Genomic DNA, 115343 nt, shown 5'->3' with positions numbered 1-115343 from the left:
TTGTTTAGCTATTTGTGCCAAGCACCAATCATCGTAGCAAGCACCAAGAGTCACAGCAACAGGCTGTCTTTTCTCCCACGAATGAGCACCTTTTATATATTCTTTTTCTCCGACTTTCAAAGCAGGGAAATATCCGTTCTTTTCATAAAACGCTTCCCATTCAGTATTAGGAATACGTGTCCAAGGCAACCACGACTTTTCTGTCATCGCACCTTTACAAGCTTTATAAGCCGCTTCTAAATCATATCCTCTAAGCCCTTTACAATATGCATCCCACACTACTGCAACAGCATGATTGCCGTTCATACGGTGGCTGTCGCCTGTTACTTCGGGGAAGGTTGGCATCCAGCCCTCTTTGGTTTGTTGCGCCATACGGATATATGAACTGACCATATCATTTTCGGCATCTGCTTCGATAAGTACACGTAGAGGATGGGTAGCACGGTAAGTGTCCCAAATCCAATCGTCAGTATAGAAAGGAGTGCCCTCATCACTTTTCACAGTATTAGTAAATGCACTGTAATAGTTTCCATCTTCCGAAATATTTATCATACGCTCGTATGTTCTGTACAATGATGTATAGAATATTGTCTTATGGTCAAGATCATCTCCCTCAACCATAATTTTACCCAATACTTCATTCCATTTAGTACGTGCCACTTGAGCTATCTCATCTACACTATATGTATTGATCTCTCTCTTCAGGTTTTTCTTAGCCTGCTCGCTGCTGATAAAAGAGATACCATAGCGCACATTTATTTGCTTGTCTTTAAACACCAAAGCTATCGCCTGATTTTTTCCATCTACCGATTTCGTTTTATAATCGATTGTATTATTAGCTATGCTACCTGCTTTCTCTACTTTCTGTTGGGTTTCGAGATACAGATACACTTTTGTACCGTTCCTATTTATTATCTGATAGCCTGATAATACCGAGCCGTCAAAATCGAGCTTTCCGTTGCGGGTATTCACAACCAACATATTGTCACCTGCTTTTTCGAAGTCGATACTATATACAGCTGCCTGATGCGATGGTGCAAAATCGGCTGTTACATGTTCGTCATCCAGATAAACGGAATATCTGTAAGGTGTAATCTTTTCGTTATCATAAGAATATGATTTCACAGCAGGAATATCTTTCGTCCCACCATTAATAGGGCTGATATTAAATGCCGAACTTCCACGATGGCTGGTTACTATAACCGGCAATCCTGCTACCTGATCGCTGGTAAAATCGGCACGCTCCGGATATACCCTCAACATGCTGAATGGTAGGTGTACCGTAGGATAAGTAGGGACTAAAAGATGGCTGATATTACCCATATATGGGTTGACATAATCAACCGGAGTTTTTGCGACTTGGGCATTACATGTAAAAACAGCCAGCAAAAACAGGACAATAAAATTTGAGACTTTTTTCTTCATCTGGTATTAGTTATTATATAAGATTTTGAATTTCAGTATTCGATAATCAAAAATACAAGCAATATTTTGATAAAAAAAGAAGATCGGCACTTTATCGACTTGGTTATTCACTTTTTGTGTCAGGTGTCAACACACAGTTGTGGAAATATGGTTAAAAGTTAGGAATAATAAAATCAAAATGTAAGATCAGACCCATGTTTTATAACACATAATAATAACTAAATATACCTTAAACCAAAATCGAAACAACAGGTCTTATTAACAAAGCGTAAGATTAACCCATTTAAAATTTATTATTATGAAAACATAACCCAAACCCGTCTTTCGATTAGCAGCATACAAGATATGCGATCTAAGATAAATCTAAAATAACACCTAATACTTTACCGCTATGAAACAGATACTATTTTTATCGACAATCGGTCTACTTGCTTTTCAACTAAGTTGTAAAGAAGCTACAAGTAATAAGGAAAACGAAAACAAAGAGAGTGAACAGGCAGATACCATCCCCACAAATAGAACTACTGCCGATGATACTATTTCTTATTACCAAAAACCCACTCTATATGATAATGCAACAAAAGTGTACTCCGCAGATGATGATTTGCAGGCGAATGCGAGTAGGAATAGCAATAACCTTTCTATTAATTCGGTTCCTCTTTATTTGAAATCCATCGCTCCTGTTGATATTCAAAGCAATTCGGTTGCGGAATATTATATATCGGACAGTGATTATCCAGCTGTAAACGAGTCGGACAATTATTACTATTATCAACCCAATAATTACAATGATGTATATTACGAAGATTACTATTATCCGTCATATACAGATAATTATTACGATTATAACCAATATTATTATGACGACTATTACTATCAACCTAGTTATCCGATAACACCTCCATTAAACAGACCAAATAAACCACGACCTCCTCATAAGCCAAAACCGGAACGCCCGACTAAACCCATTGTTCCCGAAAGGCCGAATGGGAACAGACCGTCTGTGAGACCGAAACCGGAAGTACCAACAAGACCTGTATCTCCCCAACCGGAGGAAACTGAAGATATCAGAATATCTTCCAGACCAAAGCCCGAATCGACTAAGCCTGAAAATATAACCGGATCGCGTCCGAATCAAAGGCCGAATACAGAGACTTCGAGCAGACCGACATCAACCAGCGAGATAAGATCGTCTCAAAGAGTATCATCGGAACAAACTGATAAAAGTGCCGAAGAAGCGAGAAACAAAAGATTGAAAGAGCAACAGGCAGAACAAGAAAAACTAGCCCGTGACAGACAAGATGCAAACAATCAAAGACAACGAGAAGACCAAGCCAAACAAGAAAGAGAAAAGCAAGAAGCTGAAAGCCGCAGACAACGTGAAGTTCAAGAGAGACAAGATAATGAAAGACGGGAGACAGAAAGTCGTAGACAACGGGAAGACCAAGCCAAACAGGAAAGAGAAAAGCAAGAAGCTGAAAGCCGTAGACAACGTGAAGTTCAAGAGAGACAAGATAATGAAAGACGGGAGGCAGAAAGTCGCAGACAAAGGGAAGACCAAGCCAAACAGGAAAGAGAAAAGCAAGAAGCTGAAAGCCGCAGGCAACGTGAAGTTCAAGAGAGACAAGATAATGAAAGACGGGAGGCAGAAAGTCGCAGACAACGGGAAGACCAAGTCAAACAGGAAAGAGAAAGACAAGAGACTGAAAGCCGCAGGCAACGTGAAACTCAAGAAAGACAAGATAGGGAAAGGCGCGAAACTGAAAGTCGCAGACAACAAGAAACACAACAAGCAGCGACAAGCCGATCAACAAGTGGAGGCAGACGCTAACCCAACAGCTAAATATATATTATTGAAAAACTAAATATTACACAGTTATGAAAAAGCTATTAATACTATTATTCACAGCACTAACATTTGCAGCGTGTGAGGGACCCGAAGGCCCGATGGGTATGACTGGTCTGACAGGACAACAAGGTGAGCAGGGACTACAAGGCCAACAAGGTGAGCCCGGAGAGCCCGGCTACGGAACAAGCTGGTATGTGACATCATTTACAATACAAAGCAATGAATGGCAACTGATGGGGGCTCCGGGAGAACTTAACTCATACTATTATCTGGATATGTCATTACCCGAACTCAATAACTTTGTCTTCAATCAAGGAACTGTAGTCGCTTACATAGAGACAGAGAAAGACATTAAAAATGGTTTGCCGTATGTCTTGCACAAGGGTGGCTCTGATAACCAAGGTGAATTCCTATGGACTCAAACCTACGATTTTGATTTTTATCCCAAAGGTGTACGGTTCTATCTGACTTATTCTGACTTTAATACCCAAATCCCTCCGGATACCGAAACATTCCATATTGTGCTTATGTGGTAATATTTTTACATTTTCAAAGAAAACAGGATATAGCTTTAGGTTATATCCTGTTTTTTATTATATTTACAAACAAGTGCTTTTATAAGGCATTTACTCATAATAAATTAACTGACCCTTACCTCGAATGAAAAAGACATGCTCAGGACTTAAAGTTCTTCCTTTACTCTTGCCTCTTCTATTAGGCATCTCTTTTTCTGCCAGCAAGAGCATAGAAAAAGACGAATGGACTTCCCTTCTCGATAAAGATTTGTCACAGTGGCGCACCTATCTCAGTTACGAAATCAAAAATGGATATAACGGCAGTGTCCCTGTCGATGCTAAAGGCGATACAATCCAACCGATCGGCTATGACAATAATGCTAAAAATGTATTTACAGTCAATGAAGAATCAGGAACCCCCATATTGAGAATTAGCGGAGAAATATATGGCTGCTTGTTTACAAAGAACAGTTATAAAAACTATCGGTTCAAACTGAAAATGAAATGGGGTAACAAAAAATGGGAGCCCAGACTAGATGAACCTCTCGATTCGGGTATCCTATACCATTCGCAGGGAGAAGCAGGTGTCGATTACTGGAGAAGTTGGATGCTTAGCCACGAGTTTCAATTAATCGAAGAAAGTAGCGGTGATTATTGGAGTATCGGTAATTCACAAGTAAAGATACCGGCACAAAAAGAAGGTGATTTATTACGTTTCGATCCCCAAGGCAAACTACTTTCAGTAGGTACAGGAAGCGAAAATGGCGGATTTTGCGGCGTTCGTAAAAGTGCAGACAAACCTGTCGGTGAATGGAATGATATAGAACTAGTCTGTTATGAAGGTAAAAGCCTTTATATTGTAAATGGAGAAGTAGTAATGGCTCTCTCTAACCTCACATATACTGACGGCGATGTAAAGAAACCGCTCATAGAAGGAGCAATACAACTGCAAAGTGAAGCTGGAGAGGTATTCTTTAAAGACATAAAAATCAAAGAGATTGATACTGCTCCCGAGGAATTTTCAATTTATTTTAAAGTATAATAAAAAGATTGAACAAAAATTAAAACATTCTTGAAGTATCGAACGTTATATAAAAATAAAAAGCAGAACAGATGAAACAGTTTTTTTGTATTCTTTTACTTACTCTTACAACAATAACAGCAATGGGACAGAATAAATCTCTTTACGATTTTAAAGTAAAAGACATAGACGGAAAAGATTTTAATCTATCAGAACTTAAAGGAAAAAAGGTTTTAGTAGTAAATGTGGCTTCCAAGTGTGGACTGACACCTCAATATGAGAAATTACAAAATTTGTATACTCAATATAAAGATAAAAACTTCGTCATAATTGGTTTTCCATCCAACGATTTCAAAGGGCAGGAACCCGGCAGCAACGAACAAATTAAAGAATTCTGTTCGCTAACCTACGGAGTCACCTTTCCGATGATGAGTAAAGTAGATGTGGTAGGCGACAACAAAGCACCTATTTACAAATGGCTTACAGAAAAAGCGGAGAATGGTAAAATGGATGCCGAAGTAGAATGGAACTTTCAAAAATTCATGGTTGACGAAAAAGGTCAGCTTGTAGATTTTGTACCTCCTCGTGAAGATCCTTTTTCTGAAAAGATCATTAAATGGATTGAACAATAAAATAAGACACAATACAATAGAGTTCATTATTTTTTTCACTAACGTTCCGCGTTATTACGGACTTCCCAACCACAGATGCAAACACATTTTATTTTTTTATATTAAAAAAGCTCGCAGATTAAATCTACGAGCTTTTTGTTTTTCCTAATATATCTTATCAGATTCCTATACCAAAGTAGTCGAAACCTGTTTCAATCATTTCTTGTTTATTATAGATATTACGTCCGTCAAACACAACAGGTTTTTTCATCGTTTTCTTTATTACCTCCCATGTCGGCAAACGGAACTCGTTCCACTCGGTAACCATAAGAATAGCATCAGCATCAAGTGTCGCATCGTATATATCTTTAGCATATACAACTGTATCGCCCAATTTATGCCTAGCCTCTTCCATTGCTACCGGATCGTACGTTCTAACCTTTCCTCCGGCCTTTATAATCTTGTCGATCAGCACCAATGCAGGAGCTTCGCGCATATCGTCGGTCTTCGGTTTAAATGCCAATCCCCATACTGCGATAGTCTTTCCTTTTATATCGCCACCATAGTATTTCATCAGTTTCTCGAAAAGAACATTTTTTTGCGATTCGTTTACACGCTCTACAGCGTCCAATATTCGCATATCGTAGCCTTGCTTTTTTGCTGTATTGATTAATGCTTTCACATCTTTCGGGAAACAGCTTCCACCATAACCACAACCAGAATAAAGGAATTTAGAACCAATACGGGCATCGGAACCAATACCTTTACGTACCATATTCACATCTGCACCTACTATCTCGCAAAGATTAGCAATTTCATTCATAAAGCTGATGCGAGTTGCAAGCATTGCATTAGCTGCATACTTAATCATTTCAGCAGAAGGAATATCAGTATATATAATGCGGTAATTATTCAGTGTAAACGGTTTATACAGGCGCTCTATTAATTTCTTAGCATCGTCAGATTCCAAGCCAACCACTACACGGTCGGGTTGCATAAAGTCTGAAATAGCTGCTCCTTCTTTCAAAAACTCAGGATTTGATGCCACATCGAACTTAACGTCCGACTTACCTCTTTTATCCAATTCTTCCTGAACTGCTTGTTTTACCAACTTAGCAGTACCTACCGGCACAGTGCTTTTAGTTACAACAACTATATATTTATTCAGGTTTCGTCCTACTGTGCGTGCCACATCCAAAACATATTTCAAATCGGCACTACCATCCTCATCGGGAGGTGTTCCCACGGCAGAAAAAACTATATCTACATCATTAAGTATCGAACTAAGATCGGTAGTAAAATGTAAGCGACCGGCTTTGTGGTTACGTTCAACCATTTCATCCAATCCCGGTTCGAAAATAGGTATAATACCATTTTTCAGATTATCGATCTTCTTTTGATCGATATCCACACAGTAAACATCTGTACCCATTTCGGCGAAACAAGTCCCTGTAACTAAACCTACATATCCTGTACCAACAATTGCTATTTTCATTCTGAATATTTTGACATTATTTGCAACAATTTGTGTATTAAATACGGTGCAAAGATAAGTAAAATACTAAGTAAAATATGAGTAAAACACTCAAAAATAAGTAAAATACACACTTTGCATGGCGTTCCATTCTCAAATAAATATGATCTACAGCCTAACTGACTTTTTGTAAAGAAAAATTCTATATTTTATATCCTCATACAAAACTCTATTTAGATTTTAATTTCTACATTTTCGCAATTTAGCATACCTAGATTATGCTTTCTTTTCACTAACTTTGTCTACCTATTTATAATAGCTTATATTAATTGGATAAAAGTATGATTTCTTTCTTTCAGACCTCTTCAAAGAACATTATTGCTGTTCAGACAAAAGTTAGTATCAATGCCGATTTCGTCGAGCGCCTCACTTGGGCATTTAGTGGTGCAACCCTGCTTGAAGCTGATAAAGTTTCAGGCTTTTTTGTTGGTCCCCGCCGCGAAATGATCACACCTTGGAGTACCAATGCTGTAGAAATAACGCAAAACATGGGAGTTGAAGGTATTCTTCGTATCGAAGAATTCTTTACTGTATCGTCTAAAGACGCAGCGCACGACCCAATGCTTCAGCGGGTATACGACGGATTGAATCAGGAGATGTTTACCATCGACAAACAACCCGATCCGATTATCGAAATTGATGATATAGCTGTATATAATAAGCAAGAAGGCTTAGCATTGAGCGAAGACGAAATAGAATATCTGAATGATGTTAGCAAAAGATTAGGCAGAAAGCTGACCGACAGTGAAGTATTTGGATTCTCGCAAGTAAATTCAGAACATTGCCGACACAAAATATTCAATGGTAAATTTATCATTGACGGAGAAGAAAAAGAAAGTTCTCTATTTAAACTAATCAAAAAAACAGCAGCAACCAATCCGAACAAATTGGTTTCGGCATACAAAGATAACGTAGCATTCAACGATGGTCCCGAAATAGAACAATTTGCACCGACAGATGGCGATAAACCAAGCTATTTCGAAACAAGGCCAATCAAATCGGTGATTTCGGTAAAGGCTGAAACTCATAACTTCCCTACTACCGTAGAGCCGTTCAATGGTGCTGCAACAGGTTCGGGTGGTGAGATTCGTGACCGTTTAGGCGGAGGTAAAGCCTCTTTGCCTATTGCAGGAACAGCAGTATATATGACTTCTTATCCTCGCACAAAAGCAGGAAAAGCTTGGGAACAAATAATGCCCGAAAGACCTTGGTTGTACCAAACACCAGAGGAAATTCTGATAAAAGCTTCGAACGGAGCTTCCGATTTTGGAAACAAATTTGGTCAACCACTTATCTGCGGTTCGTTACTTACATTCGAACACGAAGAGAATCAAAAGAAATTTGCTTTCGACAAAGTAATCATGCTTGCCGGAGGTGTAGGGTATGCTAATAAACGTGATGCGCTAAAAGGCGAACCTAAACCCGGTGAGAAAGTAGTTATACTTGGTGGCGACAATTACCGTATCGGTATGGGTGGTGGAGCAGTATCCTCAGTAGACACAGGCGAATTTTCGAGTGGTATAGAATTAAACGCTGTACAACGTGCCAATCCCGAAATGCAAAAACGTACTGCTAACGTAATACGTGCTCTAGCAGAATCGAACGACAATCCGATTGTATCTATTCACGACCACGGCGCAGGCGGACACTTAAACTGTTTATCGGAACTGGTTGAAACTACCGGCGGAAAAATAGACGTATCTAAACTTCCCGTGGGTGACCCTACCCTATCGTCGAAAGAGATTGTGGGTAACGAAAGTCAGGAACGTATGGGATTATTGATCCCAGAAGAAGCTACCAAAAGAATAGAGCGTATTGCTTCGCGTGAGCGTTCACCGATGTATGTAGTAGGTGAAACAACAAACGATATGAAGTTCGTATTCGAACAAGCAGATGGAAAACGTCCTATCGATCTTAAATTAGAAGATTTCTTCGGTAAAGCTCCGCAAACTATAATGCGTGATACGACCATAGAAGAAGAGTTCTCTAATCCCGATTACGATCTTTCTAAATTAGAAGAATATATAAAGAATGTGTTGCAACTCGAAGCTGTTGCTTCTAAAGACTGGTTAACAAACAAAGTTGACCGCTCTGTAACAGGTAAAGTTGCCCGCCAGCAAACACAAGGTGAAATACAACTACCACTAAGCGACCTTGGTGCTGTGGCTTTAGACTATCACGGAAAAGCAGGTATAGCAACATCTATCGGTCATGCACCGCAAGCTGCAATGGTAGATCCTGCCGCAGGTTCGGTATTGGCTATAGCAGAATCGTTGACCAATATAGTATTTGCTCCGATGGCCGAAGGTCTGAAAAGCATTTCGCTAAGTGCCAACTGGATGTGGCCATGTAAAAATCCGGGTGAAGATGCCCGTTTGTACAAAGCAGTAGAAGCTTGTTCAGAATTTGCATGCGATTTGGGAATCAATATCCCGACAGGAAAAGACTCTTTGTCGATGACTCAAAAATATGGCGATGAAAAAGTTTATTCTCCGGGAACTGTTATAATTTCGGCAGCAGGCGAAGTAAGCAACATCCGTAAGATTGTATCACCAGTGTTGGCTTATATCAAAGGAACATACTTATACTATATAGATTTCTCGTTCGACACATTCAAACTCGGTGGTTCGGCATTTGCCCAAACTCTTGGTAAATTGGGTGAAGAAGTACCAACAGTTACAGATAGCGAATATTTCAAAAATGCATTTATAGCTGTTCAGGAACTGATCAATAGAGGACTAATCCTTGCAGGACACGACGTGTCGGCAGGAGGTATGGTTACAACAATGCTCGAAATGTGTTTCGCCAATCCGCAAGGTGGTTTGGATACACGTTTAGATAAAATTCGCAATACTGACCTTATTAAGATCTTATTTGCTGAAAATCCGGGTATTCTTGTTCAGGTGAAACATCATCATTTGGTAGAAAAAATCCTGGATGATTACGGTGTTGGCTTTGCTATTGTAGCACGCCCTATCGAAGAACGTAAGTTGATTATACAGAAAGATGAATTCCGTCAGGAATTTGATATTGATGAATTGCGCGATGTATGGTATGAGCCATCATACTTACTAGACAGAAAACAAAGCGGAGAAACTTTAGCAAAAGCCCGTTTCGAAAATTACAAGAAGCAGCTGTTGCAATTCAAGTTCAATCCTAATTTCACAGGGCGATTCGCTCAATACGATATTAACCCGAACCGTACTGCTCCAACAGGCATCAAGGCGGCTATTATCCGCGAAAAAGGAACGAATGGCGAGCGCGAAATGGCTTACTCGCTATATCTTGCCGGTTTCGATGTGAAAGACGTACATATGACCGACTTGGCAACAGGGCGCGAAACCCTCGAAGATATCAATCTGATTGTATTCTGCGGTGGATTCTCCAACTCCGACGTACTTGGTTCGGCTAAAGGCTGGGCGGGTAGCTTTATGTATAACGAAAAGGCAAAGGAAACTTTACGCAAGTACTACGAACGTAAAGATACATTGAGTCTGGGTGTATGTAACGGATGTCAGTTGATGATGGAACTGGGACTTGTATATCCCGAACATGATGTGAAAGCGAAAATGGAACACAACAGTTCGCACAAATTCGAATCGACATACGTAAGTGTTGAGATTCCTAAAAACGAATCTGTTATGCTAGGTTCACTTTCGGGCAACAAGATCGGTATCTGGGTAGCACATGGCGAAGGTCGTTTCTCTATGCCTAAAGCTGAATCAGAATACAAGATTATTGCAAAATATATTTATGACGAATATCCGGGTAACCCGAATGGTTCGGACTATAATACAGCTGGTCTTTGTTCGGCAGATGGTCGTCATTTAGTTATGATGCCTCACTTAGAACGCTCTCTGTTCCCATGGCAAAATGCCTACTATCCGTTCGAGCATCGCAAGGATGATGTAACTCCTTGGATGGAAGCATTTGTGAATGCCAGAGAGTGGATAAAAAATAATTAATCTAAGAATAATTTATCCCGTCTGTTGTTCTTAGTTTTTTAAGAATAAAAGACGGGATTTATAATGCACAATACATAATAATGAGAAACTTTATTCTAGGAATAGTATTCTTTTTATCACTGCAATTATCTGCGCAAGAACTTAGTTTATGGAACTTAAAATATGGAATAACGCAAAAACAAGCCATTACCCAGATAGCAAAAGAACGTGGATTGACTGATCCGGTAATAATTAATGACACGGCAGATAGTGATAATATTTTAATTTACTATTCTGATTGCCCCTTTGCGGGTGAGGATGCAGAGCTTGTAACATTGAGTTTCTATAAAGATCAATTTTACAGAGCTATAATCATGCTAAAACCAAAAGAATCGAGATTATTGACTAAATACGACTCTCTTGTAGACGATATATCTACTAAATATGGGAAACCAGACAAAAAGATGTATAGTTTTGATTATCCCTTTGAAGAGGGTGACGGATATGAGCTATCGGCAATAAAAAGTGGTAAATCGAACATTGCATCCAGATGGAGTATTCCTAATAGAATGCCCACATCTACAGTCGCGATAGTTATAACAGATCAAGCCAAGATAGCAGTCTTATACGATTATTTGAAGATTAGCGACATCGTTGATGTTAAAGAAAAAAATAAGAATCTGAAAGATTTGTAAATGATATAAGTCCCTTGCATACTAATTATATTTCCACTTTATTTCACTATATTTGTTACAATACCGAAATAATTTGGAGTATGTCATTAGAAAAATAGTAGAACACATTATCTATGAAAAGAATAATATTACTACTTTCTATCATTATCCCCATCTGTCTTTATTCAAACGAAACAGATAAAAAGGATATTGTGCAAAAAGGCAAGGACGAAGCCATATATTCAAAACCCTTTGCTAAGATTACAAAAGCAAAAGGTTGGTGGTATGATGGAGAGCAAGGTCAATGGATAGGCGATAGTAATACAATAGGTAATATTGATAATTTTAAAAGCTATGAGTTTGGATTTGTAACCTTTGGCGATAAACGTTATCTCTATTTCACCAAAGAGTATTTGACCGAAAATACTTTCTGGTTTAAGAAAGAATCCCAAACTTACATTTTAGACATTGATGAATATAAAGAGACAACACACGAGATATCTCCCATAAGAAATACATTTGCTTTCAGGGCATTGGCTAATGAATTCTCGAAGAAGCCTCAGTCAATAAATTTAGACGAGAATACAAATTATTCGGTATATCTTGTCTTTAAATTTGGAGTAGATGTGGAGAAAAACATTGTCCAGTTTCTGATATATGACGAATCTCAATTCAATGCAAGAGACGAAATATATAGGGTAAGCAAGTCTTCACTTAATAGCAAATATAATGATGTCGAAACATACGGAGAATTAGGTCTATATATCACTGCTGCCGATTATCCCGACGAATATTATCAAACAGACCTTATGTATGAGAATTTTTATTACGAAATGGATTTTGATAAGTTCTTAGATTTTATTACCTCTCCTTTCAGAGCCACAAGTGAAGAGGTTGAACCAGAAAATGAAATAAAATGAATAATAAACAATCAATATATCAACACAGCATGAAAGTGCGCGACTACGAATGCGACGCACAGGGAATTGTAAACAACGCCAACTATCAGCACTACTATGAGGTAGCTCGCCACGAATTTCTGGAAGAGCATCAATTAAACTTTTACGAACTGCACGAGCAAGGTATCGATGCCGTAGTAGTGAGTGTGTATATTCGTTACAAACACTCGCTAAGAGGAGGTAACGATTTTATATGCACCATAGATTCTCTTGAGAAAGAAGGTATTCGATACATTTTTCACCAAAAAATAGTACGGTTAAAAGACAATAAAGTTTGTTCGACAGCAAAGATAGAGGTCGCTTGTATGACAAATGGGAAAGTAGGCAAACCTGATATTTTCGACAAGGCTTTTGATAAGTACATGCAATAAAAAAATGGCTCTAACATACGAACATAAAATGAAAGTGCGTGACTACGAATGTGATGCACAGGGTGTAGTCAACAATGCAAATTACCTGCATTATTTTGAAGCTACACGCCATGAATTGATGGAGGAGTGCGGACTCAGGCTTCGCGATCTGACAGAAGCAAATATCCTGCCGGTAGTACGAAACGCAAACGTCAGCTATAAAAACTCATTACGAGGTTCTGACGAATTTATGAGTACAATTAAAATAGTAAGAGATGGTCTGCGCTATTATTTTCATCAGGATATTACGCGTACAGCCGACAGCGTTTTGTGCTCGAGTGCTATTATAGAAGTAGTGTGCCTTATAGATGGCAAAGTAGCTAAACCCGAAATGTTTGATAAAGCATTTACTAATTATATAACTTGGAAATAACATGAGTAAAATTACAATATACGTTGCCCGTCATGGCAAAACAATGATGAATAGCCTTGATAAAGTACAAGGATGGTGCGACTCTCCCCTTACAAAAGAAGGTATTGACGCAGCCCGGTATCTGGGTTATGGTATGGATGATATAACTTTTCGAACTGCTTATTGCAGCGACCTGAGAAGAACCCACCAAACAGTTCAGATTGTACTGGGAGCTAAAGGACAGGATGATATACCCGTTATAGAACTAGCCGGACTGCGTGAGGCATGTTTTGGTAGCTTCGAGGCAGACTATAATGGTGTGATGTGGGGCAATGCTGCGCTCTTCTTACAATACACTTCGTACGAAGATATGTACAAAGACATAATGGATCGGAAGATCAATTACAGCCATGTCCTAAATGTTATCAAAAAACTCGATAAAATGGGTATGGCCGAAAGCTTCGATCAGTTGGAAGCCCGCACACAGGAAAGCCTGAAAGAAATAGCTGAAAATGAGACACAGTACGGAGATGGCAATGTATTGGTTATAGCACATGGCATGAGCATCCTTGGTATGCTTTATAATCTGGGAGGTGATAAACTCTTAAAAGGTGCGCTAGATAATGCTGCTGTATGCAAAGTCATCTACGAAGATGGCAAGTTCACAGTAGAATCGATGGGCGACATGAGCTATGTCGAAAAAGGCAAGAAAAAGGAATAAAAAAGAGTAAGATTTTTCTTACTCTTTTAATAATTTCTCAAGAAAGTCATCGAATTCACGATCAAATTTTTCGAGTAAGTCATTATCCAGCTGAACGGTAGAATCGTCGGTAATTAGTAAAAGTTCTTCTATTACTACAAAGTTTTCGTCAGCATAATTTATAGAAAAAGGCTTGTATAGCTCTAGTGATGCAAAAGCATCCTGACCATCCAAATCCTCCGTTACAGCGCGAAGAACGGATGCAATATATTCATCCGGCAGTTCGTCTACCTTATCAATCCAATCGAAAATAACAACCTCTGCCGCACGATTTTCTTCGTCGTCATAGATTGCCACCTCACCACTCTCTTTATCTACTGTGATAAAAATATCAGTAAGAGAACTTCCCTGATAGTTTTTGGACAAAATGTCTACTGCTTCAAGAAAAGTCTTCTTAATTAATTGAGGTATCTCTTTATTTTTCTCATCCATAAGGTTCGAGCTAATTATTTTTTACGAAGGTAATAAAATAAACGAATAATTGATGTCTACATACTATTAAATAGAGAAATCGGCAGCCTCACCGCCATGCAAAGCGCTACGAATTCTAATTTCAGCATTTTGCATCACCTGCGAATAAGGAACTACGCTTTTTGTCAACCAGGCATTACCCCCGATTAGCGAATCGTGACCAACTACAGTTTTTCCACCCAAAATAGTAGCCCCTGCATATATCACTACATTATCTTCGATCGTCGGATGGCGCTTCTCGTTAAACAGTCCTTTAGTTACAAATAAGGCACCAAGAGTTACGCCTTGATATATCTTCACATTATTACCTATTATCGTTGTCTCGCCTATTACAATCCCTGTTCCGTGGTCGATATAAAACGAATCGCCGATCACTGCACCGGGATTAATATCTATTCCTACTTTCGAATGTGCATATTCGGAGAATAATCTTGGTATTATAGGTGTTCCTTGTTTATAGAATTCATGCGAAATACGGTAAACTGTCATTGCAAAAAAACCGGGATAAGTTATCATCACCTCTTCGACCGACCTTGCAGCAGGATCATTCAAATAATATACTTCTGCCTCTTTATATAAACGATCTTGTAATTTTGGCAACTTCTCCAGAAATGTGTCGATTATCGCTTCTGCCCGCTCCCGATCGAGAAGCGCAGTTAGATTCTCGACCAAAACCGAATAAAATAAGTACAGACTTTTCTCTACTGTTCTTTCGTGATCACATATCGGAAAGAGAACACGATGAATCAGCGTATCCAAAGCATCCTCCAACTCTATCTTATTAATAGGCAAATGCTTCGATGTAGCATTTAGGCGACTAGCAATATTATGAACGTTTACCATAATCTAAGTTTTAAGGTCGCAGACCTTTTATTATTTACACAAACAAATGTAATAATTAAAAAAGAAAAAAAGGTTCACGAAATTGTCTTATTAATAATATGTTTTATATCACATTTTTCAGGCTAAAAAACATAAAAATAAAATATCTAAATAAAATCCATTATTCTTACATTTGTATAGTTACATACACATATTTAACAACATTAATATGAATATAAATAACATTCTGTCAGCGCTGGAAGCAAAACATCCGGGCGAACATGAATATCTCCAAGCAGTAAAAGAGGTATTGGTTTCCATAGAAGATGTGTACAATCAACATCCCGAATTTGAGAAGGCACGTATAATAGAGCGTCTGGTAGAACCGGATAGAATCTTTACGTTCCGTGTAACATGGCTTGATGATAAAGGCCAAATACAAACGAATTTAGGATACCGTGTGCAATTCAACAATGCAATAGGCCCATACAAAGGAGGGCTCCGTTTTCATGCCTCGGTGAACCTCTCAAGCCTTAAATTTCTAGGCTTCGAGCAAATATTCAAGAATGCGCTTACAACCCTTCCGATGGGAGGCGGTAAAGGCGGATCGGATTTCAGCCCGAGAGGTAAATCGAATACAGAAATTATGCGCTTCTGCCAGGCCTTTATGCTCGAATTGTGGCGTAATATAGGGCCTGATACAGATGTTCCGGCAGGAGATATAGGTGTAGGTACTCGCGAGATAGGCTACCTATATGGAATGTATAAAAAACTAGCGAGAGAAAATACAGGCACATTTACGGGTAAAGGCCTAGAGTATGGTGGTTCTTTAGTTCGCCCCGAAGCGACAGGCTTTGGTGCCCTTTATTTCGTCAATGAAATGTTGAAATCAAAGAATATCGATATAAAAGGGAAAACCGTTGCTGTATCAGGATTCGGAAACGTAGCTTGGGGCGCAACTCTTAAAGCAACTGAGTTTGGTGCGAAAGTAGTTACAATATCGGGTCCCGATGGTTATGTGTATGACAAGGATGGTATATCGGGAGAGAAGATAGAATATATGCTGGAATTGAGAGACTCGGGAGAAGATATAGTTGCTCCTTATGCCCAACGCTATCCAAGTGCGGTATTCTATGCCGGCAAGAAGCCATGGGAACAGCAGGTTGATATAGCATTGCCCTGTGCTATCCAAAATGAGTTGAATGAAGTTGATGTTAAAAATCTAATTACTAACAATGTAATATGTATAGCAGAAGTGTCTAATATGGGATGTACTGCCGAAGCCATCGATTTACTTATCGAAAAAAGAATCCTTTTCGCTCCGGGAAAAGCTGTTAATGCCGGTGGTGTTGCCACTTCGGGACTAGAAATGAGTCAGAATGCGATGCATATTCAATGGTCGGCAGAAGAAGTAGATCAACGGTTGCATCAGATAATGAATAGCATCCATAGTCAATGTCTGCAATATGGCAAAGAAAAGGATGGAAGTATCAATTATGTAAAGGGTGCTAATATTGCAGGCTTTATGAAAGTAGCAAAGGCCATGATGGCACAAGGTATAATATAATAAAACAGTATAATCCGATTGATAATAAAAAAAGAGGCATATCGGATATGCCTCTTTTTTTTATAGTTATTTTATCTCATTAAATATCATTCTTCCGTCTAGACGTCGTCATCCTTTTAAATCCGATGTAGAGTAAAAGAATAGACAATACAACGGGTAGAGTTGCATCACCAATAGGACCTCCGACATTGCCGGCATTGCCTTCTTCCCATTCATCTCCTCCGGGGAATACAAGACCTTCGTCCCAAGACTTTCCATATCCTATCCAAGAAGATACTCCTTGTGCAGATGCAGATAAAGGCGATACATTATCTCCAGCCATAGAACGCTTTTCTTTGCGCAAATATGATTCCGACGGAACTTCAGTTGTATTTATAGGTACATCCGGAGTGTCAGCTTGAACTACAGTTGGTAATGCAAAGGTGAAACATCCAATAAGTAGCAACAATATTATTAATTTAGTCTTCATTCTCTATTAGTTTTTCTTTGTGCTTCGTGCTCTGTCGTTAGTGTTATAATATCTTAGTTTTGTAATGTAATAAATTTAGTTGTAAAGTTTCTCTTTCCGGTAATCTTGACGATGTAAGTTCCTTGGCTTAATATTTTCATATATTGCATCGACGGCGTATTTGTTACAGTAGTCTTACCCATAAGGCGACCTTGAAGGTCGTATATCTGAACAAGGCTATTCATATCACCATCATTTAATCCATCAATGTAAATAATAGAACTATTGTAATAAACGCTAATTGGCAGAACCTCATCTACTATAATTTCGTTTGGTTTTTTATCGAAATATAATATAAAACGATTTTCTTTAGCTTGCTCGCCGGTCAGAGGTTTTGAAGTAAATACATACTCTGTCTCTGGTGTCAGTTCTATTTCTTTATTGTTTTCAAATCTATCCACCAACCATGCACGTTGCACTGATTGCAGTGACTCCATGCGGAATGGTTTGATACGTACACGTTGCGTAGTTTGCGTAGGAGTATAATATACAGCAATTTGCTTAGTTGTAGTAGGAATCGTATTTGTCAGCATAGGAACACCTTCGCTCGATCGGGTATAAATAATACCACTATAATTTAGAGCTGGATCTTCTCCGTTATCTGTCAATTGACCACCTTGTCCATGTTCAGCAGAACCACGTGCATTAACAATACCCTTACGTGAATCCGTATTATCATTAGAGCCCAAAGTTGCATTCTCGCGAAGAACGATTGTCATACGATCTTCCATCAAATTCTCATTGTTGTCTCCCAATACGATAGATTGCAGCAAAATTTCGTCTACCTTTTCAGCAACAGCTTTTCTAAGAGTCGGGTTACCGAATTTTGTTTTCTTATTTGGCAATGTTATTGTAACATTCTTACTTGCTTGCAATGCAAACATCTGCATTGGAGCTACTAAGCCATTCTCGGCAGTAACACTACTAGTACCACCTTCACCACCCGACGGTGAATCCCAGTAAGATACCTTGTATTGGAAATAATGCTTTCCACCCTCAAATTTATATCTTATTCTGCCATCACCAACAATCCAGTATTTGTTACGGATATCGGCAGCAGTATTATTATCAGACACAGTTACACCCCAATCAGGTAAAGATGTAGGAGTATCAGTACCTTCAGATGCAGCCACATTTATTATATCGGACAAATCTAATGGAGCTCCGTACGGATTACCCAAAAAGTTAAGACCTTTTGTCAAATCGACAGTGTAAGATGCTACCATCGGAGAAACAGCCGATTCTATATTCAAAAAGCTTTCTCTGTAGTCCGTCCAGTTGTTCACATCTGTCGGAGAAATGGCACCTGAAGCAGAGTTTACAGTAGCAGGGAATTGATTAAATCCATATCTTACCTGTGTCAATAAAGCCCTATTAAACTGGTAACCACCAACAGCTCTATAGCCATAGGTACCACCAGGAAGTGAATGATTATCTTCAATAAGATCGAAATCAAAAGATGTAACATCTTGCGCCATAAAATAACCTTTACCTGGTTTCATGTCAAATTTAGGATCTACAACAGGTCCCGTAGAACCAGTTAAACTCCAAGGTTTCGGATCTAACAATGTATTGAAAAACATATGGTCAGCACGAACACCCGACGCCGGATACCCAATCATATTACGACCTTGTATCGGGGTAAAACCAGTCAGCATATACCCATCATCACCAGACAATTGATTCGAACCCGGAGCACCTGCTCCCGGTAATGTTACAGGATTATACAATTTCAGATCGAGAAAAGAACGTCCCTGATACCAAGTTCTATAATCGTTATCAGCATAACCACTTACAACACCATTGCTAACAGCTTTAGTTATACCTGCTGCACCTCTGGATTTGATATAAGCAATATCCAACACCCTAGAATTAGCAGAATTATATTTTGCCTCCTGCGTAAACCACGATCCGGCATTTAGGACGATACCATTAACCAATACAGCAGCCGACGGATCAACGGCAACATAAGACGTGCTATCCACAACAATGCTAGGGAAAGCAATGTGATGCACATCTCTCGTTGTAGAATTCATCTTTATAACTTGCTTATCCTTAAGATATGACGAAATAGGGCTACCAGTAGAAGGTGTAGGCAACACCGATATAGCAAACTCTTTAGCAGGACTACTAGCAACAGGCACATTCACAGAAGAGGTGAGAAAGTCAAAATTTGTATTCATAAACCAAACTTTACCAGTTTGGAAACCAGACTTATCAGCATCAACAAAAACACTATCTGATGCCAAAACGGGGTTACTAATAAAGTCTCCTGTAATACCAAACGCAGATTCATTCTGCATCTTAACGGCACTACCTGAAGCAAATTCGGCAGAACCATCAATCAACATTATCACCTTATCTCTTCCAATAGGACTAGTGCTTGTACGAGTCGTTGGTGCAGTATACATCGCCCCCTTGTTATAAAAGGTCACTTTATGACTAGGCTCTTGACCCTTTGCGACAAAAGGAATAAATAAAAGTATGATTAGTAATAATCGTAATCTCATATGCAGTTCTATAAATAAAGTAGTTTAAATAAAGTCGGTAACATAAATATAGTTTTAAAACTATATGCGACACAGGGTATTACAGCCCTCGATACACAATCAGTCGGTCGCATCCTCAGAATATTATGCAAATATAGTTCTTTTTTTCAACATTACAATAAAACACCTTTTTTTCTTCTATAAAATAACATAGGTTAAATGCCTAATATTAAATGATTAATAATTTATTATTCTTTTAGTTATTCTTAATATTTCATCACATCTGCAGAGGGCAAATAATAACAGCAAAATGAATAAAATGATTTAAAATCACACATTCAGATGATGCTTCCGAAGCAAATCGTTTATTGTTTTTACCGGATTAAACGTTTCAATCGGCACCTCTACAAATATAGTGTTCCAGTCAGACATTGCCCCATTCCACAAGCCGGGCAATTCGAGTGCTTTGAGCTTCTTGCCATTCTTCGACTTTATAGAGATAAAACCAGTATTCTCATCTACAAAATCTTTAAGATTGAATGTCCGCCCACGATAATCTTTTATACCGCACACCAAGTCAACCGGATTGAAATGCGTACCCTCACTGAACATTCTTTTCTTAGTCGGATCATCCATATCTATTTGCGAACTTTCCAGTATTTGAGGAGAAATAGTACCATCCGAATTTTCTGCCAAAAACGGACCGCCACCGGGCTCTCCCACATTTTTCACCATACCGCATACACGGCTAGGGCGATCGAGCTTACGCTTAAGATATAAAACCAGCTCAGCATCTTCGAGTAGTTTGGTTTCAGGGTTTTTAATATTGAGAACATTTTGCAGGAAATGCAGAATTTCGAGCAACTCATCGTGAGTATATCGACCACTATCGAGCAATTTCAGATACTCAAATATTTTCTTTTGTGTAGATACCAACACTCCTGCAAGTATCTTTTTATATTTCGTCTCTGTTTCTTTAAACTTATCAGGAACCGTATTATCTATATTCTTAATAAATACTATATCCGCATTCAAATCGTTCAGATTCTCGATCAAAGCTCCATGCCCACCCGGGCGGAAAAGCAATTCGCCATTTTCCCTGAACGGTTCATTATTAGAATCTGCAGCTACTGTATCTGTACTTGATTTTTGTTCACTAAAAGTAACATCGTAAGCAACCTTCAACTCAGCCTCCACCAATGGCACCTTCTCGTTGATCAGTTTTTGAAACTCTTTACGGTGCTCGGGTGATACTGTAAAATGTATATTAACTTCGCCTTTACTATTGCATGCATATAAATAACCTTCTTTCAGATGTTCTTCGACCGGCGTGCGGGAGAAACCATCGTAACGATGAAATTTCAACAATCCCTTAGGCAAATCACCATATTTAAGACCATAAGGCTCTAGCAAGTTCCCTACTATACTTTTATATTTACCTTCTTTTAGCAAATGTGCTATATTTTTATGCGAATGCTTTAAGCAAGCCTCGTCCAGATCTTCATAAAAAGCAAACTGACTTAACTCATCGAAAAACTTATCTTCGAATGGTGTAGTCGGTATATCATAAGGAGCGTCAAGAAATTCAAACAAATCTTTAAACATGCGGCTGGCAGCACCAGATGCCGGAACAAATTTCACAATCTTTTTATTAGACGATAAGTAATTATTCCACGCATCCAAATATACTTGTTCTTTGCCATCAACAACCAAAATACCTTTTTGTGTCGACGCTGCAGAAGCCAGTTCCAGATATGGAAATCCTTTACGAAAACAATCCAATTGTTTTTGAAGTTCGTCTTCTGTTATTCCTTTTTTAGCCAAGAGGGCTTTATCTTGCTCTGTAATCATGCTATTGCCGTTTTAATTAGTTAACCTATAGTTACAAATCTAATAAAAAATCTGAATTTATCATCGTAATTGTTTCGAAAATTCCCAAATAACAACACCTCCTGCTACTGAGACATTTAGCGAATGTTTTGTTCCAAATTGTGGAATTTCGATACACGAATGACATAAATCAACGACCTCTTGCTGTACACCTTTCACTTCATTACCTAAAACGATTGCATATTTTTTACTCTTATCTAATTGCAAATCATCAAGCATAATACTGTTTCGGGCTTGTTCTATCGCACAAATTGTAAAACCCATCTCATTCAACCGCTCGATAGCCTGCTCCGTCTTCTCGAAATAAAGCCAATCCACCGAATCTTCCGCGCCTAATGCAGTCTTGTGTATTTCCACACTTGGCGGCGTGGCTGTTATGCCACACAAATAGATCGATTGAACAAGAAACGCATCCGACGAGCGGAATATAGAACCAATGTTATTCAGGCTTCTAACATTATCTAAAACAACTACAAGTGGTATCTTGTTTGCCAATTTAAACTCATTTATAGAGATTCTATCTAATTCTGTTATTTTCTTTACCTTCATCGAGTCAATCTATTAAAAGGACACTTGCATAATCTACCTGACCTCCTAACGGTGGGTTACGTTTCGACAGTTTTAACTCGATAGTATTTATTTGAGCATATTTATCTTTAAGACGCTTAATTATGCGATACGCTGCATGCTCAAGCAACTTAGATGGCGTTTTCATCTCATTTTTTACTATTTCAAACACATCCGCATAGCTAACAGTATCAGTTAATATATCAGATTCACAAGATCTTAACAAATCAACTTCTATTTTTAAATTTATTACAAAAATATTTCCAACCTTAGTTTCCTGTTCAAAAACGCCATGATTGGCATAGATGATAACATTTTCGAGTAAGATATAACTTTTCACTTGATTCATATTTTAATTACACGACAAAGGTAGAAAAAACAACAAGTATCTCTTTGTTTTTCTTAAGGCAAGTTGCTCATTTCTTATAAACTCTTAAATCAACAGAGAGATTTAAACTACTTCGAGTTTTTTAGTTAAATTTGCTCGTCAAATATTTTAAGGTCAAAGACCTGAACTATACGGCACAACATTTAATATTACACTTTACCTACTTATTAAAATACGAATATATGGCTAGAAATGAAATCATTACAACATCAGGCACTCATAATGTACTTGCGATAGGCACTGTTATAAAAGGAGATATATGTGCCGAAGAAGATTTCCGTATCGATGGTACAATAGAAGGCGATATCACCTGTAAAGGGAAAATAATAATAGGAGCACAAAGTTCTATAACAGGAAATATAGAATGTACGAATATAGAAATGATGGGCAAAGTGACAGGTAATATTTGTTGTACGAACAATATTATACTTAGAGCGTCGGCCAATCTCAACGGAGAAATAAAATCTCAAACAATCGAGATAGAACCCGGTGCTATATTTTCGGGAACTTGCTCTATGCTAACAGAATAAAAGAACAATATATAAAACCATATATTGTTATAAAATATACAGAATTATGAGTAATATAATAGAACATAGACTGGGCGCACTGCGCAAGTTTATGGAAGAAAAAGGCTTACACGCCTTTGTGATACCAACTACCGATGCACACCTGAGCGAATATCCTGCTCCTCATTGGGCATCGAGAGAATGGATCAGTGGCTTTTCCGGTTCGGCCGGTTCGGTAGTCGTAACACGTGAGAAAGCTGCATTGTGGACAGACTCCCGTTATTTTCTACAAGCTGCAGACCAATTGAGAGGAACCTCATATCTTCTGCAAAAAGAAGGTTTGCCCTCTACACCGAGCATAGACGAATGGCTAACCGACGAATTGGGTGAAGGCGAATATGTAGGTATAGATGGCGGTGTATATGCAGCGAAAGATGCATTCTCGCTAATACATAAACTAAACATGAAGGGGTTGCACCTCATCAACGATTACGATCCGTTTGCCGAAATATGGCACGACAGAGCGGCTATACCACAAAATCCGATATTTGTTCTACCCGAAAAATATGCAGGCGAACCTGCTCACAAAAAGATCGCGCGTATATGCGACAACCTGGAAAAAACCGGTGCAAAATCGTTACTTGTAGCATCACTCGATACTATTGCATGGATATTCAACATCAGAGGTAACGATGTAAAATGCAATCCGGTAGCAGTGAGCTATGCATTTGTATCGAAAGAAGAAACAGTATTATTTATAGACCCGAAGAAACTATCACCCGAAATAGCCAAATACCTACAAAGCGAAGGTGTTATAATTGCCGAATATACGAAGATATACGACTTTGTAGCTAAACTGGATACATCCGTATGCCTAGATAGCAACAAGATCACTTTCAACCTATATAATACCATACCTAAGCAATGCCGCATTGTAGATATCCCCTCTCCTGCCGACCTGATGAAAAGCATCAAGAACGAAACAGAAACAGAGGGTTTTCGGAATGCGATGCAACGTGATGGTGTTGCTCTTGTAAAATTCCTTATGTGGCTCGAAAAGGCTGTACCAAAAGGCGAAGTAACGGAAATGCTTATCACCGAAAAGCTGGTTGAATACAGAAGTCAGCAAACCGATTATGTAGGTGAAAGCTTCGACACCATTGCCGGATACGGACCCAATGGGGCTATTGTACACTATCATGTAACACCCGAAAGTTCGGCAGAAGTGAAACCCGATGGTTTTATGCTTATCGATTCGGGGGCACAATATTTTGACGGAACAACCGATATTACACGTACTGTCGCAGTTGGTCCGCTTACCGAACAGATGAAGAAAGACTACACGATGGTACTGAAAGGGCATATCGGTATTGCGACAGTTATTTATCCGCAAGGAACACGTGGCAACCAGATAGATATACTTGCCCGCAAAACCCTTTGGGATAACGGACTAAATTATCTTCATGGTACAGGACACGGCATCGGACATTTTCTGAATGTACACGAAGGCCCTCAAAACATCCGCATGAATGAGAACCCGACTACCTTGCAGCCGGGAATGGTTACATCTAACGAACCGGGACTTTATCGGGCAGGAAAGTATGGAATCCGTATCGAGAATCTCATATTGACTCGACATGAAATGACAACTGAGTTTGGCGATTTCTATTCGTTCGAGACATTGACTCTTTGCCCTATAGATACAACGCCGATAATAAAAGAAATGCTAACACAAACAGAAATCACTTGGTTCAACGAATATCAGAAATACGTTTACGATCGTCTTTCTCCACTGTTGAACGAAGATGAAAAGCAATGGTTAAAAGAAAAGACGAATGAAATCTAAATTTCTCACTTTATTACTCCTGCTTCTTTGTATAAATATTGGAGCACAAAGCACAAGTACGAAAAAAGACGGATATCGCATCGAAATCGATGCTCCTCAGAAGAAAGACAAGGTAGTTTACCTTGTTAAATATTGGAACGGAGATAGCTATGCACAAGATTCAGTCCAATTGTCGAACGAAGGGAAAGGAGTTTTGTCTTCGGATCAGAAACTGAGCGAAGGACAATACCTAATATATATCAAGCCTGACATACAACTCGATTTGCTGATAGGTGATACGCAAGACAATATTAAGTTGCACATCGAAGAAGGTAACTTCAAAGCATGCACTGTAACAGGAAGCAGAGACACGGAACTCTTATGGCAATATCTTGCAAAGTTGGATGAGAACCGAAAAGAGAAAGAAGCTTTAGAGGAGAAACTGGAAAACGAAACCATATCGGCACAACAACGTACAAGCTTGGAGAAAAAGATACAAACAATAGATTCAAATATTCAGGCTTATATTAAATCGATGACCGATAAAAATAAGGGTAGCTGGTTTGCTTCTTTCCTTAAAGGAATGGAGCCGATTACACCCCTCTATACCACACCTCAGAATGAAGATGAATATAGAGCTAACAGACAGTTTATAAAAGATCACTTCTTCGATAATATTGATCTCGAAGATCCACGAATCTGGAATACGAATTACTTTACTACCTACCTCGATAATTATATGGAACAATGGGTAGAACCCATCCCCGACTCTATTGCTATAGCTTCGAGTCGATTGGTAGGCAAAACACAAGGTAATGAATACACATTCAAAGAAATGTTATCCCGATTGGCAAATCAATCAATTACCAGTCCGATAATGGGCAGGGAAAATGTATGGGCTAAGCTGGCTGAAGATTACATATTCGACAAAAATATTACTTGGATAGACAGTACTCAATTGATCGAAATGAGAAGCGGGTATGAAAAAATCCGGCACAACCGTATCGGAATGCAGGGAAAAGGATTGAAATTGATCGATATAAACGGCAAAATGATCGACACCGATACTATCGACGCAGAATATCTTATACTCTATTTTTACGATCCTACATGTAGCCATTGCAAACAGGAAACACCTATAATCCACGATCAGATATTCGCTAAGTACAAAGATAAAAAGATGAAAGTAGTAGCAATATCCATTAATAACGACAAAGAAGAATGGGCAAACTTCATAGAAAAAAATAATCTGTCGGATTGGATAAATGTGAGCGACCCTGATTTCAAATCGCAATACTGGATGTATTATGATACCAGCGGTGTACCGTCCATATTTGTACTGGACAAAAACAAAACAATAATAGCTAAGAAAATAGACGAGAAGAATTTAGCAAAGTTTTTTGAATATTATATAGACAATAAAAATGGCACTAATTAAAGAAGTTAGAGATTTCACACCTCAAATAGGTAAGAATACATATTTAGCCGAAAATGCAACAATCATCGGCGATGTTATCATTGGCGATGATTGCAGCATCTGGTTCAACACCGTACTGCGTGGCGATGTAAATTCGATACGTATCGGCAACAGAGTTAATGTACAAGACGGCAGCGTGCTGCATACCTTATACCAAAAGTCGACTGTAGAGATCGGCGACGATGTATCTATCGGTCATAATGTAGTTATACACGGTGCTAAGATAGAAAACGGTGCATTGATTGGTATGGGTTCGGTGGTACTCGATTATGCTGTGATCGGCGAAGGCGCTATTGTGGCTGCTGGCTCAGTTGTGCTGAGTGGCACACAAGTAGAACCGGGTAGCATATATGCCGGTGTTCCTGCTAAATTTGTAAAGAAAGTCGATCCTGATCAGGCGAAAGAGATGAACCAAAAGATTGCTAAAAACTACCTGATGTATTCGGGCTGGTTTAAGGAAGAGTAATACATAAAAGAAGAACTTTTTAAGTAAGCATGTGTTTATATAACGCGTGCTTATTAAATTAAGTACCCTAGTAATAAAAAAGAAAAGGAAACAAAATGAGTTTAATAGAAGATCTTAAATGGCGACATGCCTGTAAGAGAATGAACGGTACAAAAGTACCTCAAGAGAAAATTGACAGAATTTTAGAAGCTATAAACCTCGCTCCTACATCATTAGGCTTGCAGGCATTCAAAGTGTTAGTTATAGAAAATCAGCAGTTGAAGGAACAGATTCTGGCAGAGGCTTGTCCTCAACAACCGGTAAAACAATGTTCTCATCTGCTTGTGTTTACCACATATACTCAAGTTACGGAAAAGACGCTGGACGAATATTTTGCTTTGATAGAAAAAGTTCGTAATCCGGGTAAGGAATGGTGCGATCACTATAGAGAAAAAATCGAAGGCTTTATGGAGAAAAACTACAGCAATACAGAAAGCTGGCTTGCCAGTCAGGTGTATATTGCACTTGGTGTAGCTTGTACTGCCGCTGCAAACGAAAGAGTAGACTCTGTACCTATCGAAGGCTTTAGTAAAGAAGCATTGAACAAGGTTCTCAATCTTCAAGAAAAAGGCTTGGCATCAGTCGTATTATTACCTCTGGGTTATAAAGACGAAGCTAACGATTGGTTGAATAATGTGCCTAAAGTAAGAAAAGACAATAAGGATTTGTTTGAGGTGATAAAGTAAGAAATCTTTACCAAAAATTATAATGGAGGCTGTATTTTTTTGAAAATACAGCCTTTTAATTTCACATCGTATTACTTACGAATACCAAATACCCCCGCTGCCGGAGTAGCAGAGGCAAAGATACCTTTCTTCTTAGTTCTTATATCTTCTACCAGATAAAACGCCTCGGGATCGAATGCCGCTATTATACCAGTTACGGCTTTTTGCGACTTACGGCTGATAACAGTCTCTACTATGTGCACTTCCGATCGGGCTCCTTCGCCACGAACAAAAGTAGAACCAAAACCACTTTGATTCAAGAGTTTAATCAGTTCATTGCCATTCTTATTGGTATACACTCGAAATAGTTGATAACCGAAAGCAATACGATTTTCGACCAGAATTCCCACATAATTGCCCGTTGCATACCCTCCTGCATAAGCCAGATAAGTTATTAGATCATTTGCATTTGCAAAAACCTGCGATATAACAACCACCCAGATAAACACTTCGAAAAAGCCGACAATGGGTGCTTTATAACGTTCTCCTTTCGATACAAAAATAATACGCAATGTACCCAAAGTCACATCGCAGATACGACCGAAAAATATAATAAAGGGTAATAACCAGGGTGAAGTTTCGAGAAAATCAAACATGGTAATTCTAATTTTAAGTAAATAAATGATTTAAGTTAAAGGTAAGAATTTATCCTTCCTTAAAAGAATAGATTAGCAATCTTTAAGATCATGGACTTTAGAGACTGACTTCTTAATACCAGCAATTCTTTCACTAACAATTGAATATAGAATATCAATTTATTCAGCTTACAAGAGGTAGCTTCACAGCCACTTCTTTCGCTTAAAGTAGATAAGAATAGTTGCAACCGAAACGATCATTAATCCGACTGAAAGTTCATAACCGTAGTCCCACTGAAGTTCGGGCATATCGTCGAAATTCATACCATATACACTCGCAATAAGCGTAGGAGGCATAAATATCACTGAGATAACGGTAAACATCTTAATAATCTTATTTTGTTCGATATTAACAAAACCGAGGAATGTATCTTGTAAGTAGTCCAGCCTATCGAAGCTGAATCGGATATGCTCGACTAGCGAATTTATATCTTTCACAATTATAGTCAACTTACTGTGCAAATCGCTTGGCATCATCTCACTTTTCAGCATGCTCGATACGGTACGTTGCTTATCGATGATATTCTCACGAAGCATCATCGTTTTTTCCTGTAAGTCTTTAATCTCCATCAGGATTTCTTCGTCCGCATCCTGAATACTATTACTCAATGCAGTAATACGTTGCGTCATTTGCTCGATCATATCGGCATCTATCTCCACCCGTGTTTCGAGCAATGCGACAAATACATGGAAACCTGTCGGGTAGTTTCGCGGACTGGCCGACATCTTCTTCACCGTTTCGTGAAAAGACACTAAATCTTCACTACGAACGGTAATCAGTATATTATTTTTGAGGATAAATGAAACGGGCTCCCGTTCAAAATTATTTTGTAAGAAGTTCAGGTTGACAACAAGTGAATCTGTTGTTTCCATATACCGAGACGACATCTCAATCTCGATCATCTCTTCTTCTTCCTGTATATATATTTTCAAATAATCCTCTAGTTCCGACTCTATTTCTTCATCGACATTATTTAAGTCGATCCAGAGGAAATTCTTGATAGGTGTAGTTTTCAAAAACTCAATGCTACGGCTCATCCGTATAACATTGTCTTTATGGTAGAATAGCTTTACTTCTGACATGTACTTATTTTTTAAGGGTACATTACTCTATTTTCTTCTCTCCTCCTGTGCCTCCTTCCGACAAGAATGCCGCCGTGATATTTGTCAATTCGACAAATTCGGTTACCGACAATTGTTCGGGGCGTTTACTGAAAATGGGTAGACTGTAAGCTTCGCAATCTTTACCTAACAGAGGTTTCATCGAATTACGTAAAGTTTTGCGTCGTTGATTAAAGCTTGTTTTTATAACCGTTTTAAACAACTTTCCGTTACAGCCCAGACTCTGTCGATCGTTGCGAACAAGCCTTACCACCGCCGACTTGACTTTGGGGGGAGGGTCGAAGACTTTTTCGCTGACTGTGAAGAGATATTCTACATCATACCATGCCTGCAAAAGAATGCTTAATATACCGCCGGTTTTTCCACCGGGCTTGGCTGCAATACGTTCCGCTACTTCTTTTTGTAGCATACCCGAACAGCAAACCACCTGATCTTTATATTCAAGTACCTTAAAAAATATCTGAGAAGATATATTATAGGGATAATTACCTATCACACAGAATTTATCTTTATAAAGTTCTCCCAAATCCAGTTGAAGGAAATCGCCTTCTATAATATGTCCACGTAGTGCCGGATAATGTTCATTAAGATAAGGAACCGAATCACGATCGAGTTCTACAACCGTCAAATCCCTGTCTTTTTCTAGCAGAAACTGAGTTAATACTCCCATACCGGGACCCACCTCCACGATGGGTACTCCTGGAAAACCATCCATTGTATCAGCTATTTGCTTCGCAATATCGAGGTCTTTCAGAAAGTGCTGTCCTAAGAATTTCTTTGGCTTAACTTCTCTCATACTAATAAATATCATTATCTTTGCCGCGCAAAGGTAGTGTTTTATTGCTAAAACCTGACTATCAGAGCAACATAAATACAAAAAAACGAACGACTCACAAGCATATATGGATACCAAAGAGGAAGAAAAAACGTCTAAAAAAAGTTCACTGATAAACAAGTTTGTAAAGGTCGTACTCCCTCTTGCTTTGGGTATTGCGATTATTTATTATCTTTTCAAAGATATCAACATTACAGAATTGTGGACTGTGCTTGAAGATGCCAACTGGGGCATACTTGCCTTTTCGCTAATATTCGGTTTGTTGGGTAACACCATAAGAGGCTATCGTTGGCAACTGCTTATCAGACCGTTAGGATACAACCCCAAAGTATCGAATCTTAATTTTTCGATATATGGGGGCTATGCCGTCAACTTCGTATTACCTCGTGCCGGAGAAATCTGGCGATGTGGAGTTATCGCTAAGGAAGAAAATATTCCTTTTTCGAAGCTGTTCGGGACAATGATTGTAGACCGCATATTCGATACAATTACGGTTTTGTGCATCTCATTATTTGCTTTTCTGTTCAACATGCAATTCTTCATCTCGCAGCTTGAAGAAAACGAAGAAGCTCTTAATTCAGTTCTGGGCGTTCTACAATCACCTATACTTTACATATCAATTGCTGTTCTTGTGATCGGAACATACGTTATATTCAAATTTTTCAAAAACAACTTCATCGTAAAAAAGATTACCGACCTTGTAGTAGGTATGGGCAAAGACATGAAAGCTATCTGGAAGATGAAGACAAAAAACAGATTGTTCCTTTATACCATCGGTATATGGGGTTCTTACTTCCTTTACTTCTACACTACATTCTACGCTTTCGAATTCACCGAACATCTTGGCGTAACCGCAGGACTTATTGCCTTTGCACTAAGCAGTATCAGCATGGGTGTACCATCTAACGGAGGATTAGGACCGTGGCACGTTGCCGTCGTAGCATCATTAGGATTGTACGGTGTAGACAAGTTATCGGCTACTGCCTTTGCCACAGGTGTATTCACCACCCAATCGCTTTGGGTTATTCTTTGCGGATTGGTTGGTATAGCTGCTCTGTCGATAAGAAAGAGCAAGAGATAAACCTAATTTAAGGTATTAATATACAATACCGCCATACAACGACTTAATAACCTTCTTAAATATTGGTATTATGATAAAACAAAATTTATACGCAAAGATTGCAGGATTCTTGCTTCTTGCTGCCATTTCCACACAAAATATTCCGGCACAAAACATTGTGACAATTTTCGGACAGGAAAAGGTCGAAAAAACTGAAGAGGGAGAAGTATCTCATAACTTCCGCAACGGGTTTTTACTACCCGGCGGTACTAACCCGGGAACATTGTTCAATGGACAAGACATGATAGCATGGATGTATGCTACCGGAAACTTTATAACACCCAAAGACGGAGCTGCAATCGGATATTCTTATCCTAACATGGATGGTCAGGTAGAAGATTCTTATCTGAGATGGCTCGCTCAAAGCAAGGGCGAAAACGCGATGAAATTACTTCCTCAATGGACATGGACTGCCATGGATGCCGATTCTACGGGATTATTCAAGCGTCCGGAACTGCGCTCTGCTTTCCTATACACATCGTACGATTCACCAAAGGAGCAAATTGTACTGTTGGAAACAACGGGAGGAACACGCACGTATGTGAATGGAATGCCTCACGAGGGCGATCATTACGATTTTGGTTATACATTGACTCCAATTAAGCTAAAAAAAGGCCTGAATGAATTTGTTTACACACCCGGACGTTTTGGAAAGGTAGCATCTAAACTCGTGAAACCTGAAAAACCAGTCATGTTTACAAAACGTGATATGACTATACCCGATATTATCATTGGAGAAAACGACTCTAAATGGGCTGCTATCCGGGTAATAAATACAACAGAAAAGCCATTGCAAGGACTAACAATACGCGCGACATTTGCCGATGGCCGCAAAGAAGAGTATAAAACCCAAGACATAATGCCTTTGACTGTAAGAAAGGTCAAATATAAAATTCCTGCCCCTGCGAATAACAATGGCTCTGAGGGAGGAAACATTATCGCAAAGATTGAATTACTGGATAAATCGGGAAAAATAATAGATCAGACAGATGTCGAATTCCGTCAGGTTTTGCCATCGGTTCATCACGAACGCACGTTTATAAGCCAGATAGATGGAAGTGTGCAATATTATAGTGTTGCTCCTGCGATACGCAAAAATACAGGTGAAACAAAAGCGATGGTACTGTCTGTTCACGGAGCAGGAGTAGAAGCCCGCAACCAAGCCAGAGCATATAGTTCGAAAGATTGGACGGATATCATTGCAGCAACCAATCGTCGTCCTTATGGGTTCAACTGGGAAGAATGGGGTCGTATCGACGGCTTAGAAGTTCTTGAAGAAGCAAAGCGTGTATTTCAACCCGATAAATCAAAAATATACCTGACCGGTCATTCTATGGGTGGACACGGTTCATGGTTCTTAGGGACAACTTATCCCGACAAATTTGCAGCGGTTGCGCCTTGTGCCGGCTATCCAGACATTGCCAGTTATGGAAGAGGAAAAGGTGATGCTATGCACGATGACAACTCAACTTACGATGCTTTCAAACGTGGTGGCAACGGTGGACGTGTTGTCTCGTTAGCCAAAAATCTGAAACAATCCGGAGTATATATTTTCCACGGAAGTGCAGACAGTGTTGTTTCACCATCAAATGCACGTCGTATGCGTGAAGTATTGGGTAAATTCCATCCAGACTTCTGCTATTATGAATATCCCGGAGGAGAGCATTGGTTTGGAAACCATAGTGTAGATTGGAATCCAATATTTGAATTTTTCTCTCGCCATTCGATTCCGGAAGCTAAAGATGTAAAAGAAATAGATTTCCATACAGCATCTCCTGCAATCTCGCCAACAGACTATTGGATAAAGGTAGAGCAACAAATCAAGCCTTTCGACTTTAGTAATGTACAAGCTTGTTTGGATAAAGATACAATTCAAGTTATCAAAATAGATAATGTAGCCTTATTGGTTCTTGACATCCCTTCTCTAATGCTGGAAAGTAAACAAATCGCAGTTAATATTGCAGGGCAAACATTATCTGTACCAACCGACAAAGAAGCAATTTTCGCTCTTGAAAACGATAAATGGCAGGTGAAAGGCGAGGTGAATTTGAAACATAAATACTCCGGTCGTTATGGCGGATTTAAGAATGCTTATGGCAATAATGTAGTATTTGTATATTCGACAAAAGGAACTGCACAAGAAAACGAATGGTATCAGAACAAAGCTCGTTTCGATGCTGAAACTTTCTATTATCGCGGAAACGGATCGATTGATGTAATTCCTGATACTGAATATACAGTGGCTAAATATGCCGATCGCAATGTAGTAATTTATGGAAATAAGGATAACAACCGCGCATGGCCTTTGTTGTTGAAAAACAGCCCGATTCAAGTGGGTAAAGGAATGATTACAGCAGATGGAAAAACATTCACTGGTGATGATCTCGGAACTTACTTCGTTTATCCTCACCCTAACAGCAATACTGCCTCTGTAGGCGTGGTCGCAGGAACAGGTGACGCTGGTATGCGTGCCACATCTCCTAACAATTATATATCGGGTATCACTGGTTTCCCTGATCTTATGATATATCGTGCAGATGCACTGAAAAACGGATTAACAGGTATGGAAGCAGCAGGATATTTTGATAATGACTGGACTCTAACTAATAAAGACTTTTAAACTGAGTACAATTTCTTTCATATCAATATAGTATATGAGTGGAAAAGATCGGTATAGAATCTTATTAACATAGTGTGAGTTCGATATAAACATCATATAATTGAGTTATGAACCGAGATATATCTTTCGTTTACTCTGTCATCCCAAGACGCAGTGAGTAATATGCTCTTCTATAACAAGGAGTAATCAAGATCCCTCACTGCGTTTCGGAATGACAAATTCGAATGAAGATTTATCATTCCTTTCCTTATATCGAACTGACGTTAACATAATATAAAAGACTCGGACTAAAACCCAAGTCTTTTTCTCTTCTATCCTCTCATATTTTCTTACCTTTGTTATATTAGTAACAAATTAAACCAACATAATTATGTCGAAAGAAATAACCAGCCTCAAACCTCAACGCCTTTGGGAGCATTTCTATGAATTGACCCAGATACCTCGTCCGACAGCACAGATGAGCCAAGTAACAAAATTTGTATGCGACTTTGGTAAATCGTTGGGCTTGGATACAAAGCAAGACAAAGTAGGCAATGTACTTATCACAAAACCGGCTTCGGCAGGAATGGAGAGTGCACCGACCGTAATATTGCAGTCACATCTGGATATGGTTCCGCAAAAGAACTCGGATGTAAAGCACGATTTCACGAAAGACCCTATCGATGCATATATAGATGGCGATAAAGTAAAGGCACGTTCTACAACACTTGGTGCCGACAATGGTATCGGTGTAGCTGCCATGATGGCTTTACTGGAAGACAAAAGCCTCAAACACGGCAAAATTGAAGCTCTTTTCACTATCGACGAAGAGGTAGGTATGACAGGAGCATTCGGATTAGAACCCGGATTCCTTACAGGAAGCATCATGCTCAATCTCGACACCGAAGAGGAAGGCGAATTATGTGTAGGTTGTGCAGGAGGAGCAGATGTAAACGCTTCGTTCCAATATAAAAATGTAGAAGTACCCGAAGGTGACGTTGCCTATAAGATCAGTCTAATCGGCTTGAAAGGCGGTCACTCGGGCGGTGAAATACATTTAGGCAGAGCCAATGCCAACAAGCTGATGTTCCAATTCTTAAAAGATGCGGTTCGCGATTACGAAGTACGTTTATCGTCTATCGATGGCGGTTCGCTACGCAATGCTATCCCTCGCGAGGCATTCGCAATAGTTACTATCCCCCAAGAAGACACCCAAGACCTCATCGATCTGGTGAATGAGTACGAAGATATATACAAAGAAGAATACAAGGCAACTGAGCCAAACCTGATATTCAAAGCAGAGAAAACAGAGCTTCCGAAAACGCTTATCCCCGAAGAGATACAAGACAGCCTTATCAATGCAGTGGTAGCTTGCCAGAATGGTGTTATCAGTATGCTTACCAGTTTCGACGGTATCGTAGAAACTTCTACAAATCTGGCATCGGTAAAATCGTCACCGGGATTAGTAGAGGCTAAGATGCTTGCCCGCAGTTCGTCCGAAACACGTAAAGACGAGATATGCTCGGCTCTCGAAAGTGCATTCGCTCTTGCCGGTGCAAAAGTAGAAATAGACGCTTCATATCCGGGATGGCAGCCTAATGCCAAATCGAAAACGATGGATATAATGGCTCATCTGTTTCAGGAAATGTTTGGCAGACCAGCCGAAGTGAAAGTCGTACATGCAGGTCTGGAGTGCGGTATCATCTTAGGAAGTACACCGGGATTGGATATTGTTTCTTTTGGCCCTACAATCATGTGCCCACACTCTCCCGACGAATATGTTGTGATAGATACCGTAGAGCGTTTCTATAATTACCTGTTGAAAACATTGGAAAATCTGAAATAATCAGAATTATATACTATGAGTTCGTCTTACTTTTCAAAAGGCTTTCTTTTTGTTTGTTTTTCACACTCTCTATCATGCTGAACGATAGTGAAGCATCTCACAACAGAGATCCTTCGTTCTTCAGGATGACAAAATAATACGAAAAAGAAAAAATCGAAACGACTTCTTAAATTATATGGAAACGAGAGCCTAATCATAGGTTCTCGTTTTTTTTGTTTGCAAATACTATTTTCAATACGCTATACTTTAAACAATCTCAGATATAAGATGTTATTAATAGAATAAACAACTAAATAAGATGAAAAAAACAATCTGTTTTCTATTTACAGCTATCATTATCTGCTTATCGGCAGAAGATATCAAAGCGTGTACCCGAGTAGTATATCAGGGTCCGAACAACACTATCTTAACAGCCCGTAGTATGGACTGGAAAGAGGATATAATGAGTAATCTCTGGGTATTTCCAAGAGGAATGGAGCGTAATGGCGAAGTGGGTCTTAACTCACTGAAATGGACATCTAAATACGGAAGTGTTATAGCTTCTGCATACGATATCGCAAGTACGGATGGCATGAATGAAAAGGGATTAGTGGCAAATCTACTTTGGTTAGCCGAATCGGAATACGCTGTATGGGATCAGAAGAAACCCGGTCTTACTATCGCTGCATGGGTACAATATGTACTCGACAATTTTGCGACTGTTGACGAAGCTGTTTCTTTCCTAGAAAAAGAAACATTTGAAATCGTTTCGGATAATATGCCGGGAGAAGACAGAATGGCAACACTCCATCTTTCTATATCTGATGCAACAGGCGATAATGCTATATTCGAATACATTAAAGGAAAACTTGTAATTCATCACGACAGGTCGTATCAGGTGATGACTAATTCTCCGGTATTCGACGAACAGCTTGCTCTCAATAAATATTGGGAGAATATAGGAGGAGCAACTATGCTACCCGGAACGAATCGTGCCGCCGATAGGTTTGTGAGAGCATCTTATTATATAAATGCTATTCCACAGGTAGAAGATGTCCGCATAAATGTAGCCAGCGTATTCAGTGTAATACGTAATGCTTCTGTACCTTATGGCATCAGTACACCAAACGAGCCTAATATTTCATCGACAAGATGGAGAACTGTATCGGATCAGAAGAACAGAGTCTATTTTTTCGAATCGACCCTCTACCCTAATATATTTTGGGTAAACTTTAATGATATAGATTTCTCAGAAAAAGGCAAAGTGCTGAAGTTGGATTTGGTGAGTGGCGAAACTCATGCCGGAAATGCGTTGAAAGACTTTACGCCATCAAAGCCTTTTGTTTTTCAAGGTATATAAACAGATAGTTACTGAAAATTGAATTAGATAAAAGCGAGAGGTGAAAATTCCACCTCTCGCTTTTATTTATACTTTTTCCATCTATGTATTTTTAATATTTACCTTACATAAATGAATCCATTATCAAAACCGTACCCTCTCGTGACTGATGTTTATCAATCATAGGAACAAGCCTTCTGAAATGCTCCGTCTGACAGTGAGCTTCCAATGCTTCGTGATCGGGCCATTCTTCGATAAATATAAAATGCCCCTTGTCGTCCTGATCCACATAAAGATTATATTCGATACAGTCTTTCTCTTGTTTAGTCTTGGCAACAAGTTCTTCATACAATGGTCTTACTACGTCCAAGAATTCGGGCTTAATAAAATCTTCTGCAATAACTTTTATCATATCTATTCTTCTTCTCTCAATGTGTATTTATATTTTATTTTGACTTTAACACTTATTTCTATCATCCTAATATTCTTCCTTGTCATTCCGAAACGCAGTGAGGAATCTGTCATCATTACCTTTGTTGAAAGTAGATTCCTCACTGCGTTTCGGAATGACATAGAGGGAAGCTGAACTTATATTCTCTAAATAAAAAAGGATAATCAGCCGAACGCCGATTATCCTTTTTTTATAATTAAAGATTTAAATCTCTTTTCCGATTTTACTCAGGCTTTGTAATAGGTATTTGACGCTTCACTCCTTGACTCAAAGATATCATAGTCTCAGTAGCTACCACTCCCGGTATATCTTGTATCTTATTGTTCAACAAGTCCATCAAATGCTCATTATCTTTAGCATAAAGCTTGATAAGGATAGTATAAGGACCGGTTGTAAAATGTGATTCTACAATTTCCGGAATTTTGTCCAGTTCGGGAATAACTGTTTTGTACATCGATCCTCTTTCGAGTTTCACTCCTATATAAGTACATGTATTATAACCTAATACTTTAGGATTGATGAAATACCCCGAGCCTACAATTACATCCATCTCGATCATACGTTGTACACGTTGATGGATAGCAGCACGAGAGACTCCACACTCTAGAGCGACATCTTTAAACGGAATTCTTGCATTTTGAGATATTATCTCTAATATCTTTTTGTCAAGCTTGTCTATTTTTTGCATGAGATTAGTTTTTACAGGTTATATACTTCAAATGTAACATATATTTTACAAAAAACATAATTCTGCTTTAATTATTAAATATGTCATATCAAAATACTATTGCCCGTAAGTTTCTTTATGTTATTTATTTCGCTGATTCGATACCTAATAATTCTACTTCGAATATCAAAGCTGAATATGGTTTGATAGGACCTCTGTCTGCTGCACCATAAGCTAAATCGGCAGGTACATATACCATCCATTTAGATCCAACAGGCATCAATTGAAGAGCTTCTGTCCATCCCGGTATCACTTGGTTAACGCCAAATGTAGCAGGCTCGTTACGTTGTACAGAGCTATCGAATACTGTTCCATCGATAAGTGTTCCATGATAATGAACTTTCACTACATCAGTTGCAGCCGGTTTAGGACCGTTACCTTCTTTAATTACTTTGTATTGTAATCCGTCAGGTAGTGTTACTACACCTTCTTTAGTTTTATTTTCTGCTAAGAATTTATCGCCTTCTTCTCTTTGTCCGGCTGAAGCTCTTTCTTGAGCAGCTTTCATTTTACCTTCGATCAGTTCAGATGGATTGTCAATAGCAAATTTACTTTTTTGCATAGCAGTAGCAATTCCCGATAGGAACATATCTGTGCTGATTTTTTGCTTAACTTCAGCATCTGCACCATAAAGTTGCTCTACAAAATAAGGGAACATTTGTTTTGAAATCTGACCTCCAATATTCAAACCTGCAAGGTAAGCTTCTTTAGAACCTGTAGAATTTAGACCTTCTTGTATTCCTTTGATGAATTCGGCTGAATTCTTGTTATTCAAAGAAACGATTGAATCTAATTTTGTTTTAAACTCTTTCTCAAGAGATGCTTTTTTTGCATCGTCTGCTGCCGCAGCTATCTGGCTTTGATAGTAAGCTCTCATACCTGTAGTATCGCTTACCAAACCTAATTGTTGCAAATGAGCAGACAGACCTTGGTCGTATAGGCTGGCTCCATAAGCGTAAGAAACAGAGTCAGTCTCATTTTTCAACGAAACGTTTGTAGAAACTCCGCTACTGCAAGATGTAAGGAATGCTCCGAATGCAGTAAAAGCACAAAGAGCAACAACTTGAATTTTTTTCATTTTCTTTTTCTAATAATTATATTAAACGATATCTAAAACTTCTACTTCGAATACCAATGTCGAATTCGGCTCGATCGATTGACCTGCACCGGCTTCACCATAAGCAAGTTCTGAAGGGATAAACAATTTCCATTTAGACCCAACAGGCATTAATTGAAGAGCTTCTACCCATCCCGGTATTACTTGATTCACACCAAATGTAGCAGGTGTACCACGTTGTACAGAGCTATCGAATACAGTGCCATCGATAAGCGTACCATGGTAATGGCATTTCACCTGATCGGTAGCAACAGGTGTTTTACCTTCTCCTTTTTTCAATATTTCGTATTGCAAACCACTAGGTAAAGTAACAACTCCGGGTCTGTTTTTGTTTATAGTCAAAAACTCTTTTCCTGCTTTTAGGTTAAGATCCATTCTTCCAGCTTGTAATTCAACAAAAAATTCATTTATAACTTCTTTTGCCTCGTCGTACGACATATCGGGCTGACTCTCGTTCAACACATCCTGCATTCCTTTCGTGAATGCTTCTATGTCTACTTTTTTAATACCCGAGCTTAAGAAATTATTACCAATACTCAATCCTAAAGCGTAACTAATTTTATCCATAATTTATTTTTCTAAACTTGTTTTATCCGATTCCATACATACTTCTTCCAAGAAAACGTTAAAACCTGATTTATATTTTTTGATTTTGGACAAAAGTAATGCTTTTCACGTTATTACAATCAAAATTACGGGTGAAAAAAGCTATATTGTGAATAAGAATAAGTTTAGGATAAAAAAAATGCAAATAAGTGGTTATTTGCATTTCATTTTAGAGAATATGATATTTGAAATATCGTCTTTTAAAAAGTATATCCAAACTTAAACTGGAATAATTTCATTTTATCTTCATTTCTATAGTTGTTGTATGTAACACGAAAAAATACAGAATGCTCATTGCCTATTAAATAATCTGCTCCTACACCACAATAATATCCGATAAAGAAAGATGGTAATTTGTAAGAATTGTATAATTCGAAATCTTCGTCATCTTCATCGATATACTCTTTACTAATAAATTGGGCCGATGAACTAAAAAGTCCTTTATATCCTAAACCCGCTTCTAAAGTTGGGCGGAATTTACCCGACGGATATGTATATTTCAGCCCTAATTCTCCCCTAATCATTAAAGCTCGTAATTTATATTCCTTACGAAAATCTTCACTAGCTCCTTTGGATTCACCTTTCAGTCCTGACAAAGAAAAATCCACCTGAAAACTAAATGATTTTGACCACCTCGGATTCAGAACGTTCATTTGCACACCTATTACCGGATAAGTTGAACTCATCAAACTAAAACCTTTTGGAATATGTAATTCATAATCGAGCAACTGAAATCCTCCATATACAGAGAATTTAACTTCCATGAATTGTTTTGCATAATCGTTTTCAAACTCGATACATTCTTGCCCGGGAGCGCAAGTAATAGTATGATAATCTTTAGCCAATCCAATCATTGATTCTCTATCAAAGCGTGTTTTATCCAAATGACTAGTAATAGCCGGATAATCTTTAAAAACAGAACTGAGCATACCAATATATCGACCATCTTCCTTTTTCTTGTAATTAACCATTTCATCCGGTTTCTTCGTAACCGGCATCATTACTCCATCAGGATTTTCGAAGAAATAATATTCCATCTCCGAGTCAGACTCTAAAGTCCAATCCCAATCTTTGTAATAATAAAGGTTCATCATTCCCTGAACTAAATATTCGAGAAACACTTTACGGGGAGCATCTTTAATTATTATTTCGCGCGAAACATAATATTTCCCTTCGTCTACAAATCGGTATTTAGCAATATCGCTTGGATAGAATGTTTGTACCTTCGACGTTTCCGATTCTTTGAAACGGCAAACATTGGAATTGCTTTTATCTGTTCTGAAATCAATCAGCCCAATAAGACTATCATTATCGTTGGTGATAATATATCCTTGTTTAAAATTACTTTGAGCATTAATAAATCCGATACTCAAAGAAGAAATAAAAATGGCTATTAAAAAACTTTTTACTCTCATGTATAATTATTGATTGTTTAAAATATATATCCTATTTTTAGCTGAATTGCCTTCATTCTATCATTTTCCCGTTCGTACTTATCATACGAAACACGACAAAATATAAATCGATCCTCTTTAATTTGATAATCTAAGCCTACCGCACCATAATACCCAACCAGATAAGTGTGTGGCAAGACATAATCATCGGTACTTTCAGCTCTTAAAGAGCCATTATATCTTGCCTCTGTATAAAAAGTGCTAGACATACTGAACAGGTTACTATAGGCAAATCCCCCTTCGATTGTGGGACAAAATTTACCGGATGGATAAGTGTATTTCACACCAAATTTACCGATAAACATCAATGCATCGAAACTATATTTTTCATAATAATTATTACCACTAACGTACTCATTCGCCCCTTTAATACCCGAAAAAGAAAAATCTAACTGAAGACTCATCGGCTTACTCCATCTCGGACTAGACATAGTTACCTGCCCCCCTATTACAGGGTATATTGACTTCATAGATTCGGTTGAACGTATCTTTTCATTTCCCAATGAATAGTGAAGCAATTGTATTCCACTATATGCCGAAAATTTAATCTTTACAAATTGTTTTTTATAATCATTTTCAAAATCGATGCATTGTTCTCCCGAAGTACAAGCAATTTCATGATATTCTTTTGCCAACTGAATCATTGATTCACGGGCAAATGCCATCTTATTCAGATCTTTAGTCATAGTAGGGTAATCCTGAAATACATAATTGAGGACGCCCTTATATCGTTCATCTGTTTTTATCCGGTTGTCAATGGTCTCATCTTGTTTTTTTGAAATTGGAACCATACTTCCATCTACATTTTCAAAATAATAGTACTCCAAATTCGTTTCTGAATCTACATAATAATAAAGATTCATCATTCCCTGAACTAAATATTCCAAAAATACGGTGCGTGGGATATCATTTACTATTATTTCGCGCGACAAATAATATTTACCCTCCTTTACAAAACGATACTTTGCTATTTCGCCTGGATGAAACAACTGAGTTTCCGCATTCTGGGTTTTCCTGAAACGACAAATACTTGCATTCATTTTATAGGTTCTGAAATCGATCAAGCCCAATATGCTGTCATTTTCGTTTGTAATAATATAACCTTCTTTAAAATTGCTTTGAGCTTTAAGCACAGCTGTGCTTACCGACAAAATATAAAAGATAATAAAAATATATATCGTTCTCATAGTTGTTTTAGTTTTGCATTGTATTTTGTAAATACTTCAGACTTGAAATGGTATAACTTATTATTAGCTCTAATCAGAACGATACTACCATCAGGAGAAGTGTATACGCCATCAGTATTGCCATTATGACTAAATAATACCTCTTGTTTTTTTGACATATCAATCATGGACAAAGAATTTGTCAGAACAACAGGTAAGCCTTCTTTTCCATTTAATACACACCCTTGCCAAGCACTTTGTTTGAGAGCTAATGATGTTTTCTTATTTGCCGAGAAATCGATGTAAGATATAGACTCTCCTGAAAAAGACAAAACGCCATTACTCAAATTAGCAGTATAAATATAGCCACCACCGAGACTCGTGTAGGAGGTCAGTCTTTTTGTTTCGGTATCTATTGCAAACAAAGAATTGCCAGAACCATTCTCACCATGCATTACAATCGTTTTACCTCCATTAGTTAAACCTTTCGGACGGACTTCTAATGTAGTAGGTTGATGCTCGAAATATAAAGCCGGATCACTAGAAAAAGAGCCGCATGCATGATTTTTAGAAGAGTCCACATAGTATATTTTACCTGTGACAGACGGATATGTGCCGGAATAATCATAAACGGGCATTAATCCAAGACCGTTATTTCCAAAAACAAGTTCGAATGATGTTTCGGTATTAGTCCCTAAATTGTTCGACAAATCAAGTTTTTTAACAAAAGCTCCTGTCGAAGCATTATAGACGTCTATTATCTTACTATCTGATGAATCAAAGTATGCTTGATTAGTGAGATACAAGCAATTATTATAACTATTATAAGCTAAATTCCCGTATACACTATTTTTGGGTATGGTTTTCATAAGAGTCATATCGACAGCCGAATACTGCTTTAAAGCTGAGGTTTCATACCCTTCAGAAGACAACATCCAAAAATATTTATTGTCCTTCGTAAAAAGAATATTCCCTATACTTATATTCGAAACATCGATAGAGTTATCGTAGGCTTTCACCTCAAAATTCCCTATTACCCGTGCTTTATCGGTCGATTCTACAACATACGATAGAGTTACCGATTCAAATAAAGATACTCTCAGATTAGGGAAATGAATCGTTTTGTTATCTGCTGAATATTGAGGAGTTAGATCCATTCCATTATTATTAGAAGAAGATGCTGACAATAACTTCACTTCTCTATTGAAAGACAAGAATGGATTAGTAGTCAAAAAATCCGTTTTACCATCTTTACCTATATAGTCTAAAATAGCTAAAACCGGACCTGCCATTTGAGTAACCTTCATTGTCTGAACCAATCCATATTCACCTTTCAGCTCTATTGTAGCAGTACGCTCCTCCAATGTTTTATTCTCATCATATTTAATAGTAAAAGTACTCGTCCATTTTTCGAGAGTCACCCAGTCTGCATCACAAGTAATTTCAAAGTGAATATTTGTTGCAGCAGAGATTAACATTTCACCTTTTTTATTGGTTACAAGAGTATCTTTGACACCTATATTTAGATAAGCATCCTCTGCTAGTGTAGCCATTTTTAAATCAAGGATCCTCTGCTCTCCACCTTTAAGTGACAAATTTCTCGAAAGAGAGGTGTAACCCTCTTTTGTAAAAACAAGATATGATGTACCTCCTTGAGAAAGAGTTATCGAATATGTTCCGTCTGAAGATGTTTCTACATTTCGATTATCTGAAGTAGATTCTATTTTGACCATCACACCCGAAAGCTTGACACCCAAGGAATCTGTAATAGTTCCTGAAATAAGAACAGGCTCGTACACATCATCTAAAGTACACGATCCCAATATCAAAAACAGAAGAACACTAGTAACAATAATTAAACAATAGGCATTACGCATAGCTTTAAATCTAGGTTATTTAGTATTTTTACGCAAATATTATACTATTTTAGCAATAAAAAAATTAATTTTAATATTTCCCTTAAGTCTGTCGAAAAGCAACTCATTACAACAAAAAAAGTCTGACATAAAGCCTGACACAAAATAATTCAATACATTTGTTTTATACTTACGTACTTCATTTACCATTATGAAAAATATAGTTATCCTCACAGGAGCAGGCATGAGTGCAGAGAGCGGAATTTCTACATTCAGAGATTCAGGCGGATTATGGGAACAACACCGCATAGAAGATGTAGCAACCCCCGAAGGTTTTGCCAGAAATCCTCAACTGGTACTCGATTTCTACAATGCACGACGCAAAGCAGCATTCGACGCAAAGCCCAATGGCGGACATATCGGGCTGCCGAAATGGAAAAAGAATATAAAATTACCATTGTCACCCAAAATGTGGATGATCTGCACGAACGGGCAGGCAGCAGCAATGTGATACATCTGCATGGCGAACTAAAAAAAGTGAGATCGACACAGAATCCCAACCTTATTTATGAACTGACAACCGATAAGCCCGAAATAAATATGGGTGACAAATGCGAAAAGGGGTCGCAACTTCGTCCACATATCGTATGGTTCGGAGAGGCTGTACCAATGATAGAAAAAGCAGCGGAGGAAGTCGAAAAAGCCGACGTACTTGTTATAATAGGCACATCGCTCAATGTTTATCCCGCAGCAGGATTAGTCAATTATGTAAAACCGGGCATACCGATCTATCTTATCGATCCCAACAATGTAAATACAGCAAGAAGAGACATTCATTTTATACATAAAGGAGCTTCGGAAGGAGTTGCTCAATTGAGAGAGTTATTGAAAAAAGATTCATAGTTTTTTGGTTTATGCATACGCATGCTTTTTATGAACTTGTTTCGATAATAAGGGGAAATAAAATATTATGCGAATTTGTCATCCCGAACTGAAAGGAGGGATCTATTATCCTACTGACAAGGGCTAATCAAGATCCCTCCTTTCAGTTCGGGATGACAAAACAGGCGAAAAATAGCTACTAACTTATAACTCATAATTACATGATGTTTATATCTAACTCATATTAATTTATATACTAATAACAATTCCCTTATTTATAATACGTCGTGGCACTCTGTGCTATTCTGTGCTTAAAAGTCAAGATGAACTCTATACCTAAAAATCGAACTATATATTCTTCATCATAAAACAGAACAATATATCATAGAGTAGCCAAAATCACTTAGTAAATTATTTTAATTTCTTACTTTTTGTAATACGACTCTCGGTGTTTTTCTATAACTTGCGTTCTAATTCCAATTTATTAACCTTTTAGAGATACCGGATGATGCAGACGTTCATAAAAAAACATCTTATGAAGCAAAAATTAGCTATCCTTGCGATAGTTCTTTGCCAAACCACAACGATTGTTTTAGCTCAATCACCTTTTGCTGGTCGCGAAAACCTATTTACCACACCTTTAAATTATGTAGCAGGCTTCACCTCTACCCCACCCGTAATTGATGGAAATATCAACGATGATGTTTGGAAAAAAGCAGCGTGGACAGTCTATTTCGAAGATATAGAAGGCGATCTGAAACCAAAGCCATATTACGAAACCCGTATGAAAATGCTTTGGGACGACAAATATATCTATTTTGCTGCCGAGCTGAAAGATCCGCATGTATGGGCTAATTTGAGGAAACATGATGAAATTGTTTTTTATGATAACGATTTTGAGATATTTATCGATCCGAGCAACACCACACATAAGTATTTCGAAATAGAAATAAATGCATTGAACACTATATTCGATTTATTCCTGGCAAAACCCTACCGAAATGGTGGACCGGCTCATCACGAATGGAACACACCAGGCATGCTTCATGCAGTAAACATACAAGGTACGCTCAACAATGCCAGCGATGAAGATAAAGGCTGGACAGTAGAAATAGCAGTTCCATTTACAGCCTTAAGCATGATGGGATATACAGCATCTGCACCAAAAGACAATGATATATGGCGCCTAAATTTCTCCCGTGTACAATGGCAAACTGACATAGTAAACGGAAAATACGTTAAGAAAAAAGATACTAAAGGTAAAGATCTGCCCGAACACAATTGGGTATGGTCACCACAAGGTGTTATAAATATGCACCTTCCCGAACGATGGGGATATGTGCAATTTTCTAAAGTAGAAGTAGGAAATACACTTCCACAATTCAAGATGCCTTATGCCGAGAAGCAAAGACAATATCTGTGGCTTGCCTACTACAAACAAAAAGATTTCCATGCTAAAAACAAGCGATATGCACAGACCTTAAAAGAACTAGGTTTGCAAGGAACAGCGATAGATGTGGATGGAATGAAAAATACATTGTCATTATCGCCAACCGCAAAAGGATTCAAAATAACAATAACCGACAATAAATCTCAGGCCATAAGTATCAACAACGAAGGACTAATTATAAAGTAAAGAACCATGAAAAAACTATTTAAACTTTTTGCAATTGTAGCTATCACTTTACTGGCTACAGGATGTAATACATCGACAAAGCAGACCGAGACAAAAAGCCTCGTAGCAGCCGATGAAAATGTGTATAAACACTGGGTATGGACTAATCCGAACGAAAACGATACGGATGAAGAACTTGCCGCCAGATATAAGAAATATCACGACGCAGGCGTTGTCGGTATATTCTTCGAAGCCGACAGCGAACGCCATTATCGTGCAGCTAAAGCAGAAGGATTGCAAGCTCATCGCTGGATGTGGATCATGAATAGAGGCGATGCATTGAAAGATCATCCCGAATGGGCAGCTATCAATAGAAAAGGCGAATCGTGTGCCGACAAACCGCCTTATGTAGGATACTACAAATGGATGTGTCCTTCGCAACCCGAAGTGGCAGAATTTCTAGTGAACGATGTAAAAAACACATTGGCAAAAGATTATGTAGACGGCATACATATGGACTATGTACGCTTCTGCGATGTAGTGTTGGCTGTAAACTTATGGCAGGTATATGATATAGTACAAACACAGGAACTACCCGAATACGATTACTGTTATTGCGACTTATGTAAATCGAAATTCAAAGAAAAATATAAACAAGATCTCGACAGCATGGAATATCCACAAGAAAGCCTGTCATGGCGTACATTCCGCTACGATGCTGTCAGCAATATAGTAAACAAGATTTCGGAAGTTGCCAAAGCAAATAATAAACCCCTTACAGCGGCCGTTTTCCCTACACCTGATGTTGCTAAACGCATTGTTCGCCAAGACTGGACTAACTGGCCTCTAGATGCTGTTTTCCCAATGATCTATCATGGTTTCTATAAAGAAGAAGTACCTTGGATAGGCGATGCCGTAGCACAAGGTATGAGAGGGCTGGATGGACGCTTCCCTATCTATGCAGGATTGTATATGCCCGACTTTAAGAGTAACGAAGAAATAGAGCAAGGTGTAGAATACGCACTAAAAAATGGCGCATCGGGCATCTCCATTTTTGGAAATCTGAATGATGATGTATTAGATATTTTATCAAGACACAAAACAAGAACGAAATAAAAACGTTTCAACTAAAAAAGGAAGAGGGTGCGTTATAAGTAATTTCTCGAATAATATTGTCATCCTGAACGGAGAGAAGGATCTCCTAGCAAAGTCAAGATTCTTCACTTCGTTCAGAATGATAAAAGAGAGTAAGACTTAGACAGTGTACATTTACTTATGACACACCCTCTTACTTTTTTATAATTTCAGCAATATCAGTCATTCAAAAACTCCAACAGATACCTATTAATCTTTTCTAATTGGGCAGGCGAACCTTTGTCGTCCATATCACCATGTTTTACATCATCGAGTTTTACGATTGTTATCGAATATTTCTTTTGCTCATCAGCAGTAGGCAGTACATCCTTGTCCGCCTCAAAGTCAGAACCTCTCAACGAATATAATTTGGGGCTATTAGCTCGTGGCATTGGCATTCGTCTATGATCTAACGAGATTGCTCTTTTTGTAAGTGAAGGATATTTTGCAGCAAATAGCATCGTCATATCCCCACCATTAGAGTGTCCTATCAGATTTACATTAGTCCAATCCAAGTCGGGACGTATTTCTTTAAATTCACTTATCGTAAAGAGGATATTCTTCACTCCTCTCTCCCAATTAGGCATCCTTGTCTCATATAGATTACCGTCCATTGCCAATAAATCGTCGTCCGCCAATTCGTGCTGAATACTCAAAACGAAATAACCCTTCGATGCCAACTCTTTGGTAATAGCAGAATATGATTTGTATGATTCGCCCACATTTTTACCATATCCGTGGCTCATAATAACCACTTTTGCATTTTTAGTGTCGTGTTGTGGTGAATATATGACTACCGGAATCGACCGTTCTCTCGCATCATCGTACAAGTCGAAAGTATATTCCCTTATTTTTTCTTTATCAGATAATTGAGCAAAGATATTATTGGGTAAAAGAATCAATATAACTAAGAGAGAATAAAAAGCAATAGCTTGTTTTTTCATAAGAATCGAATATTTTTAATTGTTTGTTATTTATGAGATAAATTTCTGATATCTGCTTTCTGCAATCTGCACCAGTTTATCACTGACGCTAAATCCCTCATCGAAGAAAGAAGTCTCGATTGTAGTCCCGTTTTTCTTTGTTATTTTATTCCAGTTGCCAACGACCTGACCATCATGAAGAATAACAGGAGAGAATATACCATAATTATTAAATGCTTTGGGATAATGTTCCAAATCTAAGACATTCGTTCTGTCCTTATAACTGATAAGATATTCATCGTATGCAGGCAAGAAATGAAAAACTTCGCTGCTTTTTATATCCTTATTCCATGCTTGGTGAACAAAAAAGTTTTCGGATGCAACTTTATCTTTTATCAAATCCGATTCTATCGAACCGATAGCTTGTCTGGCTTCTGTTAGTGATAATCCCGACCACCAAACGAAATCCTGTAAGCTTGCCGGCGAATGGCTTCTGAAATAATTAGTTGCCAACTTGGCAAGTGTTTCTTCCTTATGAAGTTCTTTTGCAGCGGGTACACGTTCTTCGAGAAGCGCGTATGTTTGTTTCTTGCCCTTGTCTGCACCACTGCAAACAATTCCTTCGGTTTCGGCGCGCATCATAAAATGTGTCATCCGCGATGTGTTAACCTCAATGCCTGCCTCGTTCAATTTTAGCCCTATCTCCTCTCTTGTCAGGCTATTGTTACCTTCGAGCATCTTTTCGATCAGTTTATTCAATTTAGTATATAGCTTTTCATCTATACCCAACTCCCTGTCTCTCGATGCACCGCACGACCTGAGCCGTTTCGCCGATAGTTTCAACATCCAACGTATATCTTCCGCTGCAACGAGATGCCATGTGGGGCGCATCACATGCGTGCGGAGTATCTCACCTTTTTGCAACGATTCGTCAACAGCCTTGAGTGTTGCCGATTTCAATCGGATACCTACCGCCCATTTACACATATTGTAGTGCTGTGCTTGCATAGCCCCCATCCACGAAACAAGTTCTTTAGGCGTATCGAAAGTTGGATTTACCAATTGTTGGCTTAATAGGCGTATATCTTTTATCATATAATTGGTTTTTGACAAAAATAGATTAAATCAAGTAAATTAAATTAAGTTTTAATTTATTTTATTCTCTGGCATCATCAAATATGTCGGGAGAAGTATTTAATCGCCAATCCTCTCCTGAAGTTTATTTATAAGCTTACTTTGCTCTTTTATCGTTTTATCCTGCTCAATAACATATAGCGTCAGTTCTTCTATCTTTTGGAGTAGCTTCGCCTGCATTTCTCCAATGTTTATACCTTCTTCTTTTACTTGCGCCTCGGATGGTACATCCGGTAAATGTTTGTGTTCTTTGATATGAGCTTCTACTTCTTCTAATGAAGGCAGCTCGTAATCCTTAGCAAATACAAAATCAGACCATGGTACTGCTTGTATTTTGACTTCTGCGCAACGGATAGTGCCGTTGACTTCAAGTTTGTTCTGAGGATCAGCTACACCGATCCCAATATTACCTTGATGTTTTATTGTCAGAAGTCCTTTGTTAACTCCGTAATTAAAATCGAGGAAAGCCGCTGATGGTATATCTCTGGATGATACCACCCAAGTTCCAGATCCGTGACGATATGGAGTTATTATTAATCTATTTACTTCCCCAAACACTGTTGTGCTCATCTGCTCGCCCAACACCATGCCATAATCTTTAAAGAAAGCTTGATTTGCTATTTGAGTACCTCCCGTAAAATCGTTACCAGCATTAATCAGAAGCGTATTATTTCCATAAGGAACTAAGGCTCTTCCTCCCGATTTCCTATCAAGATTATGCAAACTAATATCTCCATGTAAATTAATAGATAAATAAGAGTTCTCAACTTGGAGTCTACTTTGGCTATGTGCTGTTATGGCTAAGATTGTTAGTAATATCAATACAATAATTTTTCTCATAGTTATAGTTTTAAATTTATATAATAAATACAATTCAAAGATAAAAGAAGAGTCTATTCTTTCATCTTAAATCTTCACCGATTTATCAATTTTTTTTATTGGTGCATTATAACGTTACCAGAAAGTTTCCCCTTAAACCATTTACTATTTTCGCAATTTTAATATCTTTTCATATAAAATAGTTGGGTTGATATGAAAGTTTATTTAACTTTAGAAACACAAACCAGAATCATTTACCATTAAAACATATAGTGTATGGGACGAATAATTAAATTTTCAGAACTTCGCAGAATAAAAGACACTCTGCCTGATGGAAGCATTCATCAAATTGCTGAAGAGCTGCAATTACCTGTTGAAACTGTGTGGAACTACTTCGGTGGTTATAGTTACCAGAATGGACAGAGTTGCGGCGTCCATATTGAACCCGGACCCGACGGAGGCTACGTCTCGTTGGACGATACTACTATTTTAGACATGGCTTTGGAAATGTTAGAGCTAAAAGAAGCCTGAGAACCAAAATAGAGAGATGAATGTTACAACAGCATTCATCTCTTTTAAAATGAACCGATAGATAATATTTAAAACAAGATAGCTATGGAAGATAAATTAGTAACACTTGCGATTCATACCAATGAAAAAGCCCAAATACTAAAAAAGGTTTTGGAGAGCGAAAATATAGAAGTACATATCAATGATATAGACCTCGATAATCCGGGTGTAGCTCCGGGTGTGCGTATTCGCATCAAAGAATCGGATCTTCCCAGAGCACTGAGCGTTGTCGAAAACCGTCACTTATTCAGGTATGATGATGAAGAAACGTATCGCACCGACGATGGTCGCAGACGTATTCTTGTGCCGGTCGATTTTTCCGACTACTCACTCAAGGCCTGCCAAATAGCATTCAACATGGCTCGCGATATAAACGCCAAAGTAAAAATACTTCACGTTTATTTCAACCCTTACTATCCAACTGCTCTGCCGATGGCTGAAGCTTTTGCATATCAGGGAAAAGAAGAAAAAGAATTTCAAAGTATAATAGATAAAGTAAAAGAAAATATACAAAAACTGTGCAATACAATAGACAATAAGATAGCGGCAGGAGAATTTCCGTCTATCAACTATTCGTATGTATTGCGCGAAGGATTGCCCGAAGAGGAAATAGTTACCTTCTCGAAAGAATACAAACCTTCGTTGATAGTGATGGGTACAAGAGGTAAAGACCAGAAAGATGCCGACCTTATAGGTAGTGTGACTGCCGAAGTAATAGAAATGTCGCGTATCCCGATGATGGCTATTCCTCAGAATACGAAGTTCGTAGACATGAAAGATGTGAAGCGAATGGCTTTCCTCACCAATTTCAGTCAGCGTGATCTTATTTCGTTCGATACTATGGCGAAATTACTTTCTCCATATAATATCGAGATACAATTAACTCACATTGCTCTTAAGAAAAGCGATAAATGGGACGAGATAAAGTTAGCAGGCATCAGGGCATATTTCTCTAAACAATACCCCAACCTGAAACTCGACTACACCCTTATCGACACCAGCGATATGTTAAAAACTCTGGATGAACACATTAAGAGCGATCAGATTGAGATTCTGGCATTGACGACCAGCAAACGTAATATCTTTGCACGTATGTTTAGTCCTAGTATTTCACGCAAGATGTTGTTCCACTCCGACACCCCGCTGTTGGTATTGAGAGGATAATCGTTAATTGTGTGATTATATAAATATAAGAAAGGTTGTATCTGAGGATATGACCTTTTTCTGTTAATGTCAATCGTCCAAACTATTGAAAAGTTCTCTTGTAGCCTCCTAACCCCATTGGGAGTATACCCTACCCCTGTCATCCCGATACGCAGTGAGGGATCTGTTGTCTCCTGAAATTATTGGCTAATAGCTATCAGCTCACTTCATAGTAGATCCCTCACTGCGTATCGGGATGACAGAGTGCGATTAACTCATAATTACGAGGCTGATGAAAATTAGAATCGACTGCATAATTGTCTTGTTCGATTATTTTCTTTATTGATTATTGACTGCTAACTATTTATCGATTTTACTTACCTTTGCAAGCATAAATAACAAGTAAGAATAACAATGAAAAAAATAGCATTAATAACTATGGCTGGATTATCGATGACATTCACGGCCTGTGGCGGTGGACAGAAGGAAAGTGAGAAAACAGTTGCTAATAAGGATTTTGTTTATGAAGTAGACGCTTTTGCCGACTTGGAAATATTACGTTACCAAGTACCGGGTTTCGAAGAGTTACCATTGCAGCAAAAAGAACTGATCTATTATCTGTCTATGGCAGCGATAGAAGGGCGTGACATACTTTTCGATCAGAATAACAGATACAATCTTGCTATTCGTCGTACATTAGAAGCTATCTACGAAAACTATAAAGGCGATAAAGCAACCGACGACTATAAAGAATTTGAGGTTTATCTGAAACGTGTGTGGTTTTCGAATGGTATCCATCACCATTATGGTGAAGAAAAGTTCCTGCCTAAATTCTCTCAGGCATTCTTCGCTGAACAAGTAAAGGCATTACCTGCTAATCTTGTGCCTGTAAAAGACAATCAGTCGGTCGATCAATTCATTGCGATGATTACCCCTGTGATGTTCGATGCCAAAGTAATGGCCAAGAAGGTAAACCAGTCAGGTGGCGATCTTATTGTAACATCAGCCAATAACTATTACGGGGACGGTGTTACTCAAAAAGAAGTACAGGCATTCTACGGTGCTATGAAAGATACTACCGATCTTACTCCCATATCGTACGGTTTGAACAGCCGTTTGGTAAAAGAGAACGGTAAGCTGGTAGAGAAAGTCTGGAAAGTAGGCGGATTGTATTCTCCTGCCATCGAGAAAATAGTTTTCTGGTTAGAGAAAGCACAAGGCGTAACCGAAAACGATCAGCAGAAAGCAGTTATAACCAAACTGATTTCTTTCTATAAATCGGGCGATTTGAAAACATTCGACGACTATGCTGTTGCTTGGGTGCAAGACTTGGGATCAAGTGTCGATTTTGTAAATGGGTTCACAGAAGTATATGGCGATCCGCTGGGAATTAAAGCCAGCTGGGAATCGACCGTTAACTTCAAGAACGTAGAGGCTACAAAGCGTACCGAAATAATAAGCAGCAATGCGCAATGGTTCGAAGACCATTCGCCTGTGGATAAACAATTCAAAAAGGAGAAAGTAAAAGGTGTATCTGCTAAGGTTATAACCGTTGCTCAATTGGGTGGTGATTGTTATCCTGCAACACCTATCGGTATCAATCTGCCGAATGCCGATTGGATTCGTAAAGATCACGGTTCTAAATCGGTGACTATCGAAAACATAATGGAGGCTTACGATGCAGCGGGAGCACATACAGGATTCGGAAAAGAATTTATGTGGTCTGATACCGAGATCTATATGATAAAAGAATACGGTTTTATTACCGATGTACTTCATACCGACTTGCACGAATGTCTTGGTCATGGTTCGGGCAAACTATTACCGGAGGTTGATCCCAATGCTTTGGGTGAATTCAGTTCGACTATCGAAGAAGCTCGTGCCGATTTGTTCGGTCTTTACTTCTTGGGCGATGCAAAACTGGTAGAATTGGGTATTATACCTAATGCCGATACTTACAAAGCAGAGTATTATAAGTTTATGATGAACGGGCTTATGACCCAACTTGTGCGTATAGAAGCAGGTAAAGATATAGAAGAAGCTCACATGCGAAACCGTCAGTTAATTGCAAAATGGGTTTACGAAAAAGGTAAAGCTGACAATGTAGTTGAATATAAGGTGAAAGATGGCAAAACATACGTTGTGGTAAACGATTATGTGAAGCTGCGTTCACTATTCGGTGAGCTATTGGCTGTAATACAACGCGTGAAATCGGAAGGAGACTTTAATGGAGCTAAAGCACTTGTGGATAATTATGCTGTGAAAGTAGATCAGAAACTGCACAATGAAGTATTGGCTCGTTACAAGACATTGAATATGAAACCTTACAAAGGTTTTGTAAATCCTGTTTTCGAACTTGTACAAGATAAAGACGGTAAGATCACCGATGTGCAAATAACATACACCGAAGGTTATGCAGAGCAAATGATGCGCTATTCTAAGCAATTTTCTACATTGCCTACTTATAATGATTGAGTAAAATGGAGTTGGAAACAACACGCTTAAGAATAATACCACTCAATATGGAGCAGTCGAAACTCTTAGCGGATGGAGTGGCTAAAATCGAGAGACAATTGGGTTTAACTCCAATAGAAGAACCTTTGGATGAAAAAACGCTTTGGGTTATGCAGTATGTTGCTAACAAAGCTATTGAATATCCATCCGATACGTTGTGGTTCACTGCTCTTTGGCTGATTGTATTGAAATCGGAAAACAGAATGATAGCCAGTCTGAGTTTTAAAGGAGAACCTAATGATAAGAAAGAGGTTGAAATAGGCTATGGAACAAACGAAGGTTACAGAAACAAGGCCTATATGTCTGAAGCCGTACAGGCCGTTTCCGAATGGGCTGTTCGTCAAGAGAATATAGACGCCATCATTGCCGAAACATATAAAGACAATGAGGCTTCGCATAAAGTCCTTCTAAAGTGTAGGATGGAGAAGTATCTAGAAACAGATACCAGTTTTTGGTGGAGATACCCTCCTCTATAATTGATATAAAGTAAGAGGAATACTGATTTAGTATTCCTCTTATTTTTTATATAGAATTTTCATGCAAATTAATTCTCACTCCTTCACACCCTTAGTCGAAATACCTAATCTGGTTATTTCCGGAATAAACAATGCTGCCACTCCAATTATTAGAGTTGCTATCCCTGCTATCACAAAAGCATTCAACAGTCCTACACCTTCGGCAATATAACCCGTAGCCAATAATCCCGGTATGGTAGGCAGGAGGCTCACACTATCGTAGATAGAGAAGACACGCCCCAGCGCCGCAGGATCTATCTTGGTTTGCAGAATTACGGTAAACGAACTCCAGTATATCGAGCCTGCTATACCACTAATGGAAGTCAGAACTACAAACAGCACAAATCCCGACGTCGGTAATACCCCCATTGCCCAATAAGTCAAGCCTAAACCAATGGCCACAATATTCATAGTGAGCACCTTGTTGACGGTCTTCATAAACTTAATACTTAAAAACGCACCCCCGACAAGCATACCTATACCCCATGCAACTTCTACAAGTCCCAGTTGATAAGCATTTCCACCGAAATATTTAAGTGTCATCAACGGATAAAGGGCGGCGATGGGAACGATGAAGAAGGTGACACCGATAACAGATATCATAAGATAAGTTACTCCCCTGTTCATAAATAAATGCCGGATTCCCTCTTTCACTTCGAGCCAAACGTTAGGAACAGTATCTACTTTCTTTTCGGGATTGGGTATCTTCACAAATAAGAGAGAAGTACAAGCTATTGCAGCACCCAACACATCGAACATCATTACATAAGACATGTCGAGTACCGAAATCAGCACAGCACCCAGAGCAGGCCCTGCGATATTGCTGATCGATTGTATCATCTGATTGATACCCGCTACACGCATCAATTCACTTTCGGGAGCCAGTAAGGGAACCGAAGCCTGCATAGCCGGCATATGAAATGCGCTACCTGCCGACCTTAGAGCCAGTAGTATGTATATAAGCCAAATAGGCGTCATATCTAAATAGAACAGGATACCCAGAGCAGCCGAACATACAGCGACAAAGCTATCGGCTAATATCATCGTGCGTTTGCGATCCCAACGGTCTACATACACACCTGTGAATAACCCCAATACGATAAAGGGCAAAAGTACGGCTATCATGGCATAGGCTAATACCTCAGGCGAACCTGTTTTCATACTCAGCCAGAATACAACGGCAAAACCGACAATAGAACTACTTAATGTTGAGAAGAGCTGACCGCTCCATATTATAGCGAATGTTTTTTTCCAATTATTCATAATTGATTTCTGTAAAGGTGATAAATTTAGCTAAATGATAGCAGAATTTATCAGTCAAGTAATATTAATAAGTAAACGGATTACCTCACATAAAGTTGAGGTGCATGATTGAAAAGACCAAGATATCTATCTCAGTTGAGAGGAGCATCGAGCCTCCAGTAGAATAGTGTAGGAAAATAGCTTATCGGTAGCATATTTATATTTTTTTATCGGACGGCAAAGATAATATATTGTTTAGAATAAAGAAAATATAGATTGAAAAATCAATATACCTGTTTGAGGTAGTTTATCCATTCAGCGGCATAAAATCAAGAACCTTTACTTCGAGTTCGTCTTGACTTTTAACCACAGAGTTGCACAGAGTATCACGGAGTTTTTACAGTTATCAACCAACAGTTATCAGCTATCATGTAGAGCTGAGGGCTATTAGCTAAAAGCTATCAGTTTAATTGTTGCTCTGCGAAACTCCTTTTACTCTGTGGTTATAAGAAAAGTCGAGACGATTTCAATGTCATTAACATACGATGAAAAGCTTTTTACTAAAAAAATACTGCCACTAATAAACAATGAATTGCTTATTAGTGGCAGTTTATTCTAATTTAATTTGTAGCAAATTTTTTCCTTAAGGGATATATTCTATTTCTACCGCGTTGCTGAATTTTTCGTTTATTTCTAATATCACATCATATTTTCCTATCGGATTATAAGTAATATTGAGAGGATAAATAGTAAACTCGTTGGTGGTAGGATAAACGTAATCATAATATCCACCATCACTTGGGTCATGATAATATCGGTACATAGTTACTGTTTTTCCTGCCAAGTTCGTTCCTTTCAATGTTGCATTGTCTACTCCTATTTTTAGTACCGATGGAGTGATGCTTGTTATTTCGGGGAATCCTAATGTAGGGCCATCTACCAGAAATTGTTTTGTATTACCTGTCACATAACCATTCGATTCAGTATCTGCTGTGATGTAAAATTCAAATTGTCCTGCTACATGTATTTTCGCTTTTTTTATTACTATTTTGCTTCCATCTTCTTCAAATGTAAGGTCACTTGCGAGATAGAAAGCATCTTGATAAATATTTACAGTCGGCTTATAGTCGATCATATTTTGATGAATCGTAAAGTCTTTATTTTTAAATCGTTTCAGATTTTCGCCAGTGATGGTAACTTCCAATAAATCCAATGTGTTATTCTTCACCAAGACGCTTTTGATTATAGGATAGCCCACATTCTCGATGTTGGCTAGCTTGGGGTGCACAAGAAAAACGCCGTCATTTTGAACTTTAATATCATATAGCCCCGATGATAATACTGGAGCAATTACCTCTAATTCCGTAGCAGAATTGCGGACCACAGTCACTTTTTCGCCTCCAACGAAAACGATATTGTCTTTAGGAGGAAATATTCCTTTGATGATAAATCGCTCTTCTACTTTGATTGGATTTTTGTTTACGCTATGAATTTCCATATTTGTGAAATTACCAAAAATCACGGCTACATTGTATTTCACCTCAGTGCCATCTTCGGCTACCACAGTATATTCGATTGCTCTTGTAAAATCCTGAACCTCACCATTGCTGGGAGATATCTCTTTTCCGGTGAAGGTAATAATTGGTTTCAATGCTTTCACATCAGTCCCGTAAGGAACTTGCACTTCGATAGTGCTAATTGGCTCATGCAGTATAAATCGTTCTACCGTGATGCCTTCAAACTCAATCTTTGATATTTTTGCCTCATTCGATTTTTCCTTTATCACTGTCACCTTGTAGGTCTCACGGCTCTTATTTTCGGCTGTTACTACATAGTTAACCGGGTTAGTGAAGTCTACAACTTCTCCCGATTTTGGGCTAACCGTAGCGCCAAGCGATACTTGCACCACTGGCGTAAGTTTTGTTAAGTCTATATCCTCCGTGTGAAGGAATGTCAATTCAATGGTTTTATCCTCTTCATTTATTACACCAAGCATATCCTTGATTTTGAATGAGGTAATCTGTTTTTCACTGCTTCCCGTTGCCTCATCGTCTTTGCCACAGCTAGTAGCACTAAGGATGAAGAAGACAGAAAATAGAATCGGAAATAAAAAAATTGTCTTTTGCATTTTTGTGTTTTTAAATTGATTTGGTGGATCTAAAAGTAAGCAATAAATCTCACATACCATTTGTTCTTCCAATAGTGATTTAAGTTTAATATTTAGAGCCTCTGGAAATTTATCGAAAGATCAATTGAATTTGCCGGACTTCTATTTCATTAAATATTAGTCCACAACGGGTAATAATAAAAAAAATAAACAAAGATGTCGTCTCGACTTCACTGTATTAAATACCATCAATTCAAAAAAAACAATCTATCTTTATCGTCAAACAAATAAAGAATATGAAACTGAAAGAAGAACCGGGTAATAAGTCGATAATGACTACCAGCCATGTGTTGTGCAGCGGATCGCCCGTAACATTTGTATTGTACGATGAAGATGGCGATTGGCAACTATTTGGTGACGATGAAGTAGACGTAAACGAAGATGCCTATCTGGTATCGGTCGACGAAATGCTTGAGATGGAACCTGCACTGCGTAAACTCCCCGATATGCAACCCGGAGAAGCGGCAGCGCGCGAGAAAGATAGTACACGCTGGTCGAAGGTAGAAGACGAAGAGTAAATTTTGCTGACGACTATTTGAAATACATTAACCTTAAACAAGTTATGCTATGTTAGAAATACCCGAATCTAAAACAATAGGCGAACAGGCATCCGAAATATTAGTAGGGAAGACAATCGCCAGAGTCTTAACAGCAAGCAGCCCTCATAGCTTCACGTGGTATAATGGCGATCCGGCACTTTACGACAAAATGCTTTCGGGCAAAAAGATAGTGTCGGTAAAAGGGCACGGAGCGTATGTAGATATTCATTGCAATGGTGATATGTCTCTCTCTGTCGGTGACGGCACGAACCTCAAATATTTCCCCGCCAGTCAGGAGCATCCGAAGAAACATCAGTTACTGATAGAATTTACCGATAAAAGCTTCCTAGCTTTCACCGTTTCCATGTACGGTGCTATTTTTGCCTACAAAGGCGAAATGGATAACCCATATCACAGTGGCAGCCTGAATAGCCTTTCGCCACTTGATGATGCTTTCGACGAATCGTTTTTTAATGATATTTTCAAGAATGCAAAGAAAGATTATTCGATAAAAGCCTTATTGGCAACCGAGCAGCGCATACCGGGCTTAGGTAACGGGGTATTGCAAGACATTCTCTTCAAAGCAGGGCTTCATCCGAAAAGGAAAATATCGACTATATCCGATTTTGAGCGGGGCGAACTATTCCATTGCCTGAAAGTAACCTTGCAAAGCATGTACGAAAAAGGTGGGCGTGATACCGAAAAAGATTTTTACGGCAACTTCGGCAAATACAAAACACTCCTCTCGAAAAAGACATACAAAGAACGATGCCCTCTCTGTGGCGACGAAATACATAAAGAAGCATATCTGGGAGGAACAGTCTATTACTGTGCCAGTTGTCAGAAACTATAATATCAATATAGAGAAGTATGGATGCATTAAACAAAGTATGGTCTCGTTTTTTCAAATTCGATTGGAAATTCGGCCTATTTGTTATTCTTCTGTTTGGAATACCCCGCTTCATTCTGGTTCTTCAAGCTAATGTATCAGGAGGATATGGCTTAGTTTCTATTATATTTGTGATAATGTGGTTCTCTCCTTTTATCTTCCTTACCCGAAAAGGCAGGAAAGAGATCGGACTCAAAAAACCAAGGATTCTTCAACTTCTGTACTCTTTCGTTTTAGGGGCATTGTTTTGCGGTTTGGCATTCTATATAACACACTTCATTTACGGAGACTCTTTAGGGAATAGCTTTGCCTACATCTCCAAGTCTTACTTACTGCCCGAAGGACAGTTGGACGCAAACAGATTTATGTTTTTTATAACATTCGCCATTTCGGGTATGATTTTTAGTCCTATTGGCGAAGAGTTATTCTTTCGGGGCATTGTACACGGTAGTTTTGTAGAACAATTTGGAGAGAGAAAAGCATCTTTCTTCGATAGCGCAGCTTTTGCACTCACACACTTGGCGCACTTTGGTATTATCTACAATTTAGGCACGTGGAGTTTTTTACCTGTACCTGCTTTGTTATGGGTATTATTTATGTTTGCATTGAGTCAGCTACTTTTCAGATGTAAGCAACTATCCGATTCTATCTTTGGGGCAATTGTATGTCATGCAGGGTTTAATTTCGCTATGATATATTTTATATTTTATCATATACTTTAAGAAGTGGTCTAGACTTTTTGTTTTTGTTTTTGTTGATTTTTCACTCTCTCTGTCATGCTGAACGATAGAGAAGCATCTCACAACCGAGATCCTTCGTTCCTCAGGATGACAAAATAATACGAAAAATTTTGAAAAGTCAAGACAACTTATAATATTGGTTACTACTTTCTAAAGTGAGAATATGCAAAACAAGATTCAAATAATCCGAACAACCTCCGACAACGAAGATTTCAGACTGTTGATAAAAGATCTGGACGATGATCTCAATCGACGAAATGGAGAGATGCAATCCCTATATGATGGTCTTAACAAAATTGAATCACTAAATACTATCGTAATTGCATACGACAACAACACTCCCATTGGCTGTGCATGCTTCAAAACATTCAGCACGCATTCGGTCGAACTAAAAAGAATGTATGTAAATCCTGATTATCGGGGTCTTGGTGTCGCGCCTCTCATTCTAAAAGAAATTGAAAAATGGGCTGGTGAAATTGGATTCAAAGAGATTGTTCTCGAAACAGGTCTTAATCAGCCCGAAGCAATCAGGTTTTACACAAAAAACGGTTATTCTAAAATTGACAATTATGGTCGATACATTGGCAATCCGAATAGTGTTTGCATGAATAAGAAATTGATGATTTGCTAATAAATATTGGTTGCTTTATTTTACCTTTCAATACAACGCATGATTTTTTTTCGTAAAAAGGCATAGCGCGCATAGCCTTATTGAGTCAGCAATATATCCAGGTAATAGATACTATTTGTTTAATTATAAATCTTACGAACAAAGTAAAGTTAAATAAGATGCGTATGAAACAACAAACATGCGTAAAATATCCATTTGTAATTGTAAAAAACATCATACAATCTCTCTATATTTTTCATATATTTGCCAATATAAACAAATGAACTAATTTTTTATCTATGAATACAGAAGCGACTTCCGATAAAAAAGCCCATCACGGACAGAATGTTAAAAGATTGCGTGAGATACTTGGTGTAAAGCAAGAAGTGCTTGCCGACGAGTTGGGTATATCACAACAGGGAATCTCCCGATTGGAAACAAAAGAAGAATTAGATGAAGAAATATTAGAGAAAATATCCAGTGTACTCAAAGTATCGGTCGAGGCAATCAAAAATTACGACGAAGAACGTGCTGTAAATATAGTCTCTAATACATTTCAGGATGGTTCAAACGGTTATGTTCGTGCAGATGAATTCAATTATAAATGTTCGTTTAATCCGATTGATAAAATTGTAGAACTTTATGATCAGATAATAAAAGAGAAAGAAGAAAAGCTGGCATTAATGCAGCAAATGCTTAAAGATAAGCAGTAAGATGCAGATATTGACCACGTTTATATAACTCACTAAAAAGATTTCTAGATTATGAATACAGATAAAACTTTCACACCCAGAGCTCATCATGGGCATACTGTGCGCAAGTTGCGTGAGTTGTTAGGTATTCAACCCGAAAAAATTGCTAAGGAACTCGACATTCCTGCTTCTGCTGTTTTAGAATTAGAACAGAAAGAAGTGTTGGAAAACGAGATTTTAAACAAAATATCGAAGGTATTAGGTATTCCTGTAGAATCGATAAAAAACTACGAAGCCGAGTATGCTGTAAATATTATATCAAATACGTTTCAAGACGAAGCAGCAGGCTATGTTACTCATTACAAATGTACGTTCAATCCGATAGATAAAGTAGTAGAGCTTTACGAAAGGGCTCTTAAAGAAAAAGATGAGAGGATTGCCGCTCTCGAAAAAGAACTTAAGTACATCGTTCAGCAAAATAAGGCAGAAAATAAGAAATAAAATATTTAGTTGAACTTGTCATTCTTCTTTTTCCCTGCCATTCCAAACCGAAAAGAGAAATCTATCTCGCCCTCCCAACCCCTCCCAAGGAAAAACTCTCGTGCCTAAGCATAATATAACAGATAAAGAAACAATAAATAATGCTTCTTTTTATCTGGTCTTTCTCATAGATGAGCCAGACATTATTTGTACGTACAATAATGCAATGAATAGATTATAATATGGTTTGAATTTTAAAATAAAATATTACATTTGTGCGTGTGTATAAGACACTTCGATATTTAATCTTTATCCTTAATTTATGAAACAAACTAAATTTTCACTGTTCCTATTATTGACATTTTCGTTATGCCTGAGTTTTTCATCATGCAACGACGATGAAGATATGTTCTTCTATAGCCTATCATCTACTATTACAAATTTTATTGAAGTAACCGAGACTCAAATACCTAGTTTTGGTTCCACATCAGTAGGTGTACGTTTCGCACAAGGTGGATTCACTGTTAAATCGGATAACGACGCAGTTGCAACAGTAGAACAAAAAAAAGAAAATCTGGTGGTTATTACAGCACATTCAGAAGGAACAACTACTATTATAGCAACAGACAGTAATAACAGGATAGCAAGATTGACAGTCACTGTAAAAGATAATACATTGTCGATGTTAGTTACCCAGCAATCTTCTAATGTAGAAGCTGAAAATCCGACGGACGACAATAAATTTACTCTTGCTAAAATCAAAGCAGACATAATTAGTCAACTAGTGCCTGTAGGTGCAGGATTTAGTCTTGCCTATACTTCATCAACCGGAGGTACACTTCTTTATTTTGAGGACGTAAAAGATTTGACAAAAAAGGTAGAAGGTACTTTTGAATTAGGTTATGACGATAATCTGAAAAAGGTTTTACTCATTTTAAAATACAATGATAATAGCTATACTTATACGATGAGTGCCCCTTATGATTTACAATCGACTACAGCCACAGTTCTTGAGTTGGAAATGAATTTTATTAATGATTACAAGACAATGATCAATCCTAAAATAAATATTGCCACAGGAACACTAACAGCTAGCGTTAAGACAGGTTCCGGCTTTTAACTAAACCTTATATACTATGAAACAGATCAAAACCTTATTATTCTTATTCACGATTTCTCTATGTATGGTTCTCACATCGTGTGAGGACGACGACGATCGCATTCATTTTTCGCAAATGATATATCCCGAAGATAACGCGAAAATTACGTCGATCGAAATAACCGATATACACTCAGCTACAGTTGAGGTAAAAAATGCAAAAGGCACTCTATCGGGCAAGTCCGACAATGAAGAAATCGTTACAGTCGAGATATCTGATATAAACTATGTAACTCTTAGAGGACATAAACTGGGAACGACCACCATCAGTGTCACTGACAGCGAGAACAGGACAGCGACATTGACCGTAACTGTTATCAATAGTACTTCTTCTTTATTTATCAGTGAACATCAGATTGAAGTTTTGACTGATAATATAACGAATACCGATCAGACATTAATAGGAAATATAAAAGCTGAACTCACTGCTGAATTGCCACCTGTAGGCGGAGGATTCAAACTGCTCTACACGTCTTCTGAAGAGGGGAAACTCACTTATTATCCGGACATAAAAGACCTGAATACAAAACAGGAAGGCACTTTTAGGTATAACTATGATGAAGCTCTACAGACATCATTTCTTATTTTGAAATATAATGACAAAGAGTATGTTTACAGAATGAGTCATGGCAATAGATCTCAATCTGCCACAAAGACATCTATCATATCAGGTTATTACCTGATACGTGATTTCACGGAAGACTATAAGGAAATGACAGATCCTAAAATAACAAAAGCTGAAGGTGGACTTTATGCCCGAATAGCTAATAACTTTTAAATATACCTGTTATATATATCAGGCAAGGAAAGCCATCTTACGGAATTATAAACACCGTAAGATGGCTTTTTTATCATTTATCCTTCACTACTCTTTTACTTTCTTTGTATTTTTGTACACTTGTACAGGTTTGAGACAAACCAATTTTATAAAAACATACTAAAAAAACAGATTCTATGAACAACGACAAAGGACTGGACTCTAAATCCACGACTGCGAATGAAGAAAAAAAACTGTTTATCGAAACTTACGGCTGCCAGATGAATGTGGCAGACAGTGAGGTAGTAGCATCCGTTATGCAAATGGACGGATATGCTATAACTGATAAACTGGAAGATGCCGATGCAGTATTCATCAACACATGTTCGGTGCGCGACAATGCCGAACAACGAGTTATTCAACGCCTCGAGCATCTGAATGCTATCAAGCGTAAGCACAAACCCGGAATGATAATAGGTGTACTTGGCTGTATGGCAGAACGTGCAAAAGAAGAATTGCTCGAAAAACATCATGCCGATGTTGTGGTGGGCCCCGATGCTTATCTGGATTTGCCTAACCTGATAGGTGCCGCCGAATGTGGCGAAAAAGCTATCAATGTACAATTGTCTAAAACCGAGACTTATAAGGATGTAATTCCGCTTAAAATAGGCGGTAATCATATATCGGGATATGTATCCATTATGCGTGGATGCGATAAGTTCTGCACCTATTGCATCGTTCCTTTCACTCGTGGTCGTGAGCGTAGCCGCGAACCTCAGAGTATATTAAACGAAGTAGTAGCCCTTCGCGACAAGAATTTCAAAGAAGTAACTCTATTGGGACAAAACGTAAATTCGTACCGTTTCGAAGAAGCTGACGGAACTATCGTCGATTTTTCTAAACTGCTCGAAATGGTTGCCCTCATAGCACCTAAAATGCGTATTCGTTTCACGACATCGCATCCGCGCGATATGAATGATGAAACGCTGGAAACGATAGCGAAATACGACAATCTCTGCAAGTTTATTCATCTGCCTGTGCAAACCGGCAGTTCGCGTATGTTAAAACTGATGAATCGCAAATACGACCGCGAATGGTATCTCGAACGCATAGCGGCAATCAACCGCATTATCCCCGGCTGTGGCCTGTCTACCGATATTATGTGCGGCTATCACGACGAGACGGAAGAAGATCAGGAAGAAACACTATCGCTTATGCGTGAGGTTTGTTTCGATCAGGCATTTATGTTCAAATATTCGGAGCGTCCGGGTACTTATGCGTCTAAAAAATTGGAAGACAATGTTCCCGAAGAGGTAAAAGCGAAACGCTTACAAGATATTATCGATCTGCAAATAGAATGTTCGAAAAGAAGCAACCTAAAAGATATAGGTAAAACATTCGAAGTGTTGGTAGAGGGATTTTCTAAACGTTCCAAAGATCAGCTATTTGGTCGTACTTCTCAAAACAAGGTAGTAATATTTGATAAAGGCAGCTACCGAATAGGAGATTTTGTGAACGTAAAAATAACGCATATTACATCGGCAACTCTATTTGGAGAAGCTGTGTAAAAGCCTATTTTCATTTTTTAGGGATGCTTTAGTTCTTCTTATCAAAAAAAGAACTAATTTAGTCTTCCTGTTTTGAATTTAGATTATTTGACTAAACAAGATCAAGACTTGTTTGTTTATAAATAGGAACGTAAAAGTAAAATAACAATTTAAAGAAATTAATATTATGGGTAAGACTGGTTCTAACTTATTGTTTTTAGCCGTAGGCGCTGCGATAGGTGCTGCTGTTGGTTATGTTGCCGCTTCTGAAAAAAAAGAGCAATGGTTGAGAGACATCAATAGTCTTGTAGACAAAGTGAAAGGTAATGTAAAAACGGCTGCGAATAAAGGAAGAGAAAAAGTAGACGAATTAGCAAGTAAGATTGATGCTGAATAATTCAGAAAAAGATAAAGATTTTAGTACCTTACTTGACGAAGTTAAGTTAGACCTATTAAGCTATACCAACACGAGGATCAAGCTGTTCAAGCTTGATGCCTTCGAGAAGCTTGGCATATCTGCCTCAGCTATGGGGTATGGCTTAATAGTTATTACTCTTGTCTTTACTATTCTGTTCTTTGTACTTATAGGCCTTGCCTTCTTTATCGGTGAGTTGCTAAAAAGTTTAGCACTTGGTTTTGCTATTCTGGCAGGATTTTCTATTCTGGTTCTGATTATAATATTAATCTGTGGAAAACCACTTAGAATGTTCTTATTGAACAAGATAATTGTTTTCCTTCAAAATTTGGATAAGAATGAGTCAGAATAAATTAACACCGTTAAATATTCTCCGCCGGGAGAAACAAATACTCAGAAGCGAGTGTGCCGAGGGTGAAGCACGACTAGGCGAACACTGGTCGTATGTGACTGATAATTTCACCTCGCTCCTATTCACCGGTGCTTTAAATGGAGTACGCCGCAAACTGGGATTTGGCGGTTCTCCGAAACGTGAGGACAAAGAAAATGAGAATAGTAGCAACCATGGTTCCAATGGTCTGATTCAAGGGGTACTGGCCGGATTATTGGCTGTATCACCACTCTTGTGGGAAATGGCACAACCAATGATTATGGGCTTTGCTATGAAGAAAGTAAAATCGATCTTCACCCGCAAAAAGAAGAAGAAAAAGAGACGTGACGACGATGACGATTAAAAAAGAGCTAATGTTTTTCATTAGCTCTTTTTTTGTATTAGTATATCTTTCTCTTTGTCATCCCGATACGTAGTGAGGGATCTATTGTTGTTGTCTTGCTATAACTGAAAGCAGATCCCTCCTTTCAGTTCGGGATGACGGACAAGGCATAATGATTATAAAAGTATAGACGACTCCTATAATTATATAAAATTCAGGTTTTAATTATCGCCTTTCTTAAACTCGGTTCTTTTCCCCGCAAAAATATCATATCTGCGGAATTCACATTGCAGCGAACCGTTCACCAACGGATATTTCTTAGTTGGTTTCAATCCTATCTTATTGAAACATTCTCGTTGATAGCTCAATATCCAAGCCGAGTAGCCCATAAACACATGTTTTAACCGTTCGCCTATCATTTCGTACAGACCAAACAGATCGTCGGGCTGAATACGTTCGCCATAGGGAGGATTGGTTATCAGAATACCTTTCTCGGCAGGAGCTTTATCGTATTTCTCGAAAGGTTTTACCTCTAGGTTGATATGTCGCTGAAGATTTGCACTCTTTACATTTTCGGCTGCAATCTCAATAGCCTCGGCTGATATATCCGAGCCATATATTTTGTATTTGAACTCACGCTCGCCACTATCGTCATTGTAGATTGTATCGAATAGATCCTGATTGAAGTTTTTCCATTTCTCGAATGCGAACTTACTGCGATAAATGCCCGGAGGTACATTCATTGCTATCATGGCAGCCTCGATAAGCAATGTTCCCGAACCACACATGGGATCGACAAAGTCGCTTTCGCCACGCCATCCTGTTTTCAAGATCATTCCTGCGGCTAACACCTCGTTAAGCGGGGCTTCGGTTTGTGCAACGCGATAACCTCTCTTATGCAGTGATTCGCCCGAACTGTCGAATGATAATGTACACTTGTCGTGTGCTATATGGAAGTTAATAAGCAGATCAGGGTCTTTCACATCCACAGATGGACGCTTGCTTGTCTTTTGCATAAAGTAGTCGGCAATGGCATCTTTCACCCTATAAGCTACAAACTTAGAATGCGTAAACAGTTCGGAGAAAGTAATGGCATCGATAGCAAAAGTGCTGTCTTCTGTCATATGCTCATACCAGTTCATGGCTTTTACCTTCTTGTATATATCATCCGCATTCCGTGCAGTAAACTGATAAACAGGGCGCAATATGCGCAGAGCCGTGCGGCACTGTATATTGGCTCTGTAAAGAAGGGCGAGATCTCCTTCGAAAGAAACCATTCGAGTTCCTATTTCGAGATTATTAGCACCTAGTCCTATTAGTTCTTCAGCTAATACTTCTTCGAGGCCTGCCATTGTTTTGGCTATCATTGCAAAATTCCGTCCGTTCATTCTGTCTTTTTATTATTGAGGTCGGTGACCTTTTTTAGTTGTTTACTTAATTATAAAAACAGTAATCCCTTACAGTTTTATCTTTTTCGATTTACCCTTCGATTCGTTATGGAAAGCATCTACAGCAGTCACAACATACTTATATTGCTTCTTCCCTCCTTCGTAAGGTAATACACAGCTTGTTTCTCGGGTTATAGCCACAATATTCTGCGCATTTTCTATATTTTCCGGTTCTCCTTTTGCAAAGCGATACACTACGTAATACTGAGCCGTTTCGGGATCATATTTTTCATGATTGCTTGTCCAATGGAGAATATGAGCCGTCTGGGTATATTCCTCTTTTATCTTACCTATTGTTTTAGGTTGTTTGTCGTGCATATGTGTATATGCAGGAATAAGTGCAGGATAGCGGTGATAGTTCTTGCGAAGCTGATCTTCTATTCCTTTGTAGTTGTCGAGCAACTCGTATGCAGGCCAGAAACAATTACCGTGCACAGTCGGAAAACTGCGAGACAATAACATCTTTTCGGCAAGTTGGGTATCGCCCGTAGCAGTTTTAGCATCCATAGTACGCTTCACATCTTGACCGATATAGAGCGGTTGTCCGAAATTATTGGCAGCCCACCAGTTAATCAGCGTCTTATAGTCGGCAGCAGTATGTCCTATTTCCCAATATATCTGAGGCATGTTGTAATCTATCCAGCCTTTTTCGACCCATAGTTTCACGTCTGCATACAGATCATCGTAATTCTGCAAACCATTTGTATTACTACCCGAACCATCAGGCGTACTTTTCACATTACGATAGATACCAAACGGACTGATACCGAAACGCACCCAAGGTTTAGTGCTTGCAATCGTATATTTTACATCTTTGATTAGTGTATTCACATTGTTGCGTCGCCAGTCACCCAGTTGGTTTCCTGTATATCCTTGTTGTTTTCCGTATGTATTGAAACTTTTGTCATCGGGGAAGCCTTCGCCCATAATAGGGTAAGGATAGAAATAGTCGTCCATGTGAATAGCATCTACATCGTAACGCATAACTATATCTTTCACTACCTGACAGATGTATTCCTGATTTTTAGGAATACCCGGATCGAAATATATCTTGCCGCCAAAGGTTACGAAGCGTTCGGGTTCTCTGTAATATAAGTGATTGCTGACTAATTGATCGTTTGTACTGGTTGTTACACGATAAGGATTGAGCCATGCATGCAGTTCCATATTACGTTTATGGCATTCTTCTATCAGAAAAGCCAATGGATCGAAATTACCTTGCGGAGCTTTTCCCTGTGTACCTGTGAGATGAGCACTCCAAGGTTCGAGATTCGATTTGTAGAATGTATCGGATTGTGGGCGTACCTGAAAAATTATAGCATTGATACCGTCGGCTTGCAGTTGATCTAACGATCTCACGAAGTATGCTTTCATCTGCTCCGGACTCATAGTACGGTAACGTGATTGCCATGCTGTGCTCAACCATGCACCTCTAAACTCTCTTTTAGGGTTCTTTAGATCGGCAAATTTCACTTGTTGTTTTTGTGTTCCACAAGATGAAAGGATGGTAAGAAAAATGGTTATTATCGACAGATAAAGGATGTTATTTCGCTTCATAGTTGAATACATTGTTTATTTAGCCTACAAAAATAGGAATAATATATAGAATGTCTTTATGATGACTGATAATAGTTACCACATATAATACTTAATATAATTTGAAATGTTAAATATATAGTGTATTTTTGCCACGTACTAAATTTTACAAATTATAACAATATTTTTATTTATGAGACAATTAAATTCAGTTTTAAGGCTGACCCTATTGCTATGCCTTGCACTTTCTTTTACATTTTGTAGTAGTGATGATGACAATGACAATCCTATTGACAATAATGTTGTTGTTGACACTCCGGGTCTGATTTCAGGACTAGGAGATAAAGAAGGTGAGCTTACGGGGACACCGTTCGTTTTACCCACAGGTATAACTTTAGATGGTGTAATTACAGGAAGTAGAAGTCATTACTATAAATCCCTCGCTTCGAAAGAATCTAAATTATCTTCTCAATTAGTAAGTGATTTTATTACGAAGGCTTCTGCTGAAGCTGATGTAGTAATGGGTAGCGGTTACTATGTAAGCCTATATATTCCTCTTAAAAACACAACAGCACAAGACATAGAAGTTACATTTCCTGCGGGAACAATTATAGTATCCAACTCGGGGGATTATCAAAATGGTGTTTTGTTGAAAAAAGTGAGCGTTAAAGTTCCGGCTGACAATAAAACATTAGGATTTGTTTTACTCATGTATTGTGGAAATAATAGCAAGAGCTCTTCATCATCATCAGAGACGTACAAATGGGGAGTAGTATCTAACTCGTCTTTAATAGTTGATCTGTGCAACAGATTAGCAGATAAAAAGATAAATTATGAAGAATTTGAAAAGGGAGAAGAGGCATATAATGATCAATGTGTAGAATTACAATCAATCTTATGGTCTCTTACTGATTACGGCGATGCTCTGAATACGAATCAAATTCAATGGATCGATGCACTGCCTAAGAGTGCAAAATAAATATACCTTTATTATAAAAAATACGGCTGCTTCATATTGAGGCAGCCGTATTTTTTTTGTCCTTTAATTTTTTAAAAGGAAGTATGAGTTGTCAACGAATTGATTGTAATTGTAACTATCATTCTCTTTGTCATTCCGAAACGATAGCCCCTCCTAACCTCCCCTAAGGGGAGGAATACAAAGAGGGTATACAAGAGCCCCTCCTTGGGAGGGGTTGGGGAGGCTAAGATCCCTCACTGCGTATCGGGATGACAGAGGCGAGTATTTAGTCCCCCTTGGGGGGATTAGGGGGCTGGGAGGGGTTGGGGAGGCTAAATAAATCCCTCCTTTCAGTTTGGGATGACAAAGAGAGAGAAAAGAGGAGCTGACAGATAGAAACGAAAAACAGATCAATAAACAGAAAATGATAATTACACTAAACTCTTATTAAATTTATATTTCTGAAAACAAACATAATAATGTGCTATACTGTTCATATTACCGGATACATTTACAAATAGTTATCGATATGTTTTTTGACCGAAAATATCCGAACTTAATTTAGATTAAAAAATACTTCAAATCCGATGTTACATTATTTCGGTTACTTCGTCATATAAGTAGATATGGAATTAGAGAGATTTAAAATAATGGTGATGCCGCTCCGCGAAAAGATGCATTTTTTTGCAAGGAGCATGCTCGCAAATGATATCGATGCGGAAGATGCCGTTCAGGAAACCTATCTCAGGTTGTGGAATGTCAGATTGCAGCTCGACGATCATCCTAATCCGCATGGATTTGCCATGCAGACTCTCAAAAATATCTGTATCGACAAATTGAGAGCTGACAGACCGAAATTGTCGTTAGATAATGTACAGATTGCCGAAGGAAGTATAAATCCTTATACCTACACAGAGCAAAGTGATACTGTAGAGATTATCCGGAAGATTATCGACTCTTTGCCTGAACTGCAACGCAGGATCATGTTGATGAGAGATATAGAAGGATATGAATTGAGCGAGATTGCAGATATAACAGGCTCGGAACCTACTGCTGTAAGAGTAAATCTATCGAGAGCGCGAAAAAGAGTTCGTGATATATACATAGACATGAATAAAATAAGACAACAAGGGATATGAAGGATATAGATAAAATAATAGAGAAATACTTTGATGGTGATACATCTCTTGCAGAAGAAAAAATGCTTCGCAATTATTTTCTGCAAGCTGATATCGAAGAAAGACATAGGGTATATGCCCCGATGTTTAATTTCTTTGCCGAAGAGCGAAAAGAAACAACGGAAACAAAACCGAAAAAAGCTAAAAAGAGATTCTCGTTGTATGCCTGGAGCAGCATTGCAGCATGTATATTGCTCTTAGCCGTCATGAGACTTGCATATATGACACCTGAAAATGTCAATGATCAATCGATGGTTTACATAGATGGAAAAAGAATATCGGATGTGCACATAATAAACAATCAGGCGCTGATTTCTATCGAAAATATCTCTGATGTGGATGAAGACGTTCTCAATTCGCAAATAGGAATACTCAATTCATTTACCGAATAAAATCAACAAGCGATGAAATATAAAATATTAATATTACTCTGTATGACACAAATGATCGCCCTCGGTGCATTTGCTCAAAATCATCTGAAGATAAAAACTGTCTTTGATGAATATGGCAAACAGGATGGATCGGTTTTGGTACAATTGTCGACAGACATACTTTCGCAGGGGAGTAAGATTACTCTTTACAAGAGCCTTATTATGGACGAAAGTGACAGGAAAAATCAACAAATACGGCAAGCCATAGAGGTCGATATCCAAAACGGAACTAAAATATCGGAATTGAAGAAAGACGGTAAAGTTGAATCGGGTATGTATTATTTGGGAATAAACAAGTCGTCGGGAACGAACGAATATATTCTCTACAAAAATAAGTCGAGAAAAATAACACTCGTATACCTGCAAGGCGATTTCCCGCCTCAACAGTTAGAATACGAATTGCAGAAGCTTAAAGATTTATTCATCTATGTGAATAACAAACGATTGAAACTGCAATAGATAATAATAAAGTGCATTCAGATTCTCAGTGTAAGTAAGAAATTAAACAATTAATAGATATGAAAAAGTTGATTATCCTCCCGTTCATATGCCTTGCGGTAATATCGCTGCGTGCAAATGATATTGTATGTGCTCAAGATACTGTTATAAGAACAGTTGTAACAGTTTCCGAAACAGACCCTGTAACAGGGGTCGTAACAGCCACTACCACCGAAACAGAAAAAATAATACCCATAAAAAACGAAGTCAGTAGCAATATAGCGTTCGACGGAGCTGATTACAACTTCATCTTCTCGTGGAAAAAGAAGAAGAAACTGAGCCCCCATTGGACTGGATTCGGTATGGGATTTATGAATTACAACAACAATGATATACCAAACGGCAGCTTACAATTGAGCCGTTCTCATAACTTCACCTTAAACTTATTCGATTATCACAGACAGATAAAAAATTCGAACTGGCTTTTTGTTAGCGGTATAGGTTTCGAATGGTCGCGCTACCATTTCCGCGACAATGCTGCCTTGACCCGTATAGACGGCGTTACCCGATTCGAACCGGCTCCCGAAGGTATAAACTACAATTCATCGAAACTCTTGGTGTACTATGTTACAATACCGTTATTGATGGAATATCAGACATCAGGCCTTCATGTATCGGGAGGGGTTGTCGGATTTATAAAATATTATTCCAAGTCGCAGGTGAACTTCTATACGGATAATGGAAGGGTTGTACAAAATATGGGGCGTGATCTTAATATCCGCCCTATCGATTTAAAGTTAAGATTACAGGCAGGTATTAATGGTATTCATGTTTACGGTTACTATTCTCCTTTATCGATGTTTAGCAAAGATAAAGGACCTGATTTGAGAACATATACCATCGGTGTTATGATAGGAATTTAAACAACAATATTAACTTTGTATCTTGACTATTTAATCAGTTGATCTTGGCTTTTATTCATATTGGGTAAAAGCTAAGATTTGCTTAATATATAACGTATGAGATACATAATATTCTATATTCTTCTCATCCTTTCGCTCGGATTATCGGCATCTCAACCTCTGAAAATCGGCGTAATATCAGACACACATTATCTTTCGGAGAGACTGATGGATGACGGCAATGCAATAAACAATTATATTGCATCCAGCGGAAAGAATATAAAAGCTGTTCCCCAAGTGTTAGATCAGGTTCTGGCTTATTATAATGAAAACAAACCGGATATATTGCTCGTAAGTGGTGATATGACTAAAGATGGCGAAAAACAGAGCCATCTCGATTTCAGAGCGAGACTGAAACCGTTGCAGGATAGAGGAACGAAGGTTTTTGTCATTCCCGGCAATCACGACATCAATATGCCCAATGCCGTAAGATTTGAAGGCGACAAGGCCGAGCCGGTAGATAATGTCTCCCCCCAAGAATTTGCAGATATTTATAAAGATTGTGGTTATGGAACGGCTTTGAAACGCGATACGGCATCACTAAGTTATGTCGCTCAACTGGATAACGGCACATGGCTTTTAGCTATCGATGTAGCCCGCTATAAAGAATACACCACCCGAAGCCTTTCGTCGGGCAAATTATCTCCCGAAACTGAAAAGTGGGTTATAGAGATTCTGGACGAAGCTAAAGAAAAGAATATACAAGTTCTGGGCATGATGCACTGGGGATTGGTCGAACACATCATGTATCAGTCTACATTTTTCAAAGACTATCTGGTAGACGACTGGCAGCGACTTGCCCCCTTGTTTGCAGATAAAGGAATGAAAGCGATCTTTACAGGTCATTTTCATGCCAATGATATTACGGCTTTTACTTCCGACAACGGAAATACGATTTACGATATCGAAACTGGAACGTTGTGCTCTTACCCCTTCTCTTATCGCTCCATCGATTACTCGCCAACGAGTATGAATATTTCAACATTTAATGTAATGTCGATCCCCCAAGATCCTTCTTTGGCCGTGAATAGCAAAATACGGATGGAGCAACTGTCTGAAAGATTGGCTACTCAAAAGATAAGCAACATGGGCTTTGGCTTGCCCGATACGGTTGTCAGCAGGATGGCAAAAGTTATGGGACAGGTATTTGTTCAACATGCTTATGGTGACGAAAAAATGACTGACGATATGAGAAAATGGATTCAGCAATTATCGCTTACACTCGATTCTCCGGTGGATATGAATGATATTGAACTGGATTTCTTCCCTGCCGATAACAATATAACAATTACTTTTTAATGATGCTAGAACTATCTCTATACCCCGATTTAATAGAAGCCGGATGTGACGAAGCAGGGCGCGGCTGCCTTGCCGGACCGGTATTTGCAGCGGCTGTTATATTACCTCCCGATTTTATATGTACTGATCTGAACGACTCCAAGCAGTTGACCGAAAAGAAGCGCTACGAATTGCGTCCTTATATAGAGGAAAAAGCTATTGCATGGGCAGTAGGCATAGTCGACCACAAAGAGATAGACGAGATTAATATCCTCAATGCTTCATTTCTGGCTATGCAACGTGCCGTAGCAGCATTAAAAGTGCGTCCCGAGCATCTGTTGATAGATGGCAACCGTTTCAAAAAATATGAAGATATTCCTCACACCTGTGTAGTTAAAGGCGATGGCAAGTTGCTACCTATTGCAGCGGCATCTATTTTGGCCAAGACGTACAGGGATGATTTCATGACTCAACTGGATGCTGACTATCCCAATTATGATTGGTGCAGCAACAAAGGTTATCCGACTAAAAAACATCGTCACGCAATAGAACTGCATGGTGTTACTCCTTATCATCGGTTAACATTCAATCTTACGGATAAGCAACTGAAATTGGAATTTTGAAGTCTCCTTTTACCAGTTTAAATACTCCTTAGCTCTGATAATATTAGATAGACAAATAGCCAAAGTGAAAGACACTATTAAATATAGAAAGTAGAGAATATTCAGTATATATTTTTCTTTATTGGAAATATCTTCAAACTCTTTAAATATAACTTTTATTCTTTTTTTCGATGCTAAATATCGGTATAATAGTGTGAATAATATAACGTACTCTATACCTAATAATATTTTATCATATAATGTTGATTTAAGATATGGATAACGCATTATAATATGAAAACTGTCTTTTACAATATAGACATTGGCTATAATGGGCATAGATAATAATACTATCAATGGCGTAGCATCATTTCTTCCATAAGAAGAACCGAACCTATATGCTCTATAAAATGCGTATCTAAGTAACTTTAGCATAAAACAATTTAATATTTAAGCCCTGCGTAAGGTCTGGTTCTGTTTCTCTCCATTTCATCTTTACCATAACCTTCCCACCCACCAAGGTAATTAGACTTCTTTTATTACCTATATAAACTCCAATCTATTTGGCTTAGCATATAAATAGTAAATCCAAAATTGCCCATTACTAATATAAGGAAAAGAATAACTAATACAGAACCAATTCTGTTTGTCTTTTGAGGAAGCTGATCGAATTCTTTTATAATTTTCTTCCATTTTTTATTTTTATAGAATAAAAAATAATTCATTATAGCTGTTATTGCAAAAAAGATGTAAATCTCAAAATTGCTATCCGATAAATGAGTATATCGATCTATAAATACTTGATAATAGATAAAAAAAGAAAATATAGTAAAAAATAATAAAATACTTATTGTTGACGCTGCCTTTACATCACTCCAAAATACGGGAAAACTCCATTTCTCAAATGATTTATAGAGTTTATAAAACAAATATTGATATGCTTTTAATATTTTCATTTTCTCTATCTAAGACGTCCATATGGGTGCGGAACACAATATCTTTCATAATCTTCAAATACCTGTCCCAGCCATTTGGATAGAAATTATCAATAATTGAATAACCAATAGAGCTACCAGCACCCATAAAAATTTATTCTTCATTCTTATAAATTCTTCTAATTTATATGGAAAGGTGGATGTAGTCCTCCTACATAAAATATCATTGATTTCACCCTTACCACTCTAAATACTCCTTAGCTCTGATAATATTAGATAGATAAATAACCAAAGTGAAAGACACTATTAAATATAGAAAGTAGAGAATATTCAATATATATTTTTCTTTATTGGAAATATCTTCAAACTCTTTAAATATAATTTTCATCCTTTTATTAGTAGCTAGATAGCAATGCATTGCACATATAATAGCAATGCATGTTAAAACAATAAATATTTTATAAAATAATGTTGTTTTAGGATATGGATAATGCATAACAATACAAATAATATTCTTTATTATTTCAATGTTCGCTATTATGGGGAAAGATAATAATACTATTAATGCCTCTGTATTTTTCCGACCCATTGAAAGCATTAATTTATATGCTCTGTAAAATGCATAACGAAATAATTTCAACATAATATCATTTAATATTTAGGTCCAGCATAGGGTCTGGTTCTGTTTCTCTCCATTTCATCTTTACCATAACCTTCCCATCCACCGGGATAATATTGATCTATGCCAAAATATCCAACACTAAGAGTCAAGGCGACCCAGCCACTCACTAATGCACCAATAACCACTCCTGCTACTGTTACTCCCGAATTTGCAGCAACCTTCGCTCCACTAATTTCATTATTATCGTATGCTACATAGTCTAAATATCCACCCGCAAAAAGACTAAAGTATCCTCCATATCTTAGAAATCGCCCAGTTTGAGCATAAGGCTGTGCATGTTTAGTTAATTTCGATAAGGTAGATATTTTTCTAACCAATCCTTTAGATGTTATATATTTCCCCTGTCCGGCTAGAGTTGTTATCTTTGCGACAGAAATACCGACTCCACCAATCATATTCAGTGATGGCAGCACACTAGACATAAGCATATTACGACCCTCTCCGGCTAAATACTCATCTCTTCTACTTTGCCAATCCCATTCCTGTTCTTTTATCTCCGACGCATATATCTTCCTCGAATCATATCCTGTGTGATAATCAAAATAATCGGCTAGTTCATCTGAATATTTGATATCTAAAGGCATTTCGTCAGCCATAGATATGCTACCTTCTTCAATTCTCTTTTTTATTTTATTGTAGCTCCATTCGTCCAGTTTGTTGGTCGATTGATCTGTATAATGTTTCTTAAAGAGTTCTTGTAACTTTTCTTCCGATTCTTTTTTCCGTGCTCCAAAATCAGGATCGAGAAAGGCTGGTAACACGATGGCTACTTTGGCACAATCGAGATACAAATCGGGCATTCCCCTTTTGGGTAATACCACGGGTAAGATATAAGCCCGCGTTTTGCCGGAACCTTTATTTCCCCACGGACCAATTGCCGTGCCTGCTCTCGATGTCCAATACACATAGCCGAGTCCATCTACCAAGACATCTTGAGTAGCTCCCAACTTACACCTGTGTTCGAATTCTGCTTGCGATATTCTTTCAGCCATATCTTAATCCCTCCATTTGTTATCGTGAGTGATACCGTTGAGTGAAACGGTTTCTGGTGCAATAACCATAGTAGTTTCAGTACCCGAATAAGCGTTTATCTTTCGTTTCAGATTAATGCAGTTTGCATTGGTAAATACGACTTCGAGTACTGTACCTGCTGTTTCTGTCCTGAAAAGGATTTTACCATCTTTTCGTTTACTCTCACGCTTCGCCCAATCATATAGGTTTTCATTTACAGACTGAGTCATGGAAAGGAATATTTGTCCGCCTGTTGTCTCATGTTGTGGTTGTCCTTTGTGATCCAGCTCTTGAGTAAATCGAATATTGAAATGCTCTATGTCAATTTTTATTTTGTTCGTGATTCTTTCTCAAGTAAGTTCTTGCTTTATCAGATATAAAATATCCTATTAACATACCTAACAACACGAAAAATGTGTAATATAAAACTTCATGTATTTCAACTTCAAATAAAGTTAGCATTAGGAGAAAAAAAAGATAAAAGAAAAATGAACTGTAAACTATAACATAGGAGTAATAATTTAATTTGTATAATATGCTCGTTTTTATTTTTCTCTGCTCTATTACCTTTTGATGCATCTCCATCTTTGCTGGAATTGCCATCTTTCTGAATTTTTCGGATTGGTTCTTTTTCTTCTTTTTATGGATTATAATTTCTAATACGATTATGGACATAAGTGCTATAGCAACCCCAATAGTACAGTAAATCTTAAATGAGTATGGGATATACTGATATAAAAATACTCTGATAATTAGAAATAAAGCGCCTAAATAATAAATTGTATTTAAAATTAATCTAAGTTTATTTTTTTCCATTTTCTAATGACTCTTTTAGCTTCTCTTTTTTTTCTTCGAGGCTTTTAATTTTGTTTTTATCAACGACTTCTTCTTCCGGATAGAATATACTTTTCAGAAGAAATGCACCTAAACCAATCCCCACAACGACCTTCACACCCAAAGGAATTTCATCGAAAGGTCTTTTGGGATCAAACCCACCGTCAGGAGGAGGATTTGATATATTATTATTTAGCATCGTTTTGTGTCCAATCCCTTGCAATCGTGCAAACTCTTCGGCTTCCCTTTCTCTTTTTTGTTGATTGTTCCAAGCTTCTCTGGATGTCCCTGTAGCTTGATTTAGAAATAAGTCTTTCCATGTGAAATATTCTTCTCGCCCAATGATGTAAGTTGCCATTCCCATTGCCAACATAAACATTTTTGTATCATGAGACCATCTTTGTAAATCTTGAGATGTTATTCTAGGTGCCTCATAGCCAGCTGTACCTCCAACAGGGAATATTGGTAGTGCAGGTGGCGGAAGCGGAATAACTGTTGCTGTTTGTACTTTACTATAATCACTCAGAATCTCATATTTACCTGTTTTTACATCTTTTTCGACAATAGGTGTAATTTCAGCAATATGTGTTTCAGAGTAATAAGTTAAGCCTTTGCGGTTATATACAGGGTTTATAATTAAAGATGTTGGAACTGATTTTTCATTTAAAGAAGTTCTCCAAGTGATAAAACCTAAATTTGCAATAACACCAGTAGGCCTACCGCCTGATTTAACAGATGTGAAAAATTGCTCTCTACTCATTATTGGTTCTGGCATACTTTACTCCCTCCATTTATTTTCATGAGTAATCCCATTCATTGATACCTTTTCAGGAGCTATAACTAAAGATGTCTTTGTCCCTGAAAAAGAATCAATTGATCGAGTAAGCCTTATACAATTTGCATTAGTAAAAACAACTTCGAGTACAGTACCCGCTGTTTCTGTTCGGAAAAGAACTTTGCCGTTTTTTCTCTTATTTTCTCTTTTTGCCCAATCGTATAAATTATAATCTGCTCCTTGTGTAATATTAATATGTATTATTCCACCTTTTGTTTCACTTTGTGGCTGTCCCTTATGATCCACAGGCTGACGAAAAGACACATTAAAATGCTCTATTTCATACTCTTTTCCGTCCAAAGAAAAAAATGCATTTACATGCGAATCTACAAACGGGAACATATTTTTTATTGCCGATACGGCTGCTGACGGATTAATTTTCATGCTTTGTAATATTTTGTGTTATTGTTATTTTACCCACTCGTTGTCGAAGTCTAACCCGTTATCAAGAAGCAGACTCTCTGCCTGTACCTCTATTTTTGTAGTCATATAAGACTCTCCTCGTTGAGTGTAGTCAACGTCTAAACTAATACAAGCGGCATTTTCGAACCAGATTTTCTCAACGGGTTCGTCATGGTCATTGAGCAATACGATGGCACCTTTCATATACTTGCATGAATTCAAAGCCCATTCTATAATGGGTTTAGGTGGGAGCATGGGTAGTGTTAAGGACAATGTCCCTCCAAACACTTGTGTAGAGGCTTTGCCTGTGTCATCTATTCCTTGCTGAAATGAGAATTCACAATTAGCCAATTCATAACCGCCATCAAGAAGAGAAAGAAGGTCTGTTCCTAAGACATCCCCTAGTTTTAAGTAACTTTTGTGTGTAAACATAAATAAGGTTTTAATAAAAATATTCGGTTAAGTTAATATTTTTATTAAAACCCCACAAATTACAAATAAAACAATTTAGTATGGAATGCTTTCGTGTAATAAAAATCAATACAATTGATCTAATAATAAATTCTCAAAAGCATAACACATGACATTAATATCCAAATTTACTTTCTAAATCCTGTGATAATTCATTAAGAAAATAGAATGTACTTTTTCTGGTATTTTGTTTAAATTCGAGATGACCGCCTATTTCTTCGAGTTGCTTATCAGTTATAAAGTCCTCGGCACGAATAAGCCTTGGGAAAGGCTGTTTGTCACTCTTTGTATTTTCGTAGAGATAAATTATATCCGTTACCTCAAGTACACATTTTCCTTGAAACAAGAATGCATTTATCCTGTATCTCATTATCATTTTCTCGCGTACCCCCTTCGTGTCGATAGGAAGCACTAACTCCACTCTCGATTTGGCAATAATCTCTCGATTCCTATTGTCGTATCTCACACTCGATCTGAAAGGATCTCTGTCATAATTGACCTTAGCCCATTCTCTCAGTATCTGATAGTTATCACTCTCGGATGTGCCTTCTTTAAGCTGTATTTCCTTTAGAAACACAACCTTTCCTTCGACTTCCGACACTTCCATGAATTTTTCGCCTTGCTTCACAACTTGAGCAAAGCCCATAGAGCAAAACATGAAGCATACAATAGTTAGTAAGTATCTATTCATTAGGTTGAGTTTTTTAAGGTCGCTGACCCTATGTTATTACAAATATAAGAAATATTTTACAAAACGCTCCGAATAGATTCCCTTTGTATGCTAGCTTATGCTCTTGCTATCAAGTGATTTTTAAGTATATTCGAATACATTTCGAGGAGTTTCGACCATAAATAATCTATATCCTTATTCTCTATATCGATCTTTTCTATTTGCTTGTGAAGATAGTTTTTAAACTTATCCACATCTTCGCTCGTATATTTATCAGCAAATCGTTGCTCGTTATGCAACAGATCGTGAGCGATATAATTGCCTGCAAATATCTCGTAATTTCTATGTATTTCCTTATCGATTATATTAGCTATGATTTCGACCTGCACACGTTTATCAGGCTCGGTAATCTTATCTATTTCGGCATTGATACATGTACCAAACCGGAATATAACATTTCCTTTCTGACCTAAGATTCCCATTTCCATATTCAAAAGATCGTCACGCTGACTTTTCTTAAATTCGGGATTATCTCTTTTCAGTTGAAACTCTTTCGCCTTCAAATAATCGCAAGGATCATATTCGTAAGATATAGCTATCGGTATAATGTTAAGTTCTCTTATGCTATCGATAAACGGTGTTTTTTCGGGACTCAATGCCAACATTTTCAGCAAGCTGATCTGTGTTCTGTCGTTCGAGTCTTTTGCACGTCCTTCACGTTGTGCCAACCATACCGATTCACCTTTGGTAGTGATACAGTAGTGAATATAATCAGACATGTGTTTAGAAGCCGTCAACTGTTCGCGAACACCCAAACCACGTCTTACAATAAAACTTTTATTGAGACGAACCAGCTTTTCTATCCATGAATGGATCAGCAGATTATCGCCAATAGCTATCTCGGTAGTATCTAAATTCTGTTCGCATCGAAGTATATTCAGAAACCCTGCATCGAGAACTATATCACGGTGATTGGATATAAACAAATGTTCTACACTTCCATCTATATTGTCCCAGCATTCGCCTTTAAGCAAAGTTGTAGATTTACGAGCCAACATCCATACAGTATTGTATATCATGTCGAACTGAAAATCGTGTTTCGTATTGTAGCTCGACATGGCAGCAGAGAAGCCCTCCCAGTCAATATCGGGCATAATGTATCTTACGGCATGCTGGAAGCCGGGATCTACTAATATATCCTGTATTGCTTGTCTAACCTCATCATCCGACAGAGGCGCTATGTCATCAAACTCTTTATTCATGGTATATTATTAACTAAAGTGTCAATTAAATTCGTTTTCTATTATTTCTGTTAAGACATCCGTAATATTTAAACCTGCAGCAGCTACCTGCTGTGGTATAAAACTTGTGGCTGTCATACCTGGAGTCGTGTTAACTTCCAGTAGGTATGGTATATTGTCTGATATTATATAATCGGTTCTGGCAATGCCCTTTGCTCCCACCAGATCGTATACTTTGAGTGTCAATGCCTGAATCAGATTTGTCATTTCATCCGAAATGCGGGCAGGAGTAATCTCTTCAACTTGCCCCTCGTATTTGGCATCATAATCAAAAAACTCGTTTGTTGTCACTACCTCCGTAATGGGAAAAACAACTTCTTTGTCTTTTACTTTATAACAACCGCAGGTCACTTCTGTTCCCTTTATAAAGCTCTCGATAATCACTTCATTAGCTTCTTTGAATGCAATGTCGATAGCATTTTTCAATTCTTCCTTAACCTTTACTTTCGTAGTTGCAAAGCTCGATCCGCCGATACTTGGCTTCACAAACACAGGCAAACCCAATCGGGCAACGATAGCTTCTGTATCATAACTTTGTCTTTCGCTTAAATGAACCGAATCGGCAACCACTAGTCCAAAGTTTTTAAGATAATTGTTGCAGATATATTTATTGAAAGTAAGTGCCGAAGCCATCATTCCAGCAGATGAATAAGGTATTTGCAGCATATCGAAATATCCCTGTAAACGACCATCCTCCCCCGGAGTGCCATGTATTGTTATATAAGCAAAGTCGAAAGGTACTTTTTTATTCTGTCTTTTGTCTACAAAACTAAAATCATTTTTATCTACAAGGCTTTTTTCACCATCTATATCAACAGTCCAGCCCTTGCGTGTTATCTCAACTTTGTAAACATTGTATTTTTCTTTATCTAAGAAAGAATAGATGCCGACCATGCTTTTTGCCGACACGATTGCTTCTGAGGAATAGCCCCCCCACACTATAGCAACGTTCTTTTTCATATAACTTACTGACTATATTTTAGTTTTTATTAGATATCACGACTCGATATGTATCCGCGCCACTTTTCGAGCAACTGTTGCATATCGGCAGGAACAGGTGCTTCGAACATAAGTTCTTCGCCGGTAGTCGGCTGCACAAAGCCCAGTGTTTGTGCATGCAGTGCCTGACGTGGGCACAGAGTGAAGCAATTTTGTACAAACTGCTTGTATTTAGAGAAATTAGTTCCTTTCAACACTTCATTTCCACCATAGCGGGCATCATTGAAGAGTGTATGACCAATGTGCTTCATATGCACACGTATCTGATGAGTACGCCCTGTTTCCAATCGGCACTGGACAAGGGTTACATAGCCCAATCGCTCCAATACTTTGTAGTGAGTAACGGCAGGTTTGCCATGCTCTCCATCTTCGAAAACAGTCATTTGCAGGCGGTCTTTAGGATGACGGCCGATGTTTCCTTCTATACGTCCCTCATCTTCAATTACATTTCCCCACACAAGTGCAAGGTATTGTCTTTTAGTTGTCTTATTGAAAAATTGAGCCGACAGATTAGCCTTTGCATTCGGATTCTTAGCAGCAACTATAAGCCCCGATGTATCTTTGTCTATACGATGCACAACGCCCAGACGAGGGTCTTTAGCATCATATTCGGGTGTATCTTTCAAACGCCACGCGATAGCATTTACCATAGTTCCCTGATAATTGCCAAAGCCGGGATGCACAACTAAACCCGGAGGTTTATTGATCACCATTACATCTTTATCTTCGTATACTACATCTAGTGGAATATCTTCGGGCAGAATCTCCAGCACACGAGGTGGGCGATCCATAACCAACGAAATGATATCGTTTGGTTTTATTTTGTAGTTCGATTTTACAGGCACGTCGTTTACCAATATACAATTGGCTTCGGCGGCTTGTTGTATTCTGTTACGAGAAACATTTACAATATGCATAGATAAATATTTATCCACACGCATCGCACCCTGCCCTTTATCGGCTACAAACCGATAATGTTCATGCATTTCGGGACTTTGTTCTTCAGCTAGTTCCTCGATAAGATCTTCTTCCAAAAAATCTTCTATTTCATCAAATGAATCTTCTATCATTACTTAAAAAAAGATTTTTCTATAGTGTTGTTGTTAGTCGCAGGATTTTCCTGTTCTAAGCTATCGACGCCTGTGTCTTCACCGCCACCTCCTACTGCCATTCTGAGTGTAGAGCCTTTAGGTATTTTCTGTCCGGCTGTCAGTTGTTGCCCTTTATACGAAAGGGACATAACCAGACCGACATAGGCTGATGGTACATGGTCGATAATAATATTGTTAAAACCAAGCGAATTTAATTGCGCTTCGGCCTGACGTTGCGAGTAGTCTCTAAGTTCGGGTATTGCCACCATCTGTACAGATTTGGCTTGTACGATAAGGAAAACCGTACGCCCTCTTTTTACGTTTGCCATCTCTTTTGGCACCTGATCTATAATAGCACCCGGTACACCTCCTGCCAAAAAGACCGAATCGATTATCTCATATTTCAGATCCGAAGCCCGCAATATGCTTGCAGCTTCGTCTACTTGCAGTCCTTTGATTGTCGGCACAGCTATTGTCTCGTTGTGTTTGGTATAATAACTAAGTGCTACAAGAATTATGGTTATCAATACAACCAATACAAGAGCCATCAGAAGTAGATTCTTAACGTAAACGTTTGATAGAATTTTAAATAGAATGCTTTTTTTCTTTTCCATGCGCTTTATTCAATACGAATATAAATGCAAAAATATTAAAAAAAGCGTTCAACTCCCTTATTTATCCTACATATTTAAGTTATTATATGATAAAGGGATTAATAGCAGAGGAATAGCAATATTTTCTTACCGAAAGGTCAAAAATAAGTAACTGCCAGATAAATATAGGTAATGTTAATCAGTCATTATATTTATTTTGTTCTTTTTTCAACTAACGCGCCTACAGGCTTGTTTTTCATTTTGCCTTGATGCAAAACGAGACAGACGCTAGACGTGCGTCAGCATCTGCGCCTAGGTTGTGCAGCCGTTATGCGAACGGTGAAATTGCCGTTAAAAACCAAATGTCGACCAAAGGGAGAGTGTATTTGGTTTAGACAATAAGCCGATTCGCATAGGCGAGCAACCAGCGCTAGCCTTTTGGTTCGTTTTGGGCAATGTCAAAATGAACAGAGATAAAGTTGAAAGAAAAAAAACAAAATAAATATAACGATTGATTTGCATAAGTAGCTAAAGAAACTAATCAGCACATCACCTCATTAACCATTAGCAAAAACGCTATAAACAGATATATATACAACTGTAAGGAAAATAGTAGCCATGAGAATTCTGGCTCTATTGTGGGAAAGAACGGGAACACAAAGTTCTTCTTTAGGCACTTTAAGAATATAATGGCGTGCCGACAAATAGATGAAGTGGCAAAAGAAACCCGCCAAAACACCAAGTACAATTCCGCCAAGTATATCGGTTATAAAATGAACACCGAGATAAATACGTGAGTAACAGGTTATAGATGCCCACACAATAGCAAAGATTGTATAAGGGCGGTATTTAAACAGTAGAGATGTAAAGGCAACTATGCCAAAACCATTGGCAGCATGCGATGAAACAAAGCCCAAACGCCCTCCACGATAGCCACGGACGACACTTACCAAATCTTTAAAGTCGGGATGATGTGTAGGTCGGTAACGCTCGAAAAAAGGTTTGATAAAGCTTGAAGATATCTGATCACACAATACACCAACCAATGCACCGCACAGAATGAGAACCAGTGCCTCTTTCCATTTTATTTTATATATATATACTATGAGAACAACGATTACAAGAGGTAGCCAAACAATTTTGCCACTGTAAAGTTCCATGAAATTGTCCCAGTACGGGGAATGATGTTCGTTCAACCACAAAAAGTAGTTTCTCTCTATTGGCAGTAGCTTCTCGACTAAGCTCATCCGTTTTTCATAATATTAGTTATCGTTCTAAATTATTTCTATTTTCTCGCGCTGAATCCAGCCGATACTACCGTTGTCTATTTCTATTTCGAGCCAGCTACGGTCTTCTTTTGTTATCGTCACCTTTGTTCCTGCATGCAGGATAAACAGTTCTTTACTGTTCATATCGGGCGAACTGACTACCGAAGCCGAGCCTGCCATAATGATAGCTGTGTCGCGGTTTTCTATCCGTCGTTTCTGATTGAACGAGAATATGTTGGCAAATATAGTAAATAGAATTAAAATTATACCTGCATAAAATGCTCCTTTCTTCACTACAATAAGTTTGGTAAAGAAAAACAGAGCTAAACATAGAATAAAAAGCACAAAAGATACAACGCCAAATGTAGCCCAGCGATTAGAACTAAGCAGATTCTGAACGGCTGTAAACCACGTGCTGAGAAAGAATGTGTCAGCCACTAATATTTTATCCTCTATTTTGGTAGAAACATAATCTATATTGTGGCGAATATCTCTGTCGCCCGGATCGAGCAACAATGCTTTTTCGTAGTACAACCGTGCTTTAGCTACTTCGTTGATTCGGAAATAAGCATTGCCAAGATTATAGTAAAGGTCTGCCGATTCGCGTCCCTGTTCTTTTTCTGTCAACATCTCTTTCTCAAGAAGTTCTATTGTTTGGCGGTAGTCGCCGTTATCATAGGTTTCCCGTGCCTGCTCGGCTACCGATTGGGCATTTACTGCCCAAGATATAGCAAACAGAAGTAAAAATGATAATATGATTCGTTTCATAGACTTGTATGAATAATTGTAATTAAATATAAATTGAGCCTCCCCAACCCCTCCAACAGAGGGGCTCGTGCCTCCCCTTAGGGGAGGTTAGGAGGGGCGTTTCGTACTTTCCATCTTACCGATAGCATCTACTGTTTCGGCATAGAGATTGTCCATTGCCTTATCTGATTCTGCCGGAGCATAACGAGCAAATTCGCAGGTATCGAGTATCGATATATATTGGCTCACCAGATTTTCGTCTGCTCCATATCTCAACAACTCAAATTCGATATTCTCACGGCTAAGATCAGCCACAGGAATTGTCAGTTTATCACTCAGATATCCCCACACGGCACGCAGTACTTCTTCGTAAAAGCCATCTTTATTGTGAGTAGCAAGATATTTCTTAGCCAGCTTGAGACGCTTGGTCGCCACCTTATTTGCTTTCTTGGTACGCATCATCGCTATATCCGAATTCGCTTTTATTTGCTTACGGTATACGATAAGGAATGTGGAGAACAACACTACCGGAATTATGTACCACAACAGATAAGCTACCGTATCGACAGTAAAGTCGTTAGGGTTGGAAAAAGACATATCGCCTGTTTTCAGATAACGGATATCTTGTTCTACTTCCACTTCACGTTGGTTCATATAACTCGTTGCCGAGTTGTTCTTTCCGGCATTGGGGTCTTTCTCTACTTCGAGATCATAAGCAGGAGATGAAAGAGTTTTATACGATTTACTATCGGTATCGTAATACGAAAATTCGATAGGCGGAATAGTAAATTTACCCGGATAACGTGGAATAAAGAGGTATTCTATCGATTTGGTTCCCGACAGGCCTTTCTCTGTTATTTTGAAATCGTTATTTATCTTAGGATCGTAAGTCTCGAAATCTTTAGGGAAAACGACATCAGGTGTTTTTATCAGTTTCAGGTTACCTGTACCTACTATATCCAGTTTGATGGTTACAGCATCATTCGCTTTTATTTTTTGAGCCGAGATAGTTGGTTTCAGCGTGAAAGTTCCTAAGCCACCCGAGAAGTTGGCTGGCTTACCCGCCGGTAGTGGAGATACATCGACAGTCACAGGTGTTGTTTTCAGCACCTTACGACTCTCGGTCATTACATCCTGAGGGCCAAAGAATGTATCGACACGCTGTCCCGAACTTACTTCGAATACAATCTCCATTGCTCCCGAAGGAATGGTTATCTTACCCGAACGTTGCGGAAACAACAGTGTTTTTTTCACATCGATAGTCATATAGTTACGTCCGTTGTAATGCTCCATTATCAATTGACGATTGGCAGGAAGATCGAACTCTTCCGTCATAAAACCTTCAAACTCGGGAAACTCGATCTTACCTACATTTCTGATGCGCAGCGTAGTGTAAAACTTGAAAGTAACCATTACAGCTTCCTGTTCGTTTACCTTGGTTTTGGAGAAAATAGCACGAACAAAAGCATCTTTGGGATTAACTTCTCCTACCGACGATGATGTGATTGCCTGCGGCTGCTGGCCGGGTTGTGTAGGTTGGGCATTTTTGTCGACAGGCAGTACTCTTATTTGTTTCGTATTCGACGTATAGTTACTGCCACCCATCTTGATAGATGCGGCAGGAAGCGTAAACGTTCCTTCCTCTTTTGCCATTACCACATAGGTATAGGTAACATTGCTTTCGGATGTTACTTTACCGTTGATATTGGACGAGCTATACACCTGCGATATGGATGGACCGAACAAGACATCGAAACCTTTAATATTTTCGGGAACATCTATGTCTTTACCCGAACCGCCTTTAAGTATATATTGCAACTGGAACTGTGCTCCCTTTACTACCGAAGCAGGAGCATTGATAACAAAACTCACATCCTGTGCGTGTATCTTGGTTATGCCTATGAGCAGTAATATTAATAAAAACCAATATTTCCTCATCGTTTAAATTTCACTTTTTAAAGGCTTTAGACCTTTTATTTCTTAAGTTAATAATATAATCATCAATATTTATTCAAAACTGAATAAATTTACTCTCGCTGTCATGCTGAACGGTAGTAAAGCATCTCACAATCGAGATCTTTAGTTCTTCCGGACGACAATATAATACGAAAAACAAAAAGCATAGACCACTTCGTTGTATTAAATCAGCAAGACGCGCAAAGTTAATAATTTTATAGTGCTATCATATCATGTACATTTATGATTACAGGATCGATAGTCAATGTTTCCAGTTTTCGCTCTGATTCGTCGTATATTTCACCCCATGCATTGCGCATCTTACGGCCTGTAGGGATTGCGTACTCAAGTGTTATTTCCCCTTCGGGAATAGTTTTTTCTCCTATCGACCGAGGTTGCAATACTAATGTGCGAAGATCTATCACCCTATATTTAATGTTGTTTATCTTTTCTTCTTCCACTTTCTGACGCGACGGAGTCATATTCGCAGTATAAAAATCGCGTATATATGGAAAATCTACCTCAACTACTCTATTTATATCCACGGTGGTATATAAACGGTAAGTAATGGTCAATGTATCTGAAAGATGAACACTTGATTTAGATACTACCGTTTTTATAAATGCATCGATCTCTACAGCAGACTTTTTTTGCTGCTTTCTCTCTTGCTTTTGCTGAGCAAAACTCAATGCAAAACACTGTAAGAGTAAAATTGCAAGAAAGCACGATCTCCGTATATCTCCTGTATGCACCATTTACCAGTCTTTATTCTGTCTTCTGTTATTTTCGTTTTGCTTCTTACGGTCTTGAGCTTTCGTTTGTTTCACGCGCTCTTGAGTTTCTTTCTCATCTTGTTCTATCGCTTGCAATATCTGCTGAATATTATCCTGCGACATTTGATTTTCTTTTTGTTCCTGATCTTTATTCTGGTCAGGCTTTTGGTCTTTATTTTGATCCTTATTCTGATCTTGGTTCTGATCCTTATTTTGGTCTTTATCTTTGTCCTTATCCTGATCTTTATTTTGCTGTTGATCGTCTTTGCCGCCACCGCCGCCTTCTTCTTCCTTATCTTTGATCATTTTCTGAACCACAGCAAGGTTATAGCGGGTTTCCTCATCTTTGGGATTGAGGCGAAGTGCATTTTTGTAGGCTTCCATCGACAGCTTAAGATTATCGGGTCCTTGTTTTTGCTGCGCTCCCGGCATCTGACCCGGCATAACAGGCTGCTGACCTTCTTTCTCGTTCGCTTTTTTCTTAAGATACGTATTACCGACATTGCTCCACGCAGAACTCATTTTGGTAGGATCTTCGTTTTCGAGTGTCAGATAATGCTGATATTCGGTAAGGGCATCATCCCATTTTTGCTGTTTGTAATACGAGTTAGCCAAGTTGAAAGATGCTTCTTTCGAACTAGGATTTACTTTTATTGCCTTATCGTATTCAGCTTCGGCCGTACCGTAAAGCTGATCTTTATAAGCCTTGTTTCCTGCACGTACAGCTTTTCGCTCTTCTTTTTGGGCAAAGAGAGTAACTGTAAGGGATATAAATAATAGTATAAATATACTTCGTTTCATAATCATCTGCTATCTTACTTAAAGAGTCTGATATTTCTAAACAATCTGTTTTTCTTATCGAATACACATATTTCTAACAATAAGAGAATAAACATTCCCCATGCAAATATCTGGAATTTTTCGTCATACTCCGAGTATGCTACTCCGTCTATATCTTTTTTCTGTAATTTTTCCAATTCGGCCTGAAGGCTTTTCAGTGCGTTGTTCGAGTTGTCGGCATGCACATAAAGTCCTTTACCGGCTTTAGCTATGCTCTTACACATTTCTTCGTTTAGTCTGGTCATCACAACCTGTCCCGTGTTATCACGTTTCTGATTGCTCGACCCTTCTGCCACAGGAATAGGGGCACCTTCGAGTGAGCCGATACCCACCACATTTACATGAACTCCTGCATCAGCAGCTCTGGCAGCAGCCTCTTCGGCATTGCCTTCGTGGCTTTCACCGTCGGTAATCAATACGATTGCTTTATCTATATCCTGCTCGTTAGAGAAGCAGCTCATACTTATATCTATGGCGCTACCGATCACAGTTCCCTGTACGGGCACAATGCTCGGGTCGATAGTTTCGAGGAATATTTTGGCAGATTGGTTATCGGCAGTCATCGGCAACTGAATAAATGCTTCTCCTGCAAATACAACTATGGCTACCTTATCGTCCTTCCGTTCGTCTATGATACGTGTAAGGATCTGCTTCGCTTTGGCTAAACGATTGGGTTTGATATCCTCAGCCATCATCGAATTAGATACGTCGATAGCGATAACGAGTTCGATACCTTTTTTGTCAACTTTCTCTACTTTTGTTCCGAACTGCGGACGTGCCAGAATTACTATTCCGAAACCGATAGCAACCAGCACCAGCCAGAATTTAAGGTACGAACGTTTGAGCGACAGCTCGGGCATCATACGCTTTACCAGCCTCAGATCGCCAATCTTCTGTACATCTTTACGCTTCATTATATTCAGTAATATGAAGCCTATAATGAATACAGGTATCAGGATAAATAAATATAGAAATTCGGGGTTTGCAAACTTAAACATGTGCATATTTTATATCTATTGGCCCCTCCCAGCCTCCCCCAAGGGGAGGAATCAGAGAGAGTTTTTGTTAAGCCCCTCCTAGCCTCCCCCAAGGGGAGGGATCAGAGAGAGTATCTGTTTTATATTTATAATTATTCATCATCTATTTACTGTTCTATACCATTTCGTGGCTTCGCTAATTCCTCCCCTTGGGGGAGGCTAGGAGGGGCTCGAGCTTTATGGTATACTTCTCAACAATGTACGGCGAAGAATCAACTCGAATCCTACCAAGCATAAAGCCAGCAGAGCAAACGGTATATACAATTCTTTTCGCTTAGTCACAGTATTCACACTTATATGATATTTCTCCATACTATCGATCTGATCGTATATTGCTTTCAGACTGGTATTGTCGGTAGCACGATAATATTCTCCACCTGTGATGGAAGCTATTTCGGTCAACACACGCTCGTCGATATCAGCATCTATACGGTATTGCTGTCCGGTACGGGGATCGGTAACCATCGACGAACCACGCGAGCCTATACCGATAGTATATACACGTATGCCGTACGATGCTGCAAGATCGGCTGCCGTCATGGGTGCTATCTGTCCTGCATTGTTAGATCCATCGGTAAGAAGTATTACGACACGCGATTTAGACTTACTGTCTTTCAATCGGTTTACCGCATTGGCCAGACCAAGACCGATAGCTGTTCCGTCTTCTATCATTCCATACTTTACCTCGTTGAGCAGATTCAATAATATGCGGTGATCAGTCGTTAAGGGGCATTGAGTGAAACTCTCGCCTGCAAAGACAACCAATCCTATCTTATCATTCTTACGGTCGTTAATAAATTCGGCCGCTACTTTCTTTGCTGCTTCGAGACGATTGGGCGAAAAATCTTGTGCCATCATCGTTCCCGATACGTCGAGCGCCATCACAATATCGATACCTTCCGAATTGGATATATCGGAAGAGTTGACGCTTTGAGGGCGTGCCAACACAATCACTATCAGCCCAAGAGCTATTACCCGCAACAAAAACGGGAAATGGCGCAGATATACTCTGACTGTCGGCTTTATGTTTTTGAGAGGCAAGGTCGACGACATTTTGAATGTTGCCTGTACTTTTCTCAATTTGACAATATACCATACAATTAGCGGTATAAGCAGAAAGAGTAACAGTAAATATTTAGGGTTTGCAAATTCCATTTCTTTTTCTTTTAGCTATTTGGTGTATTGTTGTTATCGACAGGCAAAGTCGGCGCTACGGCTGCATCACCTTTTGCGGGTTGCTGACCGACAGGTGTCACTTCTTCTATCTTAGTCTGATTAACAAACAGATAAGCATTTACCAAACTCAAATCATTTTCGTCGGGTAGCGGATTATATTTAGCGAACTTCACAAGGTCGGCAAGTCTTAGAATCTGGCTTAAGCTATTTTCGGGTGAACTTGCATCTGTCGATCTGTGCACTGCTTCTATAATATCTTCGGTTATCATCTCAGGTGCATTGATACCAAATCGCTGATCGATGTAGAGACGTACAATATCCGTAAGTTCGGTATAGTATTCTTTCTCCATACCTTTCTGACTTAGCTTTTTCGCCTTCAACTTATCGAGACCCTGCAATGCTACCACATGGGGCGGAAGCACCACTTTAGGTGTGAAGAAGTATCCTTTTTTCTTTTTCCTTGTAAAGAAATAAATCGCCAATCCTATTGCGCCTATTGCAATCAATATAAGAAACGGAATAAGGAAATCGGACAAATAGTCTTGCCAAACAAATTTAGGGCTTTGTACATCTTTGATATCCGATATCTGAAGTTTAACAAAGTCTATCGAATCTGTTTCGTGGTTTTTCAGCATCTCCAGATATGCCATCGTAGAATCTGATAGCTGGGGAGAGGTCACCTTCAATCCGAAGTCGTTTGAGCGAATTGTATCCACACCGTCTATAACTTCCATATAGGGAACGTGATAGAGCGTAGAGTCGAACGATGTAATGATGTACTTCTGGCTGAGAGTCATCACCTCGGTCAGGGTAGTATCGACCTTTTCCATCTTCAACACCTCGATACCTTTGATCAGTGTATCGGCATAAACAGGGAATATAATATTACGCCCTTTAGGTGAGATTACCTCTAAATTAATAACTGCCTGATCGCCTATCAAGATATCTGACGGCTCGACGGTCACCCTGACGGTCGACTTCTGTGCGGAAACAGAAATGCTCAGAAAACATAGTACACCAAACAGTATGTAATTCTTTATTTTCAACATAATCTAATTAGTAAATTAGTAGATTGGTAAATTAGCAAATCGGCAAATTTTCTCATTTGCTAATTATCAACTTCTCTTTTTAAATAGTGCCAGCATCGCTTTCACATAATCTTCGTCGGTACGTACCGATACACTATCGACACGACTGCGGTTGAATATATTCTGCATCGAATCTTGTCGTTTCATCCACCAGTCTTTATACGTCTGTCTTACTTTTTTCGACGAGGTATCTATCCATTCTTCGGCACCGGTTTCGGCATCGAGCACTTTCATCAGCCCTACATTCGGCAATTCCGATTCGAAATGATCGTATACCTGCAATGCTACTATATCGTGTTTACGGTTGGCGATGGTAAGTGCATTATCATAGTTTCCGTTATCGACAAAGTCGGAGATCATAAAGGTCGTACAACGTTTCTTAATGACATTGGTCAGATATTTCAATGCCATATTCAGATCGGTCTTTGTACTCCGTGCCTCGAAATTGATCAGCTCGCGGATGATATACAAAATGTGTTTCTTACCTTTTTTGGGCGGAATAAATTTCTCTATCATATCCGAAAAGAAGATCACACCTATCTTATCGTTATTTTGAATAGCCGAAAATGCCAGCGTCGCAGCCATTTCGGTTACTATATCGCGTTTGATAGTATTGCGTGTACCGAAATCCTGACTAGCCGACACATCGACCAAAAGCATAACGGTCAGTTCCCGTTCTTCTTCAAACACCTTTATATAAGGGCGATTGTAGCGAGCGGTTACATTCCAGTCGATATCGCGAATATCGTCTCCGTACTGGTATTCGCGTACCTCGGAGAAAGCCATCCCCCTACCCTTGAAGGCTGAGTGATACTGTCCTGCAAATATATTTGCCGACAATCCACGGGTCTTTATTTCTATACGGCGTACTTTCTTTAATAGTTCGCTTGTTTCCATTCTTTAAATCAGTTAGAGCCTCCCCAACCCCTCCCAAGGAGGGGCTTTGCTAGCGCAAAATAATTACTTCGTCTATATCAATTCATCTATATTAACATTACATCCTCTCTGCATCCCTCCCCTTGGGGGAGGTCAGGAGGGGCTAATCAAGGTACTTCTATCTTATTCAATATTTCGCTGATGATCTCGTCCGAAGTAGTATTATTCGCTTCAGCTTCGTAAGTAAGACCGATACGGTGACGCATTACATCGTGACATACTGCACGTATATCTTCAGGGATAACATATCCGCGACCTTTGATGAACGCATACGCACGCGATGCCAATGCCAAACTGATAGATGCACGTGGCGATGCTCCGAATCCGATCATACCTTTCAACGATGTTAATCCGTTATCTTCAGGGAAACGTGTTGCAAATACGATATCTACAATATATTTTTCGATTTTCTCATCTAAGTAAACATCATGCACTACTTTACGAGCTTCGATAATTTCGTCGGCAGTCATTACCGGTCTTAGTGTTTCGTAAGCACCCATCAGATTTTGACGAAGAATTAATTGCTCTTCGGCTTTCTTCGGGTAATTAATTACAACCTTCAACATAAAACGGTCTACCTGTGCTTCGGGCAACGGATATGTACCTTCTTGTTCGATAGGATTCTGGGTTGCCATTACAAGGAATGGAGCAGGAAGTTTGTATGTTTTTTCGCCAATAGTAACCTGACGCTCTTGCATGGCTTCGAGCAAGGCACTTTGTACCTTTGCCGGAGCACGGTTTATTTCATCCGCCAATACGAAGTTAGAGAACACAGGACCGTGTTTTACAATGAACTCCTCGTTCTTCTGGCTGTAAATCATTGTTCCCACCACATCGGCTGGTAACAAGTCGGGAGTAAACTGTATACGGCTGTATTTTGCATCGATAAGTGATGCCAGGCTTTTTATAGCCAATGTCTTCGCCAATCCGGGCACCCCTTCGAGAAGGATATGTCCGTCGGCTAATAGTCCTATCAATAGAGATTCTACAAGGTGTTTCTGACCTACAATCACCTTATCCATACCCATTGTGAGGGCTCCAACGAAAGTGCTTTTACTTTGTATTCTCTCAGTCAATTCGCGAATATCAACTTGCGCCATACTATTTGTTCTATTTAGTTATTATTATTTTGTTATTATTCCTTTTTTCTATAAGCAACACAAAAATAGAAATGTTAAATTTGAAATGGTATATTTGGGCGTTAAAAATGTTTAAGGATAAGGAAGTATTCATCATTTAATATTTTTCCTATCTTTCTCAATTTCTGCCAATCCATCTCCACCCAACCATTCATCGAGTATATCAGCAATATCTATACCTGCATGTAGTGAAAGATGATAATAGACATCTACTATAAATTCACGGTCTCCGGCATTCAGGGGAACGCCATTCATCTGATTGAGACTGTATCGGGTAAGTTCGATCAATTGTGCCTTGCTTTGCGAACTATTAGAATAAATCTCTATATCGTTGAGTATAATCGTTTTCAGAGTCTCAACATTTCGGCTTGATAATACTCTTAACTTAAGCATTACATCGAAACGCTCTGTTACTGCCGACCTCAACTCATCGAATGAGAGGGTATCCTCAACGAGTTCGGTATCTGTTTCAGTTGTATTCAACTGAGAATTCTTATTAGCATCTGACGTACAAGATAATAAACCAACCGTAAGCAGCAATACAAATAATAATTGTATTATCGTTCTTAATATCATAATCCGAGATAAAACGTCCTTTACCATAAATTCATATTTATTTCAATCCGCTTGCCCAATCCATTGTCTCGGAACTCATATCCAATCCTTTGGAACTAGCCATAAGATTGTAAACATAACCGATATCCAGCAATATAGATTCATCAATATCCTGTCTTCCGCGATACTTTGCTATGGCGGCTTCTACTATTTCAACTATTCCGGCTATATCCGACGATTCGCTATGTTGCAGTATGTCTATATCTTTATTCACCTCTGCCGCAATTTCTTTAGACTGATTTACAGCATCTTGCGATCTCGAACCTGCCGCACGTGTCTGCATATCTTCCAACCGTCTGCGCATTTCATATATCTTATCGTCGAATGTCTGATTGGCTTGCCACCACTCCCAAATAACGATATTCGGGTTGCACGAATCATCTCCATCTTTCATGCTGTTTTCGGTTGTGATACCCGCATATTCCGTTGTCATCAACTCATAGAAATCAACAGTGGCTCTTACTCCCTGCAACTTTTCTAATGTATTAGCTGCCTTCAAATCCAGTTCTTCGCAAGTCAGAGCTATTTTATTTTCGGCGATACTTTGCCAATCAGCAACCAGACAATTAAGAACGAGTTCGGATTGAGCTTTATCGATCACACCTCTCCGCTCCATCTGAGCCAGAGACTCCTGCATAAATTCTTTTTCAGAATCCATATTTATTGTATAAAATTCCAAGAGCCCATTATCTTTATTTACATTTTGTGACGAGCAAGAACAAATGACAGATAAGAGGCAGATTGTTAGAATAATTCGCTTCATTTCTCTATATTATAATTTATATATTGTGTAATTAAAATGGCTATTTACCATCTCAGTGTTTGTGCTTCTGCATTCGGAGAATGCCACTCTCCGTAAATATATAGTTGCGAAGTAACATAAATTTCTTTAAAACTGAATAGTCTTGTCAAAATTACAGACTGTAAAACAGTCGAAAAAAGTAATTATATGCTTGCTTAACAAGCTTATAATCCGCTATAGTTCTTAAATTCATTAAAATTAATTTTCGCTTCAATTATCTAACACATAATTTTGTATATTTGTACCTCTCTTTACAAAAAGAGGCAGCGAGCACCTAAAGCTTTGACAATAAGAAACATTCATTATAATATTTAATTATAAAAAATTATGATTACAATTGACAAATTCGACTTTTCTGGAAAGAAAGCATTCGTAAGAGTTGACTTCAATGTGCCTTTAGATGCACAATTCAACATCACCGACGACACTCGTATCCGTGCGGCAATGCCTACACTTAAAAAGATTATCGCTGATGGCGGTAGCCCGATCATTGCTTCTCACCTTGGTCGTCCTAAAGGTGTGGAAGATAAATATTCATTGAAACACATCCTTGCTCACGTATCTAAATTGTTGGGTGTTGATGTACAATTTGCAAGCGACTGCGCGAGCGAAGAAGCTGCAATGAAAGCTGCTGCTCTTCAACCGGGCGAAGCTCTATTGCTTGAAAATCTTCGTTTCTATGCTGAAGAAGAAGGCAAACCACGCGGATTGGCAGAAGATGCAAGCGACGAGGTTAAAGCTACTGCTAAAAAAGCAATCAAAGAAAGCCAAAAAGAATTTACTAAAACTTTAGCTTCTTATGCTGATGTTTATGTAAACGACGCTTTCGGAACTGCTCACCGTGCACATGCTTCTACAGCTCTTATTGCTGACGAATTTGATGCAAATCACAAAATGTTCGGATACTTGCTTCAACAAGAAGTAGACGCAGTAGAGAAAATCATGAAAGATCCTGCTCGTCCGTTTACAGCGATCATCGGCGGATCGAAAGTATCGTCTAAAATCGATATTATCGAAAATCTGTTGGATAAAGTAGACAACCTTATCATCGGTGGTGGTATGGCATTTACATTCGAAAAAGCTAAAGGCGGTAAAATCGGTAATTCACTTTGTGAAGACGACAAGCTAGAACTGGCTAAAGAAATTATGGCTAAAGCTGAAAAAAATGGTGTGAACCTTGTTTTGGCGAGCGATGCTAAACTTGGCGACAAATTCAGCAACGATGCTAACACTCAATTTGCAGAAGCTAATGCAATTCCTGACGGATGGGCTGGTTTCGATGTTGGTCCTAAAGGCGAAAAAGAATTTTCTGATGTTATCATGGCATCTAAAACTATTCTTTGGAATGGCCCTGTAGGCGTATTCGAATTCGACAACTTCGCTCACGGTTCTGAAGTAGTAGCTAAAGCTATTGCAGCTTCGACTAAAGCAGGTGCGTTCTCATTAGTAGGTGGTGGCGACTCTGTGGCTTGTGTTAACAAGTTCGGATTGGCTGACCAAGTATCTTATGTATCTACCGGTGGTGGTGCTCTACTTGAGTTCATCGAAGGAAAAGTACTTCCTGGAGTAAAAGCAATCAGAGGATATTAATTATATCTGATCTTTAATTATAAAAATAGCCTGCATTCGATGAGTGCAGGCTATTTTATTTTGTAGAAAAGACACTATACAATTACATTTTATATTATATTTGTTTAAGGTTGAACTTTTAGAGTACATTGAAGACCAACCATTGAATCAAGACTATTAATACAGATAAACACATTATGAAAAAAACACTATTACTACTTTCACTACTACTCAGCTTCGGCTTATTCAGTTGTTCGGACGACGATGATCCAAATCCACAAACTGAGCTGGAAGAAATAGAGGAAATAAACCCTATGGCGGCTTATACACCCCTAGAAAGAAAAGTTGCTACAAATGAAATATTACTTGGAAAAGGTTATGATATAACAGGTACATATATCAGTGAGGAATCGACAAGAGAAGCTGTTATTGATTTTGATAAGTACATAAATGAAAATCCGGACGGATATGGCCATGCTACAAGCCCAGCCAGCTACAGCCATTCTGCAATAGGGACTACGTCGTCGGAATATATAAAACACTTGACTAGTATTTCGAGCAATAGCTACTGGAATGAAATAAACGGTAATGTTGCAGCTTTTAGTGGAACCATTCTGGATAATAAAAATTTTGATTTAAGAGATGATGAAACCCTCTCTACATATTCTTATGCGAGTACTCACACATACGTCATTACGGAAAGTTTTTATCTATATCACAATCCTCTGCTATTGATTTCATATATAACAGAGTCATTTGCTAAGGATATATCATCACTCTCCGCAAATAAGATTGTCGAAAAATATGGTACACATGTCATAAATGAATATTCTGTGGGTGGACGTTTTGACATGATATACAGATCGAAAATCAATGATAATTCGGGTGATAAAGAAAGAATAGTTAGAGCAGGGTCTTTTTACGCTGCAAGCCAATTGGGCATAAGTCTTTTTAATAGCGATAGTGACAGCGGCATTAAGGAACTTGTCAACCAGAATAAGCTACCGATAGCACATGTTGTGAGCCAAGGAGGAGATAACAGTATAGCTTGCGGAACATATAACCTACAAAAAGAATTTACGAAGCTCAATTACTACGAATGGTTTAAATCTTTAACAAGCGAAAATGCTTCACTTGTTGATATGCGACTAGACAGAATGATACCAATCTATGAACTTGTAGCCGACTCTAAGAAACAAGCAGAAATAAAAACTGCTGTTGAAAAATATATAGAAGATCGTCAAATCAAATAACAAGACAATAAAAATCCTGATCGCAAAATGACAAAGTGAGCATACTTAAATGTATGCCCACTTTTTTCATATTGTTATATCTATCTTATTCTTCCTCACCGCTCACTTCCTTCACCGCTTTCTCCATCCTCTTATCGGGAATAAACCAGAGCAAAGCAACCAGAGCATAAATCACACAACTGACAATAGGAAAGAACAAAGCTACTATGGTAGCTACTAAATATATAGCTGCCGACTCTCTTATCTTCGGATCGCATTTCAGTTTTTCGGCAGTTTTGCTATTGCTTTTTTCTCTAATGATAATTTCGACCAGTATCCACCACGCGATACATGCCATAAATAAGACCAAACCATATAGGAATACAGGTAATTCGTCTAAATGATTTTCGCCCATCCAACCCGTAGCAAAAGGTAACAGCGAAAGGCAAAACAGTAGAAAGAGATTTGCCCAGAGAATAGCACCATTTACATGGCTTACCGATTGAAACAAATGATGATGATTATTCCAATAAATACCCACATAAATAAAACTCAAAACATAAGCAAAGAATGTAGGGACAAGGGGCTGTATATCTTTCAATTCTGTACCATGCGGAACTTTTAATTCCAAAACCATAATGGTTATGATAATCGCCATCACACCATCACTAAAGGCTTCTAACCTATTCTTATTCATATACAAATATTATATCGTTTACACATTATACAAACCTGTGAATCAAAGTGATAATATGATAAGATAAAAACAACGAAACACTCATGTTGTTCAGTAGTTTCACTCTATAATAATTAATACATAAAAATTGTCTCGACCCAGCCCGCCAGATATTCTCTATTGATCTTTTGTCATTCCGAAACGTAGTGAAGAATCTGTCTAGCCTCCCCAACCCCTGGCCAAGGCAGCCCCCTACTAAATGCTCGCCTCTGTCATCCCGATACGCAGTGAGGGATCTATTGTCTCTTGATGTTAAGACAATAGCTAGTAGCTTATTTTAGAGTAGATCCCTCACTGCGTATCGGGATGACAGAGGGAATGGCAGGTAGCTGCAACTCATAACTTATCATTCATAACTCATAATTATTCCAAACACTATCTTTGCATTCCTCCACTTGGGGGAGGTTAGAAGGAGCTTTCGTATCGGGATGACAAAAGAGAAAAGAGTAATGACCAAGACGGGTATCATTACACCTTTTGGCACTCTATGTTTTAAATATTATTTCTGTCAACTGGTCATATCCATTTTTCATTTAAATAACTCAACCTACGCAAAAGCTCTGCTAAACTTTTCGTACTTTTGCTACAAATACAAAAAGACTTACTCATGATTATTTTCAATACAACATTTCATGTGGACGACGATATAAAAGACGCTTATCTTCGCTTCATGAAAGAAATATACGTACCCCGTGCCCAAACTAGCGGATTCTTACATGCACCATGTTTTTCGCGCATACATCACCAACACGAAGAGGGTGGCACAAGTTTTTCGTTACAATTCAAAATAAAGAATGTAGAAACCCTCAACCATTGGCTCTCTGCCGACGGACAAGAATTACAGAAAGAGCTGACTGCAAAGTTTGGCAATAAGGCATTAGGCTTTATGACCTTGCTCGAAGAAATAGAATTATGAAAGAATGATACAAAAGGAACGCATAATATTAGGTATTGACCCCGGCACACAGGTGATGGGGTACGGTGTCTTACGTGTGGTGAATAACAAGCCCGAAATGCTGGCAATGGGTATCTTGAAACTGAACAAGAACGACGACCATTATTTGAAGCTTCGCCGCATCTTTGAGCGTATAATTACACTAATCGATGAATTTCTACCCGACGAGCTGGCTATTGAAGCTCCCTTTTTCGGAAAAAATGTACAAAGTATGCTCAAGCTGGGTCGTGCGCAAGGGGTAGCTATGGCTGCTGCACTGTCGCGCGATATTCCTATTTTTGAATATGCCCCGTTGAAAATTAAGATGTCGATTACCGGAAACGGAAAGGCTGCTAAAGAACAAGTTGCCTATATGTTGCAAAACTTTCTGAAAATACCCGATGAGAACATGCTCAAAGAGATGGACGCGACTGATGGATTAGCTGCTGCGGTTTGCCATTTCTTCCAAACAAACAACCCGGCTCTCGATAAGAAGTTTACCAGTTGGAAAGACTTCATCAATAAAAATCCGGGAAAAGTTAAACTATAAAGACAATTCAATATGATTTACGAGGATCTGAAAGACATCGAATACGGCAGTGCATGGGAATATCAGCAAAGATTATTCACAAAGGATATAGAATTGAAAAACAACAATTTACCTACTATCAACACACTCCTATTCTGCGAACACCCTCATACCATCACAATTGGAAAACATGGTAAGGAAGAGAATTTACTTTTCAACGAACGTTTTCTAAAAGAAAAAGGTGTTGCACTTTTCCAAATAGATCGCGGAGGTGATATCACCTATCATGGTCCGGGACAATTGGTAGCTTATCCGATCTTTGATCTCGAATCTTACAAAATCGGACTAAGGCAATATATATGTAACATAGAGGAAATCATAATCAAGCTTCTTGCTTCGTATAATATCCAAGCCGAACGACTTCCCGGTGCAGCCGGTGTATGGCTTGATGTAAGCGAACCTCAACGCACGCGAAAAATTGCGGCAATCGGTGTGCGCAGTAGCCGATACGTGACGATGCACGGACTTGCACTCAACGTAAATACCGACCTGAGCTACTTTAATCTGATTAATCCATGCGGATTTGTAGATAAAGGGGTTACTTCGATGGAAAAAGAGCTGGGATATAAACTCGATATGGAAGAAGTGAAGAGGAGAATGAAGGCTTTGTTTGAGGAGATATTCATTGAGAAATAAACCTAAAAAAACCTAATCTCTTTCTATTTTTTCAGATTGATATGTATAGGAAGCGTAAAATAGACATCGACATTCTCTCCATTTTGTTTTCCGGGTATCCAACGTGGCATTAGCTTTATTACTCTAGCCAATTCTTTTGCCAATGCAGAATCGGCATGACGGAGACCTTTTACATCCTTCACTTCGCCTGTCTTACTTACAACAAAACGTACCGAAGCCGAACCGATTATTGCTTCCTCTTCGGGAACAACAGGGTATTTTAAATTCTCACTTATAAACTTATGCATCTCCATATCTCCTCCGGGAAAAACTGGCATCTGCTCTACTACAACATAAACACTGTCTTTATTTAACGCATCCTCGCTCTCTACTTTTTTCTGGCTATAAACAGTAGAGGAAAAGCCTATGAAGGCTGTTATCAATAAAATAATTACACGATTGACATTCTTCATAATAGAGTAGTTAACAACATTATAAACCAAACATTTCGGCAAACAATTCGTAAGAGTGCATCTTATCCTCTATTGTTTCGGTATAGGTAACAAGCATCACCTCATCTACACCGTAGTGAGCAGCTAATGCTTCTATTTTAGGCTTCACTTGTTCGGGTGTTCCACTAATGGTACGGCGACGATTTACTTCTATACGCTGCTTTTCGTAATTGGAATATGATATATCTTTTATCTCGTCATAGGTTATGGGTGCCAAACTACCTCCAGTTTCCAGTTGTATGAAACGATAGTCCATAAGTGCTTGTTGGCGGTGTGCCTTTTCTTCGTCTTCGTTGCAAAAAGCAAATACTGCCACATTCGCCTTCGGATATTTCAGATCAGCAGATGGTTCGAACTCAGCCCTGTATTCCTCAACTGCATCGCGCCCTCCTACCGGATTGATGAAATGAGCAAACGATACTGCCATACCGAAATGAGCTGCAAACATAGCACTTTCGCCGCTAGAGGTCAGCAACCATTGAGACGGCACGGTAGATATGTGCGGTTCGGCTTTTACTTTCTGATAAACCGTACCCGCTCCATCGGCATCGTGAAAGAAGTTTTCGAGATCGTAAAGCTGATTTATAAAATCCTGCGGATTGAATTGGTTGCTTGGGTTAAGCAACGAAGCTGTCAATCGGTCTGTTCCCGGAGCACGACCAATGCCCATATCTATTCTGTTGGGAAACAGAGCTTCGAGCAGTTTGAAATTTTCAGCCATCTTCAATGCACTATGGTTGGGCAACATAATACCACCCGATCCTACACGTATATTCGTTGTATGGTTGGCAAGATGCGCTATCAGTATTTCGGGCGCAGAGCCTGCAAGGGCACGTGTATTGTGATGCTCAGATACCCAGAAACGAGTGTAGCCCAGTTTGTCGGTCAATTGCGCCAACTGGGTTGTTTCCTGTAATGCTTCTGTGGCAGTACCTCCTTTTCGGATGGGTGACTGATCGAGTACGCTGAGTTTTATTTTGTTTGTTGTCATTATCTCTATTTTTGTGTAAGGTACTAAGTTATGAAAAGTAAAGGAGACTATTTTAGATTTATATTATTTTATAATATCTGAGATAATACTTTGTCATCCCGAAACGAAAGCCCTACCTAACCTCCCCCAAAGGGAGGAATGCAAAGAAGGTGTTTAGAATAATTATGAGTTATGAATGATAAGTTATGAGTTACAGCTACCTGCCATTCCCTCTGTCATCCCGAAACGATAGCCCCTCCTAACCTCCCCCAAAGGGAGGAATGCAAAGAAGGTGTTTAGAATAATTATGAGTTATGAATGATAAGTTATGAGTTACAGCTACCTGCCATTCCCTCTGTCATCCCGAAACGATAGCCCCTCCTAACCTCCCCCAAGGGGAGGAATGCAGAGAGGGCATACAGAGCCCCTCCTTGGGAGGGGTTGGGGAAGCTAGTTTATAGTCCATGTTACTCTGTAATTGAAAATCTGATTAAATCTTTACTCTCCATATTATCCTACAAACAAGCATAAATAAGTATATTTATTGTCTCAAATGAAAAACAAAACAATGAAGATTAACCTTAACGCAATTCTTCTCTTCTTTCTTATTATCTCCGTGCGTCCTGCTGTGGCTCAGATAGTAGTAGATGCGGGACCTGTCGATTTATTTGACTTAGATAATGGCAAATTCTATTATAAGAGTGACGATACATATGATTTACTCGAAATAATGTTCAAATTGAATAACGAGAAAGCCGAAGGATACGAATGGGAAGTAGATTATCGTGAAACATGGGAAGAAAATCCCGAAACGACTTTTCCCATATACACTAGAAACATAAAAAAAATCGAACCGAAAGAGTTCGAAAAATTGTTTGATACTAAGAAGTATATTGTTTACAAAGACAAAGATACACGAATCGAATTGATGAAATTCAATAAAGATTATTTTGCCATTTGCAAATACCAATTCGAGGAAGACCTAAGAAACGAGTCTGACAGACCTAAGCGCATTTGGAAATTATCTGATGTAAATCGGTCGGCTTACTATTATATGAAGCTAGGCGATAAATATATTATAAAACTTTTGGACGAAGATCCCGAGTATATAGTTCCCCATGGCAATGAACTTGTCGCCCTAACAAGATCAGGATACAACGACCAGAAAATAAGAAATTTAAAACCAGAAAAAATCACGGATAAAGATAAAGAAACGCTTCTGGCTAATATAAATATCGGAGAAAAACTGAATTATAAAATAAAACGAACAGATGAAGGATATACCCTCTTAAATAAATTTAATGCTCGTGTCTTACCGCAAACTTACGATAGTATACAAATCGGCACACAGCATATAATTACGGAGAAAAACGGAAGAGCTACAGTATTCAATACTTTTCTTGATACCATTGTTGTAAACAATCTGCAAGCAGCCTATCTAAATATTCACACTTTTTCTCCCAATATTGTAGAAGGAATAGCAAATAATGAACATATATGGATTGTGGGACAAAATCTGAAAAAAGATGCAACTATAATACCTTGGGAGCGTGATTTAATACCTCCCGGACTTTCGCTTTTAGGCTATCAACTAATAAAAGATAAAGATGATTATCAACTGATAAGATTTGCAAATCAAGAAATAACTAAACTCACCATCAAAAATGTCTCGATAGATAAACTATATTTTATAGGTAAAGATTCAATTTGGGGAGGTGCCGACTTCGAAGATTATTCGGAATTAATTACCGAAGGACTCATTGTCGAAAAAGATGGCAAATATGGCTTATCAACTATTATAGTAAACAAGGATAATAAGACCTTCAGCCTAAAAGAACGAGTGCCTGTTATTTTCGACAATATAGAGACTTATCCCAGTCACGAAGGCGGTGAACACTTATTATATAAAGACAATTTAATCGGGTTCTATCCCAAAACAACCGAAGCCCGCTACCTGAAACTTGACAAAAAGAAAACTGGCGACTTTATCCGATTTACGCTACCATCGGGACAGGAGGGATGGCTCAACACGAGGGATGGAAGAGAGTATTTAGATATAGAGAAATAAGTGATTGTAGCGGATAGAAAAAACTACGACTAATTGATATTTACCAAAACCTAGAGATGTACTGTTTCGCATAGCGAAAGGCATCCAACACTGTTGTGTTTTATAACATATAAAAATACACTACCCTCAAGAAACTTTCACACACGCATCATTGTTAAAATTTATAAACATCACACTATTTAATAACCAATAATTTTAATAATCATGAAGAAAAATTTTTTTTTGCTTACTCTATTCGTTGCCGTATCTTTAGGTAACAGTGCACATACCACAGAGGTAAAAGAAACCCAACAAGTTATCAATCCTTATTATGCATCTTTCACGTTCGATTACAACAGTTCTGCATCGGGTCAATTTAATGTTACCTTCCCTACAACAGTGGCCAATGTCAGTGCACCTCCTTTATGCAATGTATCTATTTCAGGAACCACATCGAAAGATATAAGGATTTCGATTTATGCCGAAGAGATGAGAGACTGGGCAAGAACCCATACATCTACTACATATGTAGAATTGGCGTTTTATCTAATCAATGGCGAAACCAAATATGTAAGAATCTACTATCCGGCATATAAATAATAGAACATATTTTATCTTAAGAGGGTGTGTTGTAAATAAAACAATACCGTCAAATTGTTATTCTCTTTTGTCATTCTGAACGGAGTGAAGAATCCCGACTCTTGATTGAGAGGTTCTTCACTCCGTTCAGAATGACAGAATGATACGAAAAATCACTTATGACACACCCTCTCTTTTTTCATGTTAAGCTAAATTATATACAAAATACACTCACGAATAAAAATAAATTTACTCACGTATATCCCATATTTATTTTTTAACTTACGCCCTAATAAAATTGACTTATCTGCTTCTAATACACAGCTAATATGAAAAAGATTCTGCCGCTATTTATCCTTTTCTTTTCTAGTATTGTTCTGCATGCTCAAAGCCCTGACGAAAAAATTGCGGCATGCCTCAACAACAGTGATTTCTTTACGCTCGACGAGCAGTATACTTTATTGAAAGACAGCATACAGAGTCCGGTGCTCAAAACCTTTTCCGAATCGTTGTTGAATGCCGTTTTCAATCGTCCACAGAAGGCTTTCGCATCCATCGATTCGCTTATACAATATCATCAGCAAGAAATTGGCTTCGACAATGTACAGACTATGCTATCGTGGAAGAATCAATTATTATCAGGTCAGGGAGAATATATTAGAGCAGACGATGAGTTAAGCAACTTCATAGCAAGTATAGAACCTTATATCGATTCGGCAACATTAAATAACTATCGGCAGTTAGACCGGATAAACAAAGCGATGCGCAATATTCCCAAAAGCGAACTTATCCGTCTCGATAGTGATTGCATAATTGATATTGAACTAGAGCCATTCGAATACGAAGGCACACCAATGGGTACTACACTTTTTGTTCCGGTGGCGATAAATGGTGAAAATGAACGATTTATTTTCGATACGGGCTGTCCCGGAGGTGCATTTATATCAGAAGATTTTGCGAACAGGCATCATGTGAAAATAATATATGATTCGCTTCAGATTTCGGGAACAGGCACACGATTGGGCAAAATGGGGTTAATAGATAGTATAAGCATTGGAAATATGACATACAAAAACCTGACGGCAATCATCGCTCCTGCGGTTTCGGCAGTAGATAGTATTTATAAAGTTGATGCAGTACTAGGATTGGGGATAATGACGGCTGCGGGCGAAGTCCGAATATTACCTAAAGAGAAGAAAATCATTTTCCCCCTCGAACAAACACCTTTACCCGAAAGTGGGCGGAATATACTGTTCCTTTCGAATCAGGTATTACTAAAAACCTATTCGAATACCGAACGAATGATAATGCAGTTCGACACAGGAAACATCGAATCGGATCTACATTATACTTATTATCAAAAACACAAGGACGAAGTGGAAAGAACGGGTCATAAAGAATCGAAAATATCAGGTGGCTTCGGAGGTGTTAAAACAATCGATATATACAAATTACCAAGCATTTCTCTACACGTAGGGAATAAAGATTTCCGATTGAACAATATAAGAGTAAACATTGATCCCGTATTTATAAAACAGGGAAAAGAAGATGGTTCTTTAGGTATGAGCTTTGTCACATTATTCGACAAAGTGACAATTAACTTCGATAAGATGTTTGTAGAAGTTGAATAGCAATCTAGCTAAATCTCCAATCCATACAATAAAAATGCAGACTGTTTATCTAACAATCTGCATTTTCTATTATATAATTTACATAATCATTCGTCAGACAACCAGTTCTTAAGATATTCTATTTCATCTTTTGTTTTTTGGCTGGCAATGTTCACTGTCAGCATTTGCTTGCCATTAGCAGACTGTTCTTGCTTATCGTTAAGCCCTTGCATGCGTGATATGATGGTTGCATTATAAATACCCAGACTTGCACCCTCTATCTGTTCTTGCCTGATAATATCACAAATATGCTTCACTACGGTCGCAAAATCATCTTCTGCACCGAGAGTTTTGAACGATCCTTCGCTTATCCCACAATAGACACATAATCCGACTAGGGTGTATGGACGACCAATGGGGACATCGATCACGTCACCTTTACGATCGCCCGACTTCATCAACTCACTTTTATTCAACGGATGTTCGTCACACCATGCAAAGTATTCATAGGCTTTGAGCATGAGTTTATCGGGCGAATCATAGGTCTGCTCCTGCCCTTTCTTGCCACGATTCATATAATATTTTTTCTTTATTTTTGCCATACTACTTAATCATTACTGGTCTTTTTAGTACGCTTTCTAGATTTATTCTCTTCTATTCCTGTTCCATTTTCGGGTTGTGCTGCAAGCCATATTCGCAATTGCTTCACTTTGCGTATCAAACAACTGGCACACGATTGAGGTTGCTCTGTTGTACCAAAAACCTGATTGTATAATTTATAAATACGACTCATTGAGTAACGGTGTGTTTTCTCTACTTCTGAGATAAGTTGCTTTACTTCGTTTTCTAGTTTGATGTCTTGATTCATTTTACTACTTTTTTATTATCAATATATTTAACTGTAAAGAATATTATAAATGCAGCAACCAGCCCGACTACAAATATTTCGATCGACCAAGCGGCCAGAGCAAAAAGAAAAGATAGGAACCATGTGAAGTGGAAAGTTAAACAGGGTCGACAACTGAAAGGTTTCCGATCGAAAAACCGACTGATTTCGGGCAAGCGTAAGGAAAGAATTGAACTCCAATAAAGGCTTGAAGCAAGAATTAACACAAAGCCTATTAGTATAGTTATTGCATCCATATAGTCTTTTACTATATAGATAAACTCGGCGAAAAATGATAGGTTATGAGTTACAGTTACCTGCCGTTCTCTCTGTCATCCCGAACTGAAAGGAGGGATCTGCTCCGAAATAAGCTGCTAGTTGCTAGCTATTGACCAATAGCCTCAATAGCTACAAGATCCCTCCTTTCAGTTCGGGATGACAGAGTACGGCTATGCGGTTAAAAATATAGACGAACAAAAAAATGCCCTGATACAAGATCAAGGCATTTAATAAATATTGATTAGAGATGATTATCTTTCTGATGAATTATTCGTGAATATCTTTCCCTTTCACAGGAGGAATTGTACTATCTGTACCATCCACTGCACGATTGATTATATAATGTGGAGACATTACCTCTATACCGGCTTCCGCAAACACATCCTGAACATTTTGTCTGATATCGGAATAAACCCTAGGCATCATATTCGCTTCTTTGATATACACATTTAATTGATATTCTACATAGAAATCATTCAATGCCGTTTGCAGAATAAATGGCTTCTGTTTTTTCGATAGGTTATCGGTTCGCTGTGCTACCTCCAGCAACAACTCATGTACCTTTTGCCAAGGGACATCGTAACCGATAGTTACAGGGGTGTATAATATAAGACCATATTCTTTAGCCGAGAAACTATAATTTACTGTTTGCGAAGACATCACTGTAGAGTTAGGTATTGTTATCACCTCATTCTTTGGTGTTTTTATGCGGGTCACTAAAGCCGTTTTTTCAATCACATTACCTACGCAATCGCCCATTTTGATACGGTCGCCCAATTTGAACGGACGCATATAAGTAATAACCAGACCTGCGACAAGATTACCGATAATGGACGTAGAACCCAGCGACAAAATAATCCCGGCAAAAACCGAAACTCCCTGAAAAATATTAGAATCGGATTTCGGCAGATAAGGGAAAATAAGGATAAACATGAATATAATTAGTATAACCTTAATTATGTTGTAGGTCGGACGTGCCCAATCGGGATAAAAACTTTTTAGCGTAATTTTCCCTTCTGCTATTTTATCGGCAATAGAACGCAGAAATTTCTGCGTGTATTTGAATATAACAACTATGACAATTATAGTGAACAGTTTAGGCATGTAATCTATCACGCTCTTTATTATCGACTTGAATGGCGATACAACATAGTCGAGCAAACGGTCTGAAATATCCTTGGTATCGGGAAACAATTTGAACAGAAGTAATACACACAAGTAGAGCGACACCAAAATAAGTAGCGATCGCAGTATGTTGCACACTATCACAAGCACCTGTACCTCACGCTGCGCATCTATGATACCAAACAATCCTTTGATTCTCTTATCGCGTTGCATGCGTACAAATATCTTCAATCGCCTGATGGCATAGTAGATGAGTTTGACCAGGAAATATTCGGCAACGAGAATCAGCATAACGCCCACCACCTGAATGGCAATGCGCTGCCAGCTCGTCTCTTCCCGATGATTATCTATAGCACTGATAATCTGCGCCCTGTACTCTTGGGCAACATCTATTTTAGATCTGGACTGCTGCTCGGCCTGTATGGTATCTATACTGGCTATTATCTGATTGTTGTACAAGATATTGATTGTACCGTTATGCTCTACCAGTTTAAGAGAATCTTCGGTATATTTATGATCTTCCTCCAGCTCCACAATTCGTTTCGAGATAGCTTCTGCACGTTGGTCGGAAGTAAATGAACCTATATTGCCATAAACATAGAATATCGTATCGCGAAACGGGGCAACCGGGGCTTTACTTAGTGGCTTTTTTTTAGCCTCTATGGTATCTATCTTCTCTACTATAACTTCGGCTTTTTTCTTCGATGAACTTTTCTTTTGTGCCTGAACAAATGTTGTACACAAAAGGAATAGCGTGAGTATATACAGGACACGAATGGAGTAAGTATGTGTATTTTTGATCATAACTGTGCAAGTTCGTTTATTGGCAGCAAATATAAATTTAAATTTCTACATTACAATACACCATCTATCTGCAAGGTCTATTTTTAATATCCAGAAAACAAAAAAGTCCTGACTAGCAGGACTTTTAAGTAATATAATAAGAGATAGTTTATTGCTTAGCTACCTTGATACGTGTCACATTTCCTTCTCCGTCTGTCTTTTCCAATACATAGATACCTTTCTTTAGTCCTGTATTTTCTATATTGAAATTCATTATGTTCTTCTCTGTATATACTACCGATCCTGTTGTGAGGGAGTAGATACGGATGGAAGCGGTGGATGGTTCTTCGATAACATCTTCACTTAAGCTACGTAAATTAGGCTGAAATTCAGTTTGAGATGCATATATTTTAAAATTGCGCCTCAATGTACCACATTGATTAGTACCAATCACATAAAAGCTCGCCACATCATCTGTACTGCTTATACCCGCATGATCGGGGGACGAATACGTCACAACCCTTGGCATATCATACCATTTATACGATGTAGCACCATTCATATCTGCAGATACGCCATAAGACGCAAGATAGGGAACGTAATAGGAATCTTTTCTAGGCAATGCGGTTCCAGGATAATTTAAAGTTGCTTTAAATTGGGGTGCCCCAACCCAAACACTTGAGTTTTCTAATGAATAAATTTTACCATTCGGATGTTTAACTGTAGCTTTAGCTGTGGAAGTTCCGTTACCTAATGGCTTAAAGGTTGCCCTCCAACCAATAGCATCTGTATTAACTAACGACAGATTTGTTTTAGCTTCCCAAGTTGCAGAGCCTTCTAGATTTTCAATTTTATATAAGACATCATTGCCCGTACATACTGTGTTATTTATTGCGACTATATATGGTGACCCAGTAACTGGAAAACCCCATGTTGTTTTTCTTAAGTAATAGTAAAGAGCAAAACCCATTGTAGTTTTAATTTCTATACTTATTTGTCCTCTCATGGTACCTAATAGTTGCTTAGCCCTAAAGGTTATCACTTCATCCGTCTTTGATACAATTTCAAAAAGAGAAGCATCATAAGAATAATCAATTATTTTAAATGGTATACCTTTATTTTTATATCCTAATGTAAATATATCGCCTGCATATACATTTTGAGGACATGAATAAGATTCCGGCATCTTATCTTTACTAGTATTACTGGAACTACCATCTGTGGTGCCATCCTTATTAATCTTTATCCCTTTTAATTCAACGGTTTTGCCTACCTGCCCCTTTTTATATGCGATAATATAACCATCTGTAGCGTTTGTCTCAGGCCAATAAACTTCAAAATTATATGAGGTAGAACCAGAATAAACTGTTACATCCGTCATTGTAGAACTATTCTTACCATTAATCTTTCCATAGTTTGAAACTATAGTTATTGTGGTTGTTTCTGCCAAAGGCGAATCAAAAAATAATCTATAAGTTCCCGGATATAGTGGAGATACACTAGATGAACCTGATATACCTGTCATTTCTTGAGAGAATAATCCCAAAGAATACAAACTGAACAGCACTAACAACAGTAATAATTTTTTCATAAGCATAAATTTTAGATTTAAAATACAATATCAATAGCAATATATAAATTTTATTCAAATTAACTCAATTAAAAATCAAATATATTCAAAATCAAACCTCATCATATACAAATTTCACATCACACAGTTTTACATTATAAATATCAGCATATTCGCGCCTTATCTTTTCAATATTATCAGTAACCAGATTGACGCTTAGCCGAGTTACCCCTATTATTTTTATCCTTCTTATTTTATACATATGGTAATTATTAGTTATGAATCAATATCTTCCCTCTTTGAATTCTATGATTAATTCCTATTAATATTGTTAAAAGTTATCGCATTTTTCCTTTTTCAACTACCCGTTTTTTAGGGGGGCAGATTGAAAAAGGGAAAATAGCTTACTTAAGCTGTTTTCTTGTAA

Annotated in this window: 112 protein-coding genes and 2 pseudogenes (1 of these 114 running past the window's edge); 54 read left to right on the top strand and 60 right to left on the bottom strand. The window is 38.4% G+C overall.

Annotated elements, in window-relative coordinates; translation table 11 throughout:
- A protein-coding gene (locus G7Y56_RS05725; protein ID WP_165041826.1) for a GH92 family glycosyl hydrolase crosses the window boundary here: on the bottom strand, positions 1–1425 show its 5' portion. 828 nt of this gene lie to the left of the window's left edge; 1425 of the gene's 2253 nt are visible here — the first part of the coding sequence; it begins with the start codon at positions 1423–1425; the stop codon falls past the left edge of the window.
- Positions 1426–1816: 391 nt separating this feature from the next.
- On the opposite strand from G7Y56_RS05725, the gene G7Y56_RS05720 reads away from it, so the two are divergent.
- From G7Y56_RS05720 to G7Y56_RS05705, 4 genes are all read left to right on the top strand, one after another.
- Entirely contained in the window at positions 1817–3256 is a 1440-nt protein-coding gene (locus tag G7Y56_RS05720) for a hypothetical protein (RefSeq protein WP_165041824.1), read from the top strand.
- A gap of 47 nt (positions 3257–3303) precedes the next feature.
- Positions 3304–3810 (top strand): hypothetical protein, encoded by a 507-nt coding sequence (locus G7Y56_RS05715; protein ID WP_165041822.1) that lies wholly within the window; start codon positions 3304–3306, stop codon positions 3808–3810.
- A 124-nt stretch (positions 3811–3934) separates the two neighbouring features.
- Positions 3935–4831 (top strand): DUF1080 domain-containing protein, encoded by an 897-nt coding sequence (locus G7Y56_RS05710; RefSeq protein WP_165041820.1) that lies wholly within the window; start codon positions 3935–3937, stop codon positions 4829–4831.
- A 71-nt stretch (positions 4832–4902) separates the two neighbouring features.
- Positions 4903–5442, top strand: a complete 540-nt coding sequence (locus tag G7Y56_RS05705) for a glutathione peroxidase (protein WP_165041818.1) — start codon at positions 4903–4905, stop codon at positions 5440–5442.
- Between the two features lie 157 nt (positions 5443–5599).
- Here the strand turns inward: G7Y56_RS05705 and G7Y56_RS05700 are convergent, their stop codons facing one another.
- On the bottom strand, positions 5600–6916 hold the full coding sequence (locus G7Y56_RS05700) for a UDP-glucose/GDP-mannose dehydrogenase family protein (protein ID WP_165022546.1): 1317 nt from the start codon (positions 6914–6916) through the stop codon (positions 5600–5602).
- Between the two features lie 320 nt (positions 6917–7236).
- Here G7Y56_RS05700 and purL point away from each other — a divergent pair, with 320 nt between their 5' ends.
- The 6 genes from purL to G7Y56_RS05670 all read left to right on the top strand — a co-directional run bounded on the left by purL (position 7237) and on the right by G7Y56_RS05670 (position 14015).
- On the top strand, positions 7237–10920 hold the full coding sequence (gene purL, locus G7Y56_RS05695; protein WP_165041816.1) for a phosphoribosylformylglycinamidine synthase: 3684 nt from the start codon (positions 7237–7239) through the stop codon (positions 10918–10920).
- 80 nt (positions 10921–11000) lie between these two features.
- Positions 11001–11594 (top strand): hypothetical protein, encoded by a 594-nt coding sequence (locus G7Y56_RS05690; RefSeq protein WP_165041814.1) that lies wholly within the window; start codon positions 11001–11003, stop codon positions 11592–11594.
- Positions 11595–11707: 113 nt separating this feature from the next.
- Positions 11708–12493, top strand: coding sequence for a hypothetical protein (locus G7Y56_RS05685; protein WP_165041812.1), 786 nt, complete (start codon positions 11708–11710; stop codon positions 12491–12493).
- Positions 12490–12903, top strand: coding sequence for a thioesterase family protein (locus tag G7Y56_RS05680; RefSeq protein WP_165022534.1), 414 nt, complete (start codon positions 12490–12492; stop codon positions 12901–12903). The genes G7Y56_RS05685 and G7Y56_RS05680 overlap by 4 nt, the downstream gene beginning before the upstream one ends.
- Before the next feature lie 4 nt (positions 12904–12907).
- Complete coding sequence (locus G7Y56_RS05675) at positions 12908–13315, top strand: thioesterase family protein (RefSeq protein ID WP_165041810.1); 408 nt, start codon at positions 12908–12910, stop codon at positions 13313–13315.
- A 1-nt stretch (position 13316) separates the two neighbouring features.
- Positions 13317–14015, top strand: coding sequence for a histidine phosphatase family protein (locus G7Y56_RS05670; protein ID WP_165041808.1), 699 nt, complete (start codon positions 13317–13319; stop codon positions 14013–14015).
- 18 nt (positions 14016–14033) lie between these two features.
- On the opposite strand, the gene G7Y56_RS05665 is transcribed toward G7Y56_RS05670, so the two are convergent.
- Both G7Y56_RS05665 and epsC read right to left on the bottom strand, forming a co-directional pair.
- Positions 14034–14486, bottom strand: coding sequence for a hypothetical protein (locus tag G7Y56_RS05665; RefSeq protein WP_165041805.1), 453 nt, complete (start codon positions 14484–14486; stop codon positions 14034–14036).
- A gap of 66 nt (positions 14487–14552) precedes the next feature.
- Positions 14553–15368: a serine O-acetyltransferase EpsC gene (gene epsC / locus G7Y56_RS05660; protein WP_165022520.1), complete on the bottom strand. Its 816-nt coding sequence runs from the start codon at positions 15366–15368 to the stop codon at positions 14553–14555.
- A gap of 208 nt (positions 15369–15576) precedes the next feature.
- Here epsC and gdhA point away from each other — a divergent pair, with 208 nt between their 5' ends.
- Positions 15577–16914: an NADP-specific glutamate dehydrogenase gene (gene gdhA, locus G7Y56_RS05655; RefSeq protein WP_165041803.1), complete on the top strand. Its 1338-nt coding sequence runs from the start codon at positions 15577–15579 to the stop codon at positions 16912–16914.
- Positions 16915–16993: 79 nt separating this feature from the next.
- Here gdhA and G7Y56_RS05650 read toward each other — a convergent pair whose 3' ends face one another.
- The 5 genes from G7Y56_RS05650 to folB all read right to left on the bottom strand — a co-directional run bounded on the left by G7Y56_RS05650 (position 16994) and on the right by folB (position 22708).
- Entirely contained in the window at positions 16994–17383 is a 390-nt protein-coding gene (locus tag G7Y56_RS05650) for a hypothetical protein (protein ID WP_165041800.1), read from the bottom strand.
- A 53-nt stretch (positions 17384–17436) separates the two neighbouring features.
- Positions 17437–19932 (bottom strand): T9SS type A sorting domain-containing protein, encoded by a 2496-nt coding sequence (locus tag G7Y56_RS05645; RefSeq protein WP_165041798.1) that lies wholly within the window; start codon positions 19930–19932, stop codon positions 17437–17439.
- A 309-nt stretch (positions 19933–20241) separates the two neighbouring features.
- Complete coding sequence (locus G7Y56_RS05640; RefSeq protein ID WP_165041796.1) at positions 20242–21762, bottom strand: DUF4301 family protein; 1521 nt, start codon at positions 21760–21762, stop codon at positions 20242–20244.
- Positions 21763–21822: 60 nt separating this feature from the next.
- Entirely contained in the window at positions 21823–22350 is a 528-nt protein-coding gene (locus G7Y56_RS05635; RefSeq protein WP_165022503.1) for an RNA methyltransferase, read from the bottom strand.
- A 4-nt stretch (positions 22351–22354) separates the two neighbouring features.
- Positions 22355–22708, bottom strand: a complete 354-nt coding sequence (folB, locus tag G7Y56_RS05630) for a dihydroneopterin aldolase (protein ID WP_165041944.1) — start codon at positions 22706–22708, stop codon at positions 22355–22357.
- A gap of 230 nt (positions 22709–22938) precedes the next feature.
- Here folB and G7Y56_RS05625 point away from each other — a divergent pair, with 230 nt between their 5' ends.
- From G7Y56_RS05625 to G7Y56_RS05605, 5 genes are all read left to right on the top strand, one after another.
- Entirely contained in the window at positions 22939–23286 is a 348-nt protein-coding gene (locus G7Y56_RS05625) for a polymer-forming cytoskeletal protein (protein WP_165041794.1), read from the top strand.
- Positions 23287–23332: 46 nt separating this feature from the next.
- Entirely contained in the window at positions 23333–25111 is a 1779-nt protein-coding gene (locus G7Y56_RS05620; protein WP_165041792.1) for an aminopeptidase P family protein, read from the top strand.
- A complete protein-coding gene (locus G7Y56_RS05615; RefSeq protein WP_165041790.1) occupies positions 25101–26528 on the top strand; it encodes a thioredoxin-like domain-containing protein in 1428 nt (475 codons plus the stop codon). Before G7Y56_RS05620 ends, G7Y56_RS05615 begins: the two co-directional genes overlap by 11 nt.
- The gene (locus G7Y56_RS05610) at positions 26515–27033 is read left to right on the top strand and encodes a gamma carbonic anhydrase family protein (protein WP_165041788.1); all 519 of its coding nucleotides are present in this window, start codon (positions 26515–26517) and stop codon (positions 27031–27033) included. The genes G7Y56_RS05615 and G7Y56_RS05610 overlap by 14 nt, the downstream gene beginning before the upstream one ends.
- Positions 27034–27128: 95 nt before the next feature.
- A complete protein-coding gene (locus G7Y56_RS05605; protein WP_165041786.1) occupies positions 27129–27758 on the top strand; it encodes a nitroreductase family protein in 630 nt (209 codons plus the stop codon).
- A gap of 71 nt (positions 27759–27829) precedes the next feature.
- On the opposite strand, the gene G7Y56_RS05600 is transcribed toward G7Y56_RS05605, so the two are convergent.
- The 3 genes from G7Y56_RS05600 to rsmA form a co-directional block, all read right to left on the bottom strand.
- Positions 27830–28393 (bottom strand): DUF2179 domain-containing protein, encoded by a 564-nt coding sequence (locus G7Y56_RS05600; RefSeq protein WP_165041784.1) that lies wholly within the window; start codon positions 28391–28393, stop codon positions 27830–27832.
- Between the two features lie 183 nt (positions 28394–28576).
- Positions 28577–29515, bottom strand: coding sequence for a magnesium/cobalt transporter CorA (corA, locus tag G7Y56_RS05595; RefSeq protein ID WP_165022484.1), 939 nt, complete (start codon positions 29513–29515; stop codon positions 28577–28579).
- A 22-nt stretch (positions 29516–29537) separates the two neighbouring features.
- Positions 29538–30350, bottom strand: a complete 813-nt coding sequence (rsmA, locus tag G7Y56_RS05590) for a 16S rRNA (adenine(1518)-N(6)/adenine(1519)-N(6))-dimethyltransferase RsmA (protein ID WP_165041782.1) — start codon at positions 30348–30350, stop codon at positions 29538–29540.
- Positions 30351–30456: 106 nt separating this feature from the next.
- Here rsmA and G7Y56_RS05585 point away from each other — a divergent pair, with 106 nt between their 5' ends.
- The 4 genes from G7Y56_RS05585 (at position 30457) to G7Y56_RS05570 (ending at position 37293) form a co-directional block, all read left to right on the top strand.
- Entirely contained in the window at positions 30457–31470 is a 1014-nt protein-coding gene (locus G7Y56_RS05585; RefSeq protein WP_165041780.1) for a lysylphosphatidylglycerol synthase transmembrane domain-containing protein, read from the top strand.
- A gap of 70 nt (positions 31471–31540) precedes the next feature.
- Entirely contained in the window at positions 31541–34129 is a 2589-nt protein-coding gene (locus G7Y56_RS05580; protein WP_165041778.1) for an alpha/beta hydrolase-fold protein, read from the top strand.
- 370 nt (positions 34130–34499) lie between these two features.
- Positions 34500–35954 carry an aminoacyl-histidine dipeptidase gene (locus G7Y56_RS05575; RefSeq protein WP_165041776.1) on the top strand — a complete coding sequence of 485 codons (1455 nt, stop codon included), beginning with the start codon at positions 34500–34502 and terminating at the stop codon, positions 35952–35954.
- Between the two features lie 298 nt (positions 35955–36252).
- Positions 36253–37293 (top strand): linear amide C-N hydrolase, encoded by a 1041-nt coding sequence (locus G7Y56_RS05570; protein ID WP_165041774.1) that lies wholly within the window; start codon positions 36253–36255, stop codon positions 37291–37293.
- Positions 37294–37396: 103 nt separating this feature from the next.
- Here the strand turns inward: G7Y56_RS05570 and G7Y56_RS05565 are convergent, their stop codons facing one another.
- The 7 genes from G7Y56_RS05565 to G7Y56_RS05535 form a co-directional block, all read right to left on the bottom strand.
- Positions 37397–37684 (bottom strand): putative quinol monooxygenase, encoded by a 288-nt coding sequence (locus G7Y56_RS05565; RefSeq protein ID WP_165022464.1) that lies wholly within the window; start codon positions 37682–37684, stop codon positions 37397–37399.
- Between the two features lie 262 nt (positions 37685–37946).
- Positions 37947–38411 (bottom strand): Lrp/AsnC family transcriptional regulator, encoded by a 465-nt coding sequence (locus G7Y56_RS05560; RefSeq protein WP_165022461.1) that lies wholly within the window; start codon positions 38409–38411, stop codon positions 37947–37949.
- A gap of 124 nt (positions 38412–38535) precedes the next feature.
- Complete coding sequence (locus G7Y56_RS05555) at positions 38536–39528, bottom strand: FKBP-type peptidyl-prolyl cis-trans isomerase (RefSeq protein ID WP_165041772.1); 993 nt, start codon at positions 39526–39528, stop codon at positions 38536–38538.
- A gap of 21 nt (positions 39529–39549) precedes the next feature.
- Positions 39550–40134 (bottom strand): FKBP-type peptidyl-prolyl cis-trans isomerase, encoded by a 585-nt coding sequence (locus G7Y56_RS05550; protein WP_165041770.1) that lies wholly within the window; start codon positions 40132–40134, stop codon positions 39550–39552.
- 239 nt (positions 40135–40373) lie between these two features.
- Positions 40374–41588: an outer membrane beta-barrel protein gene (locus tag G7Y56_RS05545; protein ID WP_165041768.1), complete on the bottom strand. Its 1215-nt coding sequence runs from the start codon at positions 41586–41588 to the stop codon at positions 40374–40376.
- A 17-nt stretch (positions 41589–41605) separates the two neighbouring features.
- Positions 41606–42814, bottom strand: a complete 1209-nt coding sequence (locus G7Y56_RS05540) for a hypothetical protein (protein ID WP_165041765.1) — start codon at positions 42812–42814, stop codon at positions 41606–41608.
- Positions 42811–44670 carry a carboxypeptidase regulatory-like domain-containing protein gene (locus tag G7Y56_RS05535; RefSeq protein WP_165041763.1) on the bottom strand — a complete coding sequence of 620 codons (1860 nt, stop codon included), beginning with the start codon at positions 44668–44670 and terminating at the stop codon, positions 42811–42813. Before G7Y56_RS05535 ends, G7Y56_RS05540 begins: the two co-directional genes overlap by 4 nt.
- Before the next feature lie 190 nt (positions 44671–44860).
- On the opposite strand from G7Y56_RS05535, the pseudogene G7Y56_RS05530 reads away from it, so the two are divergent.
- The 3 genes and pseudogenes from G7Y56_RS05530 to G7Y56_RS05520 all read left to right on the top strand — a co-directional run.
- Positions 44861–45336 (top strand): annotated as a pseudogene (locus tag G7Y56_RS05530) (Sir2 family NAD-dependent protein deacetylase); the annotation flags it as partial.
- 730 nt (positions 45337–46066) lie between these two features.
- Positions 46067–47167, top strand: coding sequence for a carbohydrate-binding family 9-like protein (locus tag G7Y56_RS05525; RefSeq protein WP_165041761.1), 1101 nt, complete (start codon positions 46067–46069; stop codon positions 47165–47167).
- A gap of 6 nt (positions 47168–47173) precedes the next feature.
- Positions 47174–48262: a family 10 glycosylhydrolase gene (locus tag G7Y56_RS05520; protein WP_165041759.1), complete on the top strand. Its 1089-nt coding sequence runs from the start codon at positions 47174–47176 to the stop codon at positions 48260–48262.
- A gap of 197 nt (positions 48263–48459) precedes the next feature.
- Here the strand turns inward: G7Y56_RS05520 and G7Y56_RS05515 are convergent, their stop codons facing one another.
- The 3 genes from G7Y56_RS05515 to G7Y56_RS05505 form a co-directional block, all read right to left on the bottom strand.
- The gene (locus G7Y56_RS05515; RefSeq protein ID WP_165041757.1) at positions 48460–49224 is read right to left on the bottom strand and encodes an alpha/beta hydrolase; all 765 of its coding nucleotides are present in this window, start codon (positions 49222–49224) and stop codon (positions 48460–48462) included.
- A gap of 30 nt (positions 49225–49254) precedes the next feature.
- Positions 49255–50298: a winged helix DNA-binding domain-containing protein gene (locus G7Y56_RS05510; protein ID WP_165041755.1), complete on the bottom strand. Its 1044-nt coding sequence runs from the start codon at positions 50296–50298 to the stop codon at positions 49255–49257.
- A gap of 99 nt (positions 50299–50397) precedes the next feature.
- A complete protein-coding gene (locus tag G7Y56_RS05505; RefSeq protein ID WP_165041753.1) occupies positions 50398–51177 on the bottom strand; it encodes a hypothetical protein in 780 nt (259 codons plus the stop codon).
- A gap of 255 nt (positions 51178–51432) precedes the next feature.
- Here G7Y56_RS05505 and G7Y56_RS05500 point away from each other — a divergent pair, with 255 nt between their 5' ends.
- The 4 genes from G7Y56_RS05500 (at position 51433) to G7Y56_RS05485 (ending at position 55859) form a co-directional block, all read left to right on the top strand.
- Positions 51433–51687: a DNA-binding protein gene (locus G7Y56_RS05500; RefSeq protein ID WP_165022431.1), complete on the top strand. Its 255-nt coding sequence runs from the start codon at positions 51433–51435 to the stop codon at positions 51685–51687.
- Positions 51688–51771: 84 nt separating this feature from the next.
- Positions 51772–52890, top strand: coding sequence for a universal stress protein (locus tag G7Y56_RS05495; protein WP_165041751.1), 1119 nt, complete (start codon positions 51772–51774; stop codon positions 52888–52890).
- Between the two features lie 393 nt (positions 52891–53283).
- Positions 53284–55344 carry a dihydrofolate reductase gene (locus G7Y56_RS05490; protein ID WP_165041749.1) on the top strand — a complete coding sequence of 687 codons (2061 nt, stop codon included), beginning with the start codon at positions 53284–53286 and terminating at the stop codon, positions 55342–55344.
- Positions 55345–55349: 5 nt separating this feature from the next.
- Positions 55350–55859 carry a GNAT family N-acetyltransferase gene (locus tag G7Y56_RS05485; RefSeq protein WP_165041746.1) on the top strand — a complete coding sequence of 170 codons (510 nt, stop codon included), beginning with the start codon at positions 55350–55352 and terminating at the stop codon, positions 55857–55859.
- 75 nt (positions 55860–55934) lie between these two features.
- On the opposite strand, the gene G7Y56_RS05480 is transcribed toward G7Y56_RS05485, so the two are convergent.
- The gene (locus G7Y56_RS05480; protein WP_165041744.1) at positions 55935–57161 is read right to left on the bottom strand and encodes an MFS transporter; all 1227 of its coding nucleotides are present in this window, start codon (positions 57159–57161) and stop codon (positions 55935–55937) included.
- 622 nt (positions 57162–57783) lie between these two features.
- On the bottom strand, positions 57784–59268 hold the full coding sequence (locus tag G7Y56_RS05475; protein ID WP_165041742.1) for a DUF5018 domain-containing protein: 1485 nt from the start codon (positions 59266–59268) through the stop codon (positions 57784–57786).
- Positions 59269–59543: 275 nt separating this feature from the next.
- Between G7Y56_RS05475 and G7Y56_RS05470 the strand changes: the two genes are divergently transcribed.
- The 12 genes from G7Y56_RS05470 to G7Y56_RS05415 all read left to right on the top strand — a co-directional run bounded on the left by G7Y56_RS05470 (position 59544) and on the right by G7Y56_RS05415 (position 67869).
- The gene (locus G7Y56_RS05470; protein ID WP_165022413.1) at positions 59544–59825 is read left to right on the top strand and encodes a hypothetical protein; all 282 of its coding nucleotides are present in this window, start codon (positions 59544–59546) and stop codon (positions 59823–59825) included.
- Positions 59826–59874: 49 nt separating this feature from the next.
- The gene (locus G7Y56_RS05465) at positions 59875–60699 is read left to right on the top strand and encodes a DNA-formamidopyrimidine glycosylase family protein (protein WP_165041740.1); all 825 of its coding nucleotides are present in this window, start codon (positions 59875–59877) and stop codon (positions 60697–60699) included.
- 17 nt (positions 60700–60716) lie between these two features.
- Positions 60717–61457: a CPBP family intramembrane glutamic endopeptidase gene (locus G7Y56_RS05460; RefSeq protein ID WP_165041738.1), complete on the top strand. Its 741-nt coding sequence runs from the start codon at positions 60717–60719 to the stop codon at positions 61455–61457.
- A 181-nt stretch (positions 61458–61638) separates the two neighbouring features.
- Positions 61639–62106 carry a GNAT family N-acetyltransferase gene (locus tag G7Y56_RS05455; RefSeq protein ID WP_165041736.1) on the top strand — a complete coding sequence of 156 codons (468 nt, stop codon included), beginning with the start codon at positions 61639–61641 and terminating at the stop codon, positions 62104–62106.
- Between the two features lie 278 nt (positions 62107–62384).
- Positions 62385–62798 (top strand): helix-turn-helix domain-containing protein, encoded by a 414-nt coding sequence (locus G7Y56_RS05450; protein WP_165022401.1) that lies wholly within the window; start codon positions 62385–62387, stop codon positions 62796–62798.
- Between the two features lie 51 nt (positions 62799–62849).
- Positions 62850–63278, top strand: a complete 429-nt coding sequence (locus G7Y56_RS05445; RefSeq protein ID WP_165022398.1) for a helix-turn-helix transcriptional regulator — start codon at positions 62850–62852, stop codon at positions 63276–63278.
- Between the two features lie 301 nt (positions 63279–63579).
- Positions 63580–64377, top strand: a complete 798-nt coding sequence (locus G7Y56_RS05440) for a pilus assembly protein N-terminal domain-containing protein (RefSeq protein WP_165041734.1) — start codon at positions 63580–63582, stop codon at positions 64375–64377.
- 16 nt (positions 64378–64393) lie between these two features.
- Positions 64394–65194, top strand: coding sequence for a pilus assembly protein N-terminal domain-containing protein (locus tag G7Y56_RS05435; protein ID WP_165041732.1), 801 nt, complete (start codon positions 64394–64396; stop codon positions 65192–65194).
- Between the two features lie 176 nt (positions 65195–65370).
- Positions 65371–66741: a tRNA (N6-isopentenyl adenosine(37)-C2)-methylthiotransferase MiaB gene (miaB, locus tag G7Y56_RS05430; protein ID WP_165041730.1), complete on the top strand. Its 1371-nt coding sequence runs from the start codon at positions 65371–65373 to the stop codon at positions 66739–66741.
- 166 nt (positions 66742–66907) lie between these two features.
- The gene (locus G7Y56_RS05425; protein WP_165022386.1) at positions 66908–67117 is read left to right on the top strand and encodes a YtxH domain-containing protein; all 210 of its coding nucleotides are present in this window, start codon (positions 66908–66910) and stop codon (positions 67115–67117) included.
- Positions 67107–67487, top strand: a complete 381-nt coding sequence (locus tag G7Y56_RS05420) for a hypothetical protein (RefSeq protein WP_165022383.1) — start codon at positions 67107–67109, stop codon at positions 67485–67487. Before G7Y56_RS05425 ends, G7Y56_RS05420 begins: the two co-directional genes overlap by 11 nt.
- Complete coding sequence (locus G7Y56_RS05415) at positions 67474–67869, top strand: hypothetical protein (protein ID WP_165041728.1); 396 nt, start codon at positions 67474–67476, stop codon at positions 67867–67869. The genes G7Y56_RS05420 and G7Y56_RS05415 overlap by 14 nt, the downstream gene beginning before the upstream one ends.
- Before the next feature lie 203 nt (positions 67870–68072).
- Here the strand turns inward: G7Y56_RS05415 and G7Y56_RS05410 are convergent.
- Positions 68073–69215, bottom strand: a pseudogene (locus G7Y56_RS05410) (class I SAM-dependent RNA methyltransferase); the annotation flags it as partial.
- Positions 69216–69305: 90 nt separating this feature from the next.
- Positions 69306–70853, bottom strand: coding sequence for a glycoside hydrolase family 10 protein (locus G7Y56_RS05405; protein ID WP_165041726.1), 1548 nt, complete (start codon positions 70851–70853; stop codon positions 69306–69308).
- Positions 70854–71025: 172 nt separating this feature from the next.
- On the opposite strand from G7Y56_RS05405, the gene G7Y56_RS05400 reads away from it, so the two are divergent.
- The 7 genes from G7Y56_RS05400 to G7Y56_RS05370 all read left to right on the top strand — a co-directional run bounded on the left by G7Y56_RS05400 (position 71026) and on the right by G7Y56_RS05370 (position 76700).
- Positions 71026–71811 carry a hypothetical protein gene (locus G7Y56_RS05400; RefSeq protein WP_165041724.1) on the top strand — a complete coding sequence of 262 codons (786 nt, stop codon included), beginning with the start codon at positions 71026–71028 and terminating at the stop codon, positions 71809–71811.
- A gap of 605 nt (positions 71812–72416) precedes the next feature.
- Positions 72417–72929 carry an RNA polymerase sigma factor gene (locus G7Y56_RS05395; protein ID WP_165041722.1) on the top strand — a complete coding sequence of 171 codons (513 nt, stop codon included), beginning with the start codon at positions 72417–72419 and terminating at the stop codon, positions 72927–72929.
- On the top strand, positions 72926–73360 hold the full coding sequence (locus G7Y56_RS05390) for a hypothetical protein (RefSeq protein WP_165041720.1): 435 nt from the start codon (positions 72926–72928) through the stop codon (positions 73358–73360). The genes G7Y56_RS05395 and G7Y56_RS05390 overlap by 4 nt, the downstream gene beginning before the upstream one ends.
- Before the next feature lie 12 nt (positions 73361–73372).
- Entirely contained in the window at positions 73373–73858 is a 486-nt protein-coding gene (locus G7Y56_RS05385; RefSeq protein WP_165041718.1) for a hypothetical protein, read from the top strand.
- Between the two features lie 59 nt (positions 73859–73917).
- Positions 73918–74760 (top strand): hypothetical protein, encoded by an 843-nt coding sequence (locus tag G7Y56_RS05380; protein ID WP_165041716.1) that lies wholly within the window; start codon positions 73918–73920, stop codon positions 74758–74760.
- 96 nt (positions 74761–74856) lie between these two features.
- Positions 74857–76098, top strand: coding sequence for a metallophosphoesterase (locus G7Y56_RS05375; protein ID WP_165041714.1), 1242 nt, complete (start codon positions 74857–74859; stop codon positions 76096–76098).
- Between the two features lie 2 nt (positions 76099–76100).
- Positions 76101–76700 carry a ribonuclease HII gene (locus G7Y56_RS05370; RefSeq protein WP_165022356.1) on the top strand — a complete coding sequence of 200 codons (600 nt, stop codon included), beginning with the start codon at positions 76101–76103 and terminating at the stop codon, positions 76698–76700.
- Positions 76701–76709: 9 nt separating this feature from the next.
- On the opposite strand, the gene G7Y56_RS05365 is transcribed toward G7Y56_RS05370, so the two are convergent.
- The 25 genes from G7Y56_RS05365 to G7Y56_RS05245 all read right to left on the bottom strand — a co-directional run bounded on the left by G7Y56_RS05365 (position 76710) and on the right by G7Y56_RS05245 (position 98841).
- Positions 76710–77114, bottom strand: a complete 405-nt coding sequence (locus tag G7Y56_RS05365) for a hypothetical protein (protein WP_165022353.1) — start codon at positions 77112–77114, stop codon at positions 76710–76712.
- A gap of 104 nt (positions 77115–77218) precedes the next feature.
- Complete coding sequence (locus G7Y56_RS05360) at positions 77219–77404, bottom strand: hypothetical protein (RefSeq protein WP_165041712.1); 186 nt, start codon at positions 77402–77404, stop codon at positions 77219–77221.
- Between the two features lie 861 nt (positions 77405–78265).
- A complete protein-coding gene (locus tag G7Y56_RS05355; RefSeq protein WP_165041710.1) occupies positions 78266–79288 on the bottom strand; it encodes a hypothetical protein in 1023 nt (340 codons plus the stop codon).
- 3 nt (positions 79289–79291) lie between these two features.
- Positions 79292–79594, bottom strand: coding sequence for a type VI secretion system tube protein TssD (gene tssD / locus G7Y56_RS05350; protein WP_255498653.1), 303 nt, complete (start codon positions 79592–79594; stop codon positions 79292–79294).
- A 34-nt stretch (positions 79595–79628) separates the two neighbouring features.
- The gene (locus tag G7Y56_RS05345; RefSeq protein ID WP_165041708.1) at positions 79629–80123 is read right to left on the bottom strand and encodes a hypothetical protein; all 495 of its coding nucleotides are present in this window, start codon (positions 80121–80123) and stop codon (positions 79629–79631) included.
- Positions 80110–80916, bottom strand: a complete 807-nt coding sequence (locus tag G7Y56_RS05340; protein WP_165041706.1) for a hypothetical protein — start codon at positions 80914–80916, stop codon at positions 80110–80112. The genes G7Y56_RS05345 and G7Y56_RS05340 overlap by 14 nt, the downstream gene beginning before the upstream one ends.
- Positions 80917–80919: 3 nt before the next feature.
- Positions 80920–81360, bottom strand: a complete 441-nt coding sequence (gene tssD / locus G7Y56_RS05335) for a type VI secretion system tube protein TssD (protein WP_165022338.1) — start codon at positions 81358–81360, stop codon at positions 80920–80922.
- Positions 81361–81384: 24 nt separating this feature from the next.
- Positions 81385–81810: a type VI secretion system tube protein TssD gene (gene tssD / locus G7Y56_RS05330; RefSeq protein WP_165041704.1), complete on the bottom strand. Its 426-nt coding sequence runs from the start codon at positions 81808–81810 to the stop codon at positions 81385–81387.
- Positions 81811–81964: 154 nt separating this feature from the next.
- Entirely contained in the window at positions 81965–82540 is a 576-nt protein-coding gene (locus G7Y56_RS05325; RefSeq protein ID WP_165041702.1) for a DUF4468 domain-containing protein, read from the bottom strand.
- Positions 82541–82635: 95 nt separating this feature from the next.
- Positions 82636–83781 carry a hypothetical protein gene (locus G7Y56_RS05320; RefSeq protein ID WP_165041700.1) on the bottom strand — a complete coding sequence of 382 codons (1146 nt, stop codon included), beginning with the start codon at positions 83779–83781 and terminating at the stop codon, positions 82636–82638.
- Between the two features lie 21 nt (positions 83782–83802).
- Positions 83803–84780 carry a D-alanine--D-alanine ligase gene (locus tag G7Y56_RS05315; RefSeq protein ID WP_165041698.1) on the bottom strand — a complete coding sequence of 326 codons (978 nt, stop codon included), beginning with the start codon at positions 84778–84780 and terminating at the stop codon, positions 83803–83805.
- 29 nt (positions 84781–84809) lie between these two features.
- The gene (locus tag G7Y56_RS05310; RefSeq protein ID WP_165041696.1) at positions 84810–85889 is read right to left on the bottom strand and encodes an RluA family pseudouridine synthase; all 1080 of its coding nucleotides are present in this window, start codon (positions 85887–85889) and stop codon (positions 84810–84812) included.
- The gene (locus G7Y56_RS05305; protein ID WP_165041694.1) at positions 85889–86524 is read right to left on the bottom strand and encodes a PASTA domain-containing protein; all 636 of its coding nucleotides are present in this window, start codon (positions 86522–86524) and stop codon (positions 85889–85891) included. The genes G7Y56_RS05310 and G7Y56_RS05305 overlap by 1 nt, the downstream gene beginning before the upstream one ends.
- A 536-nt stretch (positions 86525–87060) precedes the next feature.
- Positions 87061–87750 (bottom strand): phosphatase PAP2 family protein, encoded by a 690-nt coding sequence (locus G7Y56_RS05300; RefSeq protein WP_165041692.1) that lies wholly within the window; start codon positions 87748–87750, stop codon positions 87061–87063.
- A gap of 27 nt (positions 87751–87777) precedes the next feature.
- Positions 87778–88539 carry a tetratricopeptide repeat protein gene (locus tag G7Y56_RS05295; RefSeq protein ID WP_165041690.1) on the bottom strand — a complete coding sequence of 254 codons (762 nt, stop codon included), beginning with the start codon at positions 88537–88539 and terminating at the stop codon, positions 87778–87780.
- A gap of 87 nt (positions 88540–88626) precedes the next feature.
- Positions 88627–90456 (bottom strand): BatD family protein, encoded by a 1830-nt coding sequence (locus tag G7Y56_RS05290; protein WP_165041687.1) that lies wholly within the window; start codon positions 90454–90456, stop codon positions 88627–88629.
- Positions 90457–90689: 233 nt separating this feature from the next.
- Positions 90690–91229 carry a BatD family protein gene (locus tag G7Y56_RS05285; protein WP_165041685.1) on the bottom strand — a complete coding sequence of 180 codons (540 nt, stop codon included), beginning with the start codon at positions 91227–91229 and terminating at the stop codon, positions 90690–90692.
- Entirely contained in the window at positions 91230–92048 is an 819-nt protein-coding gene (locus G7Y56_RS05280; RefSeq protein ID WP_165041683.1) for a tetratricopeptide repeat protein, read from the bottom strand. It abuts the gene before it with no gap.
- 14 nt (positions 92049–92062) lie between these two features.
- Complete coding sequence (locus tag G7Y56_RS05275) at positions 92063–93085, bottom strand: VWA domain-containing protein (protein WP_185153930.1); 1023 nt, start codon at positions 93083–93085, stop codon at positions 92063–92065.
- 216 nt (positions 93086–93301) lie between these two features.
- Complete coding sequence (locus G7Y56_RS05270; RefSeq protein WP_165022298.1) at positions 93302–94279, bottom strand: VWA domain-containing protein; 978 nt, start codon at positions 94277–94279, stop codon at positions 93302–93304.
- 11 nt (positions 94280–94290) lie between these two features.
- Complete coding sequence (locus tag G7Y56_RS05265) at positions 94291–95349, bottom strand: hypothetical protein (RefSeq protein WP_255498649.1); 1059 nt, start codon at positions 95347–95349, stop codon at positions 94291–94293.
- Positions 95350–95415: 66 nt separating this feature from the next.
- Positions 95416–96285, bottom strand: coding sequence for a DUF58 domain-containing protein (locus tag G7Y56_RS05260; RefSeq protein ID WP_165022295.1), 870 nt, complete (start codon positions 96283–96285; stop codon positions 95416–95418).
- 146 nt (positions 96286–96431) lie between these two features.
- On the bottom strand, positions 96432–97424 hold the full coding sequence (locus tag G7Y56_RS05255; RefSeq protein ID WP_165022292.1) for a MoxR family ATPase: 993 nt from the start codon (positions 97422–97424) through the stop codon (positions 96432–96434).
- 132 nt (positions 97425–97556) lie between these two features.
- Entirely contained in the window at positions 97557–98039 is a 483-nt protein-coding gene (locus tag G7Y56_RS05250; RefSeq protein ID WP_165041681.1) for a hypothetical protein, read from the bottom strand.
- 37 nt (positions 98040–98076) lie between these two features.
- Positions 98077–98841 (bottom strand): hypothetical protein, encoded by a 765-nt coding sequence (locus tag G7Y56_RS05245; protein WP_165041679.1) that lies wholly within the window; start codon positions 98839–98841, stop codon positions 98077–98079.
- Between the two features lie 366 nt (positions 98842–99207).
- Between G7Y56_RS05245 and pgk the strand changes: the two genes are divergently transcribed.
- On the top strand, positions 99208–100470 hold the full coding sequence (pgk, locus tag G7Y56_RS05240) for a phosphoglycerate kinase (RefSeq protein ID WP_165022284.1): 1263 nt from the start codon (positions 99208–99210) through the stop codon (positions 100468–100470).
- Between the two features lie 176 nt (positions 100471–100646).
- Positions 100647–101702 carry an MAC/perforin domain-containing protein gene (locus tag G7Y56_RS05235; protein ID WP_165041677.1) on the top strand — a complete coding sequence of 352 codons (1056 nt, stop codon included), beginning with the start codon at positions 100647–100649 and terminating at the stop codon, positions 101700–101702.
- An 85-nt stretch (positions 101703–101787) separates the two neighbouring features.
- Here the strand turns inward: G7Y56_RS05235 and G7Y56_RS05230 are convergent, their stop codons facing one another.
- Positions 101788–102378 carry a TMEM175 family protein gene (locus G7Y56_RS05230; protein ID WP_165022276.1) on the bottom strand — a complete coding sequence of 197 codons (591 nt, stop codon included), beginning with the start codon at positions 102376–102378 and terminating at the stop codon, positions 101788–101790.
- Between the two features lie 646 nt (positions 102379–103024).
- Here G7Y56_RS05230 and G7Y56_RS05225 point away from each other — a divergent pair.
- From G7Y56_RS05225 to lipB, 3 genes are read left to right on the top strand one after another with little or no spacing between them, the layout of a single operon-like run.
- Positions 103025–103333 (top strand): DUF4286 family protein, encoded by a 309-nt coding sequence (locus G7Y56_RS05225; protein ID WP_165022273.1) that lies wholly within the window; start codon positions 103025–103027, stop codon positions 103331–103333.
- Positions 103334–103337: 4 nt separating this feature from the next.
- Positions 103338–103901 (top strand): crossover junction endodeoxyribonuclease RuvC, encoded by a 564-nt coding sequence (ruvC, locus tag G7Y56_RS05220; RefSeq protein WP_165022270.1) that lies wholly within the window; start codon positions 103338–103340, stop codon positions 103899–103901.
- A 12-nt stretch (positions 103902–103913) separates the two neighbouring features.
- Positions 103914–104576 carry a lipoyl(octanoyl) transferase LipB gene (lipB, locus tag G7Y56_RS05215; protein WP_165041674.1) on the top strand — a complete coding sequence of 221 codons (663 nt, stop codon included), beginning with the start codon at positions 103914–103916 and terminating at the stop codon, positions 104574–104576.
- Between the two features lie 23 nt (positions 104577–104599).
- On the opposite strand, the gene G7Y56_RS05210 is transcribed toward lipB, so the two are convergent.
- Entirely contained in the window at positions 104600–105028 is a 429-nt protein-coding gene (locus G7Y56_RS05210; protein ID WP_165041672.1) for an energy transducer TonB, read from the bottom strand.
- A 19-nt stretch (positions 105029–105047) separates the two neighbouring features.
- Positions 105048–106058: an LLM class flavin-dependent oxidoreductase gene (locus tag G7Y56_RS05205; RefSeq protein ID WP_165041670.1), complete on the bottom strand. Its 1011-nt coding sequence runs from the start codon at positions 106056–106058 to the stop codon at positions 105048–105050.
- Positions 106059–106605: 547 nt separating this feature from the next.
- Here G7Y56_RS05205 and G7Y56_RS05200 point away from each other — a divergent pair.
- The 3 genes from G7Y56_RS05200 (at position 106606) to G7Y56_RS05190 (ending at position 110294) form a co-directional block, all read left to right on the top strand.
- Complete coding sequence (locus G7Y56_RS05200) at positions 106606–108105, top strand: hypothetical protein (RefSeq protein ID WP_165041668.1); 1500 nt, start codon at positions 106606–106608, stop codon at positions 108103–108105.
- A gap of 204 nt (positions 108106–108309) precedes the next feature.
- Positions 108310–108684, top strand: a complete 375-nt coding sequence (locus G7Y56_RS05195) for a hypothetical protein (RefSeq protein ID WP_165041666.1) — start codon at positions 108310–108312, stop codon at positions 108682–108684.
- A 308-nt stretch (positions 108685–108992) separates the two neighbouring features.
- A complete protein-coding gene (locus tag G7Y56_RS05190; RefSeq protein ID WP_165041664.1) occupies positions 108993–110294 on the top strand; it encodes a retropepsin-like aspartic protease in 1302 nt (433 codons plus the stop codon).
- An 86-nt stretch (positions 110295–110380) separates the two neighbouring features.
- Here G7Y56_RS05190 and G7Y56_RS05185 read toward each other — a convergent pair whose 3' ends face one another.
- The 6 genes from G7Y56_RS05185 to G7Y56_RS05160 all read right to left on the bottom strand — a co-directional run bounded on the left by G7Y56_RS05185 (position 110381) and on the right by G7Y56_RS05160 (position 115178).
- Positions 110381–110875, bottom strand: coding sequence for a terminase small subunit (locus G7Y56_RS05185; protein WP_165041662.1), 495 nt, complete (start codon positions 110873–110875; stop codon positions 110381–110383).
- A gap of 5 nt (positions 110876–110880) precedes the next feature.
- Positions 110881–111141 (bottom strand): hypothetical protein, encoded by a 261-nt coding sequence (locus G7Y56_RS05180; protein WP_185153983.1) that lies wholly within the window; start codon positions 111139–111141, stop codon positions 110881–110883.
- Positions 111138–111416 (bottom strand): hypothetical protein, encoded by a 279-nt coding sequence (locus G7Y56_RS05175; protein ID WP_165041660.1) that lies wholly within the window; start codon positions 111414–111416, stop codon positions 111138–111140. Before G7Y56_RS05175 ends, G7Y56_RS05180 begins: the two co-directional genes overlap by 4 nt.
- 289 nt (positions 111417–111705) lie before the next feature.
- Positions 111706–113367, bottom strand: a complete 1662-nt coding sequence (locus G7Y56_RS05170) for a mechanosensitive ion channel family protein (RefSeq protein ID WP_165041658.1) — start codon at positions 113365–113367, stop codon at positions 111706–111708.
- A 148-nt stretch (positions 113368–113515) separates the two neighbouring features.
- Entirely contained in the window at positions 113516–114937 is a 1422-nt protein-coding gene (locus tag G7Y56_RS05165; RefSeq protein WP_165041656.1) for a T9SS type A sorting domain-containing protein, read from the bottom strand.
- A 91-nt stretch (positions 114938–115028) separates the two neighbouring features.
- Positions 115029–115178: a hypothetical protein gene (locus tag G7Y56_RS05160; RefSeq protein WP_165041654.1), complete on the bottom strand. Its 150-nt coding sequence runs from the start codon at positions 115176–115178 to the stop codon at positions 115029–115031.
- Positions 115179–115343 lie beyond the last annotated feature (165 nt).

Origin of the sequence: Dysgonomonas sp. ZJ709, assembly GCF_011039195.1 — a bacterium.
GTDB lineage: Bacteria > Bacteroidota > Bacteroidia > Bacteroidales > Dysgonomonadaceae > Dysgonomonas.
The sequence above is the reverse complement of the archived record's forward strand: the minus strand, read 5'-3'. Positions and strand labels throughout refer to the sequence as shown.

What these genes read in the sequence shown, in the direction of transcription:
- G7Y56_RS05405 (WP_165041726.1), bottom strand. Translation starts at nt 70,853, where the DNA reads ATGAAGCGAAATAACATCCTTTATCTGTCGATAATAACCATTTTTCTT.
- G7Y56_RS05435 (WP_165041732.1), top strand. Translation starts at nt 64,394, where the DNA reads ATGAAACAGATCAAAACCTTATTATTCTTATTCACGATTTCTCTATGT.
- G7Y56_RS05715 (WP_165041822.1), top strand. Translation starts at nt 3,304, where the DNA reads ATGAAAAAGCTATTAATACTATTATTCACAGCACTAACATTTGCAGCG.
- G7Y56_RS05425 (WP_165022386.1), top strand. Translation starts at nt 66,908, where the DNA reads ATGGGTAAGACTGGTTCTAACTTATTGTTTTTAGCCGTAGGCGCTGCG.
- gdhA (WP_165041803.1), top strand. Translation starts at nt 15,577, where the DNA reads ATGAATATAAATAACATTCTGTCAGCGCTGGAAGCAAAACATCCGGGC.
- pgk (WP_165022284.1), top strand. Translation starts at nt 99,208, where the DNA reads ATGATTACAATTGACAAATTCGACTTTTCTGGAAAGAAAGCATTCGTA.
- G7Y56_RS05645 (WP_165041798.1), bottom strand. Translation starts at nt 19,932, where the DNA reads ATGAGATTACGATTATTACTAATCATACTTTTATTTATTCCTTTTGTC.
- G7Y56_RS05180 (WP_185153983.1), bottom strand. Translation starts at nt 111,141, where the DNA reads ATGAATCAAGACATCAAACTAGAAAACGAAGTAAAGCAACTTATCTCA.
- G7Y56_RS05370 (WP_165022356.1), top strand. Translation starts at nt 76,101, where the DNA reads ATGCTAGAACTATCTCTATACCCCGATTTAATAGAAGCCGGATGTGAC.
- G7Y56_RS05275 (WP_185153930.1), bottom strand. Translation starts at nt 93,085, where the DNA reads ATGTTTAAGTTTGCAAACCCCGAATTTCTATATTTATTTATCCTGATA.
- G7Y56_RS05650 (WP_165041800.1), bottom strand. Translation starts at nt 17,383, where the DNA reads ATGAAGACTAAATTAATAATATTGTTGCTACTTATTGGATGTTTCACC.
- lipB (WP_165041674.1), top strand. Translation starts at nt 103,914, where the DNA reads ATGATTTACGAGGATCTGAAAGACATCGAATACGGCAGTGCATGGGAA.
- G7Y56_RS05490 (WP_165041749.1), top strand. Translation starts at nt 53,284, where the DNA reads ATGAAAAAAATAGCATTAATAACTATGGCTGGATTATCGATGACATTC.
- G7Y56_RS05365 (WP_165022353.1), bottom strand. Translation starts at nt 77,114, where the DNA reads ATGCTAAAGTTACTTAGATACGCATTTTATAGAGCATATAGGTTCGGT.
- G7Y56_RS05500 (WP_165022431.1), top strand. Translation starts at nt 51,433, where the DNA reads ATGGGACGAATAATTAAATTTTCAGAACTTCGCAGAATAAAAGACACT.
- G7Y56_RS05300 (WP_165041692.1), bottom strand. Translation starts at nt 87,750, where the DNA reads ATGAGCTTAGTCGAGAAGCTACTGCCAATAGAGAGAAACTACTTTTTG.
- G7Y56_RS05225 (WP_165022273.1), top strand. Translation starts at nt 103,025, where the DNA reads ATGATTATTTTCAATACAACATTTCATGTGGACGACGATATAAAAGAC.
- G7Y56_RS05685 (WP_165041812.1), top strand. Translation starts at nt 11,708, where the DNA reads ATGAAAAGAATAATATTACTACTTTCTATCATTATCCCCATCTGTCTT.
- G7Y56_RS05525 (WP_165041761.1), top strand. Translation starts at nt 46,067, where the DNA reads ATGAAGCAAAAATTAGCTATCCTTGCGATAGTTCTTTGCCAAACCACA.
- G7Y56_RS05400 (WP_165041724.1), top strand. Translation starts at nt 71,026, where the DNA reads ATGAGACAATTAAATTCAGTTTTAAGGCTGACCCTATTGCTATGCCTT.
- G7Y56_RS05250 (WP_165041681.1), bottom strand. Translation starts at nt 98,039, where the DNA reads ATGATATTAAGAACGATAATACAATTATTATTTGTATTGCTGCTTACG.
- G7Y56_RS05390 (WP_165041720.1), top strand. Translation starts at nt 72,926, where the DNA reads ATGAAGGATATAGATAAAATAATAGAGAAATACTTTGATGGTGATACA.
- G7Y56_RS05235 (WP_165041677.1), top strand. Translation starts at nt 100,647, where the DNA reads ATGAAAAAAACACTATTACTACTTTCACTACTACTCAGCTTCGGCTTA.
- G7Y56_RS05360 (WP_165041712.1), bottom strand. Translation starts at nt 77,404, where the DNA reads ATGAATTATTTTTTATTCTATAAAAATAAAAAATGGAAGAAAATTATA.
- G7Y56_RS05270 (WP_165022298.1), bottom strand. Translation starts at nt 94,279, where the DNA reads ATGGAATTTGCAAACCCTAAATATTTACTGTTACTCTTTCTGCTTATA.
- G7Y56_RS05285 (WP_165041685.1), bottom strand. Translation starts at nt 91,229, where the DNA reads ATGGTGCATACAGGAGATATACGGAGATCGTGCTTTCTTGCAATTTTA.
- G7Y56_RS05605 (WP_165041786.1), top strand. Translation starts at nt 27,129, where the DNA reads ATGAGTTTAATAGAAGATCTTAAATGGCGACATGCCTGTAAGAGAATG.
- G7Y56_RS05555 (WP_165041772.1), bottom strand. Translation starts at nt 39,528, where the DNA reads ATGAAAAAAATTCAAGTTGTTGCTCTTTGTGCTTTTACTGCATTCGGA.
- G7Y56_RS05325 (WP_165041702.1), bottom strand. Translation starts at nt 82,540, where the DNA reads ATGAATAGATACTTACTAACTATTGTATGCTTCATGTTTTGCTCTATG.
- G7Y56_RS05295 (WP_165041690.1), bottom strand. Translation starts at nt 88,539, where the DNA reads ATGAAACGAATCATATTATCATTTTTACTTCTGTTTGCTATATCTTGG.
- G7Y56_RS05570 (WP_165041774.1), top strand. Translation starts at nt 36,253, where the DNA reads ATGAAAAAAACAATCTGTTTTCTATTTACAGCTATCATTATCTGCTTA.
- G7Y56_RS05380 (WP_165041716.1), top strand. Translation starts at nt 73,918, where the DNA reads ATGAAAAAGTTGATTATCCTCCCGTTCATATGCCTTGCGGTAATATCG.
- G7Y56_RS05560 (WP_165022461.1), bottom strand. Translation starts at nt 38,411, where the DNA reads ATGCAAAAAATAGACAAGCTTGACAAAAAGATATTAGAGATAATATCT.
- G7Y56_RS05480 (WP_165041744.1), bottom strand. Translation starts at nt 57,161, where the DNA reads ATGAATAATTGGAAAAAAACATTCGCTATAATATGGAGCGGTCAGCTC.
- G7Y56_RS05450 (WP_165022401.1), top strand. Translation starts at nt 62,385, where the DNA reads ATGAATACAGAAGCGACTTCCGATAAAAAAGCCCATCACGGACAGAAT.
- G7Y56_RS05290 (WP_165041687.1), bottom strand. Translation starts at nt 90,456, where the DNA reads ATGAGGAAATATTGGTTTTTATTAATATTACTGCTCATAGGCATAACC.
- G7Y56_RS05675 (WP_165041810.1), top strand. Translation starts at nt 12,908, where the DNA reads ATGGCTCTAACATACGAACATAAAATGAAAGTGCGTGACTACGAATGT.
- G7Y56_RS05690 (WP_165041814.1), top strand. Translation starts at nt 11,001, where the DNA reads ATGAGAAACTTTATTCTAGGAATAGTATTCTTTTTATCACTGCAATTA.
- G7Y56_RS05245 (WP_165041679.1), bottom strand. Translation starts at nt 98,841, where the DNA reads ATGAAGCGAATTATTCTAACAATCTGCCTCTTATCTGTCATTTGTTCT.
- G7Y56_RS05545 (WP_165041768.1), bottom strand. Translation starts at nt 41,588, where the DNA reads ATGAGAGTAAAAAGTTTTTTAATAGCCATTTTTATTTCTTCTTTGAGT.
- purL (WP_165041816.1), top strand. Translation starts at nt 7,237, where the DNA reads ATGATTTCTTTCTTTCAGACCTCTTCAAAGAACATTATTGCTGTTCAG.
- G7Y56_RS05635 (WP_165022503.1), bottom strand. Translation starts at nt 22,350, where the DNA reads ATGAAGGTAAAGAAAATAACAGAATTAGATAGAATCTCTATAAATGAG.
- G7Y56_RS05445 (WP_165022398.1), top strand. Translation starts at nt 62,850, where the DNA reads ATGAATACAGATAAAACTTTCACACCCAGAGCTCATCATGGGCATACT.
- G7Y56_RS05420 (WP_165022383.1), top strand. Translation starts at nt 67,107, where the DNA reads ATGCTGAATAATTCAGAAAAAGATAAAGATTTTAGTACCTTACTTGAC.
- G7Y56_RS05565 (WP_165022464.1), bottom strand. Translation starts at nt 37,684, where the DNA reads ATGATAAAAGTTATTGCAGAAGATTTTATTAAGCCCGAATTCTTGGAC.
- G7Y56_RS05455 (WP_165041736.1), top strand. Translation starts at nt 61,639, where the DNA reads ATGCAAAACAAGATTCAAATAATCCGAACAACCTCCGACAACGAAGAT.
- G7Y56_RS05230 (WP_165022276.1), bottom strand. Translation starts at nt 102,378, where the DNA reads ATGAATAAGAATAGGTTAGAAGCCTTTAGTGATGGTGTGATGGCGATT.
- G7Y56_RS05520 (WP_165041759.1), top strand. Translation starts at nt 47,174, where the DNA reads ATGAAAAAACTATTTAAACTTTTTGCAATTGTAGCTATCACTTTACTG.
- G7Y56_RS05710 (WP_165041820.1), top strand. Translation starts at nt 3,935, where the DNA reads ATGAAAAAGACATGCTCAGGACTTAAAGTTCTTCCTTTACTCTTGCCT.
- G7Y56_RS05210 (WP_165041672.1), bottom strand. Translation starts at nt 105,028, where the DNA reads ATGAAGAATGTCAATCGTGTAATTATTTTATTGATAACAGCCTTCATA.
- G7Y56_RS05190 (WP_165041664.1), top strand. Translation starts at nt 108,993, where the DNA reads ATGAAAAAGATTCTGCCGCTATTTATCCTTTTCTTTTCTAGTATTGTT.
- G7Y56_RS05610 (WP_165041788.1), top strand. Translation starts at nt 26,515, where the DNA reads ATGGCACTAATTAAAGAAGTTAGAGATTTCACACCTCAAATAGGTAAG.
- G7Y56_RS05260 (WP_165022295.1), bottom strand. Translation starts at nt 96,285, where the DNA reads ATGGAAACAAGCGAACTATTAAAGAAAGTACGCCGTATAGAAATAAAG.
- G7Y56_RS05385 (WP_165041718.1), top strand. Translation starts at nt 73,373, where the DNA reads ATGAAATATAAAATATTAATATTACTCTGTATGACACAAATGATCGCC.
- G7Y56_RS05665 (WP_165041805.1), bottom strand. Translation starts at nt 14,486, where the DNA reads ATGGATGAGAAAAATAAAGAGATACCTCAATTAATTAAGAAGACTTTT.
- G7Y56_RS05440 (WP_165041734.1), top strand. Translation starts at nt 63,580, where the DNA reads ATGAAACAAACTAAATTTTCACTGTTCCTATTATTGACATTTTCGTTA.
- G7Y56_RS05315 (WP_165041698.1), bottom strand. Translation starts at nt 84,780, where the DNA reads ATGAAAAAGAACGTTGCTATAGTGTGGGGGGGCTATTCCTCAGAAGCA.
- G7Y56_RS05670 (WP_165041808.1), top strand. Translation starts at nt 13,317, where the DNA reads ATGAGTAAAATTACAATATACGTTGCCCGTCATGGCAAAACAATGATG.
- G7Y56_RS05465 (WP_165041740.1), top strand. Translation starts at nt 59,875, where the DNA reads ATGTTAGAAATACCCGAATCTAAAACAATAGGCGAACAGGCATCCGAA.
- G7Y56_RS05700 (WP_165022546.1), bottom strand. Translation starts at nt 6,916, where the DNA reads ATGAAAATAGCAATTGTTGGTACAGGATATGTAGGTTTAGTTACAGGG.
- G7Y56_RS05265 (WP_255498649.1), bottom strand. Translation starts at nt 95,349, where the DNA reads ATGTTGAAAATAAAGAATTACATACTGTTTGGTGTACTATGTTTTCTG.
- G7Y56_RS05255 (WP_165022292.1), bottom strand. Translation starts at nt 97,424, where the DNA reads ATGGCGCAAGTTGATATTCGCGAATTGACTGAGAGAATACAAAGTAAA.
- G7Y56_RS05580 (WP_165041778.1), top strand. Translation starts at nt 31,541, where the DNA reads ATGATAAAACAAAATTTATACGCAAAGATTGCAGGATTCTTGCTTCTT.
- G7Y56_RS05160 (WP_165041654.1), bottom strand. Translation starts at nt 115,178, where the DNA reads ATGTATAAAATAAGAAGGATAAAAATAATAGGGGTAACTCGGCTAAGC.
- G7Y56_RS05705 (WP_165041818.1), top strand. Translation starts at nt 4,903, where the DNA reads ATGAAACAGTTTTTTTGTATTCTTTTACTTACTCTTACAACAATAACA.
- G7Y56_RS05680 (WP_165022534.1), top strand. Translation starts at nt 12,490, where the DNA reads ATGAATAATAAACAATCAATATATCAACACAGCATGAAAGTGCGCGAC.
- G7Y56_RS05395 (WP_165041722.1), top strand. Translation starts at nt 72,417, where the DNA reads ATGGAATTAGAGAGATTTAAAATAATGGTGATGCCGCTCCGCGAAAAG.
- G7Y56_RS05640 (WP_165041796.1), bottom strand. Translation starts at nt 21,762, where the DNA reads ATGATTACAGAGCAAGATAAAGCCCTCTTGGCTAAAAAAGGAATAACA.
- G7Y56_RS05475 (WP_165041742.1), bottom strand. Translation starts at nt 59,268, where the DNA reads ATGCAAAAGACAATTTTTTTATTTCCGATTCTATTTTCTGTCTTCTTC.
- G7Y56_RS05625 (WP_165041794.1), top strand. Translation starts at nt 22,939, where the DNA reads ATGGCTAGAAATGAAATCATTACAACATCAGGCACTCATAATGTACTT.
- G7Y56_RS05175 (WP_165041660.1), bottom strand. Translation starts at nt 111,416, where the DNA reads ATGGATGCAATAACTATACTAATAGGCTTTGTGTTAATTCTTGCTTCA.
- G7Y56_RS05305 (WP_165041694.1), bottom strand. Translation starts at nt 86,524, where the DNA reads ATGGAAAAGAAAAAAAGCATTCTATTTAAAATTCTATCAAACGTTTAC.
- G7Y56_RS05515 (WP_165041757.1), bottom strand. Translation starts at nt 49,224, where the DNA reads ATGAAAAAACAAGCTATTGCTTTTTATTCTCTCTTAGTTATATTGATT.
- G7Y56_RS05375 (WP_165041714.1), top strand. Translation starts at nt 74,857, where the DNA reads ATGAGATACATAATATTCTATATTCTTCTCATCCTTTCGCTCGGATTA.
- G7Y56_RS05585 (WP_165041780.1), top strand. Translation starts at nt 30,457, where the DNA reads ATGGATACCAAAGAGGAAGAAAAAACGTCTAAAAAAAGTTCACTGATA.
- G7Y56_RS05340 (WP_165041706.1), bottom strand. Translation starts at nt 80,916, where the DNA reads ATGCCAGAACCAATAATGAGTAGAGAGCAATTTTTCACATCTGTTAAA.
- G7Y56_RS05280 (WP_165041683.1), bottom strand. Translation starts at nt 92,048, where the DNA reads ATGAAACGAAGTATATTTATACTATTATTTATATCCCTTACAGTTACT.
- G7Y56_RS05320 (WP_165041700.1), bottom strand. Translation starts at nt 83,781, where the DNA reads ATGAATAAAGAGTTTGATGACATAGCGCCTCTGTCGGATGATGAGGTT.
- tssD (WP_165041704.1), bottom strand. Translation starts at nt 81,810, where the DNA reads ATGTTTACACACAAAAGTTACTTAAAACTAGGGGATGTCTTAGGAACA.
- G7Y56_RS05510 (WP_165041755.1), bottom strand. Translation starts at nt 50,298, where the DNA reads ATGATAAAAGATATACGCCTATTAAGCCAACAATTGGTAAATCCAACT.
- G7Y56_RS05170 (WP_165041658.1), bottom strand. Translation starts at nt 113,367, where the DNA reads ATGATCAAAAATACACATACTTACTCCATTCGTGTCCTGTATATACTC.
- G7Y56_RS05460 (WP_165041738.1), top strand. Translation starts at nt 60,717, where the DNA reads ATGGATGCATTAAACAAAGTATGGTCTCGTTTTTTCAAATTCGATTGG.
- G7Y56_RS05185 (WP_165041662.1), bottom strand. Translation starts at nt 110,875, where the DNA reads ATGGCAAAAATAAAGAAAAAATATTATATGAATCGTGGCAAGAAAGGG.
- ruvC (WP_165022270.1), top strand. Translation starts at nt 103,338, where the DNA reads ATGATACAAAAGGAACGCATAATATTAGGTATTGACCCCGGCACACAG.
- G7Y56_RS05620 (WP_165041792.1), top strand. Translation starts at nt 23,333, where the DNA reads ATGAGTAATATAATAGAACATAGACTGGGCGCACTGCGCAAGTTTATG.
- G7Y56_RS05195 (WP_165041666.1), top strand. Translation starts at nt 108,310, where the DNA reads ATGAAGAAAAATTTTTTTTTGCTTACTCTATTCGTTGCCGTATCTTTA.
- G7Y56_RS05600 (WP_165041784.1), bottom strand. Translation starts at nt 28,393, where the DNA reads ATGTTTGATTTTCTCGAAACTTCACCCTGGTTATTACCCTTTATTATA.
- G7Y56_RS05470 (WP_165022413.1), top strand. Translation starts at nt 59,544, where the DNA reads ATGAAACTGAAAGAAGAACCGGGTAATAAGTCGATAATGACTACCAGC.
- rsmA (WP_165041782.1), bottom strand. Translation starts at nt 30,350, where the DNA reads ATGAGAGAAGTTAAGCCAAAGAAATTCTTAGGACAGCACTTTCTGAAA.
- G7Y56_RS05720 (WP_165041824.1), top strand. Translation starts at nt 1,817, where the DNA reads ATGAAACAGATACTATTTTTATCGACAATCGGTCTACTTGCTTTTCAA.
- G7Y56_RS05575 (WP_165041776.1), top strand. Translation starts at nt 34,500, where the DNA reads ATGTCGAAAGAAATAACCAGCCTCAAACCTCAACGCCTTTGGGAGCAT.
- G7Y56_RS05310 (WP_165041696.1), bottom strand. Translation starts at nt 85,889, where the DNA reads ATGATAGAAGATTCATTTGATGAAATAGAAGATTTTTTGGAAGAAGAT.
- G7Y56_RS05550 (WP_165041770.1), bottom strand. Translation starts at nt 40,134, where the DNA reads ATGGATAAAATTAGTTACGCTTTAGGATTGAGTATTGGTAATAATTTC.
- G7Y56_RS05495 (WP_165041751.1), top strand. Translation starts at nt 51,772, where the DNA reads ATGGAAGATAAATTAGTAACACTTGCGATTCATACCAATGAAAAAGCC.
- G7Y56_RS05615 (WP_165041790.1), top strand. Translation starts at nt 25,101, where the DNA reads ATGAAATCTAAATTTCTCACTTTATTACTCCTGCTTCTTTGTATAAAT.
- G7Y56_RS05165 (WP_165041656.1), bottom strand. Translation starts at nt 114,937, where the DNA reads ATGAAAAAATTATTACTGTTGTTAGTGCTGTTCAGTTTGTATTCTTTG.
- G7Y56_RS05205 (WP_165041670.1), bottom strand. Translation starts at nt 106,058, where the DNA reads ATGACAACAAACAAAATAAAACTCAGCGTACTCGATCAGTCACCCATC.
- tssD (WP_165022338.1), bottom strand. Translation starts at nt 81,360, where the DNA reads ATGAAAATTAATCCGTCAGCAGCCGTATCGGCAATAAAAAATATGTTC.
- G7Y56_RS05200 (WP_165041668.1), top strand. Translation starts at nt 106,606, where the DNA reads ATGAAGATTAACCTTAACGCAATTCTTCTCTTCTTTCTTATTATCTCC.
- G7Y56_RS05485 (WP_165041746.1), top strand. Translation starts at nt 55,350, where the DNA reads ATGGAGTTGGAAACAACACGCTTAAGAATAATACCACTCAATATGGAG.
- miaB (WP_165041730.1), top strand. Translation starts at nt 65,371, where the DNA reads ATGAACAACGACAAAGGACTGGACTCTAAATCCACGACTGCGAATGAA.
- corA (WP_165022484.1), bottom strand. Translation starts at nt 29,515, where the DNA reads ATGTCAGAAGTAAAGCTATTCTACCATAAAGACAATGTTATACGGATG.
- G7Y56_RS05345 (WP_165041708.1), bottom strand. Translation starts at nt 80,123, where the DNA reads ATGGAAAAAAATAAACTTAGATTAATTTTAAATACAATTTATTATTTA.
- G7Y56_RS05540 (WP_165041765.1), bottom strand. Translation starts at nt 42,814, where the DNA reads ATGAGAACGATATATATTTTTATTATCTTTTATATTTTGTCGGTAAGC.
- G7Y56_RS05505 (WP_165041753.1), bottom strand. Translation starts at nt 51,177, where the DNA reads ATGAGAAAAATTATTGTATTGATATTACTAACAATCTTAGCCATAACA.
- G7Y56_RS05535 (WP_165041763.1), bottom strand. Translation starts at nt 44,670, where the DNA reads ATGCGTAATGCCTATTGTTTAATTATTGTTACTAGTGTTCTTCTGTTT.
- G7Y56_RS05415 (WP_165041728.1), top strand. Translation starts at nt 67,474, where the DNA reads ATGAGTCAGAATAAATTAACACCGTTAAATATTCTCCGCCGGGAGAAA.
- G7Y56_RS05355 (WP_165041710.1), bottom strand. Translation starts at nt 79,288, where the DNA reads ATGGCTGAAAGAATATCGCAAGCAGAATTCGAACACAGGTGTAAGTTG.
- epsC (WP_165022520.1), bottom strand. Translation starts at nt 15,368, where the DNA reads ATGGTAAACGTTCATAATATTGCTAGTCGCCTAAATGCTACATCGAAG.